At 50.3% G+C, this 115,343-nt stretch carries 106 protein-coding genes (2 of these 106 only partly in view); 42 read left to right on the top strand and 64 right to left on the bottom strand.

The features are described 5' to 3' along the window. The 3 genes from KJY73_RS05420 to KJY73_RS05410 all read left to right on the top strand — a co-directional run. A protein-coding gene (locus KJY73_RS05420; protein ID WP_214341026.1) for a DUF3379 domain-containing protein crosses the window boundary here: on the top strand, nt 1–347 show its 3' end. 355 nt of this gene lie to the left of the window's left edge; the window shows 347 of its 702 coding nt (coding positions 356–702); its start codon lies beyond the left edge, outside the window; the stop codon is at nt 345–347. A 420-nt stretch (nt 348–767) separates the two neighbouring features. After that, nucleotides 768–2,174, top strand: a complete 1,407-nt coding sequence (locus KJY73_RS05415; RefSeq protein ID WP_214341025.1) for an MATE family efflux transporter — start codon at nt 768–770, stop codon at nt 2,172–2,174. A 176-nt stretch (nt 2,175–2,350) separates the two neighbouring features. Next, nucleotides 2,351–4,231 carry a CocE/NonD family hydrolase gene (locus tag KJY73_RS05410; protein ID WP_232848397.1) on the top strand — a complete coding sequence of 627 codons (1,881 nt, stop codon included), beginning with the start codon at nt 2,351–2,353 and terminating at the stop codon, nt 4,229–4,231. Between the two features lie 38 nt (nt 4,232–4,269). On the opposite strand, the gene KJY73_RS05405 is transcribed toward KJY73_RS05410, so the two are convergent. Next, nucleotides 4,270–4,728: a GNAT family N-acetyltransferase gene (locus KJY73_RS05405; RefSeq protein WP_214341022.1), complete on the bottom strand. Its 459-nt coding sequence runs from the start codon at nt 4,726–4,728 to the stop codon at nt 4,270–4,272. A 210-nt stretch (nt 4,729–4,938) separates the two neighbouring features. Here KJY73_RS05405 and putP point away from each other — a divergent pair, with 210 nt between their 5' ends. From putP to KJY73_RS05370, 7 genes are all read left to right on the top strand, one after another. Then, entirely contained in the window at nt 4,939–6,456 is a 1,518-nt protein-coding gene (gene putP, locus KJY73_RS05400) for a sodium/proline symporter PutP (RefSeq protein WP_214341020.1), read from the top strand. Between the two features lie 101 nt (nt 6,457–6,557). After that, complete coding sequence (locus KJY73_RS05395) at nt 6,558–7,775, top strand: EAL and HDOD domain-containing protein (RefSeq protein WP_214341018.1); 1,218 nt, start codon at nt 6,558–6,560, stop codon at nt 7,773–7,775. A gap of 202 nt (nt 7,776–7,977) precedes the next feature. Further along, nucleotides 7,978–8,889, top strand: a complete 912-nt coding sequence (gene cysD / locus KJY73_RS05390) for a sulfate adenylyltransferase subunit CysD (RefSeq protein WP_214341016.1) — start codon at nt 7,978–7,980, stop codon at nt 8,887–8,889. Continuing rightward, nucleotides 8,889–9,488: an adenylyl-sulfate kinase gene (gene cysC / locus KJY73_RS05385; RefSeq protein ID WP_214341014.1), complete on the top strand. Its 600-nt coding sequence runs from the start codon at nt 8,889–8,891 to the stop codon at nt 9,486–9,488. Before cysD ends, cysC begins: the two co-directional genes overlap by 1 nt. Beyond that, nucleotides 9,485–10,288: a 3'(2'),5'-bisphosphate nucleotidase CysQ gene (gene cysQ / locus KJY73_RS05380; protein ID WP_214341013.1), complete on the top strand. Its 804-nt coding sequence runs from the start codon at nt 9,485–9,487 to the stop codon at nt 10,286–10,288. The genes cysC and cysQ overlap by 4 nt, the downstream gene beginning before the upstream one ends. A gap of 12 nt (nt 10,289–10,300) precedes the next feature. Beyond that, entirely contained in the window at nt 10,301–11,713 is a 1,413-nt protein-coding gene (gene cysN, locus KJY73_RS05375) for a sulfate adenylyltransferase subunit CysN (protein ID WP_214341011.1), read from the top strand. A 10-nt stretch (nt 11,714–11,723) separates the two neighbouring features. Continuing rightward, complete coding sequence (locus tag KJY73_RS05370) at nt 11,724–13,451, top strand: SLC13 family permease (protein WP_214341008.1); 1,728 nt, start codon at nt 11,724–11,726, stop codon at nt 13,449–13,451. Between the two features lie 115 nt (nt 13,452–13,566). Here KJY73_RS05370 and cysS read toward each other — a convergent pair whose 3' ends face one another. Further along, nucleotides 13,567–14,949 carry a cysteine--tRNA ligase gene (cysS, locus tag KJY73_RS05365; RefSeq protein WP_214341005.1) on the bottom strand — a complete coding sequence of 461 codons (1,383 nt, stop codon included), beginning with the start codon at nt 14,947–14,949 and terminating at the stop codon, nt 13,567–13,569. Between the two features lie 250 nt (nt 14,950–15,199). Here cysS and KJY73_RS05360 point away from each other — a divergent pair, with 250 nt between their 5' ends. The 5 genes from KJY73_RS05360 to KJY73_RS05340 all read left to right on the top strand — a co-directional run bounded on the left by KJY73_RS05360 (nt 15,200) and on the right by KJY73_RS05340 (nt 22,606). After that, nucleotides 15,200–15,700 carry a peptidylprolyl isomerase gene (locus KJY73_RS05360; RefSeq protein ID WP_206592793.1) on the top strand — a complete coding sequence of 167 codons (501 nt, stop codon included), beginning with the start codon at nt 15,200–15,202 and terminating at the stop codon, nt 15,698–15,700. A 7-nt stretch (nt 15,701–15,707) separates the two neighbouring features. After that, nucleotides 15,708–16,433 carry a UDP-2,3-diacylglucosamine diphosphatase gene (gene lpxH, locus KJY73_RS05355; protein ID WP_214343262.1) on the top strand — a complete coding sequence of 242 codons (726 nt, stop codon included), beginning with the start codon at nt 15,708–15,710 and terminating at the stop codon, nt 16,431–16,433. 241 nt (nt 16,434–16,674) lie between these two features. Further along, a complete protein-coding gene (locus KJY73_RS05350; protein WP_214341003.1) occupies nt 16,675–18,726 on the top strand; it encodes an alkaline phosphatase PhoX in 2,052 nt (683 codons plus the stop codon). Nucleotides 18,727–18,794: 68 nt separating this feature from the next. Beyond that, nucleotides 18,795–20,459, top strand: a complete 1,665-nt coding sequence (locus tag KJY73_RS05345; protein ID WP_214340997.1) for a hypothetical protein — start codon at nt 18,795–18,797, stop codon at nt 20,457–20,459. A gap of 152 nt (nt 20,460–20,611) precedes the next feature. Further along, entirely contained in the window at nt 20,612–22,606 is a 1,995-nt protein-coding gene (locus KJY73_RS05340) for a metallophosphoesterase family protein (protein ID WP_214340994.1), read from the top strand. A 26-nt stretch (nt 22,607–22,632) separates the two neighbouring features. Here the strand turns inward: KJY73_RS05340 and miaE are convergent, their stop codons facing one another. After that, nucleotides 22,633–23,406 (bottom strand): tRNA isopentenyl-2-thiomethyl-A-37 hydroxylase MiaE, encoded by a 774-nt coding sequence (gene miaE, locus KJY73_RS05335; protein ID WP_214340991.1) that lies wholly within the window; start codon nt 23,404–23,406, stop codon nt 22,633–22,635. 365 nt (nt 23,407–23,771) lie between these two features. On the opposite strand from miaE, the gene KJY73_RS05330 reads away from it, so the two are divergent. Beyond that, complete coding sequence (locus KJY73_RS05330) at nt 23,772–24,371, top strand: Yip1 family protein (protein ID WP_214340989.1); 600 nt, start codon at nt 23,772–23,774, stop codon at nt 24,369–24,371. 84 nt (nt 24,372–24,455) lie between these two features. On the opposite strand, the gene purF is transcribed toward KJY73_RS05330, so the two are convergent. The 11 genes from purF to fabB form a co-directional block, all read right to left on the bottom strand. Beyond that, nucleotides 24,456–25,976 carry an amidophosphoribosyltransferase gene (gene purF, locus KJY73_RS05325; protein ID WP_214340987.1) on the bottom strand — a complete coding sequence of 507 codons (1,521 nt, stop codon included), beginning with the start codon at nt 25,974–25,976 and terminating at the stop codon, nt 24,456–24,458. A 48-nt stretch (nt 25,977–26,024) separates the two neighbouring features. Then, entirely contained in the window at nt 26,025–26,510 is a 486-nt protein-coding gene (locus tag KJY73_RS05320; RefSeq protein WP_206592787.1) for a CvpA family protein, read from the bottom strand. A gap of 115 nt (nt 26,511–26,625) precedes the next feature. After that, complete coding sequence (locus tag KJY73_RS05315) at nt 26,626–27,204, bottom strand: SPOR domain-containing protein (protein ID WP_214340985.1); 579 nt, start codon at nt 27,202–27,204, stop codon at nt 26,626–26,628. Nucleotides 27,205–27,236: 32 nt separating this feature from the next. Next, complete coding sequence (folC, locus tag KJY73_RS05310; protein WP_214340983.1) at nt 27,237–28,487, bottom strand: bifunctional tetrahydrofolate synthase/dihydrofolate synthase; 1,251 nt, start codon at nt 28,485–28,487, stop codon at nt 27,237–27,239. A 3-nt stretch (nt 28,488–28,490) separates the two neighbouring features. Then, a complete protein-coding gene (gene accD / locus KJY73_RS05305; protein WP_214340982.1) occupies nt 28,491–29,342 on the bottom strand; it encodes an acetyl-CoA carboxylase, carboxyltransferase subunit beta in 852 nt (283 codons plus the stop codon). A gap of 181 nt (nt 29,343–29,523) precedes the next feature. Further along, nucleotides 29,524–30,318 (bottom strand): tRNA pseudouridine(38-40) synthase TruA, encoded by a 795-nt coding sequence (gene truA / locus KJY73_RS05300; RefSeq protein ID WP_214340980.1) that lies wholly within the window; start codon nt 30,316–30,318, stop codon nt 29,524–29,526. Between the two features lie 79 nt (nt 30,319–30,397). Continuing rightward, entirely contained in the window at nt 30,398–33,211 is a 2,814-nt protein-coding gene (locus KJY73_RS05295; RefSeq protein WP_214340978.1) for a FimV/HubP family polar landmark protein, read from the bottom strand. 274 nt (nt 33,212–33,485) lie between these two features. Continuing rightward, nucleotides 33,486–34,502: an aspartate-semialdehyde dehydrogenase gene (locus tag KJY73_RS05290; RefSeq protein ID WP_214340975.1), complete on the bottom strand. Its 1,017-nt coding sequence runs from the start codon at nt 34,500–34,502 to the stop codon at nt 33,486–33,488. 52 nt (nt 34,503–34,554) lie between these two features. Continuing rightward, complete coding sequence (locus KJY73_RS05285) at nt 34,555–35,685, bottom strand: 4-phosphoerythronate dehydrogenase (protein ID WP_214340972.1); 1,131 nt, start codon at nt 35,683–35,685, stop codon at nt 34,555–34,557. Nucleotides 35,686–35,758: 73 nt separating this feature from the next. Continuing rightward, a complete protein-coding gene (locus KJY73_RS05280) occupies nt 35,759–37,060 on the bottom strand; it encodes a DEAD/DEAH box helicase (protein WP_214340969.1) in 1,302 nt (433 codons plus the stop codon). Nucleotides 37,061–37,304: 244 nt separating this feature from the next. Further along, complete coding sequence (gene fabB / locus KJY73_RS05275; protein ID WP_206592778.1) at nt 37,305–38,519, bottom strand: beta-ketoacyl-ACP synthase I; 1,215 nt, start codon at nt 38,517–38,519, stop codon at nt 37,305–37,307. A 213-nt stretch (nt 38,520–38,732) separates the two neighbouring features. On the opposite strand from fabB, the gene mnmC reads away from it, so the two are divergent. Together mnmC and glgC are read left to right on the top strand one after the other, a co-directional pair. Next, nucleotides 38,733–40,739: a bifunctional tRNA (5-methylaminomethyl-2-thiouridine)(34)-methyltransferase MnmD/FAD-dependent 5-carboxymethylaminomethyl-2-thiouridine(34) oxidoreductase MnmC gene (mnmC, locus tag KJY73_RS05270; RefSeq protein ID WP_214340966.1), complete on the top strand. Its 2,007-nt coding sequence runs from the start codon at nt 38,733–38,735 to the stop codon at nt 40,737–40,739. Nucleotides 40,740–41,265: 526 nt separating this feature from the next. After that, a complete protein-coding gene (glgC, locus tag KJY73_RS05265; protein ID WP_206592776.1) occupies nt 41,266–42,537 on the top strand; it encodes a glucose-1-phosphate adenylyltransferase in 1,272 nt (423 codons plus the stop codon). A gap of 4 nt (nt 42,538–42,541) precedes the next feature. Here the strand turns inward: glgC and KJY73_RS05260 are convergent, their stop codons facing one another. The 7 genes from KJY73_RS05260 to prmB form a co-directional block, all read right to left on the bottom strand. Continuing rightward, nucleotides 42,542–42,826 carry a YfcL family protein gene (locus KJY73_RS05260; RefSeq protein WP_214340963.1) on the bottom strand — a complete coding sequence of 95 codons (285 nt, stop codon included), beginning with the start codon at nt 42,824–42,826 and terminating at the stop codon, nt 42,542–42,544. Between the two features lie 31 nt (nt 42,827–42,857). Further along, nucleotides 42,858–43,976, bottom strand: a complete 1,119-nt coding sequence (locus tag KJY73_RS05255; RefSeq protein ID WP_214340960.1) for an ATP-NAD kinase family protein — start codon at nt 43,974–43,976, stop codon at nt 42,858–42,860. Next, nucleotides 43,966–44,505, bottom strand: coding sequence for an elongation factor P hydroxylase (locus KJY73_RS05250; RefSeq protein ID WP_214343261.1), 540 nt, complete (start codon nt 44,503–44,505; stop codon nt 43,966–43,968). Before KJY73_RS05250 ends, KJY73_RS05255 begins: the two co-directional genes overlap by 11 nt. A 132-nt stretch (nt 44,506–44,637) precedes the next feature. Continuing rightward, nucleotides 44,638–46,695, bottom strand: a complete 2,058-nt coding sequence (locus tag KJY73_RS05245; protein ID WP_214340957.1) for a TonB-dependent receptor plug domain-containing protein — start codon at nt 46,693–46,695, stop codon at nt 44,638–44,640. A gap of 106 nt (nt 46,696–46,801) precedes the next feature. Then, entirely contained in the window at nt 46,802–47,950 is a 1,149-nt protein-coding gene (locus KJY73_RS05240) for an MFS transporter (RefSeq protein ID WP_332874175.1), read from the bottom strand. Between the two features lie 34 nt (nt 47,951–47,984). Next, nucleotides 47,985–49,088: a chorismate synthase gene (aroC, locus tag KJY73_RS05235; RefSeq protein ID WP_214340955.1), complete on the bottom strand. Its 1,104-nt coding sequence runs from the start codon at nt 49,086–49,088 to the stop codon at nt 47,985–47,987. 16 nt (nt 49,089–49,104) lie between these two features. Then, nucleotides 49,105–50,031, bottom strand: a complete 927-nt coding sequence (gene prmB, locus KJY73_RS05230; protein WP_214340952.1) for a 50S ribosomal protein L3 N(5)-glutamine methyltransferase — start codon at nt 50,029–50,031, stop codon at nt 49,105–49,107. Between the two features lie 159 nt (nt 50,032–50,190). Here prmB and smrB point away from each other — a divergent pair, with 159 nt between their 5' ends. Then, the gene (smrB, locus tag KJY73_RS05225) at nt 50,191–50,742 is read left to right on the top strand and encodes an endonuclease SmrB (RefSeq protein WP_214340949.1); all 552 of its coding nucleotides are present in this window, start codon (nt 50,191–50,193) and stop codon (nt 50,740–50,742) included. 159 nt (nt 50,743–50,901) lie between these two features. On the opposite strand, the gene KJY73_RS05220 is transcribed toward smrB, so the two are convergent. The 3 genes from KJY73_RS05220 to gshA all read right to left on the bottom strand — a co-directional run bounded on the left by KJY73_RS05220 (nt 50,902) and on the right by gshA (nt 55,381). Then, nucleotides 50,902–52,863, bottom strand: coding sequence for a sialate O-acetylesterase (locus KJY73_RS05220; RefSeq protein WP_214340946.1), 1,962 nt, complete (start codon nt 52,861–52,863; stop codon nt 50,902–50,904). Between the two features lie 184 nt (nt 52,864–53,047). Further along, nucleotides 53,048–53,671: a transglycosylase SLT domain-containing protein gene (locus tag KJY73_RS05215; protein WP_206592768.1), complete on the bottom strand. Its 624-nt coding sequence runs from the start codon at nt 53,669–53,671 to the stop codon at nt 53,048–53,050. 111 nt (nt 53,672–53,782) lie between these two features. Beyond that, entirely contained in the window at nt 53,783–55,381 is a 1,599-nt protein-coding gene (gene gshA / locus KJY73_RS05210) for a glutamate--cysteine ligase (RefSeq protein WP_214340944.1), read from the bottom strand. 294 nt (nt 55,382–55,675) lie between these two features. On the opposite strand from gshA, the gene KJY73_RS05205 reads away from it, so the two are divergent. The 4 genes from KJY73_RS05205 to KJY73_RS05190 are packed head-to-tail and all read left to right on the top strand — an operon-like array spanning nt 55,676 to nt 58,222. Continuing rightward, nucleotides 55,676–56,242: an Hpt domain-containing protein gene (locus KJY73_RS05205; RefSeq protein WP_214340941.1), complete on the top strand. Its 567-nt coding sequence runs from the start codon at nt 55,676–55,678 to the stop codon at nt 56,240–56,242. A gap of 20 nt (nt 56,243–56,262) precedes the next feature. Then, nucleotides 56,263–56,961 (top strand): TIGR01621 family pseudouridine synthase, encoded by a 699-nt coding sequence (locus KJY73_RS05200; protein WP_214340940.1) that lies wholly within the window; start codon nt 56,263–56,265, stop codon nt 56,959–56,961. After that, nucleotides 56,958–57,344 carry a VanZ family protein gene (locus tag KJY73_RS05195; protein ID WP_214340933.1) on the top strand — a complete coding sequence of 129 codons (387 nt, stop codon included), beginning with the start codon at nt 56,958–56,960 and terminating at the stop codon, nt 57,342–57,344. Before KJY73_RS05200 ends, KJY73_RS05195 begins: the two co-directional genes overlap by 4 nt. Then, nucleotides 57,341–58,222 (top strand): ketopantoate reductase family protein, encoded by an 882-nt coding sequence (locus tag KJY73_RS05190; RefSeq protein ID WP_214340931.1) that lies wholly within the window; start codon nt 57,341–57,343, stop codon nt 58,220–58,222. The genes KJY73_RS05195 and KJY73_RS05190 overlap by 4 nt, the downstream gene beginning before the upstream one ends. On the opposite strand, the gene KJY73_RS05185 is transcribed toward KJY73_RS05190, so the two are convergent. Continuing rightward, complete coding sequence (locus tag KJY73_RS05185; protein ID WP_214340929.1) at nt 58,213–59,181, bottom strand: helix-turn-helix domain-containing protein; 969 nt, start codon at nt 59,179–59,181, stop codon at nt 58,213–58,215. The genes KJY73_RS05190 and KJY73_RS05185 overlap by 10 nt on opposite strands. 106 nt (nt 59,182–59,287) lie before the next feature. Here KJY73_RS05185 and KJY73_RS05180 point away from each other — a divergent pair, with 106 nt between their 5' ends. Beyond that, entirely contained in the window at nt 59,288–59,686 is a 399-nt protein-coding gene (locus tag KJY73_RS05180) for a rhodanese-like domain-containing protein (protein WP_232848396.1), read from the top strand. Further along, nucleotides 59,658–60,146, top strand: a complete 489-nt coding sequence (locus KJY73_RS05175) for a GNAT family N-acetyltransferase (protein WP_214340927.1) — start codon at nt 59,658–59,660, stop codon at nt 60,144–60,146. Before KJY73_RS05180 ends, KJY73_RS05175 begins: the two co-directional genes overlap by 29 nt. 52 nt (nt 60,147–60,198) lie before the next feature. Here KJY73_RS05175 and thiI read toward each other — a convergent pair whose 3' ends face one another. The 4 genes from thiI to pomA all read right to left on the bottom strand — a co-directional run bounded on the left by thiI (nt 60,199) and on the right by pomA (nt 64,084). Continuing rightward, a complete protein-coding gene (thiI, locus tag KJY73_RS05170) occupies nt 60,199–61,662 on the bottom strand; it encodes a tRNA uracil 4-sulfurtransferase ThiI (protein WP_214340926.1) in 1,464 nt (487 codons plus the stop codon). 110 nt (nt 61,663–61,772) lie between these two features. Then, complete coding sequence (locus KJY73_RS05165; protein ID WP_214340924.1) at nt 61,773–62,318, bottom strand: hypothetical protein; 546 nt, start codon at nt 62,316–62,318, stop codon at nt 61,773–61,775. A 60-nt stretch (nt 62,319–62,378) separates the two neighbouring features. After that, complete coding sequence (locus KJY73_RS05160; RefSeq protein ID WP_206592757.1) at nt 62,379–63,314, bottom strand: flagellar motor protein MotB; 936 nt, start codon at nt 63,312–63,314, stop codon at nt 62,379–62,381. A gap of 5 nt (nt 63,315–63,319) precedes the next feature. Then, nucleotides 63,320–64,084: a flagellar motor protein PomA gene (gene pomA, locus KJY73_RS05155; protein ID WP_214340922.1), complete on the bottom strand. Its 765-nt coding sequence runs from the start codon at nt 64,082–64,084 to the stop codon at nt 63,320–63,322. Nucleotides 64,085–64,389: 305 nt separating this feature from the next. Here pomA and xseB point away from each other — a divergent pair, with 305 nt between their 5' ends. From xseB to dxs, 3 genes are read left to right on the top strand one after another with little or no spacing between them, the layout of a single operon-like run. Then, nucleotides 64,390–64,635, top strand: a complete 246-nt coding sequence (gene xseB / locus KJY73_RS05150; RefSeq protein WP_206592755.1) for an exodeoxyribonuclease VII small subunit — start codon at nt 64,390–64,392, stop codon at nt 64,633–64,635. Nucleotides 64,636–64,638: 3 nt separating this feature from the next. Beyond that, on the top strand, nt 64,639–65,532 hold the full coding sequence (ispA, locus tag KJY73_RS05145; RefSeq protein WP_214340920.1) for a (2E,6E)-farnesyl diphosphate synthase: 894 nt from the start codon (nt 64,639–64,641) through the stop codon (nt 65,530–65,532). Nucleotides 65,533–65,546: 14 nt separating this feature from the next. Further along, nucleotides 65,547–67,415 carry a 1-deoxy-D-xylulose-5-phosphate synthase gene (gene dxs / locus KJY73_RS05140; protein WP_214340917.1) on the top strand — a complete coding sequence of 623 codons (1,869 nt, stop codon included), beginning with the start codon at nt 65,547–65,549 and terminating at the stop codon, nt 67,413–67,415. 144 nt (nt 67,416–67,559) lie between these two features. Here dxs and KJY73_RS05135 read toward each other — a convergent pair whose 3' ends face one another. The 8 genes from KJY73_RS05135 to nrdR form a co-directional block, all read right to left on the bottom strand. Then, nucleotides 67,560–68,078, bottom strand: a complete 519-nt coding sequence (locus KJY73_RS05135) for a phosphatidylglycerophosphatase A family protein (protein ID WP_214340914.1) — start codon at nt 68,076–68,078, stop codon at nt 67,560–67,562. After that, complete coding sequence (gene thiL / locus KJY73_RS05130) at nt 68,041–69,003, bottom strand: thiamine-phosphate kinase (RefSeq protein ID WP_214340911.1); 963 nt, start codon at nt 69,001–69,003, stop codon at nt 68,041–68,043. Before thiL ends, KJY73_RS05135 begins: the two co-directional genes overlap by 38 nt. A gap of 5 nt (nt 69,004–69,008) precedes the next feature. Further along, nucleotides 69,009–69,431: a transcription antitermination factor NusB gene (gene nusB, locus KJY73_RS05125; RefSeq protein ID WP_206592750.1), complete on the bottom strand. Its 423-nt coding sequence runs from the start codon at nt 69,429–69,431 to the stop codon at nt 69,009–69,011. Nucleotides 69,432–69,434: 3 nt separating this feature from the next. Further along, entirely contained in the window at nt 69,435–69,908 is a 474-nt protein-coding gene (ribH, locus tag KJY73_RS05120; protein WP_188698200.1) for a 6,7-dimethyl-8-ribityllumazine synthase, read from the bottom strand. 191 nt (nt 69,909–70,099) lie between these two features. Further along, nucleotides 70,100–71,206 carry a bifunctional 3,4-dihydroxy-2-butanone-4-phosphate synthase/GTP cyclohydrolase II gene (ribBA, locus tag KJY73_RS05115; protein ID WP_214340909.1) on the bottom strand — a complete coding sequence of 369 codons (1,107 nt, stop codon included), beginning with the start codon at nt 71,204–71,206 and terminating at the stop codon, nt 70,100–70,102. Between the two features lie 63 nt (nt 71,207–71,269). Then, a complete protein-coding gene (locus KJY73_RS05110; RefSeq protein ID WP_214340905.1) occupies nt 71,270–71,944 on the bottom strand; it encodes a riboflavin synthase in 675 nt (224 codons plus the stop codon). A 28-nt stretch (nt 71,945–71,972) separates the two neighbouring features. Continuing rightward, entirely contained in the window at nt 71,973–73,094 is a 1,122-nt protein-coding gene (gene ribD, locus KJY73_RS05105) for a bifunctional diaminohydroxyphosphoribosylaminopyrimidine deaminase/5-amino-6-(5-phosphoribosylamino)uracil reductase RibD (protein WP_214340903.1), read from the bottom strand. A 1-nt stretch (nt 73,095) separates the two neighbouring features. Then, nucleotides 73,096–73,545, bottom strand: coding sequence for a transcriptional regulator NrdR (gene nrdR, locus KJY73_RS05100; RefSeq protein ID WP_206592746.1), 450 nt, complete (start codon nt 73,543–73,545; stop codon nt 73,096–73,098). 108 nt (nt 73,546–73,653) lie between these two features. On the opposite strand from nrdR, the gene KJY73_RS05095 reads away from it, so the two are divergent. After that, nucleotides 73,654–74,109, top strand: a complete 456-nt coding sequence (locus KJY73_RS05095) for a DUF6265 family protein (protein WP_214340900.1) — start codon at nt 73,654–73,656, stop codon at nt 74,107–74,109. Between the two features lie 17 nt (nt 74,110–74,126). Here KJY73_RS05095 and KJY73_RS05090 read toward each other — a convergent pair whose 3' ends face one another. Further along, entirely contained in the window at nt 74,127–75,053 is a 927-nt protein-coding gene (locus tag KJY73_RS05090) for a porin (RefSeq protein WP_214340898.1), read from the bottom strand. 206 nt (nt 75,054–75,259) lie between these two features. Here KJY73_RS05090 and KJY73_RS05085 point away from each other — a divergent pair, with 206 nt between their 5' ends. Then, nucleotides 75,260–76,903: a methyl-accepting chemotaxis protein gene (locus KJY73_RS05085; protein WP_214340895.1), complete on the top strand. Its 1,644-nt coding sequence runs from the start codon at nt 75,260–75,262 to the stop codon at nt 76,901–76,903. 73 nt (nt 76,904–76,976) lie between these two features. Here KJY73_RS05085 and glyA read toward each other — a convergent pair whose 3' ends face one another. Next, nucleotides 76,977–78,233 carry a serine hydroxymethyltransferase gene (glyA, locus tag KJY73_RS05080; RefSeq protein ID WP_214340892.1) on the bottom strand — a complete coding sequence of 419 codons (1,257 nt, stop codon included), beginning with the start codon at nt 78,231–78,233 and terminating at the stop codon, nt 76,977–76,979. A gap of 229 nt (nt 78,234–78,462) precedes the next feature. Here glyA and ettA point away from each other — a divergent pair, with 229 nt between their 5' ends. Together ettA and KJY73_RS05070 are read left to right on the top strand one after the other, a co-directional pair. After that, entirely contained in the window at nt 78,463–80,130 is a 1,668-nt protein-coding gene (gene ettA / locus KJY73_RS05075; RefSeq protein ID WP_214340888.1) for an energy-dependent translational throttle protein EttA, read from the top strand. Nucleotides 80,131–80,555: 425 nt separating this feature from the next. Continuing rightward, nucleotides 80,556–80,933, top strand: coding sequence for a PilZ domain-containing protein (locus tag KJY73_RS05070; RefSeq protein WP_214340885.1), 378 nt, complete (start codon nt 80,556–80,558; stop codon nt 80,931–80,933). On the opposite strand, the gene radA is transcribed toward KJY73_RS05070, so the two are convergent. Continuing rightward, on the bottom strand, nt 80,930–82,294 hold the full coding sequence (gene radA / locus KJY73_RS05065) for a DNA repair protein RadA (RefSeq protein ID WP_214340882.1): 1,365 nt from the start codon (nt 82,292–82,294) through the stop codon (nt 80,930–80,932). The two genes, KJY73_RS05070 and radA, sit on opposite strands and share 4 nt — an antisense overlap. Before the next feature lie 273 nt (nt 82,295–82,567). Here radA and KJY73_RS05060 point away from each other — a divergent pair, with 273 nt between their 5' ends. Beyond that, entirely contained in the window at nt 82,568–85,096 is a 2,529-nt protein-coding gene (locus KJY73_RS05060; RefSeq protein ID WP_214340877.1) for a PilZ domain-containing protein, read from the top strand. Here the strand turns inward: KJY73_RS05060 and KJY73_RS05055 are convergent. From KJY73_RS05055 to serB, 3 genes are all read right to left on the bottom strand, one after another. Further along, nucleotides 85,090–85,287, bottom strand: a complete 198-nt coding sequence (locus KJY73_RS05055; RefSeq protein ID WP_214340874.1) for a ribosome alternative rescue factor ArfA — start codon at nt 85,285–85,287, stop codon at nt 85,090–85,092. The genes KJY73_RS05060 and KJY73_RS05055 overlap by 7 nt on opposite strands. Before the next feature lie 102 nt (nt 85,288–85,389). Beyond that, nucleotides 85,390–86,313, bottom strand: a complete 924-nt coding sequence (locus KJY73_RS05050; protein ID WP_214340871.1) for an alpha/beta fold hydrolase — start codon at nt 86,311–86,313, stop codon at nt 85,390–85,392. 6 nt (nt 86,314–86,319) lie between these two features. Then, entirely contained in the window at nt 86,320–87,387 is a 1,068-nt protein-coding gene (gene serB, locus KJY73_RS05045; RefSeq protein ID WP_214340860.1) for a phosphoserine phosphatase SerB, read from the bottom strand. Nucleotides 87,388–87,513: 126 nt separating this feature from the next. Here serB and KJY73_RS05040 point away from each other — a divergent pair, with 126 nt between their 5' ends. Together KJY73_RS05040 and KJY73_RS05035 are read left to right on the top strand one after the other, a co-directional pair. Beyond that, a complete protein-coding gene (locus tag KJY73_RS05040) occupies nt 87,514–88,746 on the top strand; it encodes a CaiB/BaiF CoA transferase family protein (RefSeq protein ID WP_214340858.1) in 1,233 nt (410 codons plus the stop codon). A gap of 44 nt (nt 88,747–88,790) precedes the next feature. Further along, nucleotides 88,791–89,423, top strand: a complete 633-nt coding sequence (locus KJY73_RS05035; protein ID WP_214340855.1) for an AhpA/YtjB family protein — start codon at nt 88,791–88,793, stop codon at nt 89,421–89,423. On the opposite strand, the gene KJY73_RS05030 is transcribed toward KJY73_RS05035, so the two are convergent. The 10 genes from KJY73_RS05030 to rpoE form a co-directional block, all read right to left on the bottom strand. Then, nucleotides 89,394–90,170 carry a TatD family hydrolase gene (locus KJY73_RS05030; RefSeq protein ID WP_214340852.1) on the bottom strand — a complete coding sequence of 259 codons (777 nt, stop codon included), beginning with the start codon at nt 90,168–90,170 and terminating at the stop codon, nt 89,394–89,396. The genes KJY73_RS05035 and KJY73_RS05030 overlap by 30 nt on opposite strands. A 37-nt stretch (nt 90,171–90,207) precedes the next feature. Then, the gene (pdxH, locus tag KJY73_RS05025; RefSeq protein WP_214340849.1) at nt 90,208–90,852 is read right to left on the bottom strand and encodes a pyridoxamine 5'-phosphate oxidase; all 645 of its coding nucleotides are present in this window, start codon (nt 90,850–90,852) and stop codon (nt 90,208–90,210) included. Nucleotides 90,853–90,931: 79 nt separating this feature from the next. Continuing rightward, entirely contained in the window at nt 90,932–91,840 is a 909-nt protein-coding gene (era, locus tag KJY73_RS05020) for a GTPase Era (protein ID WP_232848395.1), read from the bottom strand. After that, on the bottom strand, nt 91,830–92,510 hold the full coding sequence (gene rnc, locus KJY73_RS05015; protein ID WP_206592730.1) for a ribonuclease III: 681 nt from the start codon (nt 92,508–92,510) through the stop codon (nt 91,830–91,832). The genes era and rnc overlap by 11 nt, the downstream gene beginning before the upstream one ends. Then, nucleotides 92,511–93,434, bottom strand: a complete 924-nt coding sequence (lepB, locus tag KJY73_RS05010; RefSeq protein WP_214340848.1) for a signal peptidase I — start codon at nt 93,432–93,434, stop codon at nt 92,511–92,513. Continuing rightward, nucleotides 93,435–95,231: a translation elongation factor 4 gene (gene lepA / locus KJY73_RS05005; protein WP_214343254.1), complete on the bottom strand. Its 1,797-nt coding sequence runs from the start codon at nt 95,229–95,231 to the stop codon at nt 93,435–93,437. Nucleotides 95,232–95,379: 148 nt separating this feature from the next. Further along, nucleotides 95,380–95,865, bottom strand: coding sequence for a SoxR reducing system RseC family protein (locus KJY73_RS05000; protein WP_206592728.1), 486 nt, complete (start codon nt 95,863–95,865; stop codon nt 95,380–95,382). Next, nucleotides 95,862–96,812, bottom strand: coding sequence for a MucB/RseB C-terminal domain-containing protein (locus tag KJY73_RS04995; RefSeq protein ID WP_232848394.1), 951 nt, complete (start codon nt 96,810–96,812; stop codon nt 95,862–95,864). The genes KJY73_RS05000 and KJY73_RS04995 overlap by 4 nt, the downstream gene beginning before the upstream one ends. 1 nt (nt 96,813) lies before the next feature. Further along, on the bottom strand, nt 96,814–97,404 hold the full coding sequence (locus KJY73_RS04990; protein WP_214340847.1) for a sigma-E factor negative regulatory protein: 591 nt from the start codon (nt 97,402–97,404) through the stop codon (nt 96,814–96,816). A 44-nt stretch (nt 97,405–97,448) separates the two neighbouring features. Then, a complete protein-coding gene (gene rpoE, locus KJY73_RS04985) occupies nt 97,449–98,027 on the bottom strand; it encodes an RNA polymerase sigma factor RpoE (protein ID WP_214340846.1) in 579 nt (192 codons plus the stop codon). A 251-nt stretch (nt 98,028–98,278) separates the two neighbouring features. Here rpoE and nadB point away from each other — a divergent pair, with 251 nt between their 5' ends. Next, complete coding sequence (gene nadB / locus KJY73_RS04980) at nt 98,279–99,886, top strand: L-aspartate oxidase (RefSeq protein WP_214340845.1); 1,608 nt, start codon at nt 98,279–98,281, stop codon at nt 99,884–99,886. A gap of 16 nt (nt 99,887–99,902) precedes the next feature. Here the strand turns inward: nadB and KJY73_RS04975 are convergent, their stop codons facing one another. Genes KJY73_RS04975 through KJY73_RS04965 form a run of 3 tightly spaced genes read right to left on the bottom strand, consistent with a single transcriptional unit; the run spans nt 99,903 to nt 101,444 of the window. Further along, nucleotides 99,903–100,769 carry a MaoC family dehydratase gene (locus tag KJY73_RS04975; RefSeq protein WP_214340843.1) on the bottom strand — a complete coding sequence of 289 codons (867 nt, stop codon included), beginning with the start codon at nt 100,767–100,769 and terminating at the stop codon, nt 99,903–99,905. Between the two features lie 17 nt (nt 100,770–100,786). Beyond that, nucleotides 100,787–101,206, bottom strand: coding sequence for a protein YgfX (locus KJY73_RS04970; protein ID WP_214340842.1), 420 nt, complete (start codon nt 101,204–101,206; stop codon nt 100,787–100,789). After that, the gene (locus KJY73_RS04965; RefSeq protein WP_206592721.1) at nt 101,193–101,444 is read right to left on the bottom strand and encodes an FAD assembly factor SdhE; all 252 of its coding nucleotides are present in this window, start codon (nt 101,442–101,444) and stop codon (nt 101,193–101,195) included. Before KJY73_RS04965 ends, KJY73_RS04970 begins: the two co-directional genes overlap by 14 nt. A 120-nt stretch (nt 101,445–101,564) precedes the next feature. Between KJY73_RS04965 and ygfZ the strand changes: the two genes are divergently transcribed. Beyond that, nucleotides 101,565–102,530 (top strand): tRNA-modifying protein YgfZ, encoded by a 966-nt coding sequence (gene ygfZ, locus KJY73_RS04960; protein ID WP_214340841.1) that lies wholly within the window; start codon nt 101,565–101,567, stop codon nt 102,528–102,530. Between the two features lie 12 nt (nt 102,531–102,542). Next, the gene (locus tag KJY73_RS04955) at nt 102,543–103,028 is read left to right on the top strand and encodes an FKBP-type peptidyl-prolyl cis-trans isomerase (RefSeq protein ID WP_214340839.1); all 486 of its coding nucleotides are present in this window, start codon (nt 102,543–102,545) and stop codon (nt 103,026–103,028) included. A gap of 66 nt (nt 103,029–103,094) precedes the next feature. On the opposite strand, the gene lysS is transcribed toward KJY73_RS04955, so the two are convergent. The 7 genes from lysS to KJY73_RS04920 form a co-directional block, all read right to left on the bottom strand. Next, the gene (gene lysS / locus KJY73_RS04950; RefSeq protein WP_214340837.1) at nt 103,095–104,636 is read right to left on the bottom strand and encodes a lysine--tRNA ligase; all 1,542 of its coding nucleotides are present in this window, start codon (nt 104,634–104,636) and stop codon (nt 103,095–103,097) included. A gap of 28 nt (nt 104,637–104,664) precedes the next feature. After that, nucleotides 104,665–105,763 (bottom strand): peptide chain release factor 2 gene (gene prfB, locus KJY73_RS04945; protein ID WP_214340835.1). Its coding sequence is split into 2 segments (ribosomal slippage): nt 104,665–105,687 and nt 105,689–105,763, totalling 1,098 coding nucleotides; the frame shifts between segments, so codons are not numbered across the junction. A 142-nt stretch (nt 105,764–105,905) separates the two neighbouring features. Next, a complete protein-coding gene (locus tag KJY73_RS04940) occupies nt 105,906–106,490 on the bottom strand; it encodes a CBS domain-containing protein (protein ID WP_214340833.1) in 585 nt (194 codons plus the stop codon). 89 nt (nt 106,491–106,579) lie between these two features. Beyond that, entirely contained in the window at nt 106,580–106,894 is a 315-nt protein-coding gene (locus KJY73_RS04935) for a hypothetical protein (protein ID WP_214340831.1), read from the bottom strand. Nucleotides 106,895–106,985: 91 nt separating this feature from the next. After that, nucleotides 106,986–107,957, bottom strand: coding sequence for a zinc transporter ZntB (locus KJY73_RS04930; protein ID WP_214340829.1), 972 nt, complete (start codon nt 107,955–107,957; stop codon nt 106,986–106,988). Between the two features lie 23 nt (nt 107,958–107,980). Then, nucleotides 107,981–108,559 (bottom strand): NADPH-dependent FMN reductase, encoded by a 579-nt coding sequence (locus tag KJY73_RS04925; protein WP_214340827.1) that lies wholly within the window; start codon nt 108,557–108,559, stop codon nt 107,981–107,983. Nucleotides 108,560–108,680: 121 nt separating this feature from the next. Further along, nucleotides 108,681–110,153 (bottom strand): sigma-54 dependent transcriptional regulator, encoded by a 1,473-nt coding sequence (locus KJY73_RS04920; protein ID WP_214340825.1) that lies wholly within the window; start codon nt 110,151–110,153, stop codon nt 108,681–108,683. A gap of 472 nt (nt 110,154–110,625) precedes the next feature. Between KJY73_RS04920 and KJY73_RS04915 the strand changes: the two genes are divergently transcribed. Further along, nucleotides 110,626–111,552 (top strand): KpsF/GutQ family sugar-phosphate isomerase, encoded by a 927-nt coding sequence (locus KJY73_RS04915; RefSeq protein WP_214340824.1) that lies wholly within the window; start codon nt 110,626–110,628, stop codon nt 111,550–111,552. Between the two features lie 59 nt (nt 111,553–111,611). Here KJY73_RS04915 and KJY73_RS04910 read toward each other — a convergent pair whose 3' ends face one another. Beyond that, nucleotides 111,612–112,415, bottom strand: coding sequence for a flagellin N-terminal helical domain-containing protein (locus KJY73_RS04910; RefSeq protein ID WP_214340822.1), 804 nt, complete (start codon nt 112,413–112,415; stop codon nt 111,612–111,614). Nucleotides 112,416–112,606: 191 nt separating this feature from the next. Between KJY73_RS04910 and KJY73_RS04905 the strand changes: the two genes are divergently transcribed. The 3 genes from KJY73_RS04905 to pseG form a co-directional block, all read left to right on the top strand. Continuing rightward, complete coding sequence (locus tag KJY73_RS04905; protein ID WP_214340820.1) at nt 112,607–113,722, top strand: hypothetical protein; 1,116 nt, start codon at nt 112,607–112,609, stop codon at nt 113,720–113,722. 87 nt (nt 113,723–113,809) lie between these two features. Continuing rightward, on the top strand, nt 113,810–114,511 hold the full coding sequence (pseF, locus tag KJY73_RS04900) for a pseudaminic acid cytidylyltransferase (protein WP_214340819.1): 702 nt from the start codon (nt 113,810–113,812) through the stop codon (nt 114,509–114,511). Continuing rightward, nucleotides 114,508–115,343, top strand: the 5' portion of a protein-coding gene (pseG, locus tag KJY73_RS04895; RefSeq protein WP_214340817.1) for a UDP-2,4-diacetamido-2,4,6-trideoxy-beta-L-altropyranose hydrolase. It continues 202 nt past the right edge of the window; the window shows 836 of its 1,038 coding nt (coding positions 1–836); the start codon lies at nt 114,508–114,510; its stop codon lies off the right edge, out of view. Before pseF ends, pseG begins: the two co-directional genes overlap by 4 nt.

Here is a 115,343-nt window from a genome sequence, read left to right as displayed (position 1 = left end):
CCCTGGTGGTGGATGAAAACCTGAGCTTAGAGCAAGTTAACGCCAAGCTGGCCAGTTTCGGTGGCGAATTTGTTGCAGACATTGGCAAGATTTATTACGCCAATTTTTGTGACTTCCAGCGAATCAAAAGCCTGCATATGGTGGTTGGCAGCCCGCAAGGTAAGATCACCGTGTTTATTGTGCCCAGTAGTGAAAGCATGAAGTTCTCTGAATACTTCAGTGATCAGGAATACCAAGGCAAAGCACTGAATATGCAACAAGCCAGCCTGATTCTGGTAGGCAGTAAACAACAAATACTGACACCTCTGGAAGAAAAGCTGAAAGCCAAGCTGCGTTTCTCAGCATAAAAGACATCAAATTGGGGGCAACTGAGCCCCCAATTTCTTTTCATCACATTTATTCACAAAGATTTCATATCTGTCGGTTGACAGTATCTATGGCTGTTGGCAAAGTAACCCCTTAACCCTCAGATCGGAGAAGGCCCATGAACAAGTCAGCGTCCTCTAAGCAGATGATCCTCTGCGTTGCTGATATTGCATGTAGGCTCCCGGTCTTGTTCCTCACAGGTCGAATTCGTCGAATTATTCGGTAGCGAATTTGATCGGGAGCCACCCCGCCACATTGCTTGGCATTGATTAACTAAAACCGGGCTCATGCCCACCAGAATTTGCTCGCTTAGGCATTGATCCGCCTGCGACAACTGCGCTTGTTTTCTTGCAGGCCGGTGGCCGCTTGGCGTTTATTGCCGCTTTTTATTTGGAACAGTTATGACGGAACAAACTCAACGTCCATCACTTTATCAGCTGTTTAAACAGGCCCTGAGGGGGGATGTGCAGCATGATTTTACTAAAGGCTCTATCGGTATCGCAGCGTTCCTGCTAGCCGTACCAATGGTGCTGGAAATGGCCATGGAATCCATCTTTGCCATTGTCGATATCTTTTTCGTTGCCTCACTAGGTTTTGAGGCCGTTGCAGTAGTTGGTCTCACCGAAGCGGTGCTGACTATTCTGTACGCCGTGGCCATTGGCCTGAGTATGGGTATCACCGCCTTGATTGCCCGGCGCATCGGTGAAGGAAATCCGCAAAAAGCTAATCAGGTGGCTGGGCAAGCCCTGTGGGTCGGCATGCTGGTGTCCATGCTGGTTGCCTTTGTCGGCCTGGTCTATTCCCAGGATATCCTGAGATTAATGGGCGCTGACGAAAAGGTACTGGCAGTGGGGGCAGACTACACCCTGGTTATGCTGTGTGGCTCAATCACCATTTTGTACTTGTTTTTGATCAACGCCATATTCAGGGGAGCCGGTGACGCTTCCGTGGCCATGCGCTCATTATGGCTGGCCAACGGTTTAAACATCGTGCTCGATCCATTGCTCATCTACGGTATTGGTCCCTTTCCAGAAATGGGCGTAACAGGCGCTGCAGTGGCCACCACTATAGGTCGTGGTGTAGGGGTGCTGTATCAGCTTTATCACCTGCGTGGCCACGCCAGTCGTATCAAAGTGGGACTGGCTGAACTCAAGCCGCAACTAGAAGTGATGCTAGGCCTGATAAAAGTCAGTATAGGCGGGATCCTCCAGTTCTTGATTGCTACCGCCAGTTGGGTTGCTCTGGTACGTATCGTTTCCACCTACGGCAGTGCGGCGGTGGCGGGCTACACCATTGCCATTCGCGTGGTGATCTTTACCATACTGCCAGCCTGGGGATTGAGTAACGCAGTGGCCACTCTGGTGGGACAAAACCTGGGAGCGGGAAAGCCCGACCGTGCCGAGCAATCCGTTTGGCGAATCGCCAGATACAACCTGTACTTTATGCTGAGTGTGGCGGTGGTATTTATTCTGTTTGCTGAATTTATCATCGGCTTGTTTACCACCGACCCGGCGGTTATTCGTGACGGGGTAAATTGCTTACGCTTTGTGGCCTATGGCTACGGGTTCTACGGCATAGGTATGATAGTGGTGCAGGCGTTTAACGGTGCAGGAGATACGATGACGCCTACCCGTATTAACTTTCTGTGCTACTGGATGCTGCAGATACCACTGGCTTACAGCCTGGCTAAATATGCGGGACTAGGCACCAATGGGGTCTTTATGGCGATTACCATTGCCGAATCTTTGCTGGCGGTTGTCGGCATCTGGTATTTCCGCCGAGGCCATTGGAAAACCAAAACCGTATAAACCTATAAGCCCTGAATTTCAGGGCTTTTTTATTGAAGATAATGGAATACGCCATCCGCCGTTTATCGCCGATTATTGCCAACTAACCTGATCAGTACATGTTAGTAGTTCGATTTATCGATGCTCGGGTGTATGGTCAACAAGGCAACACCCTTCGTTATCCAATGGAACAAAAAATGAAAAAAATCTCACTCCTGTGGCTGATAGGCCTGGTGGTATGGACGAGTATTAGCAGTAGCGTCTATGCCGATGACAAAAAGGCCGAACAAGCGCGGGCGGATTACATTCGCTCACACTACGCCAAATATGAATATCAAATCCCTATGCGTGACGGCACCAAGCTGTTCACTTCTGTCTATGTGCCTTACGACAAATCACAAAAGTACCCCATATTGATGCAGCGTACCCCATACCGGGTCGCACCTTATGGTGCCAGCGACTACAAAAAAGCCCTGGGACCCAGTGAAATCTTTGAGAAGGAAGGCTTTATCTTCGTCTTCCAGGATGTCCGCGGTAAATTTATGTCCGAAGGCGAATACGTCAATATGCGCCCGCAGGATGCCTACAAACGGGGCAATAAAGCTACCGATGATGCAACCGACACATACGACACCGTAGATTGGCTGGTGAAAAACCTGCCAAACAACAACGGCAATGTAGGCATGTGGGGGGTATCTTATCCCGGCTACTATACCTCCGTGAGTGCCATTAACAGCCACAAAGCCTTAAAGGCCATCTCTCCGCAAGCGCCAATTGCGGATTGGTTTTTTGATGATTTCCATCGCAATGGTGCCTTTGTGACGCCCATGGCGTTTTTGTTCTTCGATAGCTTTGACAAGCCTCGTGATGGCCTGCACTACGCCTGGCCAGAGAAAATGAAGGAACAAACGCCGGATGGTTATGACTTTTTCCTGAAACTGGGCCCACTGAGCAACGTCAACAAGCACTATTTTAAAGGCGAGCGTCCATTCTGGAATGAAGTGATTCAGCACCCCAACTACGATGAGTATTGGCAAGCCCGCGACGTGCTGCAGCATTTAAATAAAGTGAAACCGGCAACTTTAGTTGTCGGCGGTTGGTATGACACCGAAGATCTGTATGGCCCCCTGGCGACCTATCAAACCATGTCGAAAGCCAATTCTCAGGATAACGTTAAGCTGATTATGGGCCCTTGGTTCCACGGTCAGTGGAACCGGGGCAAAGGCGATAGCATGGGCGAAGCTCAATTTGGTTTTGATACCAGCGAGTGGTTTCAACAGCAAGTGCTGCTGCCGTTTTTCAAACAGCATCTAAAAGATGGAAAATCAGCAGGCTTAGCCCGCGCGACTATGTTTGAAACCGGTGCCAACCGCTGGCGTGAATTTGCCCAGTGGCCACCTAAAGAGGGTAAAGATACCACCTTGTACTTCGGTGCCGACCAGCGCCTGCTGACACAGCCAGAGAGCAAAGGCGGCTATGCCGACTACATCAGTGATCCGAAGAAGCCCGTACCGCACTCGGCTAAAGTTAGCCGCGGCTGGGATCGCCCTTATATGGCTGAAGACCAGCGTTTCGCTGCCCGCCGCACCGATGTGCTGGTATTTGAAACAGAGGTTGCCGAACAGGACATGACCCTGGCAGGCCCCCTCGATCTGAACTTATGGGTATCCACCTCTCAAGGCGACGCCGATTTTGTGGTTAAGCTGGTTGATGTCTTCCCAGGTAAACTTGCCGATGACGATAAGGTTGACAGTGCCACAGGTAACCGCCATGAACTAGTTCGCTGGGGCGTGATACGCGGCCGTTTTCGCGACAGCATGAGCGAGCCCAAGCCGTTTGAATCTGGCAAGCCCACTCAGGTAGCGTTCAAGCTTGAAGATGTTTTACATACCATCAAGCGCGGTCACAAGCTGCAAATTCAGGTACAAAGCAGCATGTTCCCCTTTATCGATATGAACCCACAGAAATACGTGGAAAATATCTTCGACGCCACGGAAGCTGACTTTGTTAAAGCCGAGCACAAGCTTTATCACAGTGCGGAATATCCCAGTTCCATCCGCTTTAAGGTGCTGAACTAAACGTATTAACGCCACCTTAGGGTGGCGTTTTTGTTGGTTTAGGGTAACGTCAACGGCCTGTGCATATCCCGATGCAGTATACCGCCGTCGTCGTATTCCTCCCCTACCCCAATAAATCCCCATTTCGCGTAAAAGCCCTGCAGATGACTTTGGGCACTGAGTTTCAGCGTTGAAAACTCAGCACCTTGGGCAGCTTTATCCAGTAACTGCTGCATCAACATATCACCTAATCCACAGCCCCTGGCTTCTGGAGCAAGAACGATTCGCTCAAACTTGTAGCAGCCTGACTGCCTATCCCCTCTTAACCTCGCATAGGCAACCAGCTGTCCCCCCTGATCTTCGCCGAGCAGATGCCAACTATCGGCATCCAGACCATCAATGTCGGTGTAGATACTTTGTTGCTCAATAATAAAAACCTGCTGTCGTAAGGCGAATACAGCCTGTAACTCCAACAACTGTAATTGCTGGAATTTACACCAGCGAAATTTGACTTTCATAAGCCCTCTGGAGAAAAGATTAACGACTTGTTAGCATGATAAAGCAATTGACTGATTTATCTTATTTTCCTGTCCGACTCTGGTCGGACAATTTTTTGCTTGCTCCTCAAAAAGAAGGAGCCTCAGCGGGCCGTCGGGGTAAACCGGCGTCAGGAATAGCAACAGGCCATTCCTTGCCTTTAGGTGAGAATAACAACACAGGAGACCTTAGTGGAAACCGGCACCTTAATATCACTCGCCCTTTATTTTATCGCCATGCTCGGCATTGGCCTTTATGCCTATCGCACTTCTACCGACGACGTTTCCGGCTACATGCTGGGAGGCAGACGTTTAGGCCCTGGCATTACGGCACTCTCTGCTGGTGCCTCTGATATGAGTGGCTGGATGCTGATGGGCTTACCCGGAGCCATGTATGTGGCGGGTATTTCGCAAATCTGGATTGCGGTCGGCCTGGTAATAGGTGCGTTTTTAAACTATCTGATCCTGGCACCGCGCCTACGGGTTTACACCGAGGTGGCCAATGACTCCATTACCATTCCCGATTACTTTGCCAACCGCTTTGAAGACAAATCCAAGGTGTTAAGGATCCTGTCTTCGTTGGTGATTATCGTGTTTTTCACCCTGTATACCTCGGCCAGTTTGGTAGCTGGCGGCAAGTTATTCGACAGCTCCTTTGGTATGGACTATAGCACCGGCTTGTTTGTAACTGCCGGGGTAGTTGCAGCCTACACCCTGTTTGGTGGTTTTCTGGCAGTCAGCATGACCGACTTCGTTCAGGGCTGCATCATGTTCTTGTCTCTGGTGTTAGTACCTGTGGTTGCCTTTAACCATCTTGGCGGCATTGAGCAGGTTACAACCGATGTTAGTCATATCAATGGCGCGATGCTGGATCTCTTTACCAATGCGCAAACCGGTCAGGCCTTAAGTGCCCTGGGGATTATTTCTTTATTAGCCTGGGGACTGGGTTACTTCGGTCAGCCTCATATCATTGTGCGTTTTATGGCGATTAACTCCGTAAAGGCAATTCCAACCGCCCGCCGCATTGGCATGAGCTGGATGATTGTCTCCATTATTGGTGCCTTGGCCACGGGCTTTGTCGGCGTGGCGTATGTAGCCCAAACCAAAATGACGCTGGACGACCCCGAAACCATCTTTGTGGTGTTTTCACAATTTCTGTTTCACCCGTTAATCGGTGGTTTTCTGTTAGCGGCCATTCTGGCTGCCATTATGAGTACCATTTCCTCGCAGCTGCTGGTTACGTCCAGCTCTCTGACCGGTGATTTCTATCAGGCTTTCCTGCGTAAAGACGCCAGCCAGAGCGAACTGGTACTGGTTGGTCGTATCTCCGTGCTTATAGTATCCATAGTGGCCATCGCCCTGGCCTGGGATCCACAAAACACCATCCTGAATCTGGTCAGCAATGCCTGGGCCGGTTTTGGTGCAGCCTTTGGACCTGTGATCATTATTAGTCTGTTCTGGAAGCGTATGACCCGAGCCGCCGCGCTGTCGGGTATGTTAGTCGGTGCAGGAACCGTGTTGTTCTGGATCTATGCCCCAGTCACCATCAACGGCCAGTCTTTGAGCAGTTGGATGTATGAAATCGTGCCCGGCTTTATCTTGTGTACACTGACCATTCTGGTTGTCAGTTTATTTACCCGTCCGCCCAGCCAGGCGATGCAAGACACTTTCACTAAGATGGAAAATAAACTCCAAGCAGATCAAGCCTGACAATTGACCCGGCATCTGCCGGGTTAATTTTTTATTACTCACAATTAACATCTTATGTGATAAGTTAATGCGGGTCGATTCAACAGGATAGTAGAACCAACATGGCGTTTTTTGCGGCAAGGCAACCCATTCTCGATAAAGATAAAAAACTGGTTGCCTATGAGTTGTTGTTCAGGGAAAGCCTGAAAAATGTGTTTCCAGATATTGGTGAAGATATCGCCACCTCAAAAATCATTGAAGGCCTGCAATTTAACCTGGGCCTGGATACCCTGACGGAAAACAAATTAGCCTTTATCAACTTTACCCAGGAAACCCTGCTGCAGCGTTACCCACTGATGCTGCCCAAAGAGCAATTGGTAGTTGAGATACTGGAGTCTGTGCCGCCAACCCGTCAGTTGCTGGAAGTCTGTAAGGAATTTAAGGAAAAAGGCTACCAAATCGCCCTGGACGATTATGTGCATAAGAATGTCTGGCTGCACTTTTTCCCATACGTAGACATCATTAAAGTTGACCTGCGAGACAGTACCCCCGAACAAGTCGAAGAAATAAGAAAGGCCGCCGCCCCCTTCCCCTCCATCAAATTACTGGCCGAGAAGGTAGAAACCCATGAAGAGTTTCACCAGGCCATTGAAATGGGCTTCAGCTATTTCCAGGGCTATTTTTTCAGCAAACCGGAAGTGATGCGCAGCCGCACCCTGGATCCCTCACAACTGACCATCGCGCAGTTGATGACCGAGCTGGCCAGCGAAGAGCCAGACACGCAAGCCATCAGCAAAGTGTTTGAAACCGATGTTAACCTATCGTTTAAATTGCTGCGTTATGCGCAGTCACCACTGTTCAAACGCCGTAACGACATCGTTAACATCAAGCAAGCCATTATTGCCCTTGGCCTACAGGAACTGAGGCGTTTTGTCTCCTTACTTTTCACCGCACAATTTTCTGACCGAAAACCAGCCGCACTGACCGTCATGTCGCTGGTACGCGCCAGATTCTGCGAACATTTGTCCGCCCAGCCAGGACAACACAGCAGTGAAGCAGGTGCATTTCTTACCGGCATGCTGTCATTACTGGACGGTTTGCTGGACGCCTCTTTACCAGAACTGCTGGACAAGTTACCCCTTAGCCCCCCCATCAAGGCTGCCCTTATTGAAGGGGAAGGTAGATTAGCGGATTATCTATTGATGGCTAAAGCCTTCGAGGCCGCAGATTGGCCAAGCGCACAGCAGTTATGTAAACAGCTTGAGCTAAGTATCGATAAGGTTACCCGCTTGTATGTAGACTCAGTTCGCTGGGCAACCGTCAGAGAAAATATGGGTTGATCACAAGGCAAATTTGACAGGTAAGTCCTAGTTAACGAACATACCCGCATTGAGTTGCTAGTATTAGCGCAATATCTAAGCAATTAACTCTGTACAATCAGTATTACTTATAGCTATCTCGCATAGGCTGCAGTTATTTCTTTATGATAATGTTCTAAGCAGATAATTAATTTAAGATTGCCACTTAGCTACTGGACACGACATGGTCGCCATTCCCAATGTTACTCATTTAAAACAGCTGGAAGCCGAAAGCATCCATATTTTCCGCGAAGTTGCCGCCGAGTTTGAAAACCCGGTAATGCTATACAGCGTAGGTAAGGATTCTTCCGTGCTGTTGCACCTGGCTCGCAAGGCTTTTGCTCCCGGGCGTATCCCCTTCCCTTTATTGCATGTGGATACCACCTGGAAGTTTCGTGAAATGATTGAGTTTCGCGACCGCATGGCTGCCGAGCATCAACTGGACCTCATCGTCTACAAGAATCAGGAAGGGCTGGATATGAATATTAGTCCTTTTGTACACGGCAGCGCCAAGCACACTGACATAATGAAAACCCAGGCATTGAAAAAGGCCTTGGACAAATATCAGTTTGATGCCGCCTTTGGTGGTGCCCGTCGCGATGAAGAGAAGTCACGCGCCAAAGAGCGGGTGTATTCGTTCCGCGATCAGAACCACCGCTGGGATCCAAAAAACCAGCGCCCTGAGCTATGGAATATCTATAACTCTAAGGTCAATAAAGGCGAAAGTATCCGGGTCTTCCCACTGTCCAACTGGACCGAACTGGATATCTGGCAGTACATCTATCTGGAAAATATTCAGATCCCCGAGCTGTATCTGGCTAAACCGCGTCCTGTAGTTGAACGTGACGGTGTATTGATCATGGTCGACGATGAGCGTATGCCACTTAAAGACGGCGAAGTTCCGCAGCAAGAATGGGTACGTTTTCGCACCTTGGGCTGCTACCCCCTGACCGGTGCAGTGCGTTCAACCGCAGCCAACTTGCCGGATGTGATCCAGGAAATGCTGTTGACCAAAACCTCTGAGCGCCAAGGTCGGGTTATTGACCATGACAGCGCTGGCTCCATGGAAAAGAAAAAGATGGAGGGTTACTTCTGATGGCAAGCAATATCGTCTGGCACCAACATAAAGTCGGCAAAGCCGAGCGCAGTGAGCAGAAACAGCAAAAGCCGCTGGTAATCTGGCTGACCGGCCTGTCCGGCTCTGGCAAATCCACTATTGCCAATTTACTTGAGCAGAAATTGGGTGCGGCGGATAAACATACATACCTGCTTGATGGCGATAATATCCGTCATGGCCTCTGTGGTGACTTGGGCTTTTCCGATAAGGATAGGGTGGAAAATATCCGTCGCATCAGCGAAGTAGCAAAATTGTTTGTGGACGCCGGGTTGATTGTGATCACCGCCTTTATTTCCCCTTTCCGTGCAGACCGAGATTTTTGCCGCCACTTGTTAGGTGACCAGGAGTTTGTTGAAGTCTATATCGACACTCCACTAAACGTCTGCGAAGAGCGCGATCCCAAAGGTCTGTATCAAAAGGCCAGGGCCGGAGACATTAAAGATTTTACCGGTATAGATTCAGCCTACGAAGCGCCGCAAGCGCCGGAGATCCATCTTGAATATCAGGACGGACAAACTGCCGAGCAATCCGCTGAACAATTGATTGTCGCCCTTAAAGCGAAAGGATACCTGGCATGAGTGACACCTTAGCGCTGGCTGAACAGGTCAGCCGTATTGCCCGCGCCGCAGGTAGTGCCATTCTGACTATCTATCAGCAGGATTTCGCTATTTACGACAAAGCAGATAAAAGTCCGTTGACCGAAGCCGATCTCGCTGCTCACAACATCATAGTGGCAGGCTTAAACGAGATAAGCGATTTACCTGTACTCTCTGAAGAGTCGGCCACTATTGCCTGGGCTGAGCGCCGCGACTGGCAACGCTACTGGCTGGTTGACCCTCTGGATGGCACCAAGGAATTTATCAAGAAAAACGGTGAATTTACCGTCAATATCGCACTGATTGAAAACGGCCATCCTGTGCTGGGTGTGGTATACGCCCCAGTGTTGGATAGTTTGTATGTCGGCGTAGTCGGCGAGCAAGCCTACAAGGAAAATCAAGGACAGCGTGCAGCCCTCAAGCCCGCTTTCCACCAGCCAGGTGACGAATGGAAAATTGTCGGCAGTCGCTCTCACCAAAGCCCTGAGATTGAGGACTTTCTGGCACAGTTGGACGGTGATAAAGAACTGGTGGCCATGGGCAGTTCGCTTAAGCTGTGCCTGGTTGCCGAAGGGCGAGCCCATTTATATCCAAGGTTAGGCCCCACCAGCGAGTGGGATACCGCAGCGGCCCATGCCGTGGTGCTGGCCGCCGGGGGCAATGTCACTGAATTAGCCGTTGGCCAGCGCATCCATGAAGCAACCAAGCCGCTGGTCTACAACCAAAAAGAATCCTTGTTAAACCCGTTTTTTCTGGTCAGCGCCCACGCGTCTGGTCAATGAGTAAAGTCAGCCATGAACAATCAAAACGAACTTCTCGAGCAGGATATTCTTCAGTATCTGGAGCAACACGAGCGTAAGGATCTATTACGCTTTTTAACCTGTGGCAGTGTAGATGACGGTAAAAGCACCCTGATTGGTCGTTTACTGCATGACTCCAAAATGATCTATGAAGATCAGCTGGCCGCTATTAGCAAAGACAGCAAAAAAGTCGGCACCACAGGTGACGAAGTGGACCTGGCCTTATTGGTTGATGGTCTGCAATCCGAGCGTGAACAAGGTATCACCATTGATGTAGCGTACCGGTATTTCTCTACCGATAAGCGTAAATTCATCATTGCCGATACCCCGGGGCATGAGCAATATACCCGTAACATGGTAACCGGCGCCTCTACCTGCGATTTGGCCATAATCCTTATCGATGCTCGCGGTGGAGTTAAAACCCAGACCCGTCGTCACTCCTTTTTAGTCTCACTGCTGGGCATCAAACACGTGGTGGTGGCCATCAATAAAATGGATCTGATGGGTTTTGACCAGGATGTGTTCAACAAGATCCGTGAAGATTATCTGCAACTGGCTAAACAATTAGCCATACCCGATATTCACTTTGTGCCTATGTCGGCCTTAAAAGGCGACAACGTAGTCAACCGCTCAGACAAGATGCCCTGGTATCAGGGACAAACCCTGATGCAGTTGCTGGAAAGCATTGAGATAGCCAAGGATGTCAACCAAACCGACTTCCGCTTCCCGGTGCAGTATGTTAACCGTCCGGATCTGAATTTCCGTGGCTTTGCCGGTACAGTAGTATCAGGCCAGATAAAACCTGGTGATGAAGTCACCGCTCTGCCCTCAGGTAAAACCTCCAGGGTCAAAGACATTGTTACTTTTGACGGTAACTTAGCCGAGGCCTATGCGCCGCTAGCCGTGACCCTGACACTGGAAGATGAAATCGATATTTCCCGTGGCGATATGATCGTTAAGTCCGACAATCTGCCGCTGCAATCCACGGCATTTCGTAGCCATTTGGTGTGGATGGCAGAAGAGCCGTTGATGCCCAACAAGCAATACGAGTTCAAGTTTGCGACTAAATCTGTCAGCGGCTCGGTCAAAGAGCTGGATTACCAGATTGATGTAAACAGCATGGCGCACAAAGATGCGGTGCATTTGCATCTGAATGAAATTGCCGTCGGTGAAATCAAGCTGACCCAACCTGTCGCTTGCGACCCTTACCAGCAAAACCGTAAAACCGGTGCCTTTATCATTATCGACCGTCTGACCAATGGTACTGTCGGTGCTGGTATGATTATCGAGGCACTGCAAGGCAAATCTCAGGAGTCGCACAAATACTCAGAATTTGAACTGGAGTTCAATGCCTTGGTGCGTAAGCACTTCCCTCACTGGCAGGCGCTGGATATCAGCAAACTCTGAGTCGACAAATATGGACATAAACCAGCTCCTGGTTGGCGGAACATTTTTTGCCACTATCGCCGCCCTGGCCCTGACCGACAAACGCCCGTCGGCCATCTTTGCCATGGCGGTACTGGTCTTGCTGGCAAGCGGCCAGCTTAGCCTGGCCCAGGTCAGTCATGGCCTGACCAACCAGGGGCTGCTGACCTTAGTACTGCTGCTTTTGGTCAGTAATGCCATCGACAAAACCTCGTTGATTAAACGGCTGGGACGAAAACTGATAACCAGCCGCTACACGCAAAGTTACTGGCGACTATTTGGCGTCACCTTTGCGTCCTCAGCCTTGCTGAACAACACGGCCATTGTCGCCAGCCTGATAGGCCCGGTGAAACAAAACCAGTTTCATCCACCGTCGCGCTTGTTAATTCCCCTGTCTTACGCGGCTATTTTGGGTGGTACGGTGACATTAATTGGCACCTCCACCAACCTGATAGTGGACAGTTTTCTGATAGAACAAGGCCACAGCGGCTTTGCCTTTCTGGATTTCACCTTATATGGCCTGACTGCCGGGCTGGCCTGCGGTTTGCTGATGTTTGTTATCTCGCCCTTATTGCCAGCCATTGCCGTAACAGAAGCCGATTACAAGCAATACTTTATCGAAGCTAAGGTAGATGCCAGCTCCTCATTGGTAGGGAAAACCGTCGAAGAAAACCACTTGCGTAACCTACCCGAGCTGTTTTTGGTGGAAATCGTCAGAAGCGGTCATTTGATAAGCCCGGTTACACCGGAAATGCTCATTGAAGCTAATGACAAGTTGATCTTCTCGGGCAATGTAAAACGGGTAGACAGCCTTAGTCATATTGACGGTTTAACCCTGTTCGCTGAGTCCAACGGTTTGCTGCGGGAAAACCTCACCGAAGTGGTTATCTCCAACCGTGCCCAACTGATAGATAAAACCCTTAAACAAATAGGCTTTCGCGCTATGTTTGACGCGGCCGTAGTAGCCATACGTCGTGACGGTGAAAACCTGTCGGGCAAGTTAGGGGAAATTAAGTTACAAGCCGGTGATAACCTGCTGCTGGCTACAGGGCCAGATTTCGCCAGTCGCAATAACCTGTCCAAAAACTTCTTTATCCTTACCGAACATACACTGGCGCGCAAACTCACGCCGCTGCAGGAAAAGCTCACATTGGGTGGCTTCCTGCTGACGGTCATACTCAGCGCCACCTCGGTACTGCCATTGGCTGTGGGTTTGGTGTTCTTCCTGGCGCTGCTGGTTTTCTCTGGGATAAGTTCAGGCAATGAGATTAAACGTAATATTCCGCTAAATCTGATGATGGTGATTGTCGGGTCGCTGGCCATGGCTACCGCATTGCAACAATCCGGCGTCATTGACAGCCTAAACCAATGGTTACTGCCCTATCTGCAGGGTAGCAGCCCCTTTGTCGCGCTGGTGGTGATCTATCTGCTCACCCTGCTCCTGACCGAACTTGTCACTAACAATGCCGCCGCGGCACTGATGTTTCCATTTGCCTGGGGCCTGGTGCAGCTGTTGGATGCGCCGGTATTGCCTTTTGCCCTGGCGGTTGCCTTTGCCGCCAGCGCCAGCTTTATCTCGCCCTGGGGCTATCAAACCAACTTGTTAGTGTTTAGTGCCGCGAATTATAAGTTCAGCCACTTTGCCAAATTTGGTTTGCCCATCTCGATACTCTATTCGAGCATCGTATTAATCATGCTCAAACTTAGTTTTGGCCTTTGATGGCAGACAGCTGTATTTAGATAACCGCAGGTCGTTTACGTTTAATCCCAAACTCCTGCTACATGAATAGAAAAGGCCGGCTTAACGCCGGCCTTTTGCATAAAACCAGTGATGGTTAAGCCTTGCGCCAGGTGGTGCCCTGCGGGCCATCTTCCAGCACCACACCCATCTCGGTCAGGGCATTACGAGCCACATCTGCCGCCGCCCAATCTTTGGCAGCTCTGGCGTCAGCACGGGCCTGGATCAAACGCTCAATTTCAGCCACATCAACACCTTCATCCATGCCGGATTGCAGGAAAGCATTGGCATCGCCCTGCAGCAAACCTAATACGGCGGCCAGCTTAAGCAGCACACCCGCTAGTTTCGCCGCATCCGCAGGCTTGTCTTTGTGTTTGTTAATGTCGCGGGCTAACTCAAACAGCACGGAGAACGCCTCAGGGGTATTAAAGTCATCGTCCATGGCCGCGTTAAAGCGCGCCATATAACCGCCATAGGCGATATCAACACTTTGGTCCGCCTCAACGTCTCGAAGTGCCGTGTACAAACGCTCCAAGGCCGCTCTGGATTGCTTAATATTGTCCTCTGAGTAATTAAGCTGGCTGCGGTAATGGGCACTTAACAGGAAATAACGCAGGGTTTCTGCATCATATTCTTTAAGTACATCACGCAGGGTAAAGAAATTGCCCAGAGACTTACTCATTTTCTCCTGATTCACCTGCACCATGCCGGAGTGAACCCAATAGTTGGCAAATGGCTGGCTGGAAGCACAGCAGGACTGTGCAATCTCGTTTTCATGGTGAGGGAATATCAGATCAGAGCCGCCACCATGGATATCAAAATGACTGCCCAAGTGTTTTTCACTCATGGCCGAACATTCAATATGCCAGCCAGGACGCCCAGCGCCCCAGGGGGATTGCCAGCTCACTTCGCCAGGCTTAGCCGACTTCCACAGCACAAAATCCAGTGGGTCGTCTTTGTCTTCGTTGACCTCGACCCTGGCACCAGCCTGCAACTGTTCCAGATCCTGACGACTGAGTTTACCGTATTCCTTAAAGGTACTGACATCAAACAGTACATCTCCGCTTGGCGCTACGTAGGCGTGGCCTTTTTCCACTAGGGTTTGGGTGATAGCAATAATCTCGTCCATATGGGTGGTGACACGAGGTTCAACATCTGCCGGCAGCAAATTAATCGCGGCAAAATCCTCGTGCATCATGGCAATAGTGCGTTCCGTCAGCTGTGCCGGGGTTTCCCCGTTCTCGGCTGCGCGGCGGATAATCTTATCGTCCACATCGGTAATATTGCGCACATAATTGACCTTGTACCCTAAATGGCGCAGATAGCGCACCATGGTATCAAAGCTCAGGTAGGTACGGGCATGGCCCATATGACAGAGGTCATAGACAGTGATACCACACACATATAACCCAACTTCACCTTGTTTGAGAGGTGTAAACAGCTCTTTTTGGCGGGTTAGGGTATTGAAAATGTGCAACATCTACTGGTTCCTGTCTAAGTGAAGATTCAGGGCGGAGTGTACCCGATTGATAAACAAAAATCCCGCCACAAAGGCAGGATTCACCGGTGAATTTGGCCCCGCTAGATACCTTTTAGTCGCCAGCCTGTGAGCACTGTTAAAAACAGCCAGAAGCCGCATCCTTTATCCGGCAATGGGATTTGTCAGTTCTCCTGGGCTGTGCTTTTAGGTAAACTTAGCGCCAATATTAAGCTAATGAGATAAAGCCACTATGAGTAAAGTTACCCTGAACACCAACTTTGGTGCTATCGAACTGACCATGTTGTCTGACAAAGCGCCTAAGACGGTTGAGAACTTCCTGTCTTATGCCAAAGAAGGTTTCTACGACAACACCATTTTCCACCGTGTTATTGACGGCTTTATGATCCAAGGCGGCGGCATGGAACCTGGCATGCAGCAAAAATCCACCAAGGATCCTATTAAGAATGAAGCCAACAACGGTGTAGCTAACAACCGTGGTACCGTAGCCATGGCGCGCACTAATGATCCACATTCAGCTACCTGTCAGTTCTTTATCAACGTTGCGGACAACAGCTTCTTAAACTTCCGTAGCGAAGATATGCAAGGTTGGGGTTATTGCGTGTTTGCAGAAGTGTCTAACGGCATGGACGTAGTGGATAAAATCCGTAAAGTGGATACAGGTCGCCACGGCTATCACGATGATGTACCCAATGAAGATGTGGTTGTTCAATCCGTTGAGGTGAGTGAATAAGCCATTGGTGCAGCCAACGCTATTTATAGCCGATTTGCATCTTAGCGAAGACAGGCCTGATATTACTCAGGCCTTTCTGCGTTTTATGCGCCAACATGCCACCAAGGCGCAGGCTCTCTATGTCTTGGGTGACCTGTTTGAAGCCTGGATTGGGGATGATGACCAAAGCCCGTTTAACCAACAGGTTAAACAAGCATTCAGGCAACTGGTTGATAGCGGTGTACCGGTATTTTTTATCCACGGTAACCGGGATTTTCTGATTGGCCGCCGTTTTGCCAGAGAAACCGGCATCACCCTCTTGCCCGAACAACAAGTCATCGAACTTAACGGTGAGAAAGTGCTGATTATGCACGGTGATAGTTTATGTACCCGTGATGAGGTGTTTATGGCCTTTCGCAAGAAATCCCGGGGTTGGTGGTGGCCTCGCCTGATGCTGAGCATGCCGTTGTGGTATCGCCGCCGGGTGGCGCGAAATGCCAGGGCCAAAAGCAAACAGCACAATGCCAACAAACCCGAATACATTATGGACGTTACCCCCAGCGAGGTGGAGCGTGTAATGCGCGAAGCCGGCGTATTCACCCTGATCCACGGCCATACTCACAGACCTGCCACGCATCAGTTTATGCTGGATGGCCGGAATGCTACACGCATAGTGTTAGGTGATTGGTACAGCCAAAGCAGTTGTCTGACGGCAGACGCTAGCGGCATGTCATTGTCCAGCACGCCGCTCTAGCGGCGTATTCTTGCTATTCAAACAAGCAAAATATCGCCTTTTACGCCACATCCCATCGCCAAAGACGTCACAAATCCATCACGCAAACTTCATAAAACTGCAAGTTCAGTGTCAAACTGACTTGCTACTTTCTCTTAGATTTCTCAATCCAACTTGATGATTTTCATATTGTTTTGGCAGGACTGCCAGACAGGGAAAGTCACGACAACAACAAACCAGAATAAGAGAGAGGACCCGCTTTATGTTTAATCAGTCGAAACTTGCCGTGAGCATTCGCGCACTACTGATTGGTATCCCCATGATCACCCTGGTCGCCTGTGGCGATGATGGCAACGACGGCAACAATGGTGTTGATGGCAGTAACGGCCTGACCAGCCTGACTAAGGTTATAGATATGCCAGCCAGCACTGAATGTCCGCACGGTGCCACTAAAATGCAAGCGGGTCTGGATAAAAACAATAACCAACAGTTAGATGATGACGAAGTACAAAGTGAGTCAGTGGTATGTTCGGCAGCAACTGGCGTACAGCCCTTAGCAGCCACAGCACGTATTCAGTTTGATAGCGTAGCCGCCCCCGCCACTAACTATGAAAAACGCCAAATTCTGGTAGGCCAGGCCAAAGCCGTAGATGGCAATGAAACCCGTATGCTGGATGTGGGCTACCATATCCTGGCTCGCTCTGGTGACGAGTATGGCGATGTGGCCTTTGGTCAGTTGATCGATAGCAGCGGCCAGCCGCTATTCTCCGAAGACGGTGCACGTAAGATTTCCGACTCCAACGAGTTCACTTCCTTGTTGCCCATCGGCGACCGTTTGTTCTCTGTATCACAAATCGAATCACGCCCTGGCGCCATGTTTATGATGGAACTGGATCAGGACAAGAGCAACGGCGAATTGAGCGTGAAGAAACTGTGGCAACTGGATATGTCCAAGATTAACGGTGGTTGGGTGCATTGTGCCGGCTCAGTTACCCCGTGGAATACCCATTTTGCGTCGGAAGAATATGAACCGGATGCCCGCTATCTGGTAACAGGACAAGACGCGCTGGATGACGGCTATTCCGCGCCTTTTATGGAATACCATAACAATGACGTCACTAAGTGGAACCCTTACCAGTTGGGTTGGCCTATCGAGATAGAAGTCGATGCCAGCCAGGCCACACCGGCAGCAGAGCTGAGCAAGCACTACTCTTTCGGTCGTCTTGCCTACGAGCTGGCGTATGTTATGCCTGATCAAAAAACCGTGTATATGACCGATGACGGTACCAACGTCGGTCTGTATATGTATATCGCCGATGTAGCGGGCGATCTGACCGCGGGCACCTTGTATGCCATGAAATGGCAACAAACCAGCGCCGAAGGTATGGGTGCTGCCAACTTGAGCTGGATTGAGTTGGGCCACGCCACTGACGAAGAAATCCGACCTTATGTTGACGGCAACACGCAGCTTAAGTTTGCTGACATCTTTGATACGGTCGACCCGGTTGATGGCAGCTGCGCCAATGGTTACACCTCAGTCAACCAAAATGGCATTGGCCAGGAATGTCTGAAGCTGAAAACCGGTATGGAAAAAGTAGCCTCCCGCCTGGAAACCCGCCGCTATGCTGCGATGCAGGGCGCCACCACCGAACTGCGTAAGGAAGAGGGTATTACTTACGATCCAACCCGTAACAAGCTGTACCTGGCCATGTCTGAAATTGGTCGAGGTATGGAAGACTTCGGTAAGAACGGCAGTGCCAGCAGCTCTTATGACAAAGGCGGCAACAACGATATCAAGATTGGCTACAACCAATGTGGTGGTGTGTATCAGTTGGATGTGTCCGCCGATAACGGTATCGGCTCTGACTATGTGGCAAAAAATATCAGCGGTTTGATTCAGGGTATTCCTGCCGTGGCAGGCATGGCTAACACCGCCGCCGTGAAAGCGAATCCGGCAGAATTTACTAACGGTATGAATGACTGTCATATCGACGGCATCGCCAACCCGGACAACGTCACCTACATGACCGGCCATGACACCCTGATCATTGGTGAAGATACCGGTAGCGGCCACCAGAATGACGTCATTTGGGCCCTTGATCTGCAAACCCAGAAACTGTCGCGTATTCAGACCACACCTTACGGTTCAGAAACCACCTCACCTTACTGGTATCCAAACATTAACGGCTGGGCCTACCTGACCAGTGTGATCCAGCACCCTTACGGTGAATCAGATGGTGACAAGAACACAGGTACAGGTGAAAACCGCGCCTATACCGGTTATGTCGGTCCGTTCCCGGCCAAGTCTGAATAAGACTTTGGCGTGCTGATATCGACTGGGGGCGCATGCCCCCTTTTTGTGTATTGAAAAAGAGATTGACTATGCCCCGCCGTAAATTTTACCCCTTGGTTGCGCTGACATTCTTTGCTGTTGTTTGTAATTCCGCTCAGGCCAGCTCAGCGCAGTATGTCAACAAACTCAGCCATGCTACCCCATATATCCCGCCGCAGTGTTATACAGACCCGGTGGTCGACAGCACGCGCACCACCAACCCCTGCTATGCCTGTCATACCAACAGTAAGCGCCCTAATTTGCTAAACGATACCGACGTACAACAAGAATACAGCTTTCCGGAAAAGGCCCTGCTAAATCCCTGGCTGAATATGTACAAGGACAGACAGGCACAGATCGCCGCTATCGCCGATGAGGCCATACTGGCTTATGTGCGAGAGGATAACTATCTGGATGACAAAGGCGAGATCAAGCTCGCGCAGCGGTTAACCAAACAAACACTGGCCTTTGATCAAAATGACAATGGCAGGTGGGATGGCTATCTGCCGGACAGTTATTTCAACTTCGACCAGCAGGGCTTTGACCGCAGCCCCGCAGGCGATTACACCGGTTGGCGCAGCTATGCCTATTACCCGGTTCCGGGCAGCTTTATGCCCACCAATGGTTCGACCGATGATGTCAGCATTCGTCTGGCTGAGGTCCTGCGTCAAAACGAGCAAGGTCAATTTGACCTGACCGTGTACAAAACCAATTTAGCCATAGTTGAGGCTATGATCCGCGAGCAGGACGTGCCCATTGACCCGGTGGACGAACAAGTATTGGCCGTGGATTTAGACAAAGACGGCCAGCTTGGTATAGCCAGTAAGGTGAGATACGACTGGGCACCGTTAGAAAAGCGCTGGATGAGCTATGTGGGTAAAGCCAGGCTGGCACAAAAGAGCGGCGATCTACACTTAGCCGCCAAGCTCTTCCCTGAAGGCACTGAGTTTTTGCATTCTGTACGCTACCTGGATATCAACGGGCAGCAACAAATTGCCATGGCACCACGTATGAAGGAGTTGCGTTACGCCCGCAAAGACCAGTGGCTGACTTACTATCAGTTGGAAGTGATAGTGGCCGATGAGATCAAGGAGCGCCATGACTTCCCCAGTCGTACCAAGTTACTGCGCGGTAACGCCGAACGCGGTGTGCAAATTGCCCAAGGCTGGACTTACCAAGGCTTTATTGAAGACAAGCAAGGCGAACTGCGCCCGCAAACCTTCGAAGAACATGGCACTTGCGCCGGTTGCCATAGTGGCATGGGCACCTTAGTCGACACCACCCTGTCCTTCTACCGCAAATTGCCCGCGGACAACTTCCAGCAGGGTTGGTATCACTGGCAGCAAAAATCCCTGGCAGGATTACCCGAACCCAGGCGTGAAAGCGACGGTGAATACGAATACAGCTATTACCTCAAGCAAAACCCCACTGGCGATGAGTTTCGCGCCAATCAAGAAGTGCAGGATAAGTTCTTTGATAGCCAAGGCCGCCCTAAAGCGGCGATGTTTGCTCGCTTAAATCAGGATATTTCCACTTTGCTGATGCCCAGCATTGAACGGGCCCTGGCACTTAATAAGGCCTATAAACTGATTGTCGAAGAACAAAGCTTCCATCAGGGACGCGATGCGGTTCTCAAACCTCTGGATAAGGTGCTACACAAGCAGGTTGAGGCTAATCAGCCTACGGGTATCAATGAAATCCTAAGCGCCTTTTAATCAACGCCGGGCTGTCCTAAAGGGCAGCCCGATAATCAGCCAGCGGACAAGTGAATGGTCAAAAAATATTCAAATAACAGTAGTCTGGATTAAATAAAAAAGTCATCAAAGGCTGTTGTGATCTATGGTTTTTAACCTTCAGGAAATACAACATGCCTATGGCAACAAAATCCAACCCCTTATTTCGTCCGCTACTTTGCGGTCTTGTGGCCGCCCTGCTGAGCGCCTGTGGCGGCTCAGACTTCGATACCCCAGCACCACCAACTGGCCAAACGCCGGATCCCGTCCCCACGCCCGAGCCCACTCCCCCGACTCAATTTGTATTGGGTTTATTACCCGACACCCAAGGTGGCACCGATGCCCAAGGTCAGGCACATGTGGCCATGCATCCGATGAGCGAAGTGCTCAAGCACCAGGCCGAAAACGGCGTGAATATGGTCATCGCCCTGGGCGATCTCACCGATAATGGCAGCAAAGTAGAATTTGATGAGTGGATATCTGTGGCCCGCCAGTATCGGGAGCAAGGCATTGAATTTTTGCCTGTGATGGGTAACCACGAAACCAGTTACGCCTATACCGTGCAGTGGATAGACAATATGCGTGAGTTTATTCCGGAGGATGCCGTGCATATGCCCGGTTATGAGTGGGTAAACTACTACGTGGTACGCGACAATGTGCTGATTGTTGGCTTGGCTTATTACAATCTGCCTATTGCGTTCCAGTGGATAAAAGACACTGTGCTTAGTCTTGAGGACCAGGTTGAGCACATTGTGGTGGCTAGCCATGACGGACTCATTGGTGCCAAATATGGCCAAACTCGCGAGCAGATTGTTGACGGCACCAAAGATGATGGTTGGGTATACGATGTGCAGCCGCAAATTCGCCAGTTCTTTGCCGAGCATGATGTTATCTATGTACAGGGCCATGAACACCAATACCAGCGTTCATTGATCACCGCCAAAACCACTCTCACCACCCTGCCCTCGGGCTCAACGCCCACAGGGGGGAACTATAAAATGGGGGCTTACACCCAGATTATGGCTGGTAATGCCTCTTATAAGGGCTACGAATACCGCTACGGCGAGCGCGAACTGGTGCAGATGGTGGTAGCACAAAAAAATGCCACCTATGACAAAGGCTCAGAACATTTTGATGTTAATTCCAGCTTGCTCACCTTCACAGGCCCCAGGGTGGATTACCAAAGCTATGCCGCGCCTCATACCGCTAAAAGCAACAATGCCGACCAGCAATTTAGCGCCGACTGGTATCTGATGGACAAATTTTCACGCAGTAACAATCGCTGTGAAACTATGATTTACCCCAACTCCATTCACCATGACACCCGCCCGGTATTAGTCTTCCAAACCCAATACCTGACCACGGACTGTTATGCTGAGGATGGCACCTTTGCCCGTTTAATTGGCGGCAGCAATGATACCTTCAACCGCACTGATACCCGCACTCGCAGCATGTCCTATACGCCGGGGATCAGCCGCGCTGAAAGCCTGATGGACTTGACTCGCCTAGCCTATCAGTGGCTGTTTATTGCCCACGAGTCCTGGACACCCAATCTGAACAGCCCAATGCGGGTAATCCCCGATGAAGCAGAAGATGAATTGCTGATCCCTGAAACCACTATAGACCTGAAAGAACATGTGACGCTGAGCTGGCTGGGTAAAACCGCGGATACCGTCACTGATCGTTTGATAATCAGTGGTACCCAGAACCAAGCCGGGCTTTATCAAAGTGCATACGGTGCGGCCAAAGATATTCAGAGCGAAAACGGACTGCCCATGTCACAAACCGATGGTAGCCATAAGTCTCCTGTCGCCTTACCCGACTCGGCCAAGGGCAGTTGGGATATCAGCAATGCCAAAGCCGACAGCTATGTAGTGCAATTTACCGGCCCGGATAGCTTGGAGGCTGACAAGCTGCTGCTGGCAAGCTTGCAAGATGGTCAATGGCAGGCACTGGCCAGCGCCGATTGCGTGATTGAACAAAGCTGGAATGAAGACTGGCTGACAAGCAAGCCAGCCCGTGATGCTGCCTGTGAGAACCAACCATTGGTTGGTATTGATAAAACCTTCGGCAATCGCTGGTGGGCCGTGCTTAACGCTGATCTCGAACTGGCGCTGATTAACCGCTAATCAAATAGATAGGGTAAGGGACTACCCTATTGTTCTACAAAGCTGCCACTGTGAAAACGCAGCTCAGCATCCGGGCTGCTGATAAGTCCGGCCTCTAGAGTACCGAAGTGCTGGACACGGGCACTGATATCTTCACCGGCAATCTTTTCCGCCAGGGACAAGTAATCCTGAAAGTGCCGCGCTTCACTGCGAAGCAGCGAAACATAAAAATCCCCTAGCTCTTTATCCATATAAGGTGCCAGCGCGGCAAAACGCTCGCACGATCGGGCTTCAATATAGGCGCCACAAATCAGCTTATCTACCAGTCGCGCCGGTTCATGATTACGTACCTGTTGCATCAACCCCTTGGCATAACGACCGGCGCTTAAGTTTTCATAAGCAATACCGCGCTGGTCAAGAAATTCCATAACCTGTTGAAAGTGATGCAACTCTTCTTTGATAAGCAGCACCATTTTATCGATGAGCTCGTCACCAAAGGCAAAGTCCGTCTTGCTGATCAGCTTTTTCGATAGCCCTGACTGATAACCGCTAAAGTCGCCATTACCAATACGTCGATACACATAGTCTTCATATGGCTTTAACCATGCCAACAACGCATCACCGCTGTCCTTTTCTACCGCATAAGTACGAATCAACCACATGGCCGTTTGGGCGGCCTTCAGTTCGCAATTAGCATGATCGATAAGCAAGACAGGTAAATTCTGCGGCTTGGCTGCTTCGTCCAACCAGGCTTGTGGGGTCGTGTTGTGCAAAAAGGCATGAATGGGTTCTAGCAGACTATTCAACATATATATCAACATCCGGGATCCGACCCCGGTATTTTAACCGTTTTTGTGCTGCGGGGCAGAAAAAAGCCGAGCTTGCGATTAAGCAACAAAGTGAAAATCCGCAATTTTGTTCGACCAGCTATAAGAGTTACTCACTCATATAAACAAGTGCGTATATTTTTTAATCGATTTAAAAATTACATTCTTCCTATTCAACTTAAGTTCAAAAAGTAACCAACTGAAAAATAGAGAGTTATTTTGTACATAAAATAAACTATTGACGAATCCAATAAGGTCACAGAAACTAATGTTAAATTAATGTTAAGCACATTAATTCATTCCCCGCTCTCAAGTCGGGACCAACGTAGCAAACGCCAATGCGCTAAGTGAGGTAGATTATGATCCTGAACCATTTATGGGGTCTTTATGCTCACCCCAGGGAAGAATGGCAGACAATCGAAAAACGTCATGAAAGTCTAACATACAGCCTGACCCACATTTTAATCGTAGCCTTAATCCCAGCTATTACCGCTTACTACTCTGCTGCCCATTTAGGCTGGAGCATAGGAGTAGGCGATGTCATTAAACTGACCGAACAAAGTGCCATGATGATGAGCATCGGCATGTACCTGGCTTTGGTTGCCGGTGTACTTGGCCTGGCTTATCTGGTGCACTGGATGGCACAAACCTTTGATGCCAAACCATCTTTTACTCAGTCGCTGGAACTGGCCGCCTACACCGCCACGCCACTATTTATGGTGGGCTTTGCTGCGCTCTATCCAGTATTGTGGTTTGTGATGATGGTCGGTTTAGCCGGACTAACCTATTCGGTTTACCTGCTGTATTCCGGGGTTCCAATCATCATGAAGATCCCTGAAGAGAAAGGCTTTATCTATGCCAGCTCGGTGGTGACCTGTGGCCTGGTACTATTAGTTATCATTATGGCAGCGTCCGTAATCCTCTGGAGTATGGGATTTGGACCAGAGTACATGAGCTAAACAAGCTGCAAAGAAAAAACCGCGCTATTGCGCGGTTTTTTATGTTCAGGATGAACAGGAGCTTCGATGTTCAAATGTAGGTGATTAAGCTTCACCGTCCAGGTTATGAATTTCCAGGTTACACAATTCCATCTGACCTTTTTTATGCTTGGCTTTGTCATTGCGTAACAGATCCAGGCGGTTCAGGTAATCCTGATCCACATCACCGGTAATATATTCGCCGTCAAATACCGAAGTCTCAAAAGACTGGATTTCCGGGTTTTCTTCGCGCACGGCCTCTACCAGATCTTCAATATCCTGGAAGATCAAACCGTCAGCCTTGATCAGCTCACAAATCTCATCAATCTCACGACCATGAGCAATCAACTCATTGGCTGAGGGCATATCGATACCGTAAACGTTAGGGAAGCGAATTTCCGGTGCAGCAGACGCAAAGTACACCTTCTTCGCACCAGACTCCCGAGCCATAGTAATAATCTGCTCAGAGGTTGTACCGCGCACAATAGAATCATCTACCAACAACACGTTCTTACCGGCAAACTCGGAAGAAATGGCATTGAGCTTGCGACGCACCGATTTCTTACGCTGAGTCTGGCCAGGCATGATAAAGGTACGACCGATATAGCGATTCTTCACATAGCCTTGACGATAAGGCAGGTCTAGTTCCTGCGCAATTTGCAGCGCGATATCATTGGACGTTTCTGGAATAGGAATAACTACATCAATATCCAGGTCCGCCCATTCGCGCGCAATCTTTTGTCCCAGCTTACGGCCCATATTCACCCGCGATGCATACACGGAGATACCGTCGATAAAGGAATCCGGACGAGCAAAATACACGAACTCAAAAATACAGGGTGAATGGCTGGGGTGATCGGCACATTGCTGGGTAAACAGCTGACCGTCTTCTGTGACATAAATAGCTTCGCCAGGGGCAACATCACGAATAAAGGTAAAGCCGACGACATCCAGCGCAACGCTTTCAGAAGCCACCATGTATTCGTCGCCAAATTCCGTTTCGCGCTTACCCAGTGCCAGTGGGCGGATACCGTGGGGGTCACGAAATGCCACCATACCGTTTCCGATAATGGCCGCCACTACCGCATAAGCCCCTTTGATTTTGCGATGCACACGGCTGACGGCATTGAACACATCTTGTGGTTCGAGAGTAAGGCCTGAGCCTTCCTGCAACTCGTGAGCAAAAATGTTCAACAGTAACTCAGAATCAGAATTCGTGTTGATATGGCGACGGGCAATACGGAACACTTCTTCTTCCAACTCGTGGGCGTTGGTCAGGTTGCCGTTGTGGGCAAAGGCAATCCCAAAAGGAGAATTCACATAAAAAGGCTGGGCTTCTGCAGAGCTCGATGAGCCTGCAGTGGGGTAACGGGCATGGCCGATACCAAAATTCCCCGTCAAACGCTGCATATGACGGCTATGGAACACATCACGAACCAATCCATTGGCCTTACGCAAGTTGAACATGCCATCGTCGACTGTGACGATACCAGCAGCATCCTGCCCACGGTGCTGCAATACGGTCAATCCATCATATAAAGCCTGATTGACCGGGCCTTTACCCACGATACCTACGATACCACACATGCAAGTTACCTATATTTTCCAGCGCATCATGCCATCAGGCGTCGATGCTCAAGGGTTTAAGAAACTGGAATGGTTCTGCAGGTATTCGAAGAACCATTCGATGACAATACTGAATTCCGGGATCAGGACAGATTGCTGCCACCACTGTGCTTGTGCAAAGCCGGTGAATGCGTCCATAAAAAACAGTAGTGCACTAACCACCAGCGCACCACGAAGCAAGCCAAATACCGCACCTAAAGCACGATCAGTACCGGATAGACCTGTGTATTGGACCATCTGGCCGATAAGATAGTTTAACAACCCACCTAAAATCAGTGTGGCAACAAATAATATGGCGATAGCAGCACCGTTGCGCAGTACCTGATCGGATATGTTATCCAGATAGACCGCTAAATCGGCATAAAACTGACTGGAAATAAAAAATGCGGCGAACCATACAGCGAGAGAGACAGCCTCTTTAACAAAGCCCCGAACCAGGCTAATCAGAGTAGAAAGCAGGATGATGCCGATAATGCAGTAGTCGATCCAGTTCATGCCGTATGTCGATGGAAAAATGCCGCGCGCATTCTAGCAGAAGCCAGTTTGAAAATCTCCTTTATTCCTAGCTTCAACTGCCAAAGGCGCAGTGCAAAAAATACAAAGGGCTGAATCATTCAGCCCTAAACTCGGTAATTTTACCCTGCAATGCCGTCAGCTCTTTAAGATGTGGCAAGGCTTTCTCTAATTTGTCCCGTTGCAGATCCGGCCCAACAAAGACTTTGGTCAGCTCCCCTGCACTGGTTTTAATCTTACGGCTGAAAGTGCGATACCCGGCCGCCTCCAGTTTGTCGGTAAGTTCCTTAACATTTTTCTGATGGCGGAAGCTACCTAACTGCACAACCCAACCCGCGCTTACCACCTCAGGTTTACTCTCGGCAGGTCGCTCAACTTGCTCAGCGGGCTGTGTTGCAACCTGCACAGGAGGGGCTTCTTCAGTTGCAGCCTCGACAGGATCATCTTCGGCCACGTCCTCCACCACCTCAACCGTTCGGCTGACCCGCTCACGCACTTCTTCCAAAGGGAAAGATTCTGTTTTTGACACAGGTTCCTGAGCAGGACGAGGCGGCACAGGCAAAAAGGTATCTTTGTGCGATACCTTTTCACCATCAAGCAGATCAGGCAGAAAAATTACCGCCAGCGCCACCAGGATGATGGTACCTACCAGACGATTCTGGAATGCTGAAGACAAAACGACCTCCCGGATTTGGCTGTTAACTGAGTTTACTGAACGCTGGGTTCCAGTACCTCGGCCACCGTGAAAAATGAACCAAATACTACCACCAGATCCTCCGCCTGTGCATTTTGCAGAGCTTGTTGGTATGCATGCTTAACTGATTGGCATTCTAGCACTTTTTGCCCCTTTGGCAGCAAGTCAGCCAACATCTTTGAGCTGGCGCCGCGGGGGCCACCCAGTGGCGCCAGATACCAGTTTGGTGACAACGCCGTGAAAGGCAACAGACAGGCTCGAATGTCTTTGTCTTTGAGCATACCGACCACCAGATGCACCTGCGTGGCACTAAACCTTTGGACTTGCTCTAGCAAGTAACCGGCAGATTGCGGATTATGGGCCACATCAACCAACACGCTGGGATGTTCGCCAACCAGCTGGCAACGTCCGACCACTTTTACTTCGCTAAGCAGTCGCTCTACATCTAACGACGGCAGTTTACCCAGACGTTCCAATACACAAAGCGCGGTAGATACGTTTGCCGCGGGAATGGCGGGTCTCGGACCACAAAGACTTGCACCAGAATGGCTCTGCCAGTAAAAACGCCCATCCTCCAGACGGTAAGAAAATTCACTACCCTGCCAACTGGCATCCAGATTCAGTTTACCGGCAATCTCCGGCAAATTAGCCGGTGGCTGAGCATCACCTATTACGGCTACGCCATTTTGACGGAAAATACCGGCCTTTTCGGCCGCCACTAACTCTCGGGTATCCCCCAGCCAATCCTGATGGTCAAGATCAATAGTGGTGATAACTCCGATATCCGCATCCAGTATATTCACAGCATCTAATCGCCCACCCAACCCCACTTCCAAAATAGCAAAATCGGGCTGACGCTCGGCGATTAAGACCAGGGCTGCTAAGGTACCAAACTCAAAATAGGTCAGACTAATCTCACCACGCGCCTGCTCGACTCTGGCAAACGCTTGGCAATGTGCGTCTTCACTAAGCATCTGAGTGTCGCATCGCAAGCGTTCGCGGTAATCCAGTATATGCGGCGAGCTGTATACACAAGTGCTATGACCCAATTGCGTAAACGCTTGCTCAAGGAAAGTACAGGTGGTGCCTTTGCCGTTTGTACCGGCTACGGTGATAACTGTCATCTGACTGAAATCCAGCTTCAGACGCGCAAAAACTTCCTGCGTCCTGGCCAGGCCCATATCTATGGTAGAGGGATGAATAGATTCTAAGTATTGCAACCAGCCTTCCAAACTGGAAGGCTGGTTAAAAGATGGGTGAGACATAAATCAGTTTGAGTGATGCAGTTTGTCGAGCAGACCAAAGAGTCGGTCACGCATTTCGCGGCGGTCAACGATCATATCGATGGCGCCTTTTTCCAACAAAAACTCACTGCGCTGGAAGCCCGGTGGCAATTTCTCACGTACGGTTTGTTCAATTACGCGGGGGCCGGCAAAGCCTATCAGCGCCTTAGGCTCGGCAACGTTAACGTCACCCAGCATAGCTAAACTGGCGGACACACCACCCATAGTCGGGTCAGTCAGAACCGAGATATAGGGCAGGCCCTTCTCACTCATTTTAGCCAGTGCGGCACTGGTTTTCGCCATCTGCATCAGCGACAGCAAAGCTTCTTGCATACGCGCGCCGCCACTGGTTGAAAAACACACCAAAGGACAATTGTGTTCCAAACAGGCTTCAACGGCCTTAACAAAGCGGGCGCCGACAACAGAAGCCATAGAGCCGCCCATAAAGGCAAATTCAAAGGCGGCCACCACCACAGGTTTGCCGTGCAGTTTGCCCTTCATCACCACTAATGCATCTTTCTCGTTAGTGGCTTTTTGCGCCGAAGCGATACGCTCTTTATACTTTTTGGAGTCTTTGAATTTAAGAATATCCTGCGGCTCTAAATCACCGCCAAGCTCCACACGTTCACCCTGGTCAAGAAAACTGTCAATACGCGCTCTGGCACTGATGCGCATATGGTTGTCGCACTTAGGGCAAACTTCCAACTGACGTTCCAGCTCCTGCTTGTACAGGGTTGCGTTACACTCTGAACATTTAGTCCATACCCCTTCAGGCACATTAGCCTTCGCGGAAGATGACTGTTGAGTACGGGGAAGTATTTTCTGAATCCAGCTCATGAAACCGTTATTCCTGCTGTTATGCAACGCCCTGCGCTGCCTGATAATTTAGTGGCCGACACACTTGCCGCCTGGTCACACGCCCTCAACAACGGGCATGTTCCCTATAAATTTGCGCTATTAGAGCATAAATCCTGGTTCGACCAAAAATATTAACTGGTCTTAGAAGTTAAGCCCCTGCTTATCCAAGCTGAACAGGCAAGAACAAAGGACCTGGCACGACAGCAGGCAACTGATACTCATCTGGATAACTCACATCCACTAAGTATAGCCCGTTCGGCTTGGCCGTTGCTGCTGCCTGGCTGCGGTCTTTGCCAATCAGCAAGGCTTCTAACCATTCTACATGACGCCGTCCACTGCCAATTTCAAGCAAGGAGCCGGTAATATTACGCACCATATGGTGTAAGAAGGCATTAGCTTGAATCTCCAGCACCACATAATCCCCCAATCGGTGCAGGGCTACATGCGTCACATTACGAAAAGGCGACTTAGACTGGCAGATGGCGGCACGGAAGGCACTGAAATCATGCTCGCCCAGCAAACATTGTGCGGCGCTATTCATTCGCGCTACATCCAGTTCGCTATGGTAGTGGGTTACGCCTTGGCGCAAAATGCCGGAGCGCAATGGATGGTTATAGATAACGTAACGATAACGTCTGGCGGTGGCAGAAAAACGTGCGTGAAAGTCATCCGGTACTTGGGTTGCCCATTTAACCGCAATATCATCCGGCAACGCGGCATTCATTCCCAGCGTCCAGGCACGCATGGCGCGTGGATTATCTACATCAAAATGCACCACCTGTCCGGTCGCATGCACGCCAGCATCGGTGCGGCCGGCACAGGCCAGTTCAATGGGCTGGTCAGCAATACGGCTTAAGGCGGTTTCCAGTTCCTGCTGAACGCTATTAACTTCCCGTTGGCGCTGCCAACCGTAGTATTTGGAACCGTCGTATTCAATGCCCAGGGCAATCCGCATGCCGCTACTCCACCATGAAAAGAGGCCGGAGTATATCAGGAATATACAAGGCGGTTAAAACCTCTCAATCATCAAAGGATCAGGCTAGTTCCTGCAGAATGTTCTGGGCTTCACGTTGCAGGTCATCGCTGCCTTTATCGATGACCTGCTGCAATAATTCAATGGCTGAGTCCTTATCATCCATTTCCAAATAGGCGCGGGCTAGGTCAAGCTTGGCACTCATACCGCTGTCTTCGTCCACATCAACCCGGTCTTCATCATCTTTGACGCTGGCGTACTGGTCGAGATCCACATCCAGGTTCAGGGCTTTTTCGCTTTGCGGCTCTTCTTCTGCCTCGACACTCTCACTTAGCAGCGCATCGATATCCAGAAAATCATCTTCGGATTCCGCCAAGGGCTTAGGTGGTTCAGGATCCTGCAGATGCTCATTGAGCAGAGCTTCCAAATCCAGCTCTTGCTCCTCGTCAGCAGCGCTGCTATCTGAAACCTCATGCTGCTCGGCTTCTTCGGCCGCATCAGCAGACTCGATGGACTCCAGCATTTCATCGAAATCAGAGGACTCCAGCTCATTCAATAACTGCTCATCTTCCTGAACAGGTGCAGCATCGGGGCGCTTTTTGCCTTCCAGCCAATCTCCCAGCGCAGGCAACTCATCCAGCTCTTTGGCTAATTCATCAGAAGACAACGACTCATCCGCCATGTCGGCCAGTGCCTGCTCAAGGGCATCATCGTCAAGAATCTCATCTAAACCGGGTTCATCAGCCTGTGTCGTCGGCTCATCAATTTCATCTGAATCTTGCGGCTGCGCATCAGTAACACTTTCCGGCTCGACGGGTGAGTCTTCCTGTTCGAAGGCTTCCAGTGCTTGCTCAAATTCTGCCAGTTCATTTTCCAGCGGGTCGGGTTGCTCATGGGCAAAATCTTCGGACAGCATAGCGTCCAGTTCTTCAGCCTGCTCCGAAGACAAGGCTACTTCATCAGTTGTCAGTTCACTTTGCGGTTCAATGTCGTCTGGCTCTGGCTCTGGCTCTGGCTCTGGCTCTGGCTCTGGCTCTGGCTCTGGCTCTGGCTCTGGCTCTGGCTCTGGCTCTGCAACAGCAGACATTAGTTCATCAGCCTCGTCCATCTGCACGTCTTGTTCATCAGCTAGCGGCTGCTCGGCTTCCAGTTCATTTAACAGTTCATCTGACAGGTCATCCATTTCAGATGACGGCTGCGCCTGCGGTTCAGGTTCTGCTTCGTCGGGTTCATCGGAGAGTAACTGTTCCTCTCCTTGTTCAAGCTCAGCAAGCAGCTCATCGGCCAAATCATCTTGCAGATTATCGGCTTGCTCCAACTCCATCAGCAGTTCATCGGTTAATTCATCCAGTTGCTTACCCTGACTGGCGATTTCATGATCCAACTGCTCAATTAATTCATCGCTCAGTGACTCATTCTTGCTGAATTCATCCAGGTCGAAACCATCATCATCCGCCTGTGGCGTTTGCGCCATAGGCTCATCCAGCAGCTCGTCGATGCTTATCTCCGGCTTTTCATCAGTTTTGCTTGAGGCTAATTGTTCTTCTAAGGCGGCATCCCAGTCATCTTCAGCAGGTTCAGCGGCCGGCGGCGTTTTCACATCTTCCACTTCGGAGAGATCGATGGACTGCCCATCATCCAGATCACTCACTTCATCGAGCAGCTCCTGCTCCTCACCAAACAAATCATCCAGCTCACTTTGGTCAAGCAGGCCACCACCAACGTCCGTCTCAGGCTGTCTGACTTTTTCTTCAGGTACCAGCATCTCATCCGCGAGCTCCTGGAAGTCATCAAACTCTTCGCCTAAGGCCGCATCCAACGACTCTTCCAACTCGTCGGTCAGCACATCATCAAGCAGCTCTTCACCAAATAGATCTTCGTCATTGTCTTCTTGCTCCAGCTCACCGGACAGTTCATCGGCCAGGGCATCCGACAGGTCATCCATGGGACTGTCTTCGATAACAGGCTCAGGGGCGGGAGCTTGGGTTAAAACAGGTTCGGGTTGGCTGGCTTGATTGCGACGGCGTAACCAAAAGGCTAATCCGCCAAGCAACAACAGGGCCGGCACCATGGTTGCGCCAATCAAGGTTGCGGGATTGTTCAACCAGCTTTGCTGACGCTCGGCTTCCTGCTGGGTTTTGATTTCGCGGGAAAAATCCACCAGTTCATTTTGCTGGGCTAGTAATGAAGAAAGCTGTGTTTTGTCCTGTTCCTGGCTTTGACGTAAGGCTTCGATATCTTCATTGACTTTGTCCAGGCGTTTCAGCACCTGATTATTTTCATCCAGCAAGGCCTGCACTGAATCAATAGAGGCGGCAATTTGTTGCCTCAGACTGTCGAATTGTTGGCGGTTTTCCTGATCGATATTGCTAAGCTTTGCCTCGATGGCCTGACGAGTTTCTGCCAGTTCATCGGTACTGGCAGCATTCTTGGGGGTAACCAGGCTACTTCCGGGCTGCGGTTCGGAACTGCTGCCACTGTTATTGGTGCCTGGCTTTTTCAGTGCCAGTTCATCGAGGTCGGCTTTTTGCTTAGCCAACGCCGCATCAATACGGGCGATATACTGCTCGCTGGGCAAGCGCAGCATGGCACCGTCTACCATTAAATTCAGATTTTGCTTTTCAAAGGCGTTGGGGTTGAGTTCGTAAATGGCCACCATGACCTGATACAAACTCAGCGATTTATTCTGACGATAACGCTGGGCAATTCGCCACAAGGTATCTTCTGAGGTAATAGGGCCGTAAACAACACCGGAGTATTCGCGGGTAGCGTTCTTTGGGCCTTTAATTTCAACAGACTGAGCGTAGCTGGTCAGCGACAGGGTAACGGAGAAAAAACTTGCTAAACAAAGCATCAGCAACTGTCGTATTCTCATATTTGTCCTTCGCCGCCCCAACAAATCACCCGCACAGCTCGTACTTAGCGCAGATATAATAGTTATCACTTTTTATAAGTAACCCGCCGGATTACTACCACTCTACAATGCATCAAGAAAAATACAGCAAGTTGCATTCCAACACGAACTATAAACCAGATACTAACCCTGATCCATAAAGCCAACTACTCCATATCGGCCGTATTTAAGCTATTTTAAATACAAAAAAGCCCGGAACAGGGTTCCAGGCCTTTTTTATTCAGACTACCGGCAATTACATGTAATCGCGGATCAGCACTTCAGCAATCTGCACACTGTTAGTTGCGGCACCCTTACGTACATTATCAGATACCACCCACAGGTTCAGACCGTTGGGATGAGTGTAATCTTTACGGATACGTCCGACGAATACCTCGTCTTTACCACTGGCATTGCCAACCTGGGTTGGGAAGTCTTCACGCTCACGCATCAACGTAATACCAGGCGCATCGGCCAACAGCTCTTTGACAGCTTCAGCATCAATAGGCTGGTGAGTTTCTATATGAACGGCTTCACCATGACCATAAAAAACCGGTACACGTACAGCAGTGGCATTCACCATAATGCTGTCATCACCCATGATTTTCTGCGTTTCCCAGTGCATCTTCATTTCTTCTTTGGTGTAGTCATTGTCCATGAATACATCAATCTGCGGGATCACGTTAAAGGCGATTTGGCGGCTGAAGGCTTTTGGCGTTACTTCACGGCCGGACAGCAAGTCTGCGGTTTGTCTGGCCAACTCTTCCATCGCTGATTTACCTGCACCACTGACCGACTGGTAGGTGCAAACATTGATACGACTGATACCAAAAGCATCATGAATGGGCTTCAGGGCCACCAACATCTGAATGGTTGAACAGTTTGGATTGGCAATAATATTGCGATTGCGGAAATCTGCCAGCGCATGGGCATTCACTTCCGGTACCACCAAAGGTATATCGGGTTCGTAGCGGAACTGTGAGGTATTGTCGATAACCACACAACCGGCCTCTGCGGCAATGGGAGCGAACTTTGCAGACACACTGCCACCGGCTGAGAAGAAACCCAGCTGCACCTGTGACCAATCAAAGGTGTCGGCGTCCAGAACTGTCACGTCTTTACCCTTGAAACTCACCGTACCACCAGCAGAGCGAGAGCTGGCCAGTGGGTAAAGTTTGTTAACCGGGAAATCCCGCTGTTCAAGGATTTCGATCATATGCTGGCCTACCAGGCCGGTAGCACCTAAAACGGCAACATCAAAGGCTCGTGACATTTTCTGTTTAATCTCCTTAGTTGAGGTCAAGCCTGACGATCAGCTACGCTGATCAAAGAGTATCCGGCTTTGGACTAAAGCCGAGCCCGCAGATTGCCTTTTTCACCGCAGAATTTCCAGCACTAACTTGCAATGCAGCAAATTCTCTTCGAATAGCATAGTGCCTGCGGATATATTCAAAGCCGCCCGGCTTGTTTACCAGAGTTCTGAACTGCTGATCATCACGACGAATGTCGTACACGCTAAGCACCATATTCGCCACTTGTTGCTGCTCCAGACTAGCAAGCGATACAGGAGCAAACTCAGATGCAGGCAAAACCGAGTTCAGCGACAGCTCACAAGGTAAATCAAACAGCTCAGCCAGTTGTTGATAAAGCATCCAGGTGCCTCTGGCCTTACCTTCCAGGGTATGGCCGGCGATATGGGCGCTGGTCAGCGCGACATAAGGCAGCAGCTCGGTCAGAATATCAGGCTCGTTTTCCCACACGTCCAGTACAGTCGTAAATTGTCTGCCTTGTTGATACAGACTTAGTAGCGCCTGATTATCCAGCACTTCACCCCGACAGGCGTTGATCAGCACTTGCTGATCAGTCAGCGCACTTAAACGGTGTTTATCAAACAGCAAACGGGTGGGATGCGCTCCATCCTCCACCAGCGGCACATGCAAACTGATAATATCGCAGGCCATAATGGCATCGATATCGACCATCGGCCGCTTATCGCCCTGGGCCTGCAGCGGCGGGTCGCACAACAGGGTGTTAACCCCAATGGCCTTTAGTTTAGCATCCAACTGGCTGCCTACATGCCCGGCACCCACTATACCAACCTGCTTGTCTTTAAGTTGCCAGCCTTGCTGCTCAGCCAAAACAAGCAAGCTACTTATCACATATTCGGCCACCGCAATGGCATTGCAACCTGCAGCAGAACCATAGGCAATACCGCGCGCTTCTAGCGCAGCAAGGTCCATATGATTAGTACCGGCTGTGGCCGTACCTACGTATTTCAAATTTGGGCAGTGACTAAGCAGCCTCTCATCCACTTTGGTCGTAGAACGCACCAGTAGGATATCGGCATCAGCCAGGGTTTGCGGATCCAGATTACGGCCGCTAAAGAAATGTAACTCTCCCCACCCGGCAAAATACTCGCGGGCGTACAACAGGGAATCTTCACAATAGATATGCATGGGCAAAACAGGCGGACGACAAAGTCCGCTATTTTGCCCACTTATACTTGAATTACCAGTCCGATCTGAGGGTTCAGGCCGCCTGGGAGGCTGGATTTTTCGGTTTAGTGCGACGACGACGGCGACGATTCGGCTCGCCGCTCGGGCGCTCACTGCCCTGTGGTCTGGGTTTTTCGCCCAAACGACGACGAGGTGGACGCGCTTGTGGTTTTTCCTTTGGCTCAGGCACAGCGTTAGGATCTGGCTCAAACCCCTGAATGACCGCTTTAGGCAGCTCGCGTTTAATCAGTTTCTCAATGTCACGCAGCAGTTTGTTTTCATCCACGCTCACCAAGGATACCGCTTCGCCAACATTGCCAGCGCGACCAGTACGACCAATGCGATGCACATAATCTTCCGGTACATTAGGCAGCTCGAAGTTAACCACATGTGGCAACTGATCGATATCCAGACCACGGGCGGCAATGTCGGTGGCCACCAGCACTCTTACCTTACCGGATTTAAAATCAGCCAGCGCCTTGGTACGCGCGCCCTGGCTTTTATTGCCATGAATAGCCGCCGCAGTAAGGCCGTCTTTTTCCAACTGCTGAGCCAGACGGTTAGCACCATGTTTAGTGCGGGTAAACACCAGCACCTGCTTCCAATTGTTAGAGCCAATCAGGTAAGAAAGTAACTGGCGTTTCTTATCTTTATCTACCGGGTGGATAGTCTGGGCAACCGCCTCGGAAGCGGTATTACGTCTGGCCACTTCCACCAACACAGGTTGGTCTAACAGGCCATCAGCCAGAGCCTTGATCTCATCAGAGAAGGTAGCTGAAAACAGTAGGTTCTGGCGCTTGGCGGGCAGTAATTTCAGTACCCGGCGGATATCGTGAATAAAACCCATATCCAGCATACGGTCCGCTTCATCCAACACCAGAATTTCCAGTTTAGACAGATCCACATTGCGTTGATTAGCGTGATCCAACAAACGTCCGGGCGTGGCTACCAAGATATCCACACCACGTTTTAGCGCCGCGGTTTGCGGGTTAATATTCACCCCACCAAAAATCACGGCACTGCTCAGTGGCAGATATTTACCGTAATCAGCGACACTGTCGCCCACCTGCGCCGCCAGTTCACGGGTTGGCGTCAAAACCAATGCGCGCACCGGTTTTGCCCCCTGCGCGGGGCGCAATGCACTTAAACGTTGTAATAAAGGTAAGGTGAAACCGGCGGTCTTACCCGTACCGGTTTGCGCCGCCCCCATGACATCGCGTCCGTCCAGGATCACCGGAATGGCCTGCGCCTGAATAGGGGTTGGCTGGCTGTAACCTTGTTCGGAAACAGCACGAAGCAGTTCGGCCGACAGGCCAAGCTCGTCAAATGAATTCAAAATTGTACTCCGTAACCGGCCTACTCAGTGCAAAGGCACTGACACGGTCTTAGGCGGGAAAAATAATAGCGTCTGGGGAATTTGGGTTGGGATTCGCTAGACAGGCACCGACCGACGGATGCCAAAAAAGAGGTGCGGACTATAACAGCACGGAGGAAAAATGTCCATGCGATGCCAAGCAATATAACGTTGAGCTGGAAATAAAAAGGCAGCTAAATGCTGCCTTTTTCTGACTTAATTAGTCTTATTTCTGGTAGCGACGCAGCACCAGCGTGGCATTAGTACCGCCAAAACCGAAACTGTTGGACATCACCGTATTCAGCTGTGCCTGACGTGGCTCGGTAACGATATCAAGACCAGCCGCCTTTTCGTCCAGATTCTCAACGTTAACCGATGGCGCGATAAAGCCGTTTTCCAGCATCAGTAAGCTGTAAATGGCTTCATGTACACCTGCCGCACCCAATGCGTGACCGGTCATGGCCTTAGTCGCGCTGATAGCCGGTGACCTGCCGCCGAACACCTGCTGAATGGCTTCCAGCTCCTTCACATCACCAACTGGCGTGGAGGTACCGTGGGTGTTCAGATAGTCAATTTTCTCTTCGATACCGTGCATGGCTTGTTGCATACAACGCACCGCGCCTTCACCCGACGGCGCCACCATGTCGTAGCCATCGGAGGTGGCACCATAACCGATGATTTCAGCGTAGATCTTGGCACCGCGATTCAGCGCATGCTCCAGCTCTTCCACAACAACCATACCGCCACCACCTGAGATAACAAAACCATCACGGTCTGCATCATAGGTACGAGATGCCTTATCCGGCGTTTCGTTATATTTGGTCGACAGCGCGCCCATGGCGTCAAACTGCATGGCCAGTGTCCAATCCACTTCTTCACCGCCACCAGCAAATACGATGTCCTGCTTGCCTAATTGGATCTGCTCCAATGCATGGCCAATACAGTGAGCACTGGTCGCACAGGCTGAAGAAATGGTGTAGTTAATACCTTTAATCTTAAAAGGGGTGGCTAGACAGGCTGACACTGTGCTGCTCATGGTGCGAGGCACCATATAAGGACCTACCCGCTTAACACCTTTCTCGCGCAGGATATCCGCGGCTTCCACCTGATTTTTAGATGATGCACCACCGGAACCAGCCACCAGGCCGGTACGCACATTCGACACCTGCTCTTCGCTCAGGCCGGCATCTTCAATGGCCTGCTGCATAGCGATATAGGCATAGGCGGCCGCTTCGCCCATAAAACGCAAGGCCTTACGATCGATATGCTCGCTGACATCCAGCTCGATATTGCCCCACACCTGGCTGCGCAGGCCCATATCGACGAATTGCTGGGAGTGGCGGATGCCGCTCTTGCCCTGCTGCAGGGATTCCAGTACTTGCTGCTTATTGTTACCTATGCTGGACACCACGCCCAGACCGGTAATCACGGCTCTTCTCATTTTGATACCTTCACTTGAAAAAGTGTCCTTATGGTAATGATTTTCTCGACATAACTGGTCTGCTCTTTGTGACGTACAAACAGCGTATTTGTTCCGTTCCATCGGTGGCCTGTAGACAATAGTCTAAGAACACAAATCAGGCCTGACACATTTTTACTGCCAACTGGCTATAGCGTAGAATATCGCCCTTAGCGAACTGATAAAAGACCCTGCATGGCCATCGAAACCGCCCAAATCCATTTTAACCAACAAGGTACTCCGGTTGCCGAGGCCTTTGACGATGTATATTTTTCCAATGCCGATGGTCTGGCCGAAACCCATTACGTATTTTTGCACAACAATCAGTTACCTGCTCGTTGGCATAATGCAATGTCCCGGCACTTTACCATTGCCGAAACCGGCTTTGGCACAGGTCTTAATTTTCTTGCCAGTTTTGCTGCCTTTGCAGATTTTCGCCGCCAGCAACCCCAGTCGCCCCTTAACCGACTGTATTTTATCTCCACCGAAAAGTTTCCTTTAAGCCGAGAAGATTTGGCCCGTGCCCTCGCCCACTGGCCGCAGTTGGACGCGTACAGCCAGCAATTAATCCAAGCTTATCCTTATCTAACCGGTGGCTGTCACCGCCTTTGCTTTGCCGTGCCTGGCGGCGAAGTGGTGCTGGATTTATGGCTCGGCGACTTGCATGACCTGCTACCGCAGTGGCATCGCCCGGAACAAGGCTTAGTCGATGCCTGGTTTCTGGATGGCTTTGCCCCCAGCAAAAACCCTGACATGTGGACAGAGTCACTGTTTACGCAGATGGCCAGTCTAGCCCGCCCAGATTGCACTTTTGCGACTTTTACCGCGGCCGGTTTTGTCAAACGCGGTCTGCAGCAAGCTGGTTTTCACGTGGAAAAACGCAAAGGCTTTGGCCATAAGCGCGATATGTTGGCCGGCCACCTGGCAGCCCCGCATCAAGCCGCCACTCAGGCGCCCTGGTTTCAACGACGTGCCAACCCGGCTAAAACTATTGCAATAGTTGGCGGCGGCCTGGCAGCAGCAACCTTGAGTTATGCCCTATGTCGGCGTGGATATCGGGTTAATCTGTACAGCCAAGGCATAGCTGATGGCGCGTCTGGTAATCGCCAGGGCGGTTTCTATCCGCAGCTACACGTGGATGACAATCTGGCCAGCCGTCTGCTCGCGCAGGCCTTTGATTTTGCCAGGCGTGAGTATCAGCCTTTATTAACTCCCCATCAGGTTCCTTATGATTTTTGTGGTGTTCTGCAAATCGCCTTCACACCAGCCTTGCAGGAAAAACTGCAAAAGTTAGCGGCCAAAGGCCACTGGCCAAAAGACTTAATCACACCGCTAGATGCCCAGCAAGCCACCGAACTGGCCGGTATAGCCATTCCTTATCCCGCACTGCATATGGCAGGCGGTGGCTGGATTAACCCGCAGGCACTGACCCAGGCGCTATTGGCGGCATGTGGAAACGCGCTGAATGTACAAAAAAGCAAGCAACTGCAAGAGCTCCACTATGATGTCGACGCCAAGCGTTGGCAATTAAGATGGCAGGACGGTAGCGAGGATCTTCATCCGGTTGTGGTGATGGCAACAGGAGCAGAGTCAGTGAACTTGCCGCTGTTTGATGCACTGCCTCTTCGCCCCGTGCGAGGCCAGGTAGAACATATCCCCAGCCAAGCTGCCATTGCTTCACTTAAAACCGTGCTTTGTCACAAAGGCTATATGACGCCAGTCTTCGAGGGTCGACATGCGCTGGGGTCCACTTACGTAAAAATGGATATGAGTTGTGAGCATCGTGAAAGCGAAGCCGAGCAAAACCTCAACACCCATCGTCAGGCCATGAGTGACTGTGATTGGACACAAAGCCTAGTGACCGATGGTCAGGGGCGCGCTTCCATTCGATTAGGTTTGCCGGACCATTTACCTATGATGGGCGCTATGCCCGATGTCGCCAGGCAAAAGCAGGACTATGCCGACCTTTATTTGGGTAAAAAGGATATTACCTACCCGCAGGCATGCGATTTGCCGGGTTTATATCTCTTTGTTGGCCTTGGCTCCCGCGGGCTTTGCAGCGCGCCGCTTCTGGCCGAGACCCTTGCCAGTCAGCTTGCCGGCGAGCCGCTGCCGCTGGACAACAGCATACTGGCCGCACTTAGCCCCAACCGCTTTGTGATACGCGACTGTCAGCGTAAGCCGGTTACCGACAACCAATAATTGTCACAATATCTCACCACGAAGAACGCAGAGAACACGAAGAGATAAAGAGGCCTAAAACCAGGCAGATCTCTTCCTTCGTGTACTTAGTGCCTTTCGTGGTTAATTTGAATTTATTCCCCCCGAAGCTCTCAAAGGATAAAAAAGATAAAAGAGTTTATGCCCCCGGCACTTGTATTCCTTCGTGTTCTTCGTGCCCTTTGTGGTTATCAGGAATTTATTTCTCACCACAAAGAACACAGAGGACACGAAGTGGGTTAGAAAGCTGTAGCGCCAGATCATTTCGTTTCTTGGTGGTTTTTCTAACTCGCGTTGTTCCGGCTCTAGGTCACAAAACGACGACTAGCCTTAGCCCCCCACAAATCTAGCCCGCTGTATTTTTTCACTTTTTTGTTATCTGTGACTATCAAGGCCGGATCTTCAACGTTATATTGGTGAAAACGGATGCACAGGAAGTGCAGCGCGTGTTTGTGTTGTCACGTGGCCAATTTGCTATCAATTCAGACCTGCCCAGATGGAGATCCCGATGCTTGACAAGAATCAGCGTTTTATCAGCCGACTCACCCGCGACACCTATGCCTTGATCCTCGCTGGCGGCAAAGGCTCACGCTTACATGAACTGACCGAATGGCGCGCCAAGCCCTCAGTGTATTTCGGCGGCAAGTTCCGCATTATTGACTTTCCGCTGTCCAACTGCCTGAACTCAGGTATCAAGAAAATCGGCGTAGCCACCCAATACAAAGCCCACTCGCTGATCCAGCATCTGGTGCGCGGCTGGTCAAATCTGAATGTGAATATGGGCGAGTTTGTTGATGTGCTGCCGGCCTCTCAGCGCACCTCAGAAGCCTGGTACAAAGGCACCGCCGACGCGATTTTCCAGAATATCGACATCATCCGCTCTGTGGCCCCGAAATACGTGCTGGTGTTATCCGGCGACCATATCTACAAAATGGATTACGGAGAAATGCTCGCCTACCACGTGGAGTCCGGCGCCGATATGACGGTATCCTGCATTGAGGTACCCATCGAGGAAGCAGCCGGAGCTTATGGGGTCATGACGGTTGACGAAGACTGGCGCATTCGTAAATTCGATGAAAAACCGGCCAACCCCACACCACTGCCAAGCGATGCCAACCTGACTCTGGCCTCCATGGGCAACTATGTATTTAACACCGAGTTTTTGTTTGATCAGTTGGTCAAAGACGCCGACAACGACAGCTCCGAGCATGACTTTGGTAAAAATATCATTCCGTCTTTGATAGAAAGCTGCAAGGTCTACGCCTTCCCCTTTCGCAATCAGGATACCGGCGAGCGCGCATACTGGCGTGATGTGGGTACCCTGGATGCATTCTGGGAAGCCAATATGGAGTTAATCTCGGTGGTACCCGAGCTAAATCTGTACGATGACAGATGGCCGATTATGACCTATCAGGTACAGCAGCCCCCGGCCAAATTCGTATTGGAAGATGGCGATCGGGTAGGCATGGCCACCAACTCTATGGTATCCGGCGGCTGCGTGATTTCTGGTGCCCGTATTCGCGGCTCACTGCTGTTTTCCGAGGTAACAGTCAGCGATTATTCGAAAGTGGAAGACTCAGTGATCTTGCCCAGCGTGCATATCGGCAAGCATTGCCATATCCGCAAAGCCATTATTGATCGCGGCGTGGATATTCCCGACGGCACGCAAATCGGCATCAACAAGGACGACGATCTGGCCCGCGGTTTTCGCGTCACCAGCAAAGGCGTGACGCTGGTCACAGCCGCCATGCTCGGCCAGCAGTTGAAGTGTTCGATCTAAATGGTTAACTGCCTTGTGTCAGCAATTGCTGCCACAGGGCCAATACTTGCTGCTGGTCGGCAGGGTCGAGCTCGTTGTTGGCAAAGGCATCGTTTAGGCTCTGCTGCATAGCCGTATCAAGGTTTGCCAGACAGTAATTTGCCTGGGTCAGGGCTTTGGCTACCACCAGGGAAAAATGCCCGCTTAAGTAGCTGGAAACAAACAGTTCGTGATCACTGCCCTGCACCACCGCCTGATCAAAGGCATTTTCGGTGGTATCAACAAATTGGTTAAACGCCTGCTCTGACATAACTTCGGTTTCCTCTGGAAATAGTACGGGCTTAATCGGGTGACGCCACGGGGTAAAGCACTTCATCGTGAAAGCCGGTGATCACGGGGATAAGGCCACTTAACTGCTTATCCAGCTCGGCATCGCCGGTATCGGCAATCAGCGGTCTGCCGCCCAGCGCCTTTAACTTGCTCTTGGTGGCCACCAAAAAAATATTGTCGCGGCCAATAGCGCGAATCAGCTTGGGGCTTAGCTGCTGGTTGCCCCGGCCGAAAATATGCCCCTGACCACCGATTAAGGTAATCACCAGCTTAACCTCGTGGCCATCAATGGCGTCCAGAAGCTGGGCGGCGGTTAAATCGTTGGCCACAAGCTGTTGGTGCTGCACCAGATCCACGCCCAGCAAGGTATTCTCCAATCCCAGCTCAGCCATTATCGCAGCAACTGTGGAGCCTGAGCCCATCACAAAAAGTTGCTCGTCCATTTGTTCAATCACATGAGCAGCAATGTCTTCCAGCACCAGCTCATCGGACTCCTTGCCGCCCATTTTCACCGCCTGCACATAACGCAGTTCACTGGGAATACGCATCTCGCCATAGCGGCGGGCACGCACTGTGCCCTCACGAAAGGCGGACTCATCAATGTCCATGACATCGGCTTCCAGCAAACTGACCAGCTCGCCCTGTACCAGCATTTCCACCAGCCGCCCGGCCGCTTTGGGGGTAACACAATACACCCCGGAGTGAATTTTACAGCCTGCCGGAATACCCAGCACCGGTATGCGGTCTTCTACTGCCCTGCAAATATTACGCGCCGTGCCATCGCCACCGGCAAACAGCAGCAGGTCGACCTGCTCGGTTAGCATTGCCTTGGCGGCATTTTCGGTATCTTCGGCTTCTGACTGAGCAGGACTTTGGTAAATCACCTGGGTGCTAAAGCCCATCTCACGGCACAAGTCTTCGCCCATGGGGCCGGATGCAGTGACTATCTGCAACTGCCGTTGATAAGGCAGCAGTAGTGTCAGGGCCTGACGGGTGCGCTCAGGGGCCAGTTGCACCGCCCCCATGGCCAGAGCCTGTTCACGAATAGCCTTGCCGTCACTGCCTTTTAATGCCAAGGCACCGCCAATACCGGCGTAAGGGTTGATAATCAGTCCAAGCTTAAAGGACATAGGCGGGCTCCAGGGTAAAATTGGCCGGGCTTAAGATAGGCGTGGCATAAAACTGCTGCAAGCACTGCATAAACTGTCTGGCCCTGGGGGGGAAACCATTGGCCAGATAACTTAAAGCCTGGGCCTGCACGGCGCGGCTAAAGGCGGCGCGATCCGGTTCAACGCCGTTAAGGTTATCCGTACTGACGCGAAAGGCTTTACCTGCCGCTGCGCACAACCCCCATTCAATGGCCTGGGGTTTTATCTCCACTTTTTCAAATTCGGCTTGCTGCACCGCATCCCGGCCATCCGGGCAATACCAGTAACCATAATCTTCCAGCTCGCGGCGCTTGGCGCCGGCCAGACACCAATGGGCAATCTCATGCAGGGCACTGGCATAGTAGCCATGGGCGAAAATTACCTGATGATAAGGGGTGTGGGAATTGGCGGGCAGGTATAAGGGCTCGTGCTCACCGCGCACCAGACGGGTGTTGAAACTGGCGGCAAACTGGCCGTTAAACAGGGTAATTAAATCTTCCACCTGATGCATGTCTGACACGAGTAAGCCCTACAACCACAAAACGGCGCGGATTGTATCATTGCCAAGAGCTGTACCCAAGTTGTCGGCAGGGGCAAATCAAGCAATACAGCCAAGGCGGGGATCACCGCCTTGGCTAACATCTTAAAAGGTCACACTAAAACCTATCGAGGGGCGCATACCAAAGTCGTCTTCATCCTCTTTAAGGATAAGATCTGAGGTGGAATTGATCTTACGGTAGTCCAGATCAATATGGCTGATGTTTTCGGTACCGAGGATATTCATCACTTCCAGCACCAGCTTGGCATCCAGACCGAAGAAATCGGTCTTCCGCTCAAAGCGTACATCCAGGCGACTGTATGTATCAAAGCGCTCGGAAAAAGGCTCGCCGTAAATGGGCAGGAAACGTCCGTCAAAATCCGGATTTTCACGTACCCCCACAATTGGCGTATAGGCCTGACCGCTGCGAGCGGTGAAGTTAAAGCCACCATTCCAGCGCTCGTTAATCTGATAATTAAATACCGCATTCACCACCAAAGGCGTATCGGCATAATAATCGCGGGTCACATCGGCGCGCAGGTCGGTACGTTCACTTTTGCCATAGCTTACTGAAAACCAGCCATACCAGCGGTCGGTACGATTTTTATTGACCATCAGATCCACACCGTAGGCTCGCCCGTCCACCTCATTGCTGTAAAGTTTGTCCGCATCACCGTAGCCACTGAGTCCCAACGGCAGCTTGTCCATGGTCTTATAGTAAGTTTCTACTGACCAGCTCCACTCGTCGGCCAAATCCTGTTCATAGCCAATACTGGTATGCATGGCAGTTTGCGAGTCCAGCTCTGGGTTACCAATGTCTTCTACCAGATATTCAATATCCTGCAGACGATTGTAGCGACCCGCCTTGAAGTTAATACGGTTGCTGTCATTTAACTGATAGCGCAGAGCCAGGCGAGGGTTGATAAAGTTCTCGTCAGTCAAATCGTTACGGTGCCACTGCACACCGAGCTCCGATTGCAGCGCATCGTTGATTTGCCAGATATGTGACGCCGCAAGCATCTGGCTGGTGTAATCCACCTTGTGCTTATCGGTGATGCGCTCACCTTTTTTCAGGTCGCAGTCCGGGTCAAGCTCAGTACAGTTATACAAGAACATGTCGTAGTCAAAGACCACCTGGTGGTCAAAATAGCCAGCATCAAACAGCAGGTGATGCTTTGCATTGAGCCGATAATTAAGGCGCCCCTTGAGAGACAGTTGCTTGTTTTCTTTATCCTGGAAAAAGCCGTCTGTGCCGGTGGCTTGTTTACCGTATTCCAGGCGTTCATCCCCCGCAAGCGAGCCAATACCCAACTTGAATTGATAAATCTGGGCAAAGTGGTCCCAAATCAGGCTTTGGCTGTTAAAGCCGCGTTTAAATTTGGCATCCCCCTGATACTCAGGATTTTTCAGTGAGAATTCGGCCAGTTGACTGAAATTGGCTGCGGCGCTGTCGTTGGCGCCAGTAAAGGAAAGACTAAACTGGTTGTTGCCATTGGGCTCCCACACCAGCTTGCCTTGGTAGTCATTGTCATCCGGCGCGTCATTAATGATTACCCCGGTTTTCTCGCCGTCTTCATCCTCAATTTCTTCGCCCTCGGAAAAGAAAAACGGCAACATGCTCTTTCGTGCCGACAGATAAAACGCCAGATTGTCGGTAATGGCCCCTTCCACAAACACCCCGGCATTAAACAAGCTGAAATCCAACGTTGTTTTCACGGCTTGGTATTTGGGATTACGCAAGGCCACATCAAACACCGCGCCGGTTACATTAGCGTAACTGGTACCGTAGGCCGCAGAATAAAGCTGAAAATCCTGCAGCAGGTACTTGTTAAAAATAGAGTTGCCAAAGTCATGGAAAATATAACCCGCGGGCATAAAGTCTACTTCAAAGCTGTTATCGCTGGGGGAGGAGCCGCGCACTGCCGGTGACGACATGGAGCCACCCGCGGCCACCACGCCCGGCAAGGCAAATACCGCTTGCAGCGGATCGCCCAAGGCGCCAGGCATAGCGACAAGCTTTTCACTGCTTTCAGTAATTTCAGACAAGATACTGCTGCGCTTGTGGACAACTTCGATTTTTTCCAGGCGCTCCTGTGCCCCCAAGCCCTGACTGACAAAAACGGTCAGCGCAATGGCCGACAGTTTAAAAGGTAAATTCTGCATGGCATGTTCCTGCTAATGAATGTGCAGGTAACAGCATAAGTAGTGCATCAGCAGGAAGCTGTGAGAGGTCTGTGGAGAGTTGTAGGGCTTTGTATAAAACTGTAGCTCAGCGCGCTGGCTCGGATGAACATTCCAGATGGCGTGAGGGGATAAGCAGAATCACCACTAGCGACACACCCACCACCATAGCCGCGGCTAAAAACGCCTGTGTGGCGCCCTGCCCTTGCTGCCACAACAAGCCCGCGCCAAAGTTGCCCACAGCGCCGCCAAGGCCCCCCGCCAGACTGACATACAGCGCCTGCCCGCGGCTTTGATAACGGCGGCCAAAATAACGATGAATAAACTGAATAGCGGTCGCGTGGGTTAAACCAAAGCTGGCGGCATGAATACATTGGGTGGCAATCAGCACCCAGGGCAGATGAGCAAAGTTCGCCAGTAGCGTCCATCTGACCACGGTTAACGCCAGGCTGATAAGTAGCATCCATTTGATGCCAAAACGCTGAATTAACCTGCCGGCCTTCAAAAAAATCAGGATCTCAGCTAATACCCCAAGGGACAGCAACAGGCCGGTTTGCATACCGCTGTACCCCAGGTCTTTCATAAACAGGGTAAAGAAGCTGTTGTAGGGGCCAAACCCTACCTGCAATAAGCATAACGCCAATATAAAGCCGAGAAATACCGGGCTTTTTAACTTGCTCCAAATAGAGCCTGTATTCGGCGAGTTATCCGGCAGCTGTTCGGGCTCACGTAATCGGGTGCTGACCAGCAACAAAGCGGCCAGTAACGCCAGGCAGATGACCAGCAAGACTTCGGTGCCAAACCAGTCAATCAGCCGTCCAGCGCTAATGGTTAGCAGAATAAAGCCCAGACTGCCCCACAGGCGAATACGGCTGTATTTGTGTGCATCCCCCGCCACAGAGTTGAGGGTAATAACCTCCATCTGCGGCATAATGGCGGTCCAGAACATCATGATCAGACCAAAACACAAGGTCAGGCCCCAGAAGCCATCCGCGACAAAAATCACAAAGAAACTGGCCAGCGCCAGGGCCGCACCAATTTGCAAGATGCGTAAACTTTTGCCGCTACGATCGGCCAGATTAGCCCACAGATTCGGGCCGAGAATTCGGGTCAGGGTAATAAGCGCCAGCAACTGGCCGATTTCTACCGAGTTGAGGCCGCGTCCATCCAGAAACATAGCCAGATATGGAGTTAACACCCCCAGCTGGCCGAAATATAAAAGGTAAGCCAGGGCCAGCCAAATCAGCGGGCCACGGCCTATGGGACTGGGGTTACTCAGACAGATTTCCCGGCAGTACTGGTGTTTGTGAGCAAACGTCGGCGTTTTGCCCGCGATGACGCAGGAAGTGATCCATCAACACCAACGCCAGCATGGCTTCAGCGATAGGCACCGCACGAATACCTACACAAGGGTCGTGACGGCCCTTAGTGATAATCTCGGCGGACTGCCCGTTAATATCAACGGTTTCGCCCGGCACACTGATACTGGAGGTAGGCTTAAGAGCCAGATGCACCAGAATATCCTGGCCACTGGAAATTCCGCCCAGAATGCCGCCGGCACTATTGCTGGTAAAGCCTTGGGGTGTCATGGCATCGCGATGCTCAGAGCCTTTTTGCTCAACCACAGCGAAACCATCACCGATTTCCACGCCTTTGACCGCATTGATGCCCATCATGGCGTGAGCAATGTCGGCGTCCAAACGGTCAAATACCGGCTCGCCCAGGCCAACCGGCACATGGCGGGCCACTACTGAGACTTTAGCGCCAATGGAATCCCCGGATTTTTTCAGGTCGCGCATGTACTCGTCCAGCGCATCCAGTTTGGCCGCATCGGCACAGAAGAACGGGTTGTCATTGGTAATAGACAGGTCTACCGGCGCCAGTTCAATAGGGCCAAGCTGCGACAAATAGCCGGTAATCTCAATGCCCAATTTATCTTTCAGATATTTTTTGGCGATAGAACCAGCCGCCACACGAATAGCCGTTTCCCTGGCACTGGAACGGCCACCACCACGGTAATCGCGCAGGCCGTATTTTTGCTGGTAGGTATAATCTGCATGGCCGGGACGGAAGATATCTTTGATATTGGAATAGTCTTTGGACCGCTGATCGGTGTTTTCAATCAACAAGCCGATGGACGTACCTGTGGTTTTGCCTTCAAACACGCCAGATAGAATCTTCACCACATCGTCTTCCCGACGGGCCGTGGTATAGCGTGAGGTACCGGGTTTGCGCCTGTCCAGATCGATTTGCAGATCCGCTTCGCTTAGTTCCAGTCCGGGGGGACAACCGTCTACCACACCGCCAAGGGCAATACCGTGGCTCTCGCCAAAGGTGGTAACGGTAAAGAGTCTTCCAAAATGATTTCCAGCCATAGTGTTGCTTTATTCTCTATCCTGCTTGTTGATTCCAATAGGCCACCAGATCGGCACGGCTAATGGCAAAAACGCCCAAACCGCCCTGTTCAAAGTCCAGCCAGCTTAACGGCAGCTCGGGGTATTGCTGCTCCATGTGCACCATGGAGTTACCCACTTCCACAAACAACCAACCGCGCTCGGTCAGATGCTGGGGTGCCTCTTTTAATAAGGTATGTACCAGATCCAGCCCGTCTTCACCGGCTGCCAGACCCAGCTCGGGCTCATGATGAAACTCTTCGGGCAGATCCGCCATGTCTTCTGCATCCACATAAGGGGGATTGGCAATAATCAGGTCATAGCGCTGCCCGCCTAGATTGGCATAAAGATCAGACTGGATAGGAAAAACTCTTTCGCCCAGGCCGTGTTCCTGAATATTGATATCTGCTACCTGCAGCGCATCCGGGCTGATATCTACCGCATCCACCTGAGCGTCGGGCCAGGTGTACGCCGCGGCAATGGCAATGCAGGCGCTGCCGGTGCACATGTCCAGTACCGTATCAGGTTCATAGTCGAGCCAGGGGGTGAAATGGTTCACCAGCATCTCGGCAAAGGGTGAGCGCGGCACTAATACCCGCTCGTCCACATAAAAGGGAAGCCCACAGAACCAGGCCTGATTAGTCAGATAAGCCAGCGGAATCCGCTCTTCAACACGGCGCTGCACCAGTTCTACGATCTGCTGCTTCTCGCTTTGGGTAAGACGCGCATTGTACAAGGCAGCAGGATCCTGCTGAGGTAAATGCAACACCTGCAATACCAGGCACACCGCTTCATCCCAGGCATTGTCGGTACCATGGCCGAAATACAAACCGGCTTCGTTGAAGCGGCTCATGGCCCAGCGCATCATATCCAGCACACTGTGGAGGTCGGTAACGGCATCAGGCCATTTGAGCTTATCTGTCATGAATTAATATCCGAATAAAAACCACGGCTATTATGCCAGTTGCCAGCCTCTGTGCCGACTGTAAATCGGCCACCAGGCAAAAAAACCTGCCTATCCGGCGCTATGCCGATTTAGGCGAGCTTGTTATTATGCCGACTGAATTGGCCGAGCACTGACCCCATGAGTAAGAAAAACGACCTGAATGATGAGGAATTGTCACTGTTTCACAGTGAAATCAAGGGCGTCAGACGCATTCAGCAAGACAAAATACCCCCCCAGCCCCCCGCCAGCAAGTTTAAAACCGCAGAGCTTAGATCAAAGCGAACTAACCAGCAGGAGCAACGAGAAGCCCGTCAGGCTGCAGCCAGTTTTGCTTTTTCTGATGGCTTTGAAGCCTGGTTTGACCCAAACCAGCCGCTGAAATACGTTAAGCCCGGCAGCGACAGCCATGAAGTGAAGCGACTTCGACGCGGCGATTATCCGCCAGATTTGATTCTCGATCTGCATGGCTTGAAACGAGACGATGCCAAACTGGAAATTGCCGCGCTGCTGCATACCGCTATCAGGCAGCATTGTGCCTGCGTGTGTATAGTGCATGGCATAGGTGAGCATATCTTGAAAAAATCTGTTCCAAACTGGCTGGTACAACACCCCGACGTATTGGCCTTTCATCAGGCACCGCTGGAATGGGGCGGCAATGGTGCACTCTTGGTTCTACTTAACATTGGCTGATCTTTGTATGTAAGCTTCGCAACTAATATCACCTTTGCCTGCATCAACTTAGCTAGCGTACCAATATCTGCAATAAAACTCAGACAGCTGGCCACTCAGAATCATATACTCCCCCTCCGCCGTTAAGTCGTAGCATTAGTCATGCACCACTTGAGTTGTTTATTGCTCAGCCTGTTGAATTGGCGAGATGTCTATATCCACTTCAAATGGCGAAGCGGGTAGGCCTTCCTGGTTGTATAAATTCGCATCCTGAGGGTTGTCCTGCCACCCATAGCGCACTTTTGCGGGGTCTTTGACCTGCTTTGACCATACTCTTACACGGTGCCCTTCAATCCTGGCCTGAGCGACAGCGAATTTGCCATCCTTACCGGCCAAGGTGAAACCCGTCAAACTCTCTCCAAACGCCGTCAACCCACTACCGACTTCGGTAAAGGATATTAAGACACTGCTATCATCAGTGCTAAGCTTGTCGAAAAGCGGACCGGAATATACGAGATTTCGTTCACCATAAGCCAGATATCTGGCCGCCAGCGCCATACGCTGTCCAAGGCGTTTTTTTTCCAGGGGATGAATGTCGTTCCATTCCCCCAAATCAAAGCTCACCGCCATGGCGATATTTTTCAGCTTCAAGCTTTCCAATTGTTGCTGACGTAATGCAGCCCAGTTACTTTGCACTGGTTCTCCATGGTAGGGATTCAAGGCAGATAATTGCACAAATATGATCGGCAGTTCTGGCTGTTGCCATTGTTGCCTCCAGTCACTGACCATTGCATTAAACATCTTTGAATAGTTTTCAGGAGCGTCCGTATTAGACTCACCCTGATACCAAATCACACCTTTTATAGAGAACCTGGTTGCAGGAGCCAACATCGTATTGAACAAACCAAGTGGTTTCCAAGCAATAAACTCGGAATGCGCCAAGGCTGGCATAGCAGTGCCTATCCGGTAATGCCATTCGCCACTTAAATCAATATTCTCTCCAGCCAACCTCAATTCGTAAGGTTTATCCGGCACAAATCCGCCGTGTCCCCGATGGCTGAGCACTCTCACAACCAGACTATTCTCACCCGACCTGAGGACTTCCTCTGGAACCCTGTAAATTCTCGGGGGGTATTGGTAAGTGGTATTGCCAACCAATTCACCATTGATATAGGTTTGGTCCGCATCCGTGATGCTGCCCAGTCTCAAAATCGCAGTCTGTGCGGCCTGGTTATCATTTAGGTAGAAACGTTTTCGCAACCACAAAACACCATTTTGAAAAGGCTCGCCCTGCTCATACCAGTAACCAGGCATATAAATAGGTTGCCAGTCTTCATCCTTCCCATCTTTAACGTACCAAGGAGGGACGCTTTGCATACCTTTGTCCTGTGCATCAGCATCCTTGTGCCACTGCAGCTCACGCTTTTTATTGCGCAATTCCACCTCCTTTATACTTTCCGGATGGCGGAAATGATGAGCAATAGATAAGTGTTCGGGGAAACTAGCTAAGGCCTGTTCACTCATCCAACTTTGAACAGGTGAACCACCATAACTACTGTTTATAATGCCAATTGGCACATCTAACTTATCTAAGAGAGCTTCTGCAAAAAAATATGCCACCGCCGAGAAATTTTGAATATTCTCTGGGTTTGCTGCTTGCCAAGCTACCTGAGAATAATCTTCATGAGGGCGATGAAAATCGTAAGCTTTCGGCACCAGAAATTGACGTATTAGGGGGAATTTTTTGCGCTTTCCCAGCTCCGGATACTTTTCCAGCACGCGCCGGATAGGCAATTCCATATTTGATTGACCTGATGCAAGCCATACATCGCCGAAGTAAATGTCCTGAACACGAAGACTCTCAGAGCGACCATGAATCTGCAACTCATGAGGCCCACCGGCTCCGTTAGCCGGTATTTGAATGGACCATTGACCCTGACCATTCGCTTGCCCTTTGAAGTGCTTATGATTAAGTGTCAATGTGATTATTTCGTTGGGGGCGGCCTCCCCCCAGAGAGTTAACGGCTTATCACGTTGAAGTACCGCTCCGTCAGACAGTAGCATGGGTAATTTCAGCGTGGCGTAGGAAATTGGACTCCAGAATAAAAGTGTCAAAATGACAAAGAAATGCCTTTTGCTCAATGTTATCTCCCTGTTTAGCAAAGTTATTTACCCAGATGATTTGCCAGTAAGTAAATAATGCGAGAGCGTTGAGGATGCAGCAACCCTAGGCTACAGGATTGGCAGATTTCATTAGTTTGATAAGTGATTCCATAATCATCACGCAGCAGAAACAAAGCCTAGAAACAACAAAGAGTGTCGTATTTCAACCGAAAATCATTCGCCACAACCAGCTTTTGTCCAAATCTTCCTGACAGCTTTTCAACTGCCCGGCATAGCGCAGGGAGCGCTCCTTCACCCGGCTTGCGACTTTCTTTAACCAGGCTTTTTGGTTGTAGGACTTACGCTTATAGCCGCCCCACCCTTCGTGGTAGTTCAGGTACTGAGCATAGGCATCCCACTTGGATACCCCGTTGATTTTATGACTTTTACTGATAAACCAGCCCATAAAGTCCATGGCATCATCAAAATCTTCACGGGATGCCCAGCCATTACCGGTTTCCCGTACATAATCCTGCCAAGTGGGGGTTTTGGCCTGAGAGTAACCATAAGCAGAGCTAACTCGGCCCCAGGGGATCAAGCCAAAAAACACATAATCACGGGGTGGCAGGGCATCATGGCGAAACGAGCTTTCCTGATACATCATGGCCATCGGCACATGAATAGGTACACCCCACTTTTCCTTCATATCGCTGGCGGCGTCATACCAATCGCGTTTTTCATAAAAAATTTCACAAAGGTTGCTACTGTCTTTAGGCGGACTGGTAGCGCAGCCCCCTAACAGCAAGGGCAGACAGCAACAAACAGGCAGTAAAAATTTTTTTTGCATCAGGCTGAACTTCTTTGCACTTATCGACTCTGAATGTATGTGTGTTTGAGTGTGTCCCTAGAAATTAGTTGCCTGGCCTTAGTGCCAGGCTTTTTTTTACCACAACGTTGCTCAAGCACAACTTTTGTCGGCCTGAGCAAAGTAGTCACGTAGAAACTCATCAAAAGACTGGATGTCGGCCTGCTCAGCGTCTTGCTGCGCTTTTAATGACGCCAGCGCCATTTGTTCCAGTTCCTGCTCGGTATGGTAACTGTACTGATGTTGCAGCAAACGCTGCTTGTACTGTTCGGCCATTTGTAAGGCGTAAGCCCCTGTGCCCTCACCTGTACTCTGCAAGTGATGAAGAATACGCGCCGATGGGGTCAGTTCAGGATGATGAATCTTCTCCAGTTCATGCGCTACTGAGCTTTGATAAGCACTCCCGCCGTGAACCTGATCCAAAATCTTGGCCACCTCAGCTATGCCGGCAAGCAGCTCAGTTGCCCACTGCTGAAGTGCCACAGCCTGACCTTCTTTGTGCAGATGCAGTCCAGGCTTGCGCCCTTCAATTACCACCGCGCGCAAATTCTTCTCGGTTTCGCTGAAGTCTGCCGCGTTCATTTCGGCACTTGGGAAAATCGCACAATAGACCAAGAAGGCTTCCAGGAAATAGAACTGTTCCAGTGAAATTCCCACTTCACTGAAGGGGTTCACATCCAGCGCCCGTACTTCAATATAGCTGACGCCTCGCGCCGCCAGAGCGTCGGTTGGCTTTTCCAGTTTCTGGGTTGGCTGCTTGGGCCGGATGGGTGAATAGAGTTCGTTCTCAATTTGCAGCACATTGGCATTCAATTGCTGGTACTGACCATCCTTTTTACCGGCAAACTTGGCAAACTCAGCCGAGGGCGTATTAATCGCTTGGCGTAGTGAACGCACATAGTTGTCCAGCTCGTTGTAACACACATTCAGACCAGACTGCGCTTTATTGGTATAGCCCAGGTCACTCATACGCAAAGAGGTGGCATATGGCAAAAAATAAGCTCCGCTTGGTAAGCGCTCAAAAGGCAGGCTGGACTGTTTGCCTTGGATAAAGGAACCGCAAAGGGCCGGAGACGCGCCATACAAATAGGGGATTAGCCAACAAAAGCGGCGATAATTTCTTATCTGCGCGAAGTATGCAGCCGATACCGCATCTTGATCGGCATTCCCTGCATTCGTTGCAGGTAGCCATTTGTCCCAGAATGCCTGCGGCAGTGAAAAATTAAAATGCACACCAGCAATCGCCTGCATCATGCTGCCATAGCGATTTTTCAAACCCACCCGATACAAGGTTTTCATCTTGCCGACATTAGAGGTGCCGTACTGGGCAATAGGAATGCTGTCTTCACTTTCAATGTAGCAAGGCATGCTCATCGGCCACAGGCGCTCGTCACCCATTCTGGCCAGCACAAACTTATGAATGTCGCGCAATTGCGCCAGCGCCTGACGAGGATCCTGATGAGGTATAGTGATGAACTCAAGCAAGGCTTCGGAAAAATCCGTGGTAATGTGTTCATGGCTAAGCGCAGAGCCCAAGGGTTTAGGGTGAGCGGTTTGCGCAATGCTGCCGTTACCATTAATTCTCAGCGTTTCCCGCTCAATTCCACGCATCACACCTTTTAGGGTGTTGGCTACCTCAGGAGAGGCCAAAGTAGAAAGTCGCTGGGCAAAAGTCGATGTAGTCTGCTGCAAAATCGATCCTAATTTGGATACAAGACCCCATAGATGGGTAGTATTAAACTAATTTCAAGCGTTGCCAACCGAGCATTTTTGCAAAGCCGTTGCCCAACGCCAGAAACACAGGTTACAACCCGACCGGTCTGTCATAACAAATATTTCATTTTCGTCAGGAAATTCTACAGTAATTACGCCATTTATCTTATCCATCAGAAATTTCCTGTTACCATTAGTTTTACGCAAGCCTTGCCTGCTGGCATCTAAGCACTTTAACTGAGGTTGGCTTGCAAGAAACAGACAGGAGACCCCATGACGCCGTATCTGGATATGGACTTTGCGTTAAAACAAGTCGGTGGTGATCAGGTATTGTTGGAAAACATGTTTAAGCGTTTTATCCAGCAATACGGGCAGGCAAATAACGACACCCAAGCGTTAATGGCCAGTCATAATTGGCAGGATGCCAGACAACTGGTGCACAGCATTAAAGGGGTTGCCGGAAATCTTGGTATGACCCCTTTGTATCAGGCAGCAACCGATCTGGAACAGCTACTCAAGCAGGGCGACCCTGAGGCTGAGCGCTATTTGCCCGCCTTTGTGCAAGCCTTGGATAATACGCTCATTGAGCTTGCTGGGTTAAACTCAACGCCCAGCCAAAATACGCAGTCACAACCTAATCAGTTGCAGGACGCCAACGCCTATGAGGCCTTGTTGGCTAGTTTAAAACGCAATGAGTTTGTGTCACCCAGCTATCTTGATCAGTGGCTGAATGCCTTGGCGCTTGACTCAGAATCCCATAGCAAACTGCGCGATCTTATTTGTGATCTGGAGTACGCTCAGGCCATCCAGTTGTTAGAACAAGTTCGGGATGCATCCTGACCATTACCTTGCGCCATTTTATGATCTCTGAAGTACTGTATGAACACGACGATTTTCTGGTAATCGACAAACCAGCCGGTATTGGTATGCACCAGGAAGCTGAACAACCAGGTATAGTTACCCTGCTAAGCCAGCAGCTAGGCGGCCAGCCACTATGGCCAGTACACAGACTGGACAAGGTTACATCTGGTGCGTTGTTGCTGGCGAAAAATGCCGAAGCAGCGGCGCTCTTATCTGGCCAGTTTGCCGAACGCCAGGTGGAAAAGTTTTACTTGGCGCTGTCTGATAAAAAGCCCAACAAAAAGCAAGGGGCGGTGATTGGCGATATGCAAAAGGCCCGCCGCGGGCAATGGAAACTCCTGCCAAGCAAACTGTCACCCGCCATCAGCCAGTTTTTCAGTAGTGGGCTGGGTAATGGCCTGCGACTTTTTATTATCAAGCCCCGCACGGGCAAAACCCATCAAATCAGAGTGATGCTAAAAAGCCTGGGCAGCGCGATTTTGGGTGACTCGTTGTATGCAGGCACGCCGTCAGACCGAACCTATCTTCACGCCTTTGCTTTGCAGTTTGAGTATCAAGGTCAGCAACATCAGATAGTCAGTGTCCCCGGATACGGCCAGTATTTTACTGAGGCAAGATGTCAGCAGGCACTGCAGGATTTGCTATCCCCCTGGCAACTGCCCTGGCCGCACTTAAACCTAAAACGGACAGCCTTATGAGCAAACCACGTTACCGCTGGCAACGCCGTGTTCGCCACCCTTGGGTATTTGCCCTGATGCTGGCCTCACTGGTGATTTTTTGCGTCATGCTGTGGTTGCCCACCCAATACCTGCTGGTCGACGGCAGCAATGACAAGCAGCATCATATCGGCTTCTTTTTTGGACTGACCTTACTCTGTTGGTTCAGTCTTCGCTATCATCCCGCCTGGCAACTATGCATGCTGCTATTGTTCGCCGTACTGTCTGAACTATCCCAGCACTGGGTGCCCCATCGTCACAGCAGTTGGGACGATTTACAGGCAAACCTAACCGGCATTGCATTGGGCTATGTGCTGCTGATACTAATTAAGTTGGGTAAAAAGTTTCTAAGTAAGGGCTCATGAATATTGTTATTGTCGGCCAAGGCGCCATAGGTAGTGCACTGGCTGCCCGCTGCGAAATCCAAGGCCTGGCATACAAGGTAATGGGCAGAACATCGACCTTGCAGTGCATTGAATGGATTGCATATCAGGGTGAGCGGTTGGCATTTTTGCCAGAATCCATTGAGCCTCTTGAGCTGAAAGGGAATGAACTTATTATTCTGCCGCTTAAGGCCTATCAGATTCTGCCAGCCGTAACCGCCCTTAAGCCTTACCTGACTGAGCAGACACTGCTGCTATTGCATAACGGCATGGGCACACAAAGTGAGATCGAAGCTCTGCTCCCTGGCCTACCGCTGGCCCTTGGCATCACCAGAATGGCCGTGCTTAAACAGGGCACTCAGGTCACCGAAACCGGATTAGGGGGTTCGGACTTAGGCTGGGCATTAGCGCCTGCCAACACGGCTAATCGCGAGCAGGCAGAACATCTGCTTTCAAGTATATTGGTACCTTGCCAGTGGCATGCCCAGATTGCTCCGCTACAGTGGGCCAAGCTTGCTGTGAATGCGGTAATAAACCCACTTACCGCACTACACAATATTTCCAACGGGGAGTTAGCCCAGCCGCAGTATCAGGCATCAATCCAAGCCCTGAATGAGGAAATAGCGACGCTAATGCAAGCCCTTAACATTCCTGGCGCACAAGATATTCCATCGCGACTCGCTCAGGTGATCAACGCCACCGCGGCCAATTACTCGTCTATGCACCAGGATGTTATCCACGGCCGTCCGACAGAAATTGACTATATCAATGGCTATCTGCTCAAAGAAGCTGAGCGACTGGGTTTAGCACTTCCCCATCATTTGGCTCTGTGGCAGAAGATACACGCACGTCAGGCCTGACGTTGTTGCAACGCAAACTGCCGGCGATATCGGCTTGGCGTCACCCCCAGGCTCTTTTCAAAGTGCAAACGCAGCGACAAGGCGGTAGCAAAACCACACTGTTGGGCGATAAGTTCAATCGCCAGTTCAGAGCATTCCAACCAGTATCGCGCGCGCTCCAACTGTGCGTTTAACAGCCATTGCTTAGCCGTTAAGCCAAAACTCTGGGTAAACTTTCTATCGAAAGTTCGCCTACTCATATGACAGTGTTCGGCCAGCCTATCCACCGTCAGTCCATCAGCCAGGTGCTGGATGGCCCATTCCAAGGTCTTACCCAACTCATCGCGACGCTTTGGCACGGGTAACTCAATAAACTGCTGCTGGTCGCCATCTCTATGCCCTGGTACCACTAAACGCCGGGCAGTGCGGTTAGCCTGCTCAACGCCAAAGTCTTCTCGAATCAACTGAATGGATAAGTCCAGACAGGCCGCGCTACCGGCTGAGGTATGGATATTTCCGTCCTGTACGTACAGTCGGTTAATTTGCAAATTAACCTTGGGAAAACGTCTGGCAAAGGCATCCGCATATTTCCAGTGTGTGGTAGCCACTTTTCCGTCCAGCACACCAGCAGCCGCCAATACAAAAGCACCTGAGCAAAATGACACCAGACGTCGGTTCAGGCTTGCCGCTTCGCGTAAAGCACTCAGCAATGGCGCAGGAACTTGGGCATCAATATGTCGCCAGCCCGGCATCAGAATAGTGTCATAGCCGGGCAAGTCATCAACCCGGCCATCCACTTCCAACCTGCCTCCGCCTTGCAATTGGATTACCGGAGTGTCGGTGGCCACCACCTGAGTTTGGTACCAATCACTGCGCCCCCGCCCATGAGAGGCGAAAATCTCGACCGCCGCGCCATACTCAAGCATGGAGAGACCGTCGTAGACACAAATGGCAACACGATGTGGCTTTTTATTAGTCATGGCTGAAAAATAACTATTTTTGTTAAACAGGCCAATGTTAGCAGTATATGCAATCTGATGAAATGTTCCCGTCCTCGACAGGCAGGACTTTTAACAGGAGATAAGGATGAAAACATCAGAAGTTATGCGTGTTGAACCCGCCAAACCCGAAGATGCACTGCAACATTTCGCCGCCAAGCTGACCTTTGAAACCGATTGTGCCGACGTGTTTGATGCCTTAGAGCAAGGTCATCATGATTTTGTGCTGCTGGATGTCAGAGGGCCGAATGCCTATGCGAAAGCCCATGTTCCTGGCGCACTCAATCTGCCCCGCGCACAGATCACCGCAAGTGTGCTGCAAAGCCTCGGCCAAGGTAAGGCCTTCGTGGTGTATTGCGCGGGCCCACACTGCAATGGAGCTGATAAGGCTGCTGAGTTTATCGCCAGGTTGGGATTCAAAGTAAAGATCATGATTGGCGGTATCGTAGGCTGGCGGGATGAAAAGTTTGTCTTCGCTAGCTTGTAAGGTGTTGAATGTTCGGCCCCCCACCCTAACAGACCTGCCAGCACTGCTTAATCTGATGCGGCAGCTGGCCGACTTTGAAGACTATCTGGATGACTTCAGCGTCGCTGTTGATGACCTGCGAGAGCGCATGCTAAGCGAAAATCCGCAGTGTTATTGTCTTGTGGTCAGTGGCAGTGAAGGGGTTTTACTAGGGTATGCGGTGTGGTTACTGGTGCCTTTTACCTATGATTTAACCCCCAATGCCATACTAAAAGAACTGTATCTGGTGCCACAATCCAGAGGTCAGGGACTAGGTAGAGACTTATTCAAGGCCGTTCAGGAACAGGTCTATCAACAAGGTTGCCGACGGTTACTGTGGAATGTGCTAAACGGCAATCAGGCTGCCCAAGGCTTTTATCAACGCTTGGGTGGACATCCAGAGGAGAAATGGCAAGCCTGGCGAAAAATATTGTCAGCTTGAAAGGCAACAGGCGGCCAACTGGCCGCCTGTTTTAATCCGTACTAAAGGTTGGTTACCTACTAAGCGGCCGATACACTTTAACGTTCTGATAGCCCTGTTCATGTAATAGCAGCGCCTGCATACGGCTCATTACACCGCGGGCACAGTACAGGTAATATTCCTGATTTTGGTCCAAGTCACCAAATTGACTGGCAAGGCGGAAAAATGGCAGGGTCTTAACCTCATGACCTTCTACCGTCAGAGGGCTGTCTTCTTCTTCCTCGGGGCTGCGGATATCTAATACCACGGCACCGCTTGGCAAGGCATCGCTGGCATCAATTTGCGGTACTTCCTGCTCGGCTTCCTGTGCCATGCGGCGAATATCCAGCACATGGGACGCTCTTACCACATTGGCAATCAAATCGGCATCGAGCTTGGCTTCCTGCTCCTCCACTTCGCTGAGTATGGCTCTGACCGTGGGCTTTTTAGAAATCACCCCGCAATACTCGGGCATACTTTTAGCGAAATCCTCGGTACCAATCTGGCGCGCCTGGTTGATGATGTCTGACTTGTCCCAGCAAATAAGCGGACGCAACACCAGCTTTTCGGTGGCCCGGTCAATTACTGCCAGATTCGACAGAGTCTGGCTGGATACCTGGCCTAGGGCTTCGCCGGTTACCAGGGTGGAGATATCCAAATTGTCGGCCACAATACTAGCGGCGCGCAGCATCATTCTTTTGAGCACCACACCCATCAGGCCGTTATCTACCCGCTCCAGAATTTGCGCCACCACTGGCTCAAAGTCCACGCCAATAAACTTAACCCGATGCGACGCGCTATATTGTTTCCACAAATAACAAGCGACCTGCTTAACACCAATCTCATGCTGGCGTCCGCCCAGATTAAAGAAGCAGTAATGGGTACGGGCGCCGCGGCGAATCATCTGATAGCTGGCCACGCCAGAGTCAAAACCACCAGAGATCAAAGACACCACATCTTCCTGGGTTGGCAGAGGCATGCCGCCCAAGCATTTAAACCTGTCATCAATAATCAGTAGATGCTCTTTATCGATTTCCAGCTCTACTATTACATCAGGCTTGGTCAGGTTAACCCCGCCGGTGTCACAGTGCTGGTTCAACCCGCCGCCCACATAACGGGCCACATCCACCGAACTGAATTCGTGTTTGCCACGACGTTTTACCCTCACCGCGAAGCTCTTGCCCGCCAATTTGTCATGCCAGACGGCTTTGACTTGCTGATAAATGTCATCGAGATCCTGATATTCGCTTTGGCGTACCTGCAAACACTGCTCAATACCGGGAATACGCTTGAGCTGATCCACCACTTGCGCTTCTTGCTCCCGGGTCTCAGTCCGGGCTTCCATCACCAGTTTGTCCCACTTATTCCAGACCGCTACCTTGAACTCATAAGGCTTAAAAATATTACGCACATTGGATTCAAGGATCTTGGTAAAGCGGCGGCGCACCGAGTCACTCTTAATCGAGATTTCCGGGTGCAGCTTAAGAATAAATTTCATCGGGGTACAACCTAGGGCAAAAGTGCGCGGAGTATAGCAAAGAAGGGGGGAAATTTATAAGCGTGAAGATTTACATTGAGCAGATAGGTTATCAGCATCGCAGCCAATCATCAGGCGTCTTTGAGCGCTCTTGCCAAAGTTCTCTGTACCAGTTCGTGTAAAGGCGGTTGCTGATCAATTTCCACGGCCTCGAACAATTCGATGCCCAGATGTTTTGCTAGCATGGTGCGGAACTGCCAATAGCTTTGTGGCCTTTCCTGGTCTTTATGCAACCTCAATGCATGCACATATTCCTGGCGACACAAGCTTTCCCGAACCTGTTTGATGGAGGCAAAAAGATCAACCCCGTGTCTGTCACCTGTCTCGTCATATACCACAATGACACTTTCTGACGTGGCCAAAAAATCTGCCTCTTTACCGCCAAATACCTGATTGAACAGGCCGACTAGCAAGTCACAGCGAAATGAGCAGGCTGGCTGCCATACTTGTGCGGTGTACCCTTGATGACGCAAAGTTTGCAGAATCAGGGCTTCAAGTCTGGTCAACTCTGCTTGGGTGATGGATGTCAAAATGGCGAGCTTGCGAGGCTCTGACCCGACGCCTAACGCCTTGCCTGGCAAAATCTTTTTTTGCTGTTCGCTACTTTGTACCTTCATCACACAACACCTTGCGGTATTCGTTCCCTTGTCCTTCCAGCATAGCTCTCCAATGTGAAACTAGTTGTCTTGCGGCTCCACTATGGATATGGGTTTCGACTCTTTGGGTGAGCCCTGGTTAATGGCAATCTCCACCCGACGGTTACGGCTTCGTCCTTCAGCGGTATTATTGGCTGCCAGTGGTCGATTATCTGCCATACCTACCACTGTCATACGGGATTCATCGAAACCTTCTGCGCCACGCATAGCTTCGGCCACGGCCACAGCGCGCTGTGCAGACAGATCCCAGTTAGACCGATACAGCTCATTGGATATATTCTGATTGTCTGAGTGACCTGAAACTTCGATCTTTCCGGGGATATCTACCAGCAAGCTACCAATTTTACGTAGCACAGGCACAAATTGCGGCTGCAGGAAGGCCGACCCTGCGGAAAACGCCCCGTTTTCACGAATACGGATGGTAATTTGCTGACCGAGAGATTCCATTTCTATGGCGCCATCGAGGATTTGACGTTCCATTTGCTGGGCAATCTTTTTCACCAACTCGTTGGTTTGCTCCTGGCTGGCGGCCTGCGAAGAACTGCTGGCCGTTTCCTGAGCCGTCTGCTGAGACTTACCGCCACGCTGGGTGCCCCGCTGCTTCTGTCGACCACCGGCGGAATCTTCATCCCCCGCTTGGAACTCCAGCATTTGCTGCGTCATTTCTATGGTCTGCTGTTGGATATTCTCAATCGGCGTCGGGTCAGGTCGCCCAGGCCTGAACTCCATAGCAATTACGCTTGTCCCTTTGGGAATATCTTTCACTTCGATTTTGTTTTGCACACCAAAAGCAAATTTCATGGAGCCGGCAATCTGCTTAAATTTCAGCACATCCATTTCGGAAAACGCCAACAACAAAACAAAGAAGCACATCAACAGAGACATCAGGTCGGCAAAAGTCGCCATCCAGGCCGGTAAGCCGGATGGGCATTTGGGACATTCCTGCTCGTCAGACATGCGCCCTACTCCTCTGTGTCGCCGGTGGCTCGCTTGCTGGCGGCCAGATAATTCTTCAGCAACGCTTCAATAACTCTGGGGTTTTGACCATCAGCAATACCCAAAATTCCATCCAGCACCAAGCTTTGGTTAAGCTTTTCCTGACCGGAACGGTTACCCAGCTTCTGCGCAATAGGCAAGGCAATAACGTTAGCAAAAAATGCGCCGTACAAGGTGGTTAACAAGGCAACCGCCATAGCCGGACCGATAGCTTTAGGATCATCCATATTGGACAACATGGCCACCAAACCAATAAGCGTACCTATCATGCCCATGGCCGGGGCAATATCTCCCAAACTCTTAAAAATAGATGCACCGAACTCATGACGCTCGGTTGTCAGACTGATATCTTTAGCTAACGTGGCACGCACAACATCCACATCGTGACCGTCCACCAGCATATCTACGCCTTTTTGCATAAAGGAATTGCTGATTTCAGCCTCTTCCAGAGCCAGGAATCCACCTTTACGTGCCGCGTCGGCCATCTCGACAATTTTCTCGATCAACTCTTCCGGCGCCTCAATTTTGAACATAAAGGCTTTAACTGCGATTTTACCGGCGCTGAAAAACTGCCCCATGGTATAGGCACTCATCACCACAAATAGTGAGCCACCGAATACAATCAGGATAGATGGCACGTTGACGAACATCATAATATCGCCACCTAAAATCATAGACATGACGATAAAACCAATGGCACCCAACATACCTATCAGGGTTGCTAAATCCACACCATTCTCCCCAAATGTACTAACACCACCAGGCTTGCCCCGGATTCTAATCAAGCTGACCGGCAAAGTTTGCCGCAACTTTGCTTGTCCGACAATCTTAGCATTACCAATGATATCGGATAAGCATGACTTAACTTATTGACTTGGCTCACCAATTTATCGACGTTTATACACCTTTCTAAAGCGCATTTTTACCCGGGGTAAAAGTGATTGACCACAAATGGCCCCTCGGGTAAGGTGCGAAGCCGGTTTCCCACCCGGCTGACACCCTGTTCGGACGGGCATTCAACAGTCAGTAGAGAGCCATGACAAGCCGCAAGAAAACTGAAAATCTTTCGTTTGAACAATCGCTTGCCGAACTGGAGAGCATAGTCAAACAAATGGAAGGCGGCGACCTTCCCCTGGACGAGGCTTTAGCCCAATTCGAACGTGGTATCGAGTTAACCCGTCACAGCCAGGCAAAATTAAGCCAGGCTCAGCAGAAAGTCAGTATTCTGATGGAAAAGCAGGGTCAATCTGAATTGCTTCCATTCGAACAACCTGGCGAATAAATCATGTCTCAAGAATGGTTAGCGGCACTTAGCCAGCATCAGGCCAGAATCACACAGCTGTTGAAAAGTCAGGTCGAAGACCTACCCGCTCTGGCACCGGTGTTACGTGATGCCATGGGCTATGCCCTACTCATGGGGGGTAAACGTGTACGCCCCGCCATGTTGTACACCACAGGGCAAATGCTGGGCGTCAAGCTGGAAGACTTAGATGCTGCAGCCATGGCACTGGAATGTATTCACTGCTATTCATTGGTCCATGATGACTTGCCTGCCATGGACGACGATGATTTACGTCGTGGTCAGCCTACCTGTCATATCGCTTTTGACGAAGCCAGCGCCATACTTGCCGGCGATGCCCTGCAAACCCTGGCTTTTTCGCTGCTTTGTGACTACCCAATGAGCGCAGAATGCGAGCCACAGCGCGTCAAATTGGTCAGCGCTCTGGCCAGTGCTTCAGGTTATCTGGGTATGTGTGGCGGGCAGGCCCTGGATATGGCCGCTACCGATAAACTGATAGATATCCAGCAACTGGAACAGTTGCATCAATGTAAAACCGGCGCGCTGTTACAAGCGTCTGTCAAAATGGCATGCATTCTGGCCGACATTCCAGCCAGCGAGCAGCAACAGTTAGCCATATTCGCTGAAAAAATCGGCCTGGCCTTCCAGGTACAGGACGATATTCTGGATGTCACCGGCGATACCCAGACCCTAGGGAAACCGCAGGGTTCAGATCAGTCGCTCAACAAAAGTACCTACCCGGCACTACTCGGACTGGACGGCGCCAAGGCCTTGGCACAACAACTTTACCAACAAGCACTTCAAGCCTTGCAGCCTTTACCTTACAATACGGATCTTTTGCGGTCATTTGCCGGATATATCGTCGACCGTAACCACTAAAACAATAAGTGCACATGACTCTGGATTTAGCTCACTACCCAACTTTGGCCTTAGCCGACACACCGCAGCAACTTCGCGAGCTGCCTCAGGATAAATTACGTCAACTGGCCAAGGAACTGCGCCAATACCTGTTGACCTGCGTCAGCCAAAGCAGCGGGCACTTTGCCTCGGGCTTGGGTACGGTAGAGCTTACCGTGGCGTTGCACTATGTGTATAACACGCCCTTTGACCGACTCATCTGGGACGTTGGCCATCAAGCCTACCCGCACAAAATTCTGACCGGCCGACGTGAACGTATGCCTAGCATTCGACAGAAAAACGGCTTGCATCCCTTCCCCTGGCCGCCGGAAAGCGAGTTCGATACCTTTGCCGTGGGGCATTCATCTACCTCAATCAGTGCCGCCTTAGGCATGGCGGTTGCCGCCGAAAAGGAAGCACTGGGGCGCAAAGTGGTTGCCGTGATTGGCGATGGTGCCATGACAGCAGGTATGGCGTTTGAAGCCATGAATCATGCCGGTGACATTAAGAAAGATTTACTGGTGGTATTAAACGACAACGAAATGTCGATTTCAGAGAATGTTGGGGCGTTGAACAGTCACCTGGCACGCCTTCTCACAGGTCGCTTCTTTAATTCCATCCGTGACGGCGGCAAGAAGCTGCTGTCCAACGTACCGCCTATCAAAGAATTTGCCAGCCGTGCCGAAGAACATATTAAGGGCATGGTGGTTCCCGGCACCATTTTTGAGGAATTGGGCTTTAACTATATTGGTCCCATCGACGGCCATGATGTCAATGGCATGGTCGATACTCTGCGCAACATGCGCCAAATGAGCGGCCCGCATATTCTGCATGTAGTGACGAAAAAGGGTAAAGGCTACGAAGAAGCCGAAAAAGACCCGATTAAGTTTCATGCGGTACCCAAGTTTAATCCCAGCGAAAACAGCCTGCCCAAAGCGAAAAGCACTGGCCCTAGTTTTTCCGGCATTTTTGGCGATTGGCTGTGTGATATGGCAGCCCAAGACAGCAAGCTAATGGCGGTAACGCCAGCCATGCGCGAAGGCTCGGGTATGGTGAAGTTTTCCCAGCAATTCCCCGAGCAGTATTTTGATGTAGCGATTGCCGAGCAACACGCGGTGACCTTTGCCGCAGGTTTGGCTAAAGAAGGCTATAATGCCGTGGTGGCCATTTACTCCACCTTCCTGCAGCGCGCTTATGATCAGCTTATTCACGATGTGGCCCTGCAAAACCTACCGGTGCTGTTTGCCATTGATCGCGCCGGTGTGGTGGGTGCTGATGGCCCTACCCACCAGGGCGTGTTTGACATTCCCTTTATGCGCTGCATTCCCAATATGGTGATTATGACGCCTTCTGATGAAAACCAATGTCGTCAGATGCTTTACACCGGTCACTTGCACAATGGCCCGGCTGCGGTGCGCTACCCTCGTGGTCAGGGCATGGGAACCGCACTTGAATCCGAAATGACGGCCCTGCCTCTAGGTAAAGGGCATGTGCTGCGCAAAGGCGCCAATATTGCTATTTTGAACTTCGGTACGCTGTTGCCAGGCGCGCTACAAGCGGCCAAACAAATAAATGCTACTGTTGCCGATATGCGATTTGTTAAACCCCTGGATGAGGCCTTGCTGGCTGAACTTGCTAAAGATCACGAGTTACTGGTCACCTTGGAAGACGGTGCCGTGATGGGCGGTGCCGGTAGCGCAGTGGGTGAATGCCTGCATCGCCAGCAGCTAGCTTGCCGCTTACTGACGTTGGGCTTGCCTGATAGCTTTATCATGCAAGGCACTCAGGAACAAATGTATGCCGAACATCAGATTGATGGTCCCGGCATTGTGGCGCAAATTCAGGCCTTTAACGAAAAAGTCTGAGCAGCATAAAAAGGTGAAGTCGTGACTTCACCTTTTTTATCCCACCAATACACCACAGCATCCGCGCTAGTCGGCAGATAAAGTAAAGAGTCAAGAAGAGAAAGCAGAGCGCAGCTGCTAGCTTATGCTAAGCAGATTTAGGGTTTATATCACACCGAAAGTCATCAGGGCATGTAAGCCCACACAGGCCAGAATACCTGCCAGAATATCATCCAGCATAATGCCTAGTCCGCCATGAATGTGCTTATCCAGATAGCTGATGGGCCAGGGCTTAAGAATGTCGAACAGGCGAAACAACACAAAGCCCGCGAGCAAAGTAACAGGGGTTAACGGCACCAAGATAAAGGTCAGTAGCATCCCGGCCACTTCATCCCAGACAATGGCGCTATGGTCATGCACGCCCATGTCGTCGGCGGTTTTGCCGCAGATCCAAACACCGGCGACACAGGCCAGTATGGTAAGTAATAAATAAAACAGGTTACCGGATAGGGCTACCAGTAATACCAAGGGAATAGCCGCCAGACTACCAAAGGTACCAGGGGCTTTTGGGGCCAGTCCTGAGCCAAATCCCAGCGCCAGAAAATGCGCTGGATTTTTGAGGCTTAGCAGGCGAACCGGATTTGGCTCAGCTGAAGTGTTGATAGCCTTTTCCTTCAAAGGCATAGCGCTCTTTGCCGTCGCGCAACTCCAGCTTACCTTGCACGCCATTTAGCTGACCGATACAGGTAACGGATACGCTGGCGGTAGCCATAGCAAGATCCAAATTGCCTTTTTGCTCTTCCGACACACTAAACAGCAATTCGTAATCGTCCCCGGCGCTCAGGGCATAACGAATCCCTTGCTCAAGGGAAACACTGTCCCGCATCGCCTCAGACAGAGGTAGCTTATCCACTTGCAGTACAGCACCGCAGTGAGATGCATTAAGCACATGCTGCAAATCAGCAATTAAACCATCAGAGACATCAATGCAGCTGCTGGCAATACGGCGTAACACCGTACCGACCAGAACTCTGGGGGTGGGATAATTCAAACGGTTGGCAACAAAGTTACGATGTTTGGGCGGCACATCCATACGCCCCTGCAACATATCCAGCCCCAGCCCGGCATCACCTAAGGTGCCGGTCACATACAGCCAATCGCCAGGCTTGGCTTTAGCTCTGGTCAGAGCCTGTTCCTTAGGCACGAAACCTTGTGCGGTGAGCGTGATACTTAAAGGTCCTTGAACGGTATCCCCACCGATAAGCTGCACAGAGTAATACTCGGTCAGCTCCTGTAGGCCCAGTGAGAATTCATCCAACCAATGCTCGTCAACATCCGGCATGGATAGTGACAAACTGATCCAGGCAGGTTCAGCGCCCATAGCGGCTAAATCGCTGAGGTTGACCGCCACGGCCTTGTGAGCAATGGCGCGCGGCGATGTATCATTAGGAAAATGTACGCCGCCAACCAAAGTATCAGTGGTGACCGCTAAGGACTGATTTTGTGGCACATTAACCACCGCACAGTCGTCGCCAATACCTAGCTGTACGTCACGACGAAGGTGACTGCGTTCCTTAAAATAGCGGGCAATGATATCGAATTCTTTCACAGGGATCAGGCTTGCTCGTGTTTACGCAGAGTGCGAACGGCTTTGTCCAGCACCCCATTAACGAATTTATGACTCTCTTCGGCACCAAAAGCCTTCGCAAGTTCAATAGCTTCGTTAATAACGACCTTGTAAGGAACATCCACTCGTTTGACCAACTCGTAAGTAGCCAAGCGCAGAATGGCCTTCTCTACTGGATCCAGCTCTTCTGGCAGACGACCAAGATAAGGACGAATCTTGGTATCCAGCTCGTCATAATCGTTGATCACAGCACGCAGCAACTCCTGGAAGAATGCCAGGTCTACTTTGGTCATATCATTGGTTGTGGCCAGGTGCAGCTCAATATGGTGCGCCGGGTTTTTAGACATCTGCCAGGAGTAAACACCTTGCAATGCCAGTTCACGTGCCTTACGGCGAGCTGAGGGTTTCACCGGTCAGACTCCTTCGATCTGGTCGATGACATTGACCATTTCCAGGGCACCCATGGCCGCTTCTGCACCTTTGTTACCGGCTTTGGTACCAGAGCGCTCTATCGCCTGCTCAATGCTGTCGGTAGTAATAACACCGAAGGCAACAGGAATGCCGAACTCAAGTGAAACTTGGGCCAGACCCTTGTTACATTCACCGGCAACAAAATCAAAATGGGGAGTGCCACCACGAATAACCGCACCCAGGGCGATAATGGCATCAAATTTCTGCTTTTCAGCTAACTTTTTGGCAACAACCGGCAGCTCGTAGGCACCTGGTACACGTACCAGGGTAATATCCTGATCATTGACCTCACCGACCCGCTCCAGCGTATCCAGTGCGCCGTCTACCAGGCTCTCTACAACGAAACTGTTGAATCTGGACACAACGATAGCAAATTTCTTGCCCGTAGCGCGCAGGTTACCTTCAATGATATTCATGCTCTATCCCCATAGTCAAAACGGCGCGTATGATACCACAGCCGGCAGTGAGGTGAACGGCTAAAATGCAAGGTCAATTGGGTTGCGGGTAGTTTGAAGACAATAAGGCTGGCTTGATAACCCGACAGGCCTTAGCAATCCTCAGGAAAAGCTTAGCAAAACACAAAATAAAGGGCGCATTGCGCCCTTATTTAACTAACGTACTCCACCACTTCCAGGCCAAAACCAGACAGGGCATGATACTTCTTAGGTTTACTGAGCAAACGCATTTTGCGCACCCCCAATGAGGCTAAAATCTGACAGCCCACGCCTACCGTTCGCGAGGTACCCTGCCAGTTGGGTGCGGGGGCCTGTTCGCCCTTATCTTCTGCTTCAAACTGTTGCACCTTGGCAATCAAATCCTGATTAGATTCGGCCTTGCCGAGCAGCAACAAAACCCCGCCTTCATCGGCAATCCGGGCCATGGCCTGGGGCAGCCCCATACTGCGGTCCAACGAACGCTGAGAGGCCAGCAAGTCACCAAAGGTATCCTGCAAATGCACTCGCACCAGCGCCGGCGTATCAGCGCTTACTTCCCCCTTACGCAAGGCAAAATGCAGTTGGTCATCAATTTCGTCTTTAAAGGTGATTAAATCAAATTCACCATATTCGGTTGGCAAACGACACTCTGCCACCTTACTGATGGTCGTCTCATTCAGATTACGATACTCAATCAGGTCTGCGATGGTGCCGATCTTCAAGCCATGCTTTTCAGCGAATTGCTCAAGCTCAGGACGGCGCGCCATGGTGCCGTCTTCATTGAGGATCTCGACAATTACTGCCGCAGGCTCAGCACCGGCTAAACGCGCCAGGTCGACGCCAGCTTCGGTATGACCGGCACGATTAAGCACCCCACCATTTTTAGCGATCAGTGGAAATATATGACCGGGCTGAACGATATCTGCCGCTTTGGCTTCCGGCGCCACGGCCGCCAGGATAGTCCTGGCTCGGTCGGCGGCGGAAATCCCGGTTGTCACCCCAGTGGCAGCTTCAATAGACACGGTAAAATTCGTCGAAAACTGGGCACCGTTATTGTTCACCATTAACGGCAGGTTCAAGCGCATACAACGCTCAGCCGTCATCGGCAAACATACCAAGCCGCGCGCGTGGGTCACCATAAAGTTAATCGCCTGAGGCGTGACAAATTCGGCGGCCATAATCAGGTCGCCTTCGTTCTCTCTGTCCTCATCATCCATCAGGATCACCATCTTGCCCTGACGAATATCCTCAATCAGTTCCTGGGTGGTGTTCAATGCCATATTCTTCACTCAATCTTGTAGGGTAAACGGCACAGGGCCGGTGAATAAAAATTCGCTCAACGCCTAACGACGCCCATTATTTAAATAGCCATGCTCGGCCAGAAACGCCAAGCTGATATCTTTGCCAGGACCCGGCTCTGCCGCTTTCTCGCCTAGCAGCAAGCGCTCCAGATAACGAGCAACCACATCCACTTCCAAGTTCACTTTGGTGCCACTTTGGTAATCACCGATATTTGTCTCTTTGAGGGTGTGCGGCACTAAGGTCAGTTTGAATCGTGCCCCATCCACGTCATTGACAGTCAGGCTGACGCCATCAACGGTAATAGAGCCTTTCTCGGCAATATACTTAGCCAACTCATTCGGCGCCTGGATCCAGATTTCCACCGCTCTGGCAGTGCTTTGCACCGATAACACTTGCCCCACACCATCAACGTGGCCACTGACAATATGGCCACCAAATCGGGTGGACGCCAACATGGCTTTTTCCAGATTCACCCTATGCCCCACCTGATAACCGGCAAACCCGGAACGCTTCAAGGTTTCTGACGAAAGGTCCGCGACATAATGGCTGTCGGAAAACTCCACGACGGTCAGGCAAACACCATTAGTGGCAATACTGTCACCCAACGCCACATCGCGCATATCCAATTTACCGGTCGCCACGGTCAGACGAACATCGCCCCCCACCGGTTGTATTGCGTTGATCTTACCAACGGCTTGAATAATACCTGTAAACACTTTTTACCCCGTCACTTATGATTCAGGTTCAGTTCTTTGCATATTGCAGGCTGGCCGTCAGCCTGAGGTCTTCACCAACCAGCCGGATGTCCTGCCATGTCAGACCTATGGCTTGTTCCATATGACTAAGGCTTGGCAATAAGGCCAGCCCTTTGGCTTTATCACCCATAAGTTTGGGCGCCTGATACAAAATCAATGTATCCACCAACTGATATTGCAATAATGCGCCAGCCAAAGCGGCGCCCGCCTCCACCCATAGGTTGTTAACACCAGATTCTGCCAAATGCGCCATCAGCGCGGGCAAATTGACACGGTTGCCCTTCTCAGCACACTGCCATTGGCGCACCTGCTCGCCGTAACGATGCGGACTGACAGATTTGTTCGCCAATAAAATAGGTCCAGGGGTTTGAAACAAACGGTACTCTGGCGTCAATTGATTGCGGCTGTCGACTATCACCCTAAGTGGTTGTCTTACCGCCAGATTACCTATACCTAACTGATCGGCACTAACACGCAAATTCAACTGCGGATTATCAATCATCACGGTACCAGAGCCAGTCAAAATAGCGCAGCTCATGGCACGTTGCTTTTGTACATCCAAGCGCGCTTTTTCGCTGGTGATCCACTGACTGTGGCCATTCTCCATGGCGGTTTTTCCATCCAGGCTGGCTGCCAGTTTAAGGGTTACCTTAGGACGGCCCTGGCGCATGCGCTGGATAAAGCCTTGGTTCAAATCTGCAGCTTGCCCTTGCAACAACCCGACTTGTACCTCTATACCCGCATCACGCAGCATTTGCAGACCATTTCCAGCGACCAGAGGATTAGGATCTTGCATGGCAGCCACCACTCTGGTGACCCCAGCATGAATAAGCCCTTCTGCGCAAGGCGGTGTTCGACCATGATGGCTACAAGGTTCCAAAGTGACATAGGCTGTGGCGCCGCGAGCCTGGCTGCCTGCCTGACGCAGGGCAAAAACTTCAGCATGAGGGCCCCCGGCCTGTTCATGCCAGCCCTCACCAATTAACTCGCCAGCAGCAGAGACTATCACGCAACCAACATTAGGATTTGGAGAGGTGGTAAAACGGCCGCGCGCAGCAAGCTGTATGGCCCTGGCCATCCACTGGTGGTCAGCCTGGCTGAATAGCGACATATCAGTCTCCCAACCTGGCAATTTCTTCACCGAATTCACGGATATCTTCAAATGAACGGTACACCGAGGCAAAGCGCACGTAGGCAACCTTATCCAGCTCTTTGAGCTCGTCCATAATCACGTTACCAATCAGTTTACTGCTGACTTCCCGTTCACCGGTGGCACGCAAAGTTGACATTACACGGTTCACACATTTTTCGACTTGCTCAGTGCTCACTGGTCGCTTTTCCAACGCCCGCTGTAGACCTGCCCTCAGTTTTTCCTCATTAAAGGGTTCACGGGAGCCATCCCGCTTAACCACTTTAGGCATAACCAACTCAGCCGTTTCGAAGGTGGTAAAACGCTCATGACATTTGAGGCATTCACGGCGACGGCGGATCTGATGGCCTTCGGCCACCAAACGCGAATCTATAACTTTGGTTTCCTGTTCAGAACAAAAGGGACAATACATGGTCACTCCAGGAAGGAAAACGAACTGCGGCAGAGGCTTGCATAACTTGTAGAGTAAGGCAGCCGCCGCTAAGCTATCAAAAAATCGTCTTAGTTAACAGAGATAGCTATGTATTGGCTGGTTAGGGCCTTGTTGATTAGCCTGCTAATGGCTCTCAGTCCATTCCTGTATGCCACTCCCTGTCACCAACTTGAGCAGCTAAATTGGTTGCTTGGCGACTGGCAAGCGCAAAAAGATCACAAGCGTTATTGGGAAAATTGGCAAAAAGTCAGTGAACACAGCTTCGAAGGCCAGGCAGGCAGCACCCACAATAAAGAGCAATCACAAGAAGCACTGCGTTTGGTGCAGATGCAAGGACAGATATTTTATCTGGCCAAGGTCAGCGAAAATCCCCTTCCAATTGCTTTTGTACTGGAAAATTGCAGTGCTTCTGAGGCGGTATTTGTAAATCCTGCCCATGATTTTCCGCAGCGCTTACATTATCAAAGACAGCAGAACAAACTTGTCGTCAGGGTTGAATCCATGCAGGGTGAGGGCTTCACCCTGCACTTTTTACGCGAGTAAATACAGAAAAATTAGGATTAAAACGCCACGCTGAGCTTATGTTCAACGCCCAGCGCCAAATAACGCCGGTCTGGGTTATCTTGTTGTTCGATGTTCGCCCCCCAGACATACACTTTGGTTTGCTTGCCCAGTCGATAATCCATCCCCAGATTGTAGCTACGATCATCCTCCATACTTTGCGCCTGCGCCCTTAACTCCCAGTCACCCCATCGGTGGCTGTAACTCACCAGGCCACCACTGCGGCTCTCACCACCTTCAGCAGGCTCTTGCCTTTGTAGCATCAGACCCAACTTGCCATCCCCCAACTTGTATTGGAATGAAGCCCGGGTTACATCGAAGCCAGCGACATCAATATCTTGTGCCAGAGCTGCAAATACCTCTGCCTTTTTCAATTCTGCATCACCGTAGAAAATACCTGCTGATAAGGCATCTTTGCCGTCTGCAGACTTTTCAGCCTGATAACTGACAACCCCATAAAAACCGCCAAATACAGGAGATGTATAAGTGGCCAGGTCCGATAGACGATTCTCGCCTTTCCAAATGGCAGCAATATCGCCTTCGTAATGGTTGTAGAGGTCAATCTTACCCTGCGCCATCCAAAGTGCAGTAAAGTTGCGGCCGAGCGTTAATTCGCCGAAACCGCCACGCAGACCAACGTATTGAGGACGTTCGGTCAGGTTATCCACGCCCTTCTCCCCGGTTATATCAACCTTCCATTCCAGGCGGTAGACAACCTGTATATCATTTTCCAGCGCCACATCGCCTTTGACACCAATCCAGGAGTTGTTACTGCGAATTTCAGTAAAGTTGTCCAGCCCTTCATCGGCCAGTTGCCCATTCACATTTAACTTGGCGTAAAATTGCCCCTGATGATTCAAATCAGCCGCATACGCACTGTTGAACAAGGTAAGGGTTGTTAAGACTGCGATGGTTTTAATCTGCACTATGGGTCTCTCCCAGTGTTTCGGCGCACATCCGGCGCCAGATACCTTAAAATTCCCCAAAGCATAACCTATCACCTTGTTTCCAAATGCCTTATGGTCATACTAAGGTGTCGATATATATGCTTTTTTACCTTGCTTAGATTGCGCTATTGTTACAAGTGCAGCTCCAGCATGTCCGAACATTCGTTTAAGAAGGATTCACCATCATGGTTGACGTCAATAACCTTACCATCCGGGTTAAATTTTCCATTCCCTTATTGATTGTTGGTCTGCTGGCAGTACTTGTCAGTGTGCTGAGCATTAACAGTGCGCGCAGTCTATCCAGCGACGCCAACCTGCTTTCCTCCACCTTTATGAACGCTATCGACACAGGTTTAAATGCTGATAGGGATTTGTATCAAGCGTTGACGGCCAGCCAAAGCTATGTCACCAAACGACATTTGCAATTGCCTGGGGCAGAACAGGACAGAAAAGACTTTGAAGAAAATGCCAAGCAGGCATTGGATCGCATGAATCAGGTGCGTAGCCTGGTCAAAGACTACCCGCAGATTGGCGCAGCTATGGGTAACTTTGATAAGGACTACCAAACCTGGCTAGATGAGGCAAACAAGGTTTTCAGCCTGTCCGACGCAGGAAAGACCCAAGAAGCGGCAGAACACAACAGCACCCAGGTAATGACGAAATTCGCGCAGCTCAGGGAGCACTATGACGTGATGGGAGGCATGGTCAAAGAGCTAGCGGATGACATTGCCACAAGCGCACAGCAGGCAAATGCCACGCAACGTAATATTATGTTGATGGTAATTTTACTGGTTATCCTAGCCAGTGCCGTAAGCATCCTATTCGGTCCTAAACTAGTCACTAACCGGGTTGCGGAGCTTAACCGCATGATTGCCACCATTAGCGAAGGTGAAGGTGATTTAAGAGGGCGGCTGGACAGCTCCGGCAAAGATGAATTATCGCAACTGGCGGGTACTTTTAACGGCCTGATGCAGAAACTGCAAGATCTGATCAAAATGATCAAGGGTGATGCAGAAACACTGGATATTGCCGTCAACAAACTGAACCAGTCGGCTGATGAAAGCCATAATATTTCTGGTGAGCAGAATTCAAACCTTGATCAGATAGCTACTGCGGTTAACGAACTCAGCCATGCAGTACATGAGGTGGCCAGCAATTCACAAACCGCGCTGGCAGAAACGCGAGAAGCAAAAGAGAAAACCAGCCAGTCAGGGCTTGTTGTGGATGAGTCTGTGGCCAGTATTAGCAAATTGTCAGGCTCAGTTAGTCATGCTAGCAGCGTCATCAGCAAACTGGCCGAAGAATCCAAAAACATTGCCCAAGTACTAGACGTTATCCGTGGGATTGCTGAGCAGACTAACCTGCTGGCCCTGAATGCCGCCATTGAGGCAGCTCGCGCCGGTGAGCAAGGCCGGGGATTTGCCGTAGTAGCTGACGAGGTGAGAACCCTCGCGAGCCGCACGCAACAGTCAACCGCAGATATTCAGCGTATGATCGCGGGTCTGGAAAACGGTGTCAGTGAGGCGGTCAGCGCCATGAACGCCGGCACCAGCGAAGTTGACGGTGTAGTTGAAATGTCACAACGCATTCAAACCTCCTTGAATACGGTGGAGCATGCCGTAAACCAAACCAACGATATGATCTACCAGATTGCCACAGCCACCGAAGAGCAGAGCAAAGTTGTCGATGAGATAAATCGAAACATCAGCATGCTGAACAGCCTATCCCAGAAAAACATGGCGGTGGTGGGTAATACTAAAGGGGTGGCAGATGAAATCGCCTCTATGGCAGAGGGATTAAATGACAATGTAGGCCGCTTTAAGGTCTAAACTCAGACACAAATAAAGACACAAAAAACGCAGCCAATTGGCTGCGTTTTTTTATATCAAGCAGATATCCTGATTACGCGTAAACCGGGAAGGCTTCACACAGGGTAACCACTTCACCTTTAATACGCTCAACCACGGATTCATCGCCCATATTGTCCAGCACATCACAAATCCAGCTAGCCACTTGCTTGGCCTGCTCTTCTTTAAAACCACGACGCGTGATAGCTGGCGTACCGATACGCAGACCACTGGTAACAAAAGGAGAACGAGGATCGTTAGGTACGGAGTTCTTGTTTACTGTGATGTTGGCACGACCAAGGGCAGCATCGGCATCTTTACCTGTGATGTCCTTGTCAATCAGATCCAACAGGAACAAATGGTTTTCAGTACCATTTGAAACCACCTTGTAACCACGGTCCTGCATAACAGATACCATGGCTTTGGCATTTACAATCACTTGCTGCTGGTAAGCTTTAAACTCTGGTTGCAGGGCTTCTTTGAAGGCCACCGCTTTCGCTGCGATCACGTGGCACAGAGGGCCACCTTGATTGCCTGGGAATACAGAGCTGTTCAGCTTCTTGTAGATATCTTCATCACCACAGGCAGACAGAATCAGACCACCACGAGGACCTGCCAGAGTTTTGTGCGTAGTCGTCGTTACCACATGCGCGTGAGGCAGAGGGTTGGGATACAGACCCGCTGCCACTAAACCTGCAACGTGCGCCATGTCGACCAGCAGGTAAGCACCTACTTTGTCGGCGATAGCGCGGAAGCGAGACCAGTCCATAATACCTGAGTAGGCAGAGAAACCGGCGATAATCATGCGCGGCTTGTGCTCCAGCGCCAGGGCTTCTACCTGAGCGTAATCCACTTCACCAGTCTCTTCGTTCAAACCATACTGAACCGAGTGGTAGGTTTTACCTGAGAAGCTGACTTTTGCACCGTGAGTCAGGTGACCACCGTGTGCCAGGCTCATACCTAATACCACGTCATTGGCTTCCAATAAGGCCATAAATACCGCACTGTTGGCCTGTGAACCAGAGTGAGGCTGAACGTTTGCATAATCAGCACCGAACAGTTGCTTGGCGCGTTCAATGGCCAAGTCTTCTGCTACGTCTACATACTCACAACCACCGTAGTAACGCTTATGGGGATAACCTTCAGCGTATTTGTTGGTCAGTTGAGAACCCTGTGCTTCCAGTACTCTGGGGCTACAGTAGTTTTCTGAGGCGATGAGCTCAATATGATGCTCCTGACGCTGAGTCTCATTCTGAATGGCCTGATACAGTTCAGGGTCGAAATCTTGGATATTCATGGCGCGTGAAAGCATCGTTTCTCCTCAGGGAATGGGGGCCGTCGTCGGCCAAATCGGTCTGCGAAAAAAGAGGCCATATTCTAGCCATTTTGCCCAGGATGTACATAGGCTTGCGCCGATTGCCGCAGGTCCAAATGTGATAACAATAAATTAACTGCTATAAAGGCTTGATAGACTGGCTTTAAACCGCCTGTTGATCTGTTTAGAATACCCCCCATCAACCACCAGCAGAGCCTTGAATTTCATGTCTCAATACGTCTATACCATGCATCGGGTAGGTAAAGTTGTGCCACCTAAGCGTGAAATCCTAAAAAATATCTCCTTGAGTTTTTTCCCTGGCGCCAAAATTGGTGTGTTGGGTTTAAACGGTGCGGGTAAGTCCACCCTACTGCGCATTATGGCCGGCATTGACAAGGACATCGAGGGCGAGGCCCGTCCACAGCCTGGGATAAAGATTGGCTACCTGCCGCAAGAACCGCGCTTGGATGAAAGCAAAGATGTACGCGGTAATATCGAAGAGGCCGTATCCGATGTGGTATATGCCTTGAAGCGTCTGGATGAAGTCTACGCCGCTTATGCCGATGAAAATGCTGACTTTGACGCGCTAGCTAAAGAGCAAGGCGAGCTGGAAGCGGTGATCCAGGCTAAAGACGGCCACAATCTTGACCACGCATTAGAGCGCGCTGCCGATGCCTTACGCCTGCCCCCTTGGGATGCAGATGTCAGCAAACTCTCTGGTGGTGAACGTCGCCGTGTTGCACTGTGCCGTCTGCTGTTAGAAAAACCTGACATGCTGCTTTTAGACGAACCAACCAACCACTTGGATGCCGAGTCCGTTGCCTGGCTGGAGCGCTTCCTGCACGATTATGAAGGCACGGTAGTCGCTATTACCCACGACCGTTATTTCCTGGATAACGTCGCAGGCTGGATCCTGGAACTCGACCGTGGCTACGGTATTCCATGGGAAGGTAACTACTCTTCCTGGTTGGAGCAGAAAGATAAACGTCTTGAGCAGGAAGAAAAAGGTGAGCAGGCCCGTCAGCGCTCGATTAAACAGGAACTGGAATGGGTACGCAGTAATGCCAAAGGCCGTCAGGCCAAAAGCAAGGCGCGTATGGCCCGCTTCGAAGAACTGTCAGCTGGCGATTATCAAAAGCGTAATGAAACCAACGAGCTGTTTATTCCGCCCGGTGAACGTTTAGGCGACAAAGTCATCGAGGTGAAAAACCTGCGTAAGTCTTATGGCGACCGGGTGCTGATTGATGATTTGAGCTTTACTATGCCCAAAGGCGCCATCGTTGGCATTATAGGCCCTAACGGTGCGGGTAAATCCACCTTGTTCCGTATGCTAAGCGGTATTGAGCAGCCCGACAGTGGCGAAATTGTTGTAGGTGAAACAGTCAAACTGACCAGTGTAGATCAGTTCCGTGATCACTTAGACGGTGACAAGACGGTATGGCAACAAGTGTCTAACGGTCAGGATATTCTGCGTATCGGTAGCTTTGAGATTAACAGCCGCGCCTATGTCAGCCGCTTTAACTTCAAAGGCAATGACCAGCAGAAGTTTGTTAAAGATCTTTCTGGTGGTGAACGTAATCGTTTGCACTTAGCAGAGCTGTTAAAAGCTGGCGGTAACGTCTTACTGCTTGACGAACCGACCAACGATTTGGACGTGGAAACCCTGCGTGCTCTGGAAAATGCTCTGTTGGAATTCCCTGGCTGTGCCATGGTGATCTCGCACGACCGTTGGTTCCTTGACCGTGTTGCTACCCATATCCTGGACTATCGCGATGAAGGTCAAGTTAACTTCTACGAAGGTAACTACACCGACTACGAAGCCTGGCTAAAAGAAAACTTCGGTAAGGACGTCGTAGAACCACATAGGTTGAAGTACAAGAAAATTTCAAAGTAAGGTTCTACGAATAGCGACAGGACGTCGCCTCATTCCCATAGGAATGCAAGCGATACCGGGTTCACTCTGGTATTGCGCCCTTAAGCCGCGCAGCAGGAAGCACAGCGGCTGATCGAAGAGTCCGAACCACATAGACTGAAGTATAAAAAGATCAGTAAGTAAAGCTCGACTACCTGCGACAGGATGTCGCAACATTTAGTGAAGTTTAGATAAAATTCTAGCCGGGCATTTGCCCGGCTTTTGTTTGCCCAATACAAACGCCACCTGCGGGGCCTTGTGCCGCTTGGGCTGGCACATACTGGATTAAAATTTTTCGCCCTTACTCTTGGTTTTTTCACTATGAATCATACAATTAGCCAGTAGTACAATGTGTATTTTTAAGCATCTATGACTATGCTTAAAACATTATGGCAAGGCCAAATACGATGACAGCAGAAAACCGCCGCAAGTTTACCCGTATAGTATTTTCTGCCCCCTGCGAATTGCGCCAGGGTCAACGCCAATGGCAATGTGGATTATTGGATATCTCCCTAAAAGGCGTATTGATCGAATGCCCCCCGGCCTTTGACGCAGATTTAAGCCAGTCGGTGTTACTAGTCGTTAGCCTTCCAGGTATGGCTAGCAGCATTATGCTCGATGGCATGATTAAACATGCAGACGACAAACAGGTTGGCATCAAAATCAATATGATTGATATCGACAGTGCATCAAATCTCCGCCGCCTGATTGAACTGAACGTAGGTGACGACTCTTTGCTGAAAAGGGAGTTGGAGGCACTCGCTTCCCCAAACTCAAATACCTAAAGGGCCTCTAGCGCTTCAGATAAACGCTTCACCCCTGTTACTTTCATGCCCTGAATGGGCTGTTTAGGCATATTGGCAGCCGGCACTATGGCGCGCGTAAAGCCGTGTTTAGCCGCTTCAGCCAAACGCTCTGCGCCATTGGGCACGGGGCGAATCTCACCCGCCAAGCCAACTTCGCCAAATACAATCAGCTCTTTAGGTAACGCCTGATTGCGAAAACTGGAAATCATCGCCATCAACAAAGCCAGATCGGCACTGGTTTCCGCGACTTTTACCCCGCCCACCACATTCACAAATACATCCTGATCGTTCATCTGAATATTGCCGTGGCGATGTAAAACAGCCAGCAACATACCCAGCCTGTTTTGATCCAAACCCACTGCCAGACGGCGGGGATTGGCCATCTGTGAGTAGTCAACCAAGGCTTGGATTTCCACCAGCAAGGGCCGGGTACCTTCCCAGATCACCATGACTAGCGAACCGGGTGAGGCTTCCTCTTCACGACTTAAAAAGATTGCCGATGGGTTACTGACTTCCTTGAGCCCTTTATCCGTCATGGCAAACACACCTAATTCGTTGACCGCCCCAAAGCGGTTTTTATGGCCGCGCAATGTACGAAAACGGCTATCACCGTCCCCTTCCAGCATCATTGAGCAATCGATACAATGTTCCAGCACTTTAGGGCCAGCCAAACTGCCATCTTTGGTCACATGCCCCACCATCAACATGGCGATATGGTGCTGTTTGGCAAAGCGGGTCAGATAGGCGGCACTTTCTCTGACTTGCGAAACACTACCTGGTGCTGATTGCACATCGGCAACATGCATCACCTGTATGGAGTCAATCACCATCAATTTAGGTTTATGCGCAAGTGCTACATCGCAGATAGTCTCAATACTGGTCTCGGCTAACAGCTTAAGCTTATCTGTGGGTAAACCCAGACGGTGGGCGCGCAGCGCTACTTGCTGCAAAGACTCTTCGCCTGTGACATACAAGGCTTCGCGCTCTTTGGCCAGATTGCACATGGTTTGCAGCAGCAAGGTACTTTTACCCGCCCCTGGAGAACCACCAATAAGTATGGCAGAGCCAGGCACCACACCACCGCCGAGCACCCGATCCAACTCTTTAAAACCCGAGGAAAAACGCGGCAGAGCCTGCAAGTCAATATTATTCAGGGTCTGGACCTGAGCGGACGTTTGACCAGCATAACCATGGCGACGGGCATCTGGACCTGACTGTGCTGTTGACACAACAAATTCAGAGATGGTATTCCAGGCACCGCAATCATTACATTGCCCCTGCCAACGGGGAAATTCCGCACCACAATCGGAACAAACAAACGCGGTTTTTCGTTTAGCCATACAGGCCCTCACCAATCCATAATGGCGCCAAGCATATCAGTTTTACCGGAATTTCGAAGTTTGAAGGCAATCGTCTGCACAAAAAAGGCCCGCCAGTCGACATGCCATAGACCTGCCAGACAAAAGTACGTTAGAAGGTGGTCAAGAATCCCCCGACGAAAGACATAAATAAGTAGAAACCTTGACTTTTTTTGCCCGGATAGCACAAGGTTACACAAGTAAATGGATTATTTACCGATAAGATAAACAGGATATTTCGAGCTCGGCACAGGCATGACAACAGGAATAGAACAATATCAGGAACTTATTGAGCAGCTAAAACCGGTTGTTAAAGAGCCAGCCTTCAATCAAATACTGTCTCAGGTTGCAGCCAACGTTCCTCGCCCCAAGCGTTTTCTGATAAAGATGGAATTAAAACGACAGGCTAAACCCTGTCAGCGACGCATTGATCTGCGCGGCTCGGTAGACGGCGATTGCCATGCCTACGAGCATGAGGGCATCACTCACTATCTGGATGACATAGCGCAGGAAATGTTTGAACGCCAGGTACGCTGCTTTGGTGGCTATACCATTGGCGTTTACGAGGCTGTATGCAATACCGAAAACAATTTTCGCGTCATGCACAGCAAGGATCAGCCAGACACCGATGTGCTCGGTACAGAAAGTGACAGCCCACAAAGCCTGCCTTTAGAAGTGCGTTATCTGGCACCTGTGGTGGATTTTTCCGGCGTGCGTCAGCGCCGGGAAGAGCGAATGAACTTTGTGGTGTCGGTAGAACTATTCACCGAGCTGAAAGAGTCCGTGCACGCAACCAGTATCGACATTTCTGTTAGTGGCCTTAAGGTAAAAGCCCCTAAACGTTATTTGTTCAAACCCGGCGAGCGCATTACCGTGCACTTTCGTGGGTTGGAGCTGGACTACGGTTTAAATCGGGGAGAAGGGGTACATTACCTGCTTACCGATATCGACCGCAGCCGTGAAGAGCAGCGTCTGTCCCTTAAGCGCTTGTATGATCAAGAACAAAAGGCCTTCGATGAGTTTCTGGAAAAATTCATTCAAGGCAATAAGCGTCGCTACAAAGTGAATATGGATAACACCATTGATGCTATTGTCGCCAAAGGTTACGAACAATATTACATCCCCCACTTTACCTCTTTACCGGTATACATCAGCCAGCACGAGGACGACCTGCAGCCACAATACCTGCTGTTTAATGACTGCAACCGGGATATTTATCAGTATTGGCTGGATGAAGACAACAACTTACGCTTAGGCTATCTGTTTGGCCACCAACGCCTGCAAAAACTGCGAGAGCTAGCCCCTGGACAGCGCGAGATGACAGTTTTTGTGTTCTCTCACGTCACTCAGGGTCGCTGTTATTTTTATTCAGCCAGCAGCCATGAACTGGATGCCCAGCCTCAACTCAAAAGTGCTTTTCTGGCCTATGGCTCTCGCAAACTGAGCTGGCGGGTATTTAAATTACAGCTTACCGATATGCATCCTGAGCAATGCCATATTCCGCTGTCTCTGCCCGACACGGTGAGTGAAATGGTACGGCGGCAAAACCAGCCACCTTCACCACGTCTGCAATCCAAACTGAAAAGTCTGCGTTACATTGCCCTGGTAACCGATATCAGCAGTGAATGGGCAACGCAGGCTTATCAGAAACGCAAACTGCAAAAGGAGCTGTTAACCAAATTGCAGGTGTTTTGCCACCCACGAAACCGCCCTCCGGTGTCCATCGCTCCGTTCAGATTCAAGTATCAGGAGCTTAGGCGGGAAACACGCTTTTTACTGCGTACTCCTGTCAATCTGCTCAATGACGATCTGAAACTTACCGGCGTTACTGAGGACTTTTCTGCCGGTGGACTGCGTGTGGAACTGCAAAATCTGTTTCCTTTGGAAGTAGGCGCGCAACTGGCAATCAGTTTGCCAAAACTGCAAAAACTCACGCAAAAACACCATCTTACCGAAATAGCGTATAAGGTGGTGCATGTCAGTGCGGACCGCAATATCGTGCATCTGATGCTGGGCGACAGTAGCCGTGAGATGCATGCCAAAGAGTTTTTTCAGGAGTTGATTAAGAATAACAGGCGTAGCCTTAAACCTGTGCACGAGCAGCAGGATATGGCTGGGATTGGAGAGTCGTTACGAAATATTTATGCCGCCAATCCTCTGAACATTGCGGTATTTATCCGCAAAGACGGTATTCAACTGCTCCCCGACAGTATTGCTCATGTCCCCTCTGAACACAGCCTCAAGCCTTTACTGGCGTATCGAGGTGATGAGCAGAATCTGAATCTGTATGCCTTGTATGCGGCAAGAGTAGACAGTCGCAGCTTTATTGAGCAAACGCTGAAAAACATGCGCACCCATAATGTGCCCGCTGCTTTTGAACTTTTTATCGCCTTTAATCCAACCTTAGGCAGTATTCAGCAAGCCATTCAGGTTAAGTTGGTAGAGCAGTTTAACAATGACGCTCAACGCAGAGAATTTATCAGCTTGGCCATGGGCAAAGGGCGTTTTTATGCTCTGAAACTATTCCTCACCAAAACCGGCAGACCGGATATTAGCCTGTTGCATTCAGAGCTCACTTACGTGGGTGGCTACGCCGTGCATAAAGCCAAGATGCTGGAAGAGCAGTTATGGAATGTGGCTGCCGTGGCAGACATGTTGGATGTCACGGCCGAGATCATGTATCGCTATGGTTTTAACCAGCATCATATCGACGCTAACGTGGGTAAGGTGGAAGATAACGACAACCAGGTACAAGGTAAAAAAAACGAGAAGATGGCTCAATAGCGCCTTAACAGACAGCCAATAAAAAAGGCGTAATCTTTTGAATTACGCCCCTTTCTGGAGTAGGAACCTTTGCCCTTTTTGGCTTTTACCACCCTGGTGGTAAAGAGTTTGCTGGTGACCAGCGCTTTTAGCGCATTGTCGGTAATAGTGCCACGCTCATGCTGATGCGGCGTATCAGTGCTTCTTTTCATACTCGCTCCGGTTATCTATCAGCTTTAATCTATACAGGCATTGTACCTGTGTCGGAACAATAGACAAACGGCGCAGCCATTGGTTCCCCAGGTAACGAATCGTCAGTCGCTATCCAATCTGTCACTGCCGGTTTTTAACCAGTGACTGACCTTAGGGAAATGATCATCCTGACAGGCGGCATGGGTAAGAATATTGATATGGTCATAGTCATGCAGATTGCCGTTTTGCTTTCCAAGCAAGGCCTGAGGGGCATCCGCCATGCCAAGTTCAGCCATAAAACGTCGCATATCTCTTACATGTCCAAGGGAATAATCTTTCTGCCCGGTGATAAACCAAGTAGCGGGGAGGCGCAACGTCTTCGCCGCGGCCTGATAATCGAAGCCATCAGAGGCATCAATCCAGCGGCGCTGCCTGACCCATTTAGTCACATCCCGCCAATTAGCAAAAGTTTCATTGTCAGCACCTAAACCTAGCTTCTTCGCCGGTAAATAGCCGTGAAATCCGGCCACCAAAGGCGACACCAGGCCCCATACCAAATCAACCTTAAACCATCGTTCGGGATTATGTACTCTGATACTGCGCTTACTGCCAAAGAACACCTGACGCTCCACCTGATTAATGAGATGGGGATGACGCAGCAGGCAGGCCATCATTAATACGCCGCCCCAGGAGTGCGCTACCGTACTAAATTTGCCCTGATGTTGTTTCCCCACCCATTGCATGGCATGGGGTAAGTCTTCATTCAGATAATGCCACTGGGTGTGTTCATCTCCACGCCCAATGGCCGGGCTGCTTTGTCCGCGTCCACGCAGATCCAACACATAAACATTGAATCCCTGCCTGGCTAGGTAGCTGCCAAGCCCTCGGCCTTTGTCATTGTAAAAAATCCGACCGTTCTCAATAGAGCCATGCACCATTAACACAGCCGGCCCCTGTGGGTGGTCGCTATGTTGAATATGGCGAATATGCAGCTTATGGTCGCCGCCATCCAGATATCTTGATTGATGTATCAGCTCACCGCTCATGATTGTCTACTTCAATAAATGCAGCAGTTCGTCGAGCCCACCAAAGCGAATAGCCGCATCAGCCTTCTCCAGCACCACAGGCTTGGCTTTGTACGCCACCCCCAGGCCTGCGGCGGCCATCATTACCAGGTCATTGGCCCCATCACCCATGGCAACAGTTTGCTCTGGTGCAATGCCATATTGTTCAGCCAGTCCCTTTAGGGTTTGCGCTTTAACCTTGGCATCGACAATGTCCCCTTCTACCAGGCCGGTCAACTTGCCTTCTTCGATGCCGAGTTGATTAGATACCGCGGCATCTAAACCTAACCGCACTTTTAAATAATCGGCAAAATAGGTAAAACCACCGGAGGCGATGGCAATCTTCCAGCCGTGAGCCTTTAGCTCCCGTACCAAACGCTCCAACCCCGGCATTAACGGCAAGCAATCTCTGACCTGGCGAAGAATCTGTTCATCGGCGCCTTTTAAGCAACCCACCCGCTGCGTCAGACTCTGGGCAAAATCCAGCTTGCCTTGCATGGCCAGTTCTGTCACTTCAGACACTTGAGGCCCCACTCCCGCCAACTGGGCAATTTCATCAATACATTCCATTTGAATAACGGTGCTGTCCATATCCATGACCAATAATCCGGGCACATCCAAACGCGGCTGAGCCCGCAATAGATTCAACTCTAGCTGCTGGGCAACAGCCAGAGCCTGCAGCGTGCCTGGCGGCAGCCCTTGTGGGCACACCTTCACCTGCATGGTGACAGCCAGGCTTTCTTGGCCAATCTGATGAGTCTGACTAAAGCGGCCAATTTGCAGCCAGGGCTTAAGCCCATCCTGCACGGCGAGCAGCTTTTCCAATGTCAGCGCCTGGGCATTGACGATCATGGTCGCCACCTGCCAATCCGCAGCGGCCTCGGGCTGCACCACATCCCCCATTGAACAGGCCATACCGCCTAGCTGGTCTGCTGTTAAGTTTGTACAAACACTGGCCGGTGCCAGATGAAAAAGCTGTAATTCTGGGATGGCAAACAACTTAGAAAGAAACGCACTGGACGTTAGCTGCTGGGGAGTCAGTTGTAATTCGGTCACTCTGCTACCTTGGCGGGACTGGCGAAATAAGGCTCAGGATTCTTGCAGGCTTGTTCGCACAATTCAATAGTTAAAAGCACCGCTGACGTTGTAGCATAATGCCTCAATCTGCAAGACGGAGGGTATATGCAGAACAATCAGGTCTCAGCGTTGGCGGGCATTAAGGTATTGGATCTCAGTCGAGTCCTGGCCGGTCCCTGGGCAACTCAGATGCTGGCAGACTTTGGTGCCGACGTTGTGAAGATTGAACCACCACTTAAAGGCGATGATACCCGGGGCTGGGGACCTCCGTTCATTCAAAGTGAGCAAAGCAGTGATGCCGCTTACTTTCATACCGCTAACCGCAACAAACAATCCGTTGCCATTGATTTTAGCAAAGCAGAAGGACAAGCGCTGATCCGCCGCCTGGCTGCCGAGTCGGATGTGCTAGTGGAAAACTTCAAGGTGGGCGGTCTGGCTAAGTATGGTCTTGATTATGCCAGCCTGCAGGCACTTAATCCGCGCCTTATTTATTGCTCTATTACCGGTTTTGGCCAAAGCGGGCCGCTTGCCTCTCAACCCGGCTACGATTTTATGATCCAGGCCATGGGTGGCCTGATGAGTATTACCGGTGAGCCAAACGGCGCGCCTATGAAGGTAGGGGTGGCATTGGCTGACATTCTTACTGGTTTGTATGCCTGTAACGCTATCCAGGCGGCGTTGCTTTATCGTCATGCTACCGGCCTTGGTCAGCACATTGACCTGGCTTTGCTGGACGTGCAAATAGCCAGCCTGGCCAATCAAGCCATGAATTATCTGGTTAGCGGCGAGTCACCAACCAGACTAGGTAACGCCCACCCGAATATTGTCCCCTACCAAAGCTTTGCCACCGCCGATGGGCATATCATTTTGGCGATTGGAAATGACCAGCAGTTTGCCCGCTTTTGCACCCTACCCGGCTGCGAATCCTTGCTGCAACAGCCAGAGTTCAGTACCAATGCCCAACGAGTAAAATACCGTGACCAGCTAGTCCCCCTGCTAGCGCAGATTTTACTTACCCAACCCAGTGATTGGTGGCTAACACAGTTGGAAGCACAGTCTGTTCCCTGCGGCCCCATCAATACATTGGCAGGGGCTTTTGCTAATCCTCAGGTCCAGCATAGACAGATGCAACGCCAGTTCACAGGCCAGAATGGGCAAGCACAACCTTTTGTCGGCAATCCGATTCAATTTAGCCAATCGCCGGTGCAATACAACAGCCCGCCGCCAGCTCTGGGACAACACACTGAATTCGTGCTGCAGCAGCGCCTTGGATTATCTGAACAGGACATTGCCCATTTGGCAAAGCTTGGCGTGATAAACCCACAGATACAGGATTAACCAGGGGACTTGCATTTAAACGGCAATGCCCTATTGTAGCGGCTATGAACACCAAGCATCTTTTTCATATAGAGTGGGAGCTGCCCAGCACTTACTCCATCTATAAACGTCTGGCTAACTTTGGTCTGGCGGTTATTGCTGCCATTATCGGTATCAACATCTGGCTTTCCAGCGTTGATCAGGACCAGCATATTCTTGCAGCACAAGCCGATCTGTTGGGTAACAGTTTGGTTTCCCACAGCGCAAAGCTGGCCGCCACCTTGATGCAGGATGAAGACATCAGTGCGGTGCAGCGCACCTTGCAGCAACTGGTAGAGGACAATCACGTACTGAATGCCACCATGCATAATGAAAAAGGTGAGCTGATGTACGAAGCTGGTGAATCTCTTGATCTGGTGTCACAGTTTAAAACCGACGTACAGCACCAACCTATGGTGTACGTTAAAGAGGTATTCGAAGGTAATCAGCTGATTGGTTACATTCGCCTTATCATGGACAGACAGGCCATCATGCAATACCAGACACAGGTGCAGGACCATCGCCGCCAGCAAACTTATGCCTTACTGCTGTTGGCCTTTGCTATTGGTGTGTTAGTCACCAGAGCCTTTTACAAGGTTCGTTATCGCAAACTCTCAGTAGATATTGAATCAAGCCGCACTGGACCCGAGTTTAAATAGCGACCGGGTATTGCGGTCGGTGTGCGTTTCAATGGCCTTGCGATCAAGGTTCAGCAATTCAGCCAGACTATCCAGCACCTTTCCCAGATTCGCTGGGCTGTTACGTTGTCCCTGATACCCTAGCATCGGCATATCCGGGCTATCCGTCTCCAGCACTATGGCATCCAGCGGTAATTGGCGCACGGTTTCACGGGTTTTTGCTGCTCTTGGGTAAGTGATAGTGCCACCAATGCCAAGTTTGAAGCCCATATCCAGATAACGCTCAGCCTGTTGCAGACTGCCTGAAAAAGCGTGGACCACCCCGCCTTGTTTAAACCCGCAGGCCTTAAGGCAATGCATAATACGGTGATGGGATTTTCGGTGGTGAACAATAACCGGCAAACGGTGCTGCTGCGCGAGTTCAAGCTGTGTACAAAACAGTGACTCCTGAAAGCCACCATCCACCTCAATTGCCAGATCGATGCCAATCTCTCCAACTGCGACCACGTGCCCATGCTGTTCACTCAGCAGAGCGTCTAATAACACCAAATGCTGAGGCGCATAGTCGCTCAGAAAGTAAGGATGCAGCCCCAGGGCAAAATGCAAAGAAGGTAATGTCTGGCATAAGCGAATCAGTGCAGGCCACTGGCTTGCCTGCACACCAGGTAAAATAAAATCTGTTACGCCCTGGCAAGTTGCGAGTGCTATCTGCTGTTCACGATCCTGGTCAAATGCAGCGAAGTCCAAGTGGCAGTGGCTGTCGATCATACCCTGTCCTGAAGAGCCGGTGAAATCAGCCTTAAGCTTAAGGCATCAACCGTTCAATAGCCCAGCGCTGATCAGACTGCAGGCGATACACAAACCTGTCGTGCAAACGATGCTCGCCGCCCTGCCAGAACTCAATCTCATGGGGTATCACCCGATAACCGCCCCAGAAACTGGGTAGTGGCACTTCGCCCTTGGCAAACTTGTCTTTTACTTCAGCAAATTTACTCATTAATAGCTGACGGGTAGAAATAGGTCGGCTTTGCTCTGATGCCCAGGCTGCCAACTGACTTTCACGAGGACGGGACAAGAAATACTTACTGACTTCCAGGGTTGATAGGGGTTCAACCACGCCACAAACTTTAACCTGGCGCTCAATCAGGTGCCAGGGGAAGTGCAGCGAAATACGGGGATTAGCCTTAAGCTCTGCGGCCTTGCGACTACCAAGGTTGGTGTAGAATACAAAGCCCTTGGGGCTGACATCTTTTAGCAGCACGATGCGCTGAGATGGCTGCCCATCCGCATCAACAGTCGCCACTGTCATGGCGGTCGGATCAGGCAGGCCCGTCGCAATGATGTCTTTCAACCAGTGCTCAAACTGTACAAAGGGGTCTTCACTCAGGTCTTTCCTGTCCAACCCGCCTCGGCTGTATTCACGGCGAATATCGGCTAATTTGTCCAGCATCTACTTCCCCCATCTGACACAGGTTATACCGCGCCCAAGAAAAGGCCCACCGGGCGCGGGCCTAATTAGCGACTATAAATTAGTCATTCTCTCCATAGCCTAGACTGCGCAGTGCTCTTTCATCATCTGCCCAGCCAGACTTGACCTTCACCCACAGTTCCAAAAACACTTTGTTATCAAACAAGCGCTCCATATCCTGACGAGCTTCCTGGCCAATGGTTTTCAAACGTTGCCCGCCTTTACCTATCACCATGGCTTTTTGGCTGTCCCGCTCTACCAAGATCAAACCGTTGATCTGGTAAATACCGTTATCGGACAGCTTAAACTGCTCAATTTCCACGGTGACCGAGTAAGGCAGCTCGTCACCAGTGAAACGCATCAGTTTTTCGCGAATGATCTCAGCCGCCATAAAACGCGATGAGCGGTCCGTGACATATTCTTCCGGGAAATAAAAATCTGACTCGGGCAGGCTTTGGTGGACCAGCTCACGCAGTCTGTCCAAATTACTGCCTTGCTTGGCTGAAACAGGAATCACATGCTCAAACTTATGCTGATTACCTAACCACTGCAGGTGAGGTAGCAGGTCGTCGCGGTCTTTAATCTGGTCAATTTTGTTAACCAGTAGCCAGCATTCCAATCCGGATTCCTGGATTTTAGTCAGTACCATCTGGTCATCTTCAGTCCAGCGTGTGCCTTCAACAACAAACAACACCAGGCCGACATCCGCCAAAGAACTGGAGGCTGCGCGATTCATAAGACGGTTAATGGCACGCTTTTCTTCGCGATGTAGCCCCGGCGTATCCACATACACAGCCTGATAGTCCCCTTCGGTATCTATGCCCAGGATACGATGACGGGTGGTTTGCGGTTTACGCGAGGTAATACTGACCTTCTGCCCCAGCAATTTGTTGAGCAATGTTGACTTACCCACATTGGGGCGTCCAACAATGGCCACCATGCCACAATAGGTGTTATGTTCAGAGTGCATGGTTCAGCTTCTCCAGTACCAGCTTGGCGGCTTGTTGCTCGGCGCGGCGACGGCTGTTACCGCGGGCCCGAACAGGTTCAACTAATTCAACGATCCGGCATTCCACCTCAAAGGTCTGATCATGGGATTTGCCTTTTACATCCACGACCTCGTACTCGGGCAGTGGTTGTTTACGGCCCTGCAGGTATTCCTGCAGGCGGGTCTTATGATCTTTTGGGTGAACATTAGGATCCAGTTGTTCAATACGACTGGCGTACCAGGCCAGAATCAGGCTGTTAACCGTGTCCAGGCCGGCCTCAAGGAATATCGCACCGATAATGGCTTCCATGGCGTCCGACAGAATGGAATCACGACGATAACCACCGCTTTTTAACTCACCGGGCCCCAGCTTGAGTAGTTCACCTAGTTCAAACTCGCGCGCCAGTTCAGCCAGCGTATCGCCTTTAACCAGTGTTGCCCGCATACGGGTCAACTTACCTTCCGGTTGCTCCGGGAAACGCAGATACAAGGCTCTGGCAATAACCATACCCAACACCGAATCACCCAGATATTCCAGCCGCTCGTTATGTTGCTTAGCCGCGCTACGGTGTGTCAGTGCCAGTTCAAGCGCATTCACGTCCTTAAATTGATAACCCAGTTTCCTACTCAGGCTCTTATAAGGATCAAGCATCTAGTGAATACCGCCAATACGAGAGAAACGCACACCGGTTGGCACCCAACCAGGCACCCAACTGCTTGGCTCACGATCAAACTCAAAGCTTATCCAGATAGCCACAGCCTTACCGACCAGGTTCTCATCCGGTACGAATCCCCAATAACGGCTGTCACGGCTGTTATCCCTGTTGTCACCTAAGACCAAATATTGGCCTTCGGGAACCAGAAACTCATCAGCAGCAGTACCGGGTTGCTGGTAATACATCTGAGGATGAGGTGGCACGGCGGGGTTACGCAGAATCTCGTGACTTACCTCACCCAGTTTCTCCGTAAAGCGTTCCAGCGGCACCAGGTCCTGGAAGAACTCTCCACGTTGTTCAAAGGTCAGTTCCACCGGCTTTAATTGAGGACACTCCGGCGTGGTCGTTACATCACAAGCGGGCTTAATAAACACCTGCTTATTCTTGTACACCACAGTATCTCCGGGCAGTCCGACGACACGCTTAATAAAGTCGATATTTGGGTCTTCGGGATATTTGAATACCACAATGTCACCGCGCTCAGGCTCGCCGACTTCAATAAACTTATTGCGTGCTACCGGGTCTTTCAAACCATAGGTAAATTTCTCCACCAGAATAAAGTCACCGACCAATAAGGTAGGCATCATCGACCCGGAAGGAATCTGAAAAGGCTCGTATAAAAATGAACGTAACACCAACACGAACGCAATGACCGGGAAGATCTGCTTAGCGGTATCCACCAGATACGGCTCCGGTGCTATCTTTTGCAGGGTTTCATCATCCAGGTTGGCACTGTTACTGGCCTTAGCCAAGGCCATCTTCTCTTTACGCTTTGGCGCCCACAATAGTGCGTCAGCCAACCAAATCAAACCTGATGCCAGGGTGATAAACACCAATCCAATGGAGAAATAATTTGCCATTTACTTTCCTACTTTCAGTACGGCCAAGAAGGCGTCTTGCGGCAGTTCCACGTTGCCAACCTGCTTCATCCGTTTCTTACCTTCTTTCTGCTTCTGAAGCAGTTTCTTCTTACGACTCACGTCACCACCGTAACACTTGGCGATAACGTTTTTACGCAACTGTTTAACTGTGCTACGCGCAATAACATGGTTACCAATAGCCGCCTGAATAGCAATGTCAAACATCTGCCTTGGGATCAGCTCACGCAGCTTCTCTACCAATTCCCGTCCACGGTATTGAGAATTGTCACGGTGGGTAATCACTGCCAACGCATCTACCCGCTCACCGTTAACCAAAATATCCAAACGCACCATGTCAGCCGTCTGGAAACGTTTAAAGTTATAATCCAAAGACGCAAAGCCGCGACTGGTTGACTTGAGTCGGTCAAAGAAATCCATCACCACTTCGGCCATAGGTAACTCATAGGTCACCGCCACTTGATTTCCGTGGTAGGTCATATTGGTTTGCATACCGCGCTTCTCGATACACAAGGTAATGACGTTACCCAGATAATCTTTGGGTACCAATATATTCGCTTCAACGATAGGCTCTCTAATCTCGGCAATATCGTTGACGGCAGGCAACTTGGACGGGTTATCAACCTGAACGGTCTGCCCTTTGGTGGTCAATACTTCATAGACTACGGTTGGGGCGGTTGTTATCAGATCCAGGTCATACTCGCGCTCCAGACGCTCCTGTACAATCTCCATATGCAACATGCCAAGGAAACCGATCCGGAAACCAAACCCCAGTGCGCTGGAGTTCTCTGGTTCAAAGAACAAAGACGCATCATTCAGGCTTAACTTGGACAGCGCATCACGAAAATCTTCGTAATCGTCAGAACTGATAGGGAACATACCAGCGTAAACCTGCGGCTTCACTTTCTTAAAGCCTGGTAATGCTTTATCCGCCGGCTGCTTCGCCAACGTGATGGTATCCCCCACTGGCGCGCCATGGATTTCTTTGATACCGGCAATCAGAAAACCTACTTCGCCGGTACGTAATACACCGGTGTCCGTGGCTTTAGGTGTGAAGATCCCAATCTTATCGACCTGGTGTACCTGGCTATTAGACATGATCTTAATCTTATCACCGGCTTTCAGCTCGCCATGCATCACGCGCACTAACGAGACAACGCCCTGGTAGTTGTCAAACCAAGAATCAACAATCAATGCTTGCAATGGGCCATCGCTGTTACCAACCGGTGGCGGTACTTGCTTAACGATAACTTCCAGTACATCCTCAATACCAACACCTGTCTTAGCTGAGCAGCGCACCGCACTCATGGCATCAATACCAACAATATCTTCAATCTCAGCAGCGACACGATCCGGCTCGGCCTGAGGCAGGTCAATCTTGTTAAGTATCGGAACAACTTCCAGATCCATTTCAATTGCGGTGTAACAGTTGGCCAAAGTCTGAGCTTCTACGCCCTGACCGGCGTCAACTACCAGCAATGCCCCTTCACAGGCGGCCAGTGAACGAGACACTTCATAGGAAAAGTCGACGTGCCCGGGGGTGTCGATAAAGTTCAGCTGATAAGTTTCGCCGTCTTTGGCCTTATAGTTAAGGGTAACGCTCTGCGCTTTAATGGTGATCCCACGCTCACGCTCGAGATCCATCGAGTCGAGAACCTGAGCAGCCATTTCCCGGTCGGTCAGGCCGCCGCAATGCTGAATCAGGCGATCGGACAAGGTGGATTTACCGTGGTCTATGTGGGCAATGATACTGAAATTGCGGATATGCTTGAGCTGCATGGTAATGTCTGACATTCCTACTTAAGGCCAAAAAACTGAACTATTGCAATAAGGCGGCGATTTTACCGTTTTATTGCGCGCTTTGCGATCTTGTTGTGGTATGGGGTTGAACTAGTGAAAAGACGAGACTTAAAGTAGGGGAACCTGGCTACTGGCCGCTTACCTGAACCACATCCAGAGATTGGCCACGGTAGGGAAGCAATTCCAGTAAACGAGGTTGATACTGGGAACGTTTGGCACTTTGCAAATAGCGGCGAATTTGCCAAAAGCCTACCCCGGTAAACATACCGGCGAACAATGCGCTCCAGAGTTCATGCTCAAGGCCTACCTGAGGGAGCAATGCACTGCCCAAAGCAACACTAACCAGCAAAATCACTAAGGGTAGTAAATACATCAAGGCCGAGGCACCAAGCAAGTCTTCCTCAGGTATCCCCAGCTTTACCTGCTGACCAATTCTCGCGGGTTTGTCGCAGCGGAAAATCAATAACTGGCTCTTCGAAGATAACCCTCTGGCTACCACACCAGTTCCGCAATCCTGATTGACACTGCAGCCCCCACAGGTGGTTTTGATTTGGGTTTCGACCCAGATATGATCCTGATCAACCGCCTTAATCACGCCAAGCTCTTCAATCACTGCGGTGCCTCAATATACTGAACTGAGTTAGCAATGGCATTCGCCGTTTGAGGTGGCAGCTTGCCGACTACAGTGATTTCTAGTGGCCCTTTCTGTAAAGACAACAAGGTATTGGCCCCGTACTTCAACCAGCCATTCTCAGATGCCCCAGGTTCAACCGCCTGCAAATACAACGACACGTCAATCAAACCGTCGCTGAGCATAATGTAATCCACCATCTTTCCGGTCAATGGCAGTCTGTGCATATCCCTGCGAACTTCGACCATGCCGGCAGGTAGCCAATTAACCTTCCAATGACCAGGTACAGGTTCGGCCTCATTTAACAACACAACATCAGGCATCTTCTCAGCTTCGATACGTGAGAAATATTCGTCCGGCTCAGGGGTAACATGCAAAGACGTCACCTGCACCTGCTCTAGCGGTTCGCCCTGAAGATTCATCATATCTAATTTGAGCAACAGCCCGGTATCTTGATCTAACCAAAGATTGTAGCCATAACGACTGCGGTCTTTACTGACAATACGAATTTGCTGGGCAGAGCGCCCTGCTACTCGACTACGTCCCACCACCACGAAGTCATAACTGTTATTTAGAAGTTCAGGCTGACGAAACAAGGTAACCGGCAAGGGACCGTTTATTGACGTGGAACGAATAGAATAAGCAGGAACGTTAGGCTCAAAATAGCTGACCAAGTCGCCGATTCGCACAATCTCCCGACCGGGGCCATTTTGCAAACTCAAATGCTCAACTTCAACACCATCCTCTATAGCATGACGCCATAGATAAGGCTCGAAACCGCCATTAGGTTGAACCAATACAAAGGAAATTTGATAATTGAGCTGTTTAAGCGCCGCAGCCATTTTATCCATCCAGGCTTGAGCGCTATCGTCAGGTTGGGCTACGACCGAAAAACAACTAAAAACTACGCACCACAACCATCGCCGCATATTACTTCTGCTGCGACTCTGGTTGGGATGTCTGCTGGTGTTCTTTACCTTGCTGAATAGCCTTCAAACGCATTTGTCTCTCATGGTCAGTCAGGTAAGCATTGATGCGACGTTTCTGCTCCAGCGCATCAGTTTGAGGCAAAGGGCGGGTCTGTTCCAAACTAACAGGGGACAGGCCACCTTGTTGCATACCCGGAATAGCTAATGCAGGTGCAGAACTAAAAGGCTGTTCAGGCTTAGGCTGATTAAACTGCTGCACACCTAAAATCATGGCAACGGCTACAGACGCAGCTAAGGCAAACTGCCCGCCCTGGCGAACCAGAGGGATAACATGGCCGATGACAGGCAGGTCATGCAAACGCTTGCGTGGTGCCAATATAGTGGGCTCGTTTTCCAACGCTGCCGATACTTTACTACTGATATCAAAGTTCAACTCGGGAGGCAGTTCTTTTCGCAAACCATCACGAATCAAGTGATAGCTACGCCATTTTTCGACCAGTTCCCCCTCAGCATGGGCATCAAGCTGCAGTTCTTCAAGAGACTGCTCACCGTCTACCATGGCTGAAAGGTTTTCTAGTTTTTGCTGCTTCATCAAACAAAGTTCCTGATTAACGTGGCACTTAACTTCAGTGTCAGCTATTTCTGTAACAGGGGTTGAATCACTTTATCGATAGCTTCCCGAGCTCTGAAGATTCGCGACCGTACAGTGCCAACAGGGCAATCCATTACGGTTGCAATCTCTTCATAGCTTAGCCCTTCTAATTCACGCAAGGTGATAGCCATACGCAAATCTTCAGGCAGCTTATCAACAGTGTCAAACAACAATTTTTCCATTTGCTCCGACATCAGCTTGCGCTCTGGAGACGCATTCTCTTTAAGCGCATCACTGCCGTCGTAAAAATCGGCTTCCTCTGCATCCACATCGTTAGCCGGTGGCTTCCTACCTTGAGCCACCAAGTAATTCTTCGCGCTGTTTACCGCGATCCGATACAACCAAGTGTAAAAAGCACTTTCACCGCGAAAGCTAGGTAACGCTCTATAGGCCTTAATAAAGGCTTCCTGCGTCACATCAGCGACATCTCCGGTGTTCTTGACGTATCGGGACACCAAATGGGCAACTTTATGTTGGTACTTGATGACCAAAAAATTAAACGCGTTTTTGTCGCCCTGTTGTACTTTCTCAACCAATTGTTGATCTGTAAATTGCTCGCTCATCCGAGCCACATCCCCTATTGAACCGCTTTTCTGATGCCTTGGCTCTCGCAAGCACCTAAATAGACTGTCAGTCTGAAAAAAAGTTCGAAATTATTTCAAGCTTATGACAAGTTTTTTCAAAATATGCGCTAAATCACACTTTTCAAGCCCATCCTAAGCACCGGAAAACAGTCTGCTCCATACAGGAATTCATACCAAACCAATAAGATAGTATCATGCCTAAACGAAATAGAACCTGAACAGTTTACTCCATGCATCAAGCGGTTGAACATCAATGTGATCTTTTAATCATCGGCAGCGGCGCAGCAGGGCTCAGCCTGGCACTTAAAATGGCCCAGAAATGTCGCATCATTGTACTCAGTAAAAGCAGTATCGGTGAGGGTTCGACCATGTATGCCCAAGGTGGCATAGCAGCTGTTTTCGATGAAACCGACTCTATCGACTCACATGTGGAAGATACCATGATAGCCGGTGCCGGCTTATGTGATCGTGCCGCGGTAGAGTTTACGGCAGGTAATGCCAAACAAGCCATGGAGTGGTTGATTAACTTTGGCGTGCCCTTTGATCAGGAAACCGACGCTCAAGGAGAGGCACGCTTCCATTTAACTCGTGAGGGTGGTCATAGCCATCGGCGAATTTTGCACGCGGCAGATGCAACAGGTAAAGCGGTGCAAACCACGCTGATTGATGCTGTGCGTAACCATCCCAACATTGAAGTGTTTGAGCGCTACAACGCGGTAGATCTAATTCGAAGTCGCCTCGCTCCCAATAAAGTGCTGGGAGCCTACACCTGGAATCGAAATCTAGAGCGTGTAGAAGTGGTAAGAAGCCGCTTTGTAGCACTTGCCACTGGCGGCGCCAGCAAGGTTTATCAATATACATCTAATCCTGATGTGTCTAGTGGTGATGGTATTGCCATGGCCTGGCGGGCGGGATGCCGGGTGGCAAATATGGAGTTTAACCAGTTCCACCCCACTTGTTTGTACCATCCCCAGGCAAGAAACTTCCTGATCACCGAAGCCCTGCGCGGCGAAGGCGCTTATCTGACTCATGCCGATGGCACACGCTTTATGCATAAGTTTCATGAACTGGCTGAGCTTGCCCCCAGAGATGTAGTAGCAAGAGCCATAGATTACGAAATGAAACGCCTGGGTGCTGACTGTATGTATCTGGATATCAGACATAAGCCCGCAGACTTTATCATTAAGCATTTCCCCACTATCTATCGTAAGTGCCGCTCACTGGGAATAGATATTACTAGGGAGCCTATCCCCATCGTGCCTGCCGCCCATTACAGCTGTGGAGGGGTAATGACAGATTTCGATGCCCGCACTGATTTGGATAATTTGTATGCCATCGGCGAAGTGGCTTACACCGGTCTGCATGGCGCAAATCGTATGGCCAGCAACTCCCTGCTTGAGTGTGTCGTGTTTGCGAGAGCGGCTGCCACCCATATTATGCAAAGACTGGATCAGGCCGACGAAAAGGAAGACATTTTACCTTGGGATGAAAGCAAGGTGAGTAACTCAGACGAAGAAGTGGTTATTCAGCATAACTGGCATGAATTGCGACTTTTTATGTGGGACTACGTGGGCATAGTACGTACCAACAAGCGACTAGAGCGAGCTTTAAGGCGCATTGAATTACTAAAACAGGAAGTTGATGAGTATTACAGTAATTTCCGGGTTAGTAACAACCTCTTGGAGCTACGAAACTTGCTCACCGTATCCGAGTTGATTGTTAGATGCGCCATGCAAAGGAAAGAAAGCAGAGGGTTACATTACAACCTGGATTATCCGGATTTACAGGACACCCCACTGCCTTCGGTTTTGTATCCTCAACGCTATCAAAAAAGATAGCGCTGAAGCCCGCTCTCTAATTCAGTGGAGCCAATGGGTGGCTTTGATATTTACCGCTTAAGTGTAAATCTTTGCCATCCATTGAACCCAAAGTAAAAGTGCCTGCATCCACATCGTTCTGCTGATGAAAGCTCACGTCGCAGGGCAAAAATACCGGCTTACGAAAACTCACGCCCAATTCAAATGCGCCGCCCAACACTGGTGCCAACGCGGTGATGCAGCGAGCCTTGCTCCACATGCCATGAATAATCTGAGATTTAAAGCCAAAAAACCTCGCCGACCAGGGATATAAATGGATAGGATTATAGTCCCCGGACACCTTGGCATATTGCCTACCAAGGTTGGCATCTAAATGCCAATGTTCGCCATCGGGCAAGTTTGCAGAGGTTGACGGCAGATTACGCTTAGGTAAATCCCCCTGGCGAACCAGACTGACACTTCGTCCTTGCCAAACTAATTCAGTACCAACCTGCACATCCGTTAATAAAGAGAATTGCCACCCCAAGCGGTGACGCCTGAGTTTATCGAACCTGCAACTAATAGAGAGTTTTTCATGACGGCTAACCGGCCGATACTGGCGAATATGGTTCTCCATATGCACCAATCCCATTACCTTGAAGGGAAACCCCTTATCCAGCAACAACCCTAGATGCAGCGGTAGTGCAAGACAATGTAACCAGGCAGGATGAACATCGTCTCGATGCCAGACTAACAGGTCATGGTATTCGTCCAGCTTTTCGGAGTCAGCGGTTAAGCCGTCACAGCGCAATACCAATTGCGGCAGTTGTGGTGCTGGGGCCTGTTGGCCTGACTTCACCGCGGCACGCAGCAACATCGCCGGCACTTTAGGCAAAGATTCTGGGGTGAACTCTATGATATTCATCAACGACTCTCCGTACGCTATGAGATACCCTGACTGAGTATACGACACAAACGTCGATAATCAGCCTCAGACACAGCATCGCGAAATATACATAGGTACCGGTGCTGCTTACTATCCAATACATCCTGCAAACAAATAAAAAGTAACCAAGATGTTGCGCGGCTATCGGAGGTGATCTGCATAGGCACACTGTGGTTGTTTAACCACTGCCACTCCCCCCGCTCCGAAACATTAGCCACGCCCCACTCTGGTCGCATTTGTACCTGTCGGTAGAATAACCCAAGCAGTACCAGACTAACCAACATCTGCCAAACCGTCTGCCAGGGCAACACGCTTGGCTGCCACAACCATACAGAAGCAATCAGCAGGCAATAAAGCACTAACAATAAAACAATGCGTAAATTTGAACGGCTAATCTCTATTCTATACTTTGACACGGCTCACAATGGTCTCCACCATGGCCGCCAGCATAGGATCTTCACATTGCTGATGGCCCATTACCCAGGCAAACAAGTCAGGATCATCACAAGTCAGCAGACGCTCAAAGGTTTCCTTGTCGTCATCCGTCAAATCACTAAAGGCCTCATCGAAGAAAGGTTGGAACAACACATCCAACTCCAACATACCGCGCCGGCACGCCCAGCGGATACGGTTAACTCTTTGCATGGTAAACATCCTGCCCTCTCTAAGACAACTTGAGTAGGCCGCTATATTAACCCAATTCACTGACTTGATCTTGTTTCAGTTTAGCTTAATCCCCATGATCAGAGACCAGACAAACAAGGCAGGATCACTATGTCAGCGATGCCCCTCTCTTTACCTAATGCGGGTGTGTTTCCCGACACCTACCTGGTGGAGTTACCTCAGCTTAGCGAAATTCAAGTAAGCGGGGAGGAACGGCTTAAGTACTTACAAGGTCAGCTTACCAACGATCTGGGTAAGCAAACACCAGGCAAAGTAATGCGTGCCTGCCATTGTGATGCTAAAGGCAAGGCCTGGGCGATTTATCAAACTATTGTATTACCCGATTCGTTGATTTTACTGGGAGATAGCCAGGCAATTGAAAAGTCGCTACCAGAGTTAAAAAAGTACGCGGTCTTTTCTAAAGTAAATTGGCAAGCAAATGAACTACGCTGGTTTGGTGGTGCAGGCGCCGTTTTTGAGTCATACCTACAAGCCCTATCTCAGCCATTACCTCAAGAACATTTGAGCTATACACAAACTGAAGGGTTACTGGTTATACGCTATGATTTCCCATCAGTTCGTTATCTAGTAGGCGCGAATGAATCGAATGCAACACATTTAACAGACGCTATGCAAGGACATCATCATTCATCCACATTATGGCAAGCCTTGGATATTCAGGCTGGCTTACCCAGCCTTGCCAGTGCCACCAGCAATGAATATGTGCCACAAATGCTGAATATGCAGGCACTGGATGCAATCAGTTTTACCAAAGGCTGCTACATAGGCCAGGAAACCGTGGCGCGTACTCGTTATTTAGGAAAAAATAAGCGAGCGGCTTATATTCTGAGATGCTCTCATAGCATCCAATTGGAGGCCGGAGAGACATTGGAAGTCCAGTTAGAGGAAAACTGGCGTCGAGGAGGGACTGTGTTAAGCTGTGCCACCTTAAGCGAGGAAACCTGGTTGATGGCCGTGTTGCCCAATGACACACAGCAAGGTGCTCTGCTGCGCAGTAAAGCACACCCGGACGCCATCTTCGAGGTTCAGCCCCTACCCTATTCACTTGAAAATTAAGGCTATCTATCCATGCAAATTGCTCCAAATAAAGTCGTGACCATGCACTACACCGTCAGCACCAAAGAGGATGTTCAAATCGACTCTTCTCGCGATGGTAAGCCCATGAGCTTTCTGCACGGACAGCATTTTTTGATAAAAGGCCTGGAAGATGCCCTGGTAGGTAAAGTAGCAGGTGATAAGTTTGTCACAGAAGTCGCTCCGGCGGATGCATACGGTGAGCGCCACGATGAACTGATCCAGTTGGTCCCCAAGAATATGTTCGAAGGCATGGATGTGGAAGTTGGTATGCAGTTTCGCGCCACCACAGATGATGGTGAGCAGTCCGTGATGATTATTGATATTACTGATGATGAAGTTGTTGTAGATGGCAACCACCCATTGTCCGGCGTTACCCTGAAATTCGATGTGGAAGTCCTTGCTGTCCGTGACGCCACAGAAGAGGAACTGGCCCATGGCCACGTGCATGGTGAAGGCGGTTGCGGCCACGACCATTAATACACAAGCTTACCGCCCTAAGATTAGGGCAAAAGAAAAGCCGGGCATCGCCCGGCTTTTTTGTTTTTATTCTGCGGCTTGTGGACGCATATGCGGGAACAGTATTACGTCTTTAATACTGGGGCTGTCGGTAAACAGCATTACCAGACGGTCAATACCGATTCCCTCACCTGCCGTTGGTGGTAAACCATATTCCAATGCCCGGATATAGTCATCATCATAGTGCATGGCTTCATCGTCACCGGCTTCTTTCTCTTCCACTTGCTTGCGGAAACGGGCAGCCTGATCCTCGGCATCATTCAGCTCAGAGAAACCGTTGGCTAGTTCACGGCCACCAACAAAGAACTCAAAGCGGTCGGTAATGAATGGATTATTGTCATTACGACGCGCCAGTGGCGACACTTCCCAGGGATACTCGGTAATAAAGGTCGGTTGATCCAACTGCTCTTCAGCAGTGGCTTCAAAAATCTCGCACAGGTATTTACCAGCCCCCCAGATACCATCTACTTCCGGCTCTTTAATATGCAGCTTTTTCGCCATGGCCTTCATTGCATCCAGGTTATTTTCCGGATCGCGAATCGCCGCTTCATCAGCTTCTGGCCAATATTTAAGAATGGCATCGCCCATGCTCAGACGGGTAAAGGGCTGAGCGAAATCATAGCGTTTCTCCTGCAGCACATTACCATCTGCATCGCGCACCGTATTGATCACTTCTGTGGTGCCCAGCACGTCCTGCGCCAGGGTGCGCAGCATATCTTCGGTCAGATCCATCAGGTCATGGTAATCCGCATATGCCTGGTAGAACTCGATCATGGTGAATTCCGGATTGTGACGGGTCGACAAACCTTCGTTACGGAAGTTACGGTTTATCTCGAACACGCGCTCAAAACCGCCCACCACCAAGCGCTTCAGATAAAGCTCCGGGGCGATACGCAGATACATTTCGATATCCAACGCATTGTGGTGAGTTACAAAAGGTTTAGCCGATGCACCACCAGGAATAACCTGCAGCATGGGCGTTTCCACTTCCATAAAGTCCCTTTCGGTCAGGAATTTACGGATGCCATTGATAATCTTGCTACGCACTTTGAAAGTATCACGGGTTTGCTGACTCATGATCAGGTCAACATAACGCTGGCGGTACTTCGTTTCCTGATCGGCCAGACCATGAAATTTCTCAGGCAACGGACGCAGTGATTTGGTCAGCAACTGGTAGTCGGCCATATCCACATACAAGTCGCCTTTGCCGGATTTATGCAGTGCGCCTTTTACCCCGATGATGTCACCGATATCCAGCGTACCGTAGCGCTGTTTGATATCCTGCTGGGTTTCTTTGCTAGCATAAGCCTGGATACGGCCTTTCATATCCTGCAGGAGCAGGAAGGGGCCACGTTTAGCCAATATACGACCAGCAACACTGACCTGATGATTCAGGCTTTCCAGTTCTTCTTTGTCCTTGTCGCCAAAGGCATCCTCAAGATCCTGGCTATAATGTTCACGGCGGAATTCATTAGGATGGCCGTTAGCCGGACAATTGCTGCGAATCTCTGCCAGCTTGCCCCGGCGTTCCGCAATCAATTTGTTCTCATCTTGTTGAATGTCTGTCATCTGCGTTGTTCCTGATTACTGATTGCGTTTACAGACCAGATTTAAGGCTGGCCTGGATAAATTTGTCTAAACCACCGTCCAGTACGGCCTGGGTATTGCGCGTTTCCACCCCGGTACGAAGGTCTTTAATGCGAGAGTCATCCAACACATAGGAACGAATCTGACTCCCCCAGCCGATATCTGACTTACCGTCTTCCATGGCTTGCTTCTGCTCGTTTTGCTTCATCAGTTCCATTTCATACAGTTTGGCTTTTAACTGCTTAAAGGCCTGATCTTTATTCTTATGCTGAGAACGGTCATTTTGACACTGCACCACGATACCGCTGGGAACATGGGTAATACGTACCGCAGAGTCGGTTCGGTTAACGTGCTGACCACCGGCACCTGAGGCGCGATAGGTATCAATGCGCAAATCGGCCGGATTCAATTCAATTTCGATATCGTCATCAATTTCCGGATACACGAAGGCGGAGGCGAAAGACGTGTGGCGGCGGTTGCCAGAGTCAAAGGGCGACTTTCGCACTAAACGGTGTACGCCAGTTTCGGTACGTAGCCAGCCAAAGGCGTATTCACCTTGGAAACGAATAGTGGCGCTTTTTATACCAGCGACTTCACCTTCAGACACTTCAATAAGTTCTGTCTTGAAGCCATGTTCTTCACCCCAGCGCAGGTACATACGCAGCATGATGTTGGCCCAATCCTGCGCTTCGGTACCGCCGGAACCTGACTGAATATCCAGATAACAGTCATTGGCATCATTAGGGCCAGAGAACATGCGGCGGAATTCAAGGTCTTCCAATTTTGCGATCAGTTGCTCAAGCTCAGCCTGGGCTTCGTCAAAGGTTTCCTGGTCTTCGGCTTCTACCGCCAGTTCCAGCAAACCATCCACATCTTCAGCCCCGTTATCCAAAGCCAAGATTGTCTCGACGACTTTTTCCAGAGCAACCTTTTCTTTGCCTAAGGCTTGCGCCCGCTCGGGTTCATTCCAGACGTCGGGACTTTCGAGCTCACGATTGACTTCTTCTAAGCGTTCTTGCTTGCTATCGAAGTCAAAGATACCCCCTGAGCGCGTTAGTGCGCTCCCGGACATCCGCCAAGGCGTTTTTTACCGGATTGATTTCAAACATAAATCAGCTAATAAATCTTGCTTACAAAGGAGCCGGATTTTAGCCGATTACGCAAGGGATTGACAGGCCCAGAGGGCCTTAGGTTAAGAGGAATTTCAGCAGGCGCGGGGGGCGCCTGCTGACTCTCGGTGTAGGACGTGAATCAGACTAGCTCACTGTGCTCATGCAACACGTTAAAGATATCTCTGAAACTACTCGCCTTGAGGCTGATATCCAGCGGAATATGCAGTGCACGGGCAATATCACTGGAAGAAATTAGCCCTCGCAAGCGGCTCTGTTCATCAGTCAACAATATATGCTGTTCCCCCAAGCTGCGCAGCGTATCTATCAGATCAGCAATGGTGGCATTTTTGAGTTGTTCGTAGCGAATACCATGCAACTCACTACGCGGTACCATCACATCTTCCACTGTCAGTTCATTTCTGTCCTGCTGGCGTTGATTGGCAATCATCAAGATTTTACGGCTGTTAAGATCCGCAAAGCTGACAATACCCAAAAACTGTTGATCACCATCCACGACCAACTTCGACTTCACATGGCCTTTTTTCTTCATAAACAAAGCCTGATCCACAGAAACGTCTTTGTCGATTAACTGCGGACTGCGGCGGGTAAAATCTGTCACCACTTTAGTCGCGGCACTATCCAGGCTTAAGGGTTCAACACTTTCGGTGGTACAAAACTGGGTTACTTGGCCTAACGCCAATGTTTTCAACATTTTATTTGTCATTTGGATTCTCCAACAAACTGAACATAGCTAGCCCGCTCGCAAAGAAACCGAGGTTATAAGTATAGGCGATGCGGGACGGTTTTTAAGGTTCAGCTTGCCTGAGGAGGCGCTCTGGGTTGTGGTAACCCAACAGTATCGACGTAAAAGTCAGAGACTCTGGAAGGAACAAACAGATAGGCCTGATTGATCACCTTAACTGCAGACAAAGCCCCAACCAGGCTGGGTTCGTCTTTGTCCAGTTCGGTTTGCAAATACTGACTATCAGTGTACTGATTAGCCGTAACAAGAGAAGAATCGGATATAGGCTGCGCAATACTTGCTGCACTGCCTAACCAACATGCCAACAAGCAGAATGCGGTCGCAAGGAGACTGAAATAAGGAGGCCGGTAAACAGCTTGACGCACGTGGCGGTACCGAAAAATGCTCATACCCTTAATATGGAGCAAAGGGCTAAAAACTCAATAGCCCTGTAGATAAATTGTTAAAATTCTGCGTCTACAACCAGCCTTTTCGCTTAAACCAAACAACCTGCAGAGCACAGACCAGAATCAACAAGCCAATAAATACGCCAAAGCCTAACGGATTCTCGGCACCTGGTATTCCTCCCACATTAATGCCAAGCAACCCGGTAAGAAAACCCAAGGGCAGGAAAAATGCGGCAACAATAGACAGCACATACATTCTGCTGTTCATCTGCTCAGCCAGTTGATTACCAATCTCTTCCTGGGTAACCGCCGCCCTTTCGCGCACTGCATCCAAATCTTCCACATGGCGCATTAAGCTATCCAAGGTCTCCTGAAAGCTCAGGCGAACATCACGGCCAATCCACTCAAACCTATCTAACAACAGCTGTGAAATGGCCTCTCTTTGCGGGGCCAAGTAGCGGCGCAGGGAAATGATCTGCCGGCGCACACGACCAAGGTCTGCGCGCATTTGGGCATTTTGTTGCTCCAGCGCCTGCTCTTCAAAATCAGCGACCTGCTCTTCAAAATAATCAACCGTGTCTGACATTCGAACTACCAGTCTCGACAGAATACTCGCCAGTACTTCATCAGCACTGGCAGGCCCTTCTCCGGCCTTTAGCGCGTTAGCCACATCGGTAACCGACAATAAGCGACGCTTTCTGGTACTAATAATTCGTCCCTGCTCCACCCATAGCCGCACCGAGACCATATCATCAGGGTCGGCGCCAGGATTCAAATTCACCCCACGCAAAGCGAGCAGTAATCCATTTTCAACCCGGATAGTTCTTGGTCGGGTTTCCCCTGTGAGCAAAGCATCACACACAATGGGATTGACCCCGGAATCTTGTTCCAGATACTGAATACTCTCGGGCTGACTGTAATCCAGATGCACCCAGAGAATGCCGTCTTCAGGTTGCCACCGTTTAACGGCTTGCCAGTCAAGTTCGCTAGCGCCCCCCTGCCCGTCCAGTAACAACGCATGAATCAACGACTGCTCTTGCATTTCATTCTCCCAAAGCTCACCAGTTAAGGACTGGCAAGCTTATCCGTTATCTTTACTAATTCTTCAGCCAGACGTGTAATTGCCTTGTGCTGCTCAGCATCCTTCAACTGACCATGCTCATCAAAGGCTGAGCCCGCCAGCCCTATAGCACGCTGATTCGGCACAACCATTACGCCAATGTTTTGTAGCAACATACGCAAAAAGCCCAGCCCGCGCAGGCCACCAAGGGCCCCAGGCGCACAAGACATAATTGCGGCGGTTTTACCGCGATAAGCACTTAATGGCGCTTCATTAGGATCGCTGGCACGAGATGCCCAATCAATAGCATTTTTAAGAAGGGGACTGAATGCACTGTTGTATTCAGGAGAGGCTATTAGCAGCCCGTCATGCTCTAGTAATAGCTGTTTAAACGCCAACGCCGATGTTGGAAACCCCTGCTCATTCTGCAAATCCTGATTGTAAATAGGCATAGGGAAATCGCCGAGATTAATCAGGGTAACTTGCGCCCCCGCTTGTTCTGCAGCCTTTGCAGCAACACCAACAAGTTTTTGATTATAGGAATCTTTGCGACTACTGCCGGAGAAGGCCAGGATTCGTGCCATGTTGTTGCCTCGCTTAATATTAACAAAGCCAACAGCTTAGCCTGTGCAAAAGCAAGCGCCAAGCTGGATAGCGGCTCGCTGCAGATGAAAACTCAGAACCTCGTTATTGAAGGTGAAACCTTCACTCGTCGCCTTTGTTCATCCCGTACTTGCGCATTTTTTCCACTAAAGTCGTACGACGCATGCCAAGCACTTCGGCGGCCCGAGCGACAACCCATTCTTGCTGCTCCAAGGCTTGAGTAATCAGGCTAACCTCCAACTCGGCCAGATATTCCTTAAGGTTTAACCCCTGCTCTGGTAATGCCTGAGATTGTCCATTGAGCTCGCAATCCGGTGCAGACGCACTGGCAAACTCATTATTGTCGGCCTCTTCATCGTCCTCTTCGACGTAGCCGCCGAACAATTCGTTAATAGCCTCACGTTCCAATAATTCTTCAGGATAATCAGGCTCATAGCTGTCGGCTTGAAGATGCTGATACTTATGTGGAAGATCACCTACATCCACAACTTTATCGGGAAACAGGATAAGTAATCGCTCTACTAGATTCGACAATTCACGGACATTTCCCGCCCAGTGGTGCTCCATCAGTGATTTTAAAGCCCCTTCGGTAAAGCGAATGGAGCGTCCAGACTCACTTAACGCCCGGGAAACTAATTCCTGAAGCAATAAGGGGATGTCTTCTTTGCGCTCCCTGAGCGGCGGGCTGTCGATAGGAAACACATTCAATCGGTAATACAAATCCTCGCGGAACTTACCTTCAGTGATCATGCCTTCCAAATCACGGTGTGTGGCCGCAATCACACGTACATCGCACTGAATGGGCTTGGTACCGCCAACACGTTCATAGCTGCGTTCTTGAAGAACCCGCAATAGCTTAACCTGCATCTGCAGTGGCATATCGCCGATCTCATCCAAAAATAATGTGCCGCCTTCGGCCAGCTCAAACCGACCTTTTCTAGCGCTTACTGCGCCGGTGAAGGCACCTTTTTCATGGCCAAAAAGTTCACTTTCCAGCAATTCGCCAGGTATGGCACCACAGTTGACGGGGATAAATGGTCCATCACGACGGTTTGACAAATAATGGACGTTACGTGCCACCACTTCCTTACCTGTACCTGACTCCCCCAACACCAGCACATTAGCGTCAGTTGGCGCGACCTGTTCAATCATATGGCGCACTAACTGAACACCGGCACTCTTACCAATGAGGCTACGAAACAACTTGGTTTTGTTCTGTACAGAGCCGACAGGTGCAGGGCGTCTTTGCAAATACTCCTGGCAACGATGCAACATTTGCGTCAGTTGTGGATAAGTAACGGGCTCTGGCAATATACCAACCAGGTTACCTTGATGTTCATGGCCGTCGCTGCCGACCATTACAAATGGCTGAGCAGGAAACTGTCGCAATAACGTATCGTTAAGCTCGCCACAGTCAGCGTCCAACAATACGCAGGCGTAAGGCCCATCTTTGGCTAGGTAGTCAATACTCTGTTCAGGCAATGAACAAACGCAATGTTCGCCCATAAAGGTGAGTACCGTCTGAAGACTTATCCGGCGAGCCTCTAGCCCACTGATAATCAGAATTTTACTCATACCTTAGCGACCTCAAAGTTGCGGACAACCCACGCGAAACATTAAACTTGGCTAACTAAATCATAGCCAAACGAGAGTGTGCAGAACGGCAAATTAATCAGCCAAGATTCTGTCATCTATCTATGGATTTTAACCATTACCCAATCAATGGCAACCTGAGAGATTCAGGTTTACGATCAAGCGCTTAAGAAGCGCACAATAATTCACCTGGAATGGTTGTTTCGGGGGCCATGAATCTAATGTTCAACAGTACCACCTGCAGCAAATGCTAGCTAAGATGGCTTTAGCTATATCCAGAATAGCAACGGCAAGGCTGGCAGCCAACACCAGAGTACATCACACAATGTAGCCGCGACACAGAATCTTTGTGAACTCCGCTCATTTGGCCGTTTCTAGTATATTCGACAAGCCGCTAAGCTTTCGTCAAAATAACGCCCATCAGCCAGCGGTTTGCCCAAACAGGATCCCTGCATTGAATTACTTAGAAATTGCCAAAGACGTATTTGATATTGAAGCCCAGGCTGTAAGCCAGCTCTCCACGCGCCTAGACTCACAATTCAACCTAGCGGTTGAAACCATTTTGCAAGCCAAAGGACGTGTAGTGGTTTGCGGTATGGGTAAATCAGGGCAAATTGGCAGAAAGATAGCAGCAACCTTGGCCAGTACAGGCACGCCGAGCTTTTTTATGCACCCAGGCGAAGCCTATCACGGCGACCTGGGTATGATTGCCAAGGAAGATATTTTTATTGCTATCTCCAACTCTGGTGAAACAGAAGAAGTGTTGAAGCTACTGTCTTTTCTGAAAGAGAACGGTAATTTCCTTATTGGTATGACAGGTGGAATCACCTCTAGTCTGGCCAAAGCCTCAAATGCTGTGTTGAATGTCAGCGTAGAAAAAGAAGCCTGTCCCTTACAACTCGCCCCCACAGCCTCAACCACAGCAACACTGGCGATGGGAGACGCATTGGCCGTCACCTTAATGAAAGCCAGGGATTTTAAACCCGAAGAATTTGCCCGATTCCACCCTGGAGGCAGCCTTGGGCGACGCCTGCTTTCCAGAGTACAGGATGAAATGGTTAGCACTCCGCTACCTTTAGTTAGCCTATCTGCCAGTTTTGCTGAAGTAGTAGACGCAATTAGCAGTGGCCAACTCGGTATTGCCATTGTCGAGACAGAACAAGGCTATGGGATTATTACCGATGGCGATATACGCCGTGGTTTTACCCGCCATAAAAAGGACGTTTTCGACCTAAATGCCGCGCAAATGATGACACTCAACCCTAAGAGCATAGATATCAGCGCTAAGATGGCAGACGCCTTTATGCTAATGGAACAGAATAACATCACTGCATTGTTGGTGTTAAATGAAGGAAAGCTAGCGGGCATAGTGAAGAAGTAAAAAGCGATATACTTGACAAAAAACGCCGCAATTGCGGCGTTTTTTAATTACGAAAGCTTTCAGCCTAACAGTGCTAAGACCTGGCCTTTTTGCTGATTAGCCTGTGACTGCACAGCAATAGATGCCTGACTCAATATATCGTTGGCCGCTTTATCAGCCGTGCCCTGTGCATAATCTAAATCTTGTAAACGGCTTTTAGCCGCCTGCACATTCACTTCGGTGTTAGCCAGATTGCGTGCTGCACTTTCAAACTGATTCTGGGTCGCTCCCAAATCAGCCCTCGCCGCACCAACATAATCCACCGCATTATCCGCTGTTTCCAGCGCATCGGCAGCACCTTGGGCAGTGCTAATATCAATATTCAGCACATCACTTAAACCACCAGCAATATCTTTAGTGCCGACACTGATAGATTGGCCAGCGTTCGCGCCGACCAGAAAATCCACATTACCTTCGCCAGACAACAGTGGTTTACCAGCGAACTCGGTCTGCTCAATGGTTTGTTTAATATTGTCCTGCAACTGAGACACTTCTTTTTGCAGGGCTTTACGATCAGCATCCGTCAGAATGCCGCTACCAGCCTGCACCGACAGTTCTCTGATACGATTTACATCATTGCTGATACCTGACAAACCGCCTTCAGCAACCTGTGCTAAAGACACGCCGTCATAGGCATTGTTATAAGCCTGACGAACACCGGATGTTTGTGACGTCAAACGATCAATAATCTGCTGGGCCGCTGCATCATCAGCCGCGCTGTTTACCCGCTTACCCGAAGCCAGTTTTTCAAACAGCGAATTCTGCTTCTGCTGAACCTGTTGCAGCAAAGACGCATTGGATTTGGTACTGTTAATCTCTAACATAAGCCCCCCTCAAACCTCAGCATTAAGAATAGCAGAGGGGTGGTGGGAAAGTAAGCAATCAAATAAAGCGAAGATATATCAAACCATACCTTTATCGACAAATTTCATACGTAAAGTCTATTGGCTTTGAGTTGCGCTGTATCCGATAAACAGGATGACAAGCAATAACAAAAAAACGGAACAGGAATTTTATGCGCGTACTCTTTATCACTGGACAGAACCAATATGGTGTTGTCAGTCATTTTCTGGCAGGCATGCGCGAAGACTTGCAGGCAGCAGGCGTTGACAGCGATACATTGTCGGTTGAATCAGAACAAAGTGTGCAAAGAGACTTCCCACAACTTTTACCGCTAGAAGAGTATGATCAGGTCATTAGTTTCAATGGCATGGGGCTGCACCTGGAATACGCGGGATTATCCGTTCCTGATTACCTAAAACGTCAGCCAGCCTATGTCTTCTGTGTTGACCATCCTTTGCATCTGCTAAAGCGTTTTATTGGTTTGAATGTCGTTGTCTTATGTGTTGATGAGGAACATGTAGCATTTTCACAGCTATGCGGATTTAACGCCGTCTACTTCCCTCATGCCATTGGCAAACAGCAATTTTCACGGCTTCCAGTAACCCCTGTATCCAATAAAAATGACGATATTGTGTTTCCAATTTCCTTTATGGACTCAGTTCGTCACCGGCAGGCACTCGAGCCTTACTGGCAACAAATTGGAAAATGGGTGGAACAAAGTCAGTCAGTCACCCGATTTATGCAAATGCTAGGGGTACTCCCTCTTGCCACCCGAAAAGCAACCTTGCCATTGAATGAGGAAGTACTGAGAGTGTGCGTAACTGTTGACAGTTACCTTCGCGCCAAACAGCGCGAGACCTGTTTACAGCAATGCCAGAAGCAAGGTCTGGTGTTGCAGGTTATTGGCAGAGACTCGCATCAATATCAAGCAATTGCGCCAGCACACCAATACCTACCCGCGATGGATTTCACCGCTTTACTAGAAACTATGGCTAAAGCCCGCTACGTGCTACATAACTCCCCAGGTTTTGAACGTGGACTGCATGAGCGGGTAATTTATCCTCTTTCGTTAGGCACCTTGGTACTCACCTTCCATACGCCCTACGTGAATCAAACATTCCCTCTAGGGTGTATCGATGTCTCATCTGTATCCATAGAGATAGATGACGACACTTATGCAGAGCAGCGTGCCGCCGCGCAACAAATAATCGCTGCTCAACACTGTTGGCAACAACAACTGGCTACGCTGTTTAAGTTACCGCCAACCTTTGCCAAAGGGATGACTTAAGTTGTCAGTGAGGTTTTATTGTGCAAGGCCGATAAGCTATAACATGACTAATCCGTTACCCAGGCATTACCCGGCAGGATATATGTAATGAATATTGTTGTAATTCCGGCCCGAGGAGGCAGCAAGCGCATTCCTCGTAAAAACATTAAAGATTTCTGCGGTAAGCCTATGCTTGCCCATTCTATTACCTCGGCCCTTGAAAGCGGCGTGGTGGACAAAGTTGTCGTTTCCACAGATGATCAGGAAATCGCCGACGTTGCAATACGCTATGGTGCCGAGGTTCCTTTTTTACGCCCGCCACAGTTAGCAGATGATTATGTAGGAACCAGCCCGGTTGTCAGACACTGCATCGAGGAACTCCTGAAGCTTAACTGGCCGCTCAACTATGTTGCTTGTGTCTATGCAACAGCACCGCTGCTATCTCAGCGTCTCATCGCACAAGCATACCAGCAGCGAGTATCAGGCAATGCCGATTATGTGTTTGCTGCAGCGCGTTTTTCCTTTCCAATCCAACGGGCTATTCTGCAGACAGAATCAGGCGGTGTGACGCCCTTTGACCCGGTTAGTATAGGTAAGCGCTCTCAGGACCTTCCTCCTGCCTTTCATGACGCGGGGCAACTTTACTGGGGCCACTTCAGCACGTGGTTGGATCTGAATAAACGCATCTTTAGCCCGAGCTCACAAATGCTCGTTCTACCCGACTATCTGGTTCAGGATATTGATACATTGGACGATTGGAAGAGAGCCGAGCTGCTTTACAAGCTACTGAAACAAGAGGGCTATCTTTGAAGATCCTGTTCAGGGTTGATAGTTCTGTCGATATAGGCAGTGGACATGTAATGCGCTGTCTGGCCTTGGCGGCACGCTTAAGTTCCTCTGCCGATATCACCTTTATTTGTCGCGCTGAAACAGGCCACCTGGGAGAAATGATTACTGCCCGGGGGTTTAAACTGCGGATGTTGCCTGCCACGGTACCATTTAACGAGCAGCAAGACGCCTCTGCCAGTCTGCAAGGTCTTGATAAGCACTACGACTTATTGATCCTTGACCATTACAATCTAGGAGCCAAGTACTGTCGTGTCATGCGCAGCCAATGCCGCTATATCATGGTGATTGACGATCTGGCTAATCGCTTGCACGATTGCGATATCTTGCTTGATCAAAATCTGCTACCTGATGCGCAATCTCGCTACACCAATCTCGTATCTGCGAAATGCCAGTTATTGCTTGGGCCGCGTTTTGCGCTGCTGCGCGAAGAATTTTATCTGCCGGCACCAGCAAGACAACTTAACCGAATACTGATTAGCTTTGGTGGTAGTGATGCACAGAACCTGACCGGCATGGCAATTGATGCCTTATTGCAACTAAAGCTCTGTGGTATTCGCGCCGATATTGTAATTGGTGCCAGCAATCCATGGCGAGAGCAGATAGCATTGCAGTTGGCCCAACAAACCAACATAGCACTGCATGTGCAGTGTGATTACATTGCTAACTTAATGCACCATGCAAGCCTAATGCTGGGTAGCGGCGGGACCAGTCACTGGGAAAGGTGCATCTGTGCACTACCCGGCCTGGTAGTTACCGTAGCCGACAATCAGGTCGCCACCACCCGTTATCTTGC

The organism is Bowmanella yangjiangensis, assembly GCF_018531185.1.
Classification (GTDB): Bacteria; Pseudomonadota; Gammaproteobacteria; order Enterobacterales; family Alteromonadaceae; genus Bowmanella; species Bowmanella yangjiangensis.
Note: the sequence above shows the minus strand (reverse complement) of the source record. Positions and strands in the feature narration are given on the sequence as shown.

Bases quoted from the DNA above. Each gene is read 5' to 3' on its own strand.
- KJY73_RS04990 (WP_214340847.1), bottom strand. From the start codon at position 97,404: ATGAAGCAGCAAAAACTAGAAAACCTTTCAGCCATGGTAGACGGTGAG.
- KJY73_RS05070 (WP_214340885.1), top strand. From the start codon at position 80,556: ATGACAGCAGAAAACCGCCGCAAGTTTACCCGTATAGTATTTTCTGCC.
- KJY73_RS04925 (WP_214340827.1), bottom strand. From the start codon at position 108,559: ATGGCACGAATCCTGGCCTTCTCCGGCAGTAGTCGCAAAGATTCCTAT.
- lepA (WP_214343254.1), bottom strand. From the start codon at position 95,231: ATGCAGCTCAAGCATATCCGCAATTTCAGTATCATTGCCCACATAGAC.
- miaE (WP_214340991.1), bottom strand. From the start codon at position 23,406: ATGTTGATATATATGTTGAATAGTCTGCTAGAACCCATTCATGCCTTT.
- pdxH (WP_214340849.1), bottom strand. From the start codon at position 90,852: ATGCTGGACAAATTAGCCGATATTCGCCGTGAATACAGCCGAGGCGGG.
- KJY73_RS05360 (WP_206592793.1), top strand. From the start codon at position 15,200: ATGAGTAAAGTTACCCTGAACACCAACTTTGGTGCTATCGAACTGACC.
- lepB (WP_214340848.1), bottom strand. From the start codon at position 93,434: ATGGCAAATTATTTCTCCATTGGATTGGTGTTTATCACCCTGGCATCA.
- smrB (WP_214340949.1), top strand. From the start codon at position 50,191: ATGAGTAAGAAAAACGACCTGAATGATGAGGAATTGTCACTGTTTCAC.
- KJY73_RS05055 (WP_214340874.1), bottom strand. From the start codon at position 85,287: ATGAAAAGAAGCACTGATACGCCGCATCAGCATGAGCGTGGCACTATT.
- KJY73_RS05030 (WP_214340852.1), bottom strand. From the start codon at position 90,170: ATGATCGACAGCCACTGCCACTTGGACTTCGCTGCATTTGACCAGGAT.
- purF (WP_214340987.1), bottom strand. From the start codon at position 25,976: ATGTGTGGTATCGTAGGTATCGTGGGTAAAGGCCCGGTCAATCAGGCT.
- glgC (WP_206592776.1), top strand. From the start codon at position 41,266: ATGCTTGACAAGAATCAGCGTTTTATCAGCCGACTCACCCGCGACACC.
- rnc (WP_206592730.1), bottom strand. From the start codon at position 92,510: ATGCTTGATCCTTATAAGAGCCTGAGTAGGAAACTGGGTTATCAATTT.
- era (WP_232848395.1), bottom strand. From the start codon at position 91,840: ATGCACTCTGAACATAACACCTATTGTGGCATGGTGGCCATTGTTGGA.
- KJY73_RS05175 (WP_214340927.1), top strand. From the start codon at position 59,658: ATGAAAAGTTTGTCTTCGCTAGCTTGTAAGGTGTTGAATGTTCGGCCC.
- KJY73_RS05095 (WP_214340900.1), top strand. From the start codon at position 73,654: ATGTATTGGCTGGTTAGGGCCTTGTTGATTAGCCTGCTAATGGCTCTC.
- dxs (WP_214340917.1), top strand. From the start codon at position 65,547: ATGACTCTGGATTTAGCTCACTACCCAACTTTGGCCTTAGCCGACACA.
- KJY73_RS05345 (WP_214340997.1), top strand. From the start codon at position 18,795: ATGCCCCGCCGTAAATTTTACCCCTTGGTTGCGCTGACATTCTTTGCT.
- KJY73_RS05350 (WP_214341003.1), top strand. From the start codon at position 16,675: ATGTTTAATCAGTCGAAACTTGCCGTGAGCATTCGCGCACTACTGATT.
- KJY73_RS04940 (WP_214340833.1), bottom strand. From the start codon at position 106,490: ATGACAAATAAAATGTTGAAAACATTGGCGTTAGGCCAAGTAACCCAG.
- cysS (WP_214341005.1), bottom strand. From the start codon at position 14,949: ATGTTGCACATTTTCAATACCCTAACCCGCCAAAAAGAGCTGTTTACA.
- xseB (WP_206592755.1), top strand. From the start codon at position 64,390: ATGACAAGCCGCAAGAAAACTGAAAATCTTTCGTTTGAACAATCGCTT.
- KJY73_RS05330 (WP_214340989.1), top strand. From the start codon at position 23,772: ATGATCCTGAACCATTTATGGGGTCTTTATGCTCACCCCAGGGAAGAA.
- KJY73_RS05250 (WP_214343261.1), bottom strand. From the start codon at position 44,505: ATGCATCAGGTGGAAGATTTAATTACCCTGTTTAACGGCCAGTTTGCC.
- KJY73_RS05180 (WP_232848396.1), top strand. From the start codon at position 59,288: ATGAAAACATCAGAAGTTATGCGTGTTGAACCCGCCAAACCCGAAGAT.
- KJY73_RS04965 (WP_206592721.1), bottom strand. From the start codon at position 101,444: ATGTTTACCATGCAAAGAGTTAACCGTATCCGCTGGGCGTGCCGGCGC.
- folC (WP_214340983.1), bottom strand. From the start codon at position 28,487: ATGTCTCACCCATCTTTTAACCAGCCTTCCAGTTTGGAAGGCTGGTTG.
- KJY73_RS05190 (WP_214340931.1), top strand. From the start codon at position 57,341: ATGAATATTGTTATTGTCGGCCAAGGCGCCATAGGTAGTGCACTGGCT.
- KJY73_RS05395 (WP_214341018.1), top strand. From the start codon at position 6,558: ATGGCGTTTTTTGCGGCAAGGCAACCCATTCTCGATAAAGATAAAAAA.
- KJY73_RS05245 (WP_214340957.1), bottom strand. From the start codon at position 46,695: ATGCAGAATTTACCTTTTAAACTGTCGGCCATTGCGCTGACCGTTTTT.
- accD (WP_214340982.1), bottom strand. From the start codon at position 29,342: ATGAGCTGGATTCAGAAAATACTTCCCCGTACTCAACAGTCATCTTCC.
- KJY73_RS05195 (WP_214340933.1), top strand. From the start codon at position 56,958: ATGAGCAAACCACGTTACCGCTGGCAACGCCGTGTTCGCCACCCTTGG.
- cysQ (WP_214341013.1), top strand. From the start codon at position 9,485: ATGAGTGACACCTTAGCGCTGGCTGAACAGGTCAGCCGTATTGCCCGC.
- KJY73_RS05215 (WP_206592768.1), bottom strand. From the start codon at position 53,671: ATGCAAAAAAAATTTTTACTGCCTGTTTGTTGCTGTCTGCCCTTGCTG.
- ettA (WP_214340888.1), top strand. From the start codon at position 78,463: ATGTCTCAATACGTCTATACCATGCATCGGGTAGGTAAAGTTGTGCCA.
- KJY73_RS04930 (WP_214340829.1), bottom strand. From the start codon at position 107,957: ATGCAAGAGCAGTCGTTGATTCATGCGTTGTTACTGGACGGGCAGGGG.
- KJY73_RS05060 (WP_214340877.1), top strand. From the start codon at position 82,568: ATGACAACAGGAATAGAACAATATCAGGAACTTATTGAGCAGCTAAAA.
- ribD (WP_214340903.1), bottom strand. From the start codon at position 73,094: ATGTCGCTATTCAGCCAGGCTGACCACCAGTGGATGGCCAGGGCCATA.
- KJY73_RS04910 (WP_214340822.1), bottom strand. From the start codon at position 112,415: ATGTTAGAGATTAACAGTACCAAATCCAATGCGTCTTTGCTGCAACAG.
- nrdR (WP_206592746.1), bottom strand. From the start codon at position 73,545: ATGTATTGTCCCTTTTGTTCTGAACAGGAAACCAAAGTTATAGATTCG.
- fabB (WP_206592778.1), bottom strand. From the start codon at position 38,519: ATGAGAAGAGCCGTGATTACCGGTCTGGGCGTGGTGTCCAGCATAGGT.
- KJY73_RS05370 (WP_214341008.1), top strand. From the start codon at position 11,724: ATGGACATAAACCAGCTCCTGGTTGGCGGAACATTTTTTGCCACTATC.
- cysN (WP_214341011.1), top strand. From the start codon at position 10,301: ATGAACAATCAAAACGAACTTCTCGAGCAGGATATTCTTCAGTATCTG.
- KJY73_RS05085 (WP_214340895.1), top strand. From the start codon at position 75,260: ATGGTTGACGTCAATAACCTTACCATCCGGGTTAAATTTTCCATTCCC.
- KJY73_RS05415 (WP_214341025.1), top strand. From the start codon at position 768: ATGACGGAACAAACTCAACGTCCATCACTTTATCAGCTGTTTAAACAG.
- truA (WP_214340980.1), bottom strand. From the start codon at position 30,318: ATGCGGATTGCCCTGGGCATTGAATACGACGGTTCCAAATACTACGGT.
- KJY73_RS05285 (WP_214340972.1), bottom strand. From the start codon at position 35,685: ATGCATATCTATTGTGAAGATTCCCTGTTGTACGCCCGCGAGTATTTT.
- KJY73_RS05160 (WP_206592757.1), bottom strand. From the start codon at position 63,314: ATGTCTGACGAGCAGGAATGTCCCAAATGCCCATCCGGCTTACCGGCC.
- pseF (WP_214340819.1), top strand. From the start codon at position 113,810: ATGAATATTGTTGTAATTCCGGCCCGAGGAGGCAGCAAGCGCATTCCT.
- KJY73_RS05050 (WP_214340871.1), bottom strand. From the start codon at position 86,313: ATGAGCGGTGAGCTGATACATCAATCAAGATATCTGGATGGCGGCGAC.
- prmB (WP_214340952.1), bottom strand. From the start codon at position 50,031: ATGACAGATAAGCTCAAATGGCCTGATGCCGTTACCGACCTCCACAGT.
- KJY73_RS04905 (WP_214340820.1), top strand. From the start codon at position 112,607: ATGCGCGTACTCTTTATCACTGGACAGAACCAATATGGTGTTGTCAGT.
- lysS (WP_214340837.1), bottom strand. From the start codon at position 104,636: ATGACAGACATTCAACAAGATGAGAACAAATTGATTGCGGAACGCCGG.
- radA (WP_214340882.1), bottom strand. From the start codon at position 82,294: ATGGCTAAACGAAAAACCGCGTTTGTTTGTTCCGATTGTGGTGCGGAA.
- rpoE (WP_214340846.1), bottom strand. From the start codon at position 98,027: ATGAGCGAGCAATTTACAGATCAACAATTGGTTGAGAAAGTACAACAG.
- nadB (WP_214340845.1), top strand. From the start codon at position 98,279: ATGCATCAAGCGGTTGAACATCAATGTGATCTTTTAATCATCGGCAGC.
- ribH (WP_188698200.1), bottom strand. From the start codon at position 69,908: ATGAATATCATTGAAGGTAACCTGCGCGCTACGGGCAAGAAATTTGCT.
- KJY73_RS05290 (WP_214340975.1), bottom strand. From the start codon at position 34,502: ATGTCACGAGCCTTTGATGTTGCCGTTTTAGGTGCTACCGGCCTGGTA.
- thiI (WP_214340926.1), bottom strand. From the start codon at position 61,662: ATGAAATTTATTCTTAAGCTGCACCCGGAAATCTCGATTAAGAGTGAC.
- KJY73_RS05165 (WP_214340924.1), bottom strand. From the start codon at position 62,318: ATGAAGGTACAAAGTAGCGAACAGCAAAAAAAGATTTTGCCAGGCAAG.
- KJY73_RS04920 (WP_214340825.1), bottom strand. From the start codon at position 110,153: ATGAGTAAAATTCTGATTATCAGTGGGCTAGAGGCTCGCCGGATAAGT.
- KJY73_RS05035 (WP_214340855.1), top strand. From the start codon at position 88,791: ATGAACACCAAGCATCTTTTTCATATAGAGTGGGAGCTGCCCAGCACT.
- aroC (WP_214340955.1), bottom strand. From the start codon at position 49,088: ATGGCTGGAAATCATTTTGGAAGACTCTTTACCGTTACCACCTTTGGC.
- mnmC (WP_214340966.1), top strand. From the start codon at position 38,733: ATGGCCATCGAAACCGCCCAAATCCATTTTAACCAACAAGGTACTCCG.
- KJY73_RS05255 (WP_214340960.1), bottom strand. From the start codon at position 43,976: ATGTCCTTTAAGCTTGGACTGATTATCAACCCTTACGCCGGTATTGGC.
- cysC (WP_214341014.1), top strand. From the start codon at position 8,889: ATGGCAAGCAATATCGTCTGGCACCAACATAAAGTCGGCAAAGCCGAG.
- KJY73_RS05040 (WP_214340858.1), top strand. From the start codon at position 87,514: ATGCAGAACAATCAGGTCTCAGCGTTGGCGGGCATTAAGGTATTGGAT.
- KJY73_RS04995 (WP_232848394.1), bottom strand. From the start codon at position 96,812: ATGCGGCGATGGTTGTGGTGCGTAGTTTTTAGTTGTTTTTCGGTCGTA.
- KJY73_RS05260 (WP_214340963.1), bottom strand. From the start codon at position 42,826: ATGTCAGAGCAGGCGTTTAACCAATTTGTTGATACCACCGAAAATGCC.
- KJY73_RS05340 (WP_214340994.1), top strand. From the start codon at position 20,612: ATGCCTATGGCAACAAAATCCAACCCCTTATTTCGTCCGCTACTTTGC.
- KJY73_RS05320 (WP_206592787.1), bottom strand. From the start codon at position 26,510: ATGAACTGGATCGACTACTGCATTATCGGCATCATCCTGCTTTCTACT.
- glyA (WP_214340892.1), bottom strand. From the start codon at position 78,233: ATGCTTTCACGCGCCATGAATATCCAAGATTTCGACCCTGAACTGTAT.
- ribBA (WP_214340909.1), bottom strand. From the start codon at position 71,206: ATGGCATTGAACACCACCCAGGAACTGATTGAGGATATTCGTCAGGGC.
- cysD (WP_214341016.1), top strand. From the start codon at position 7,978: ATGGTCGCCATTCCCAATGTTACTCATTTAAAACAGCTGGAAGCCGAA.
- ispA (WP_214340920.1), top strand. From the start codon at position 64,639: ATGTCTCAAGAATGGTTAGCGGCACTTAGCCAGCATCAGGCCAGAATC.
- KJY73_RS05410 (WP_232848397.1), top strand. From the start codon at position 2,351: ATGAAAAAAATCTCACTCCTGTGGCTGATAGGCCTGGTGGTATGGACG.
- KJY73_RS05185 (WP_214340929.1), bottom strand. From the start codon at position 59,181: ATGACTAATAAAAAGCCACATCGTGTTGCCATTTGTGTCTACGACGGT.
- KJY73_RS05200 (WP_214340940.1), top strand. From the start codon at position 56,263: ATGATCTCTGAAGTACTGTATGAACACGACGATTTTCTGGTAATCGAC.
- KJY73_RS05135 (WP_214340914.1), bottom strand. From the start codon at position 68,078: ATGCCTTTGAAGGAAAAGGCTATCAACACTTCAGCTGAGCCAAATCCG.
- KJY73_RS05295 (WP_214340978.1), bottom strand. From the start codon at position 33,211: ATGAGAATACGACAGTTGCTGATGCTTTGTTTAGCAAGTTTTTTCTCC.
- KJY73_RS05405 (WP_214341022.1), bottom strand. From the start codon at position 4,728: ATGAAAGTCAAATTTCGCTGGTGTAAATTCCAGCAATTACAGTTGTTG.
- KJY73_RS05205 (WP_214340941.1), top strand. From the start codon at position 55,676: ATGACGCCGTATCTGGATATGGACTTTGCGTTAAAACAAGTCGGTGGT.
- ygfZ (WP_214340841.1), top strand. From the start codon at position 101,565: ATGTCAGCGATGCCCCTCTCTTTACCTAATGCGGGTGTGTTTCCCGAC.
- KJY73_RS04955 (WP_214340839.1), top strand. From the start codon at position 102,543: ATGCAAATTGCTCCAAATAAAGTCGTGACCATGCACTACACCGTCAGC.
- KJY73_RS04975 (WP_214340843.1), bottom strand. From the start codon at position 100,769: ATGAATATCATAGAGTTCACCCCAGAATCTTTGCCTAAAGTGCCGGCG.